Consider the following 113,697-nt stretch of genomic DNA (forward strand, 5'->3'; position numbering starts at 1 on the left):
GGGGTTTTGTTGTCGAAGTTTTGCCGCTGGGCAGGGAAGGGAGGAAAAAAGGGGCCCCCCCCCACCCCCAACCCCCCCCCCCCCCCGCGCCCTGGTGCGGGACCCGGCCTCAGCGGCTCGCGAGGAGTTCGAGCGTGTCGATGACGCGGTTCGAGAAGCCCCACTCGTTGTCGTACCAGGCGACGACCTTGATGTGGCGGCCCTCGACGCGGGTGAGCTCCGAGTCGAAGATCGAGGAGGCGGGGTTGCCGGTGATGTCGGAGGACACGAGGGCGTCCTCCGAGTACTCCAGCACGCCGGCGAGCGGGCCTTCGGCGGCGGCGCGGTAGGCGGCCAGGACGTCCTCGCGGGTCACGTCGCGGGCGACGGTGGTGTTCAGCTCGACGATGGATCCCACCGGGACCGGGACGCGGATCGAGTCGCCGGAGAGCTTGCCGTCGAGGTTGGGCAGGACCAGGCCGATGGCCTTGGCGGCGCCCGTGGTGGTCGGCACGATGTTCACGGCGGCGGCGCGGGCGCGCCGGGGGTCGCGGTGCGGACCGTCCTGGAGGTTCTGCTCCTGCGTGTAGGCGTGCACGGTGGTCATGAACCCGTGCTCGATGCCCGCGAGTTCGTCCAGTACGGCGGCCAGCGGCGCGAGCGCGTTGGTCGTGCAGGAGGCGTTGGAGACGATCGTGTGCAGGGCCGGGTCGTAGGAGTCGCTGTTCACGCCGAACGCGAGCGTGATGTCGGCCCCGTCCGCCGGTGCGCTGACGAGGACCCTCTTGGCCCCGGCGTCGATGTGCGCGCGGGCCGCCTTGGCCGTGGCGAAGCGGCCGGTCGCCTCCAGCACGATGTCCACACCGAGCTCGGCCCAGGGCAGCTGCGCCGGCTCGCGCTCGGCCAGCACCTTGATGCGGCGGCCGTCGACCACCAGGACGTCCCCGTCCACGCTCACCGGGCGGCCGAGGCGGCCGGAGGTGGTGTCGTAGGCGAGCAGCCGCGCGAGGGTGGCGGGCTCGGTGAGGTCGTTGACCGCGACGATCTCGAGCTTGCTGTCCCGTTCGAGCAGCGCGCGGAGCACGTTGCGTCCGATGCGGCCGAATCCGTTGATGGCGATGCGAGTCATGGTGTCTCCCTTGTCCCTGTCCCTGGGGTGCTCCACCAGGTTCGCCGGTCGGGAGCGCCCGCGACAGCGGCGCGATCGCCACGGTCCGCAAGGATCGCGCCACACGGCGGCCGGGGGGCCGCGGGGGTGGTCACCGTCGGGCCGGGTGGCTCATCCTGTGCGCATGGACGACCGGGGCGGTGCTGGCGTGTCGGTGTGGCGGCTGGGCGGGTGGGCTCGCGTGGCGGGCTGTGTGACCCCGGCTGCCGCGGGAGTCAAGGCCCTCGTCTACTGGGCGGGGTGGCTCGCCTCCCCGGCGGCGGGGACGGCGCGGACGGCCGGCTGGTGGACGGCACTGGCCGTCGGCTCCGCACTGTTCTTCTGGTGGGGGGTTTTCAGGGTCCGCCTCGAGGTCGGCCCGGACGGGATCGTGGCGGTCAATCCGTGGGGGACCCACCGCCTGGGGCTGGACGAGGTGGCCGCGGTGCGGCTGGGCTCCTGGGGCGCGGAGTTCCATCACGCGGACGGCTTCAGGACCACGGCCTACGCGCTGAGCCCGCGGGCCGCGGGAACCCCCCAGGACCGGCGCTTCGCGGAACTCCGGGCGGCTCTTGAGGCGCGTACGGATCCCTGACCGCGGCTGCACCGCGTGGGGACGTCGGGGCACGGGACGCACAGCCCCGGCCGGCCGTCGGTCACTCGCCCCGGGCGAAGGTGCGGCGGTAGTCGCTCGGTGTGGTCTGCAGGATGTGCTGGAAGTGGAGTCGGAGGTTGGCTCCGGTGCCCAGGCCCACGTCCGCGGCGATCTGCTCCACGCTCCGCTCCGAGAGTTCGAGGAGTTCGCGGGCCACGTCGATGCGGGCGCGCATGACCCACTGCATCGGGGTGTATCCGGTGTCCTCGGCGAACCGCCGCGAGAACGTGCGCGGGGACACCGCCGCGTGCCGGGCGAGCGCCTCCAGGGTGAGGGGTTCGCCGAGCCGGTGCAGGGCCCACTCGCGGGTGGCGGCGAACCGCGGTCCGAGCGGCTCGGGCACGCTGCGCGGGACGTACTGCGCCTGGCCGCCGCTGCGGTAGGGGGCGGCGACCAGCCGCCGGGCCGTGTGGTTCGACGCCGCCACGCCGAGGTCGCTGCGCAGGATGTGCAGGCACAGGTCGATGCCCGAGGCGGCTCCGGCGGAGGTCAGCACGGAGCCCTCGTCGACGAACAGGACGTTCTCGTCGACCCGGACCAGCGGCCACTTCGCCGCGAGGGCCCGGGCGTAGTGCCAGTGCGTGGTGGCGCGCCTGCCGTCGAGCAGGCCCGTGGCGGCGAGCGCGAAGGCTCCCGTGGAGATGGCCGCGAGCCGGGCGCCCCGTGCGTGGGCGGCGACGAGTGCGTCGACGACGGCCCGCGGGGGGTCCTCGCGGTCGGGGAACCGGTAGCCGGGGACGAAGACGGTGTCGGCCCAGCCGAGGGCTTCGAGGCCGTGGGCGACGGCGTACGACAGGCCGTCACCGCCGGTCACGAGTCCCGGCGCGGCGCCGCAGACCCGGACCTCGTAGGGCATGCTCGCGCGGGTCGTGAACACCTGCGCGGGGATGCCGACGTCGAGGGGTTTCGCCCCTTCGAGGACGAGGACGGCGACGTGGTGGGGGCGGGAGGCTGGCACCGCGACATGTTTCCGAAGGGGCGGGAGGCTTGTCAAGCGTCAAGGTTAGTAAACCTTCCGATTGAGATAACCATCTATCAGTTGGTCCAGACCTGTTGACGGCGGTCCTTCCGGAGGATTAGGTTCCCGGCCACGAAGCGGATACGTCGTCAACTCCCCACGCCCGCCCGGCCACAGGGCCCACCGTCCATGACCCCGCCGCCCGTCCCCACACGTCCCCGGCGGGCCGCACGCCCACGCTTCGCGCTCCACGCCGTCCCCCCACTCCCCCTGGAGGCACTCCCTTGCGTACCCCCGACCGAACCCGTACCCGGCTGGCCTGCGCCCTCGGCGCGACCCTGCTCGGCGCGGCCGCGGTACTGACCTCTCCCGGTGCGGCCTTCGGCGCCAACATCCTCTCGAACGGCGACTTCGAGGCCGGCAGCACGGCCGGCTGGTCCTGTTCCGGCGGGCTGGGCTCCGTGGTCGGCTCCCCCGTGCACGGCGGGAGCAAGGCCCTGGCCGGCGCGGCCAGTGCGAGCGACAACGCCAAGTGCGTCCAGACCGTCGCCGTCCAGCCCAACACCAGCTACACGCTCTCCGCCTGGGTCCGCGGCAGCTACGTCTACCTCGGCGTCACCGGCGGCGCCTCCACGTGGACCCCCTCGGCTTCCGCCTACACCAAACTGTCCGTCTCCTTCACCACCGGCGCCTCCCAGACCAGCGCGGAGGTCTACCTCAACGGCTGGTACGGACAGGGCACCTACTACGCCGACGACATCACCCTGGACGGCCCGGGCGGCACGGTGGACACCCAGGCGCCCACCGTGCCGGGCAGCCTCACCTCCACCGGCAAGACCTCCACCACGGCGTCCCTGAGCTGGACCGCGTCCACCGACAACGTCGGCGTGAACGGCTACGACGTCTACCAGGGCGGGACGAAGGTCGCCACCTCGGGCACCACCAGCGCGACCGTCACCGGCCTGACCCCCAGCACCGCCTACGCGTTCACCGTGCGCGCCCGCGACGCCGCGGGGAACACCTCGGCCGCCTCGAACACCGTCAACGTCACCACCGACACCGGGACCACCCCGCCGACCGGCTTCAAGCAGGCCGCGCCGTACCTCTACCTCGGCTGGGGCAACCCGCCCAGCGCGACCACGGTGATGAACGCGACCGGCACCAAGTGGTTCACCATGGCGTTCATCCTCTCCTCCGGCGGCTGCAACCCCTCCTGGGACGGGCAGCGCCCGCTGACCGGCGGCGTGGACCAGAGCACCATCGCCTCGATCCGTGCGGCGGGCGGCGACATCGTGCCCTCCATCGGCGGCTGGCAGGGCAACAAGCTCGGCCCCAACTGCTCCAGCGCCGAGGCCCTGGCCGGCGCCTACCAGCAGGTCATCAGCGCGTACGGCCTCAAGGCCATCGACGTGGACATAGAGAACACCGACGAGTTCGAGAACGCCGTGGTCCAGGACCGCATCCTCGGCGCCCTCAAGATCGTCAAGCAGAACAACCCCGGCCTGAAGACCATCCTGACCTTCGGCACCTCCACCAGCGGCCCGACCAGCTGGGGCAACCGCCTGATCGAGCAGTCCAAGGCACTGAACGCCGGCATCGACGTCTTCACGATCATGCCCTTCGACTTCGGCAACGCCTCGACGGACATGTACGCCAGCACCGTCAGCGCGACCGAGGGCCTCAAGGCCAAGCTGAAGTCCGTCTACGGCTGGGACGACGCGACCGCGTACTCCCACATCGGGATCTCCGGCATGAACGGCATCAGCGACACCGGGGAGACCACGACCGTCCAGAACTGGACCGACATCCGCAACTGGGCCAACTCCCACCACATCGCGCGGCTCGCCTTCTGGTCGGTGAACCGCGACCGCGGCTGCCCCGGCGGCGGCCTGCAGGAGACCTGCTCCGGCATCGCCCAGAGCGACTGGCAGTTCACCTCCATCACGGCCGGCTTCACCGGCTGATCCAGCACCTCGCAGCACCGGGGGCCGTCGCGGGGAACCGCGGCGGCCCCCGGTCGTTGCGCGGCGTCAGGAGCCGGTCGGGGCCTGTCCCTCGGTCTCGGCCCGGACCCTGGCCCGCACCACCTCCGGATACTTCTCGGTGAAGCGCAGGGCCGCGACGATCGTGAGGATCTGGATGATCCAGCCGGTCCACATGTTGTCCGGGTCGCGCAGTACGAGGTCGCCGTACGCCCCCACGATCGCGTTGATCAGGAAAGCCAGCCCCCAGACCCCGGTGATCATGTAGTTGGTCCGCTTGAAGACCGGCGAGTCCCAGAACTTCCGGTCGACCTGCTCCCGGGCGTACTGGAGGGTGAACGGCACCCGGGCCAGCATGGAGCCGAGGGCGATGACGAAGAGGGCGATGTTCGAGATCTCGCCCGCATACGTCTCCAGCCAGCGGCGCGTGCCGTCGCTCGCGAAGGCACCGATCACCGTCAGGATCGAGAAGAACACGACGTCGGAGAGTTCCAGGATCTTCAGGGAGGAGCCGGGACGGAGCATCCGGCTGCCGACGACGAGGCAGACGGAGATGGCCAGGGCCAGCCCCACCGCCCACTCGAAGCGTCCCGGCCCCACGACGAGGGCGAAGACGATCCAGGGGGACAGCCCCACGAACGGGCTCTCCAGGAACTGCGCCGCCTTGTGCGTGCCGTGGGCACCAGCCGTGTGCGCCATGGGTCGGCCCTTCCTGCAGCAGCCCTACGGGGTATCCGGTCTCCCCTTCCCAACGTACGCCGCGTCCCCCGTTCCGCACCCGGCGCGGGCGGCCGCAGCCACCGGCGCAGCTCCTGTCAAGTAACGAGAAGCCGGGTCTACGGCCTCGCGCCGCCTCCGGGCACGGTGGAAGGCAACAGTCCTGCACACGGCAGGAGCCACGGGCCACCGGGACCGAAGGCAGGCAGCCATGACCGACACCGCCACCATCGCCTGGACCAGCACGTCGGCGCGGCACTCGCCGTACTCGACGCGGCGCACCGTACGCCGCTGGCGGCCGCGGCCCCCGTTCCGGGGACGCCCGGGCACTGCGTTGGTGCTCCCTGCCGCGCCGGATGATGCTTGACAGTGGAGCCCCTGGCCAGCGAAGGCGAGATGAGCGGCGATGGAGCAAGTTCCCACCCCTCCCGGTGAGCGGCAGGCCCGGACCACGCACGCCTCGCCAGGGGCGGCGTACACGGCCACGGCCACCGTCAGCGAGCAGGGCATCGTGACCGGGTGGAGCGAGGAGGCCCGCCGGCTGCTCGGTTACGCGCCCTCGGAGGTCGTGGGGCGGCCCGCCGCGGAACTGCTCGCGGACCGGTCCGACCGGTCCGGCGGATCCGGCGGATCCGGCGGTACGGACCCTGCGCCCGGTGCGGACCCTGCGGCGCGGCCGGTCGCGCCCGGACAGGAGCGGTGGAGCGGCACCGTCCCGCTGCGCCACCGGGACGGCCGGCGGCTGGAGGCGGGACTGCTCGCGCACCGCAGGGCGGCCGCCGGCGGAGCCGCCGAGTGGTTCGTGATGTCCGCCGTGACGGCCGGGCCCGAGGCCTCCTGGGACGGGCCCCTGGGCGAGTGGGCCTTCGACCGGTCCCCCTGCGCCCTGGCGGTCTTCGACGAGGACCTGCGGCTGGTGCGGTCGAACGCGGGCATGCACCGCGCGCTCTCCCTCACCGAGGCCGAGATGCACGGGCTGCGCCTGTCGGAGATCGCCCCCGACGCGGTGAGCGAGGAGACCGAGCGGGGGATGCGCCGGGTGCTGGAGACGGGCGAGCCGCAGTCCGTGGAGGGCTTCGTCCGGCCGCCCGGCGCGGGCACGGCGCACGGCTGGGCCACCTCACTGGCCCCCGTACCGGGCCCGGACGGCCGGGTGCGGGCCGTGTACCTGGCCGCGCACGACAAGGCCGCGGCAGACACGGCCCCGCGGCAGGCGCTCCCGCCGACCCTCGCCGGTGCCCGCACCGGAAACGGCAGCGGCCCGGGCACCGGCACGGGTGCCGGCCCCGACAGCGCGAGCACCGGCACCGGCACCGGCACCGGCACCGGCCCGGACAGTGCCCACACCGTGCAGGACCTGGCCGACGCGGCCGTCCCCCGGCTCGCCGACCTGGCGATCGTCGACCTGCTGGAACCCTCCCTCCGCAGTGAGGGCCCGGCCCGGAGTCCCGGGACGGGTGCCCTCACGATGACCCGCAGCGCCGTACGGTCGGTCCTCGGCGCGAGCCGGGAGAGCCGGTTCGCGGTCGGGGAGACGACCGTCTACCCGGCGCTGTCGCCCCCCGCGGAGTGTCTGGCCGCGGGGCGGGGCGCCGTGTACGGGACCGCCGACCCGGCCGTCGCCCGATGGGTCGCACAGGATCCCGCGGCCGGCTGGATCGGCGAGTACGGGACCCATTCGATGATGCTGGTGCCGCTGCGCGACGGCGTCGCCACCCTGGGCCTGGCCGTCTTCAGCCGTCACCAGAACCGGGAACCCTTCGACCTGGAGGACCTGCGGCTGGCCGAGGAGCTCACGGCCAGGGCGGCCAGCGGCATCCACCGTGCCCGCCGGACCGCCCGGGAGCACACCAGCACCATGACGCTGCAGCGCAGCCTCCTCCCCCACACGCTGCCCGTGCAGTCGGCGCTGGAGATCGCCTCCCGCTATCTGCCGGCCGCGGGCGAGGCCGGTGTGGGCGGCGACTGGTTCGACGTGATCCCGCTGTCCGGAGCCCGCGTGGCCCTGGTCGTGGGCGATGTCGTCGGCCACGGCATGCGCGCCTCGGCCACGATGGGGCGGCTGCGCACCGCGGTCCGCACCCTGGCCGACGTCGACCTGCCGCCGGACGAACTGCTGACCCACCTCGACGACCTGATCATCCACCTGTCGGCGGACGAGTCGGGCGTGGTCGGGGAGGCGGCCGGGGGCATCGGCACCACCTGCCTGTACGTGGTGTACGACCCGGTGACCCGCCGGTGCACCGCCGCGCGGGCCGGTCATCCCCCGCCCGCCGTGGTCTCCCCCGAGGGCTCCGCGTACCTGCTCGACGTCCCGGCGGGGCCGCCGCTGGGCCTGGGGGGCCTGCCCTTCGAGACCGTCGAGGTCGAGCTTCCCGAGGGCAGCCTCCTCGCGCTGTACACCGACGGCCTCCTCAAGGCCCGCGACCAGGACATCGACGAGGCCCTGGACAGCATGCTCGCGGCCCTCGTCCGGCCCGCCTCCACCCTGGACACCGTCTGCGACCGGGTGCTCACGGCCCTGCTGACCCGGCGTCCCGATGACGACGTGGCCCTGCTCGTCGCCCGGACCCGGGCCCTGCACACCGACAAGGTCGCCGTCTGGGACCTGCCCTCCGACCCCTCCCTGGTCGGGCAGGCCCGCCGCAACGCCACCGACCAGCTCACGGTCTGGGGGCTCGACGAGGCCGCCTTCGTCACCGAGCTCGTGGTCAGCGAACTGGTCACCAACGCCATCCGCTACGGCGAGCCGCCCGTGCAGCTCCGGCTGATCCACGAGGGCACGACGCTGATCTGCGAGGTCTCGGACGCGAGCGGCACCGCCCCGCACATGCGGCGGGCCCGGATCTTCGACGAGGGCGGGCGGGGACTGCTGCTGGTCGCACAGCTCACCCAGCGCTGGGGCACCCGGCACACCCTCGTCGGCAAGACCATCTGGGCCGAGCAGTCCCTGGCCGGGTTCTGAGGACCTTCTCCCCTGCCCTGTGACACGCCCGTGACAGACGACGGACAGGCTCATGAAGTACCGCCGACATCCTCTTTAACACGGACATACATTCACATTCGTGGACATGTCCTCTGCTTTCAAAGGTGCGAGCAGCCGTGTTGACTGAGCCGAAGCGGAGGAAGTCCCATGAGCCTCACACTGGTCGCGCCGCACACCGAAACCGAAGCCCCCGCAGCCGCCCTGGCCCTCGCCCCGCGTGAGCAGGAGGCCCTGCGCCACATCGCCGCCGGGTGCACCTACGTGCAGACGGCCCGCTCGATGGGCCTCTCCAAGCACACGGTCGACGCCTACCTGCGCCGCATCCGGGCCAAGCTGAACATCAACACCACGGCGGAGATGACCCGCCTGGCCATCTCTCTGGGACTGTGAACACCGGCCGGGCCCACTCCGGAGGCTCCCTGGGCGGCGCCGCACTCCCCGGAGCCCCGGACTGCGGGGCGGCGGCCCGCCGGACCGGGGCGGGGGCGGTAGCGGTGGCGGCACGCAGCGCCGCCACGAATTCCAGGCAGGAGTCGTAGCGGTCCTCCGGGACCTTCGCCAGAGCCTTCGCCAGTACCGCGCCGGCGTCCGGCGCGATGTCGGGCCGCTTCTCCGCCAGGGGAGGCGGCTCGTCGTACTGGTGCGCCCACAGGAGCGCCGGGGCGTCGTCCCGGACGAAGGGCGGCCCGCCCGTGAGGGACTCGTAGACGACACAGCCGAGGCTGTAGACGTCGCACCTCCCGTCGACCGGGCGCCCGGAGATCTGTTCCGGCGCCATGTAGTCGACCGTGCCGACGAACTCGCCCGCCGTGGTGAACCCGGTGAGCGCCAGCGACTTCTTCGTCAGCCCGAAGTCCGTGAGGTAGACGTGCTCCGGGTGCTCGCTGTCGGTGCCCTCGGCGACGAGGATGTTGGCGGGTTTGACGTCCCGGTGCACGAGATCGTGGTCGTGGGCCGCGTCGAGCGCCGAGGCCACCTGCCCGGCGATGCGCAGCGCGGTCGGGACGGGCAGGGGGCCCTCCCGGTCCAGCAGGATCCGCAGGTCCGGCCCGGTGACGTAGCGCATGGCGATGTAGAGCACCCCGTCGGTCTCGCCGGCTTCGAAGACGGGCACGATGTGCGGGTGCTCGATCCTGGCGGCGACCCGGGATTCGTGGGCGAAGCGGCGCCGGAAGACCTCGTCGCGCACGCGCTCCGGGGCGATCAGCTTGAGCGCGACGGTACGGTCCAGGCGCAGGTCCTTGGCCTGGTAGACGACGGCCATGCCGCCCCGGCCGATGATCCGCTCGATCCGGTAGCCGGCGATCTGCCGCCCGATCAGGCCGGAGGCACGGCCCGTGTAAAGGCCCCGGTTCGCTGCCGTGCCCATCAGGCGCCTCCCGTGGCAAGTCTATCCAGTGGTCCACACGCCCGCCCGCCCGCCCGTGGGACGACGGGCGGGCTCCGGCGGATCAGATGCCGCGGCGGCTGCGCCCGGCGACCACGGAGATCCACAGCATCGCCGTGACGGCTCCGACGGCCAGGGTCAGGGTGCCGGCCCGGCCGCCGCCCATCGCCCAGCCGTTGCCGATCAGGAGGGCCGTACCGGCGACCCGGGAGGCCACCGCGTACCGGCGGTTCCCGGCGCGGCCGAAGTGGCGGCCCAGGACGTAGCAGGCGGCGATCAGCGAGGTGAAGGTGACCGACCCGGCGGCGAAGTGGGCGTAGCTGTGCCAGGTGAGCACGGCGGTCTCCGCGGAGGGGGCTCCCGCGGGGAAACCGTCGACCGGGTCCATGACGAAGGCTCCCGCGGCGATCATGCCGAAGCCGCCGATCCGGACCAGCCGCGGCGCCCAGGTGCCTCCCGGGGTGCCCCGCAGGGCCCGGCGCAGGCCGCTCGCCCCGAGGACGAGGAGGGTTCCGGCGAGCAGGAAGTTGGTGATCTGGAGCCAGCCGAGGCTGCCGTTGCTCAGGGCGCTGAGCGGGTGGCGGGTGATGTCGAAGCCCTGGCGGGTCGCGGCCTGGGTCAGGGAGACGACCGCCCACAGCGGGGAGGCCACGACCGCGCAGGCGAGGAGGGAGCGGGTGGCGGTGGAGGATCCGGCAGAGGAGGAGACGGTGGCGGTGGGGACGGTGGCGGTGGGGACGGTGGCGGTGGCGGTGGGGATCCGGGTGCTCATGGCGGGTACCTCTCGGGTTCGTCGTAGGCGGCTCTCGTTCGGTTCTCGCTGATACGTCGAAGCAGAAAAATGACAGGGAATGCGCGCGTTCCCTGTCACATCGGCCGTTCGACGTGTAGGCAGGGTGCGGGCAGCAGCTCGGCACCACGAGACGAGGAGTCCCCATGCGCTACCTGATGACGACGAAGCCTTCCGACACCGCCCCCGACGAGCGTCTGTACGCCGAGATGGGCAAGTTCATCGAGGAGCTGACCGCGGCCGGCGTGCTGCTGGCCACGGGCGGACTGGAGCCGGGCGGCATCCTGGTGACCTCCGCCGGCGAGGAGATCACCGTGACGGACGGGCCGTTCGCCGAGGCCAAGGAGGCCGTGGCCGGTTTCGCGCTGATCGAGGTCCGGTCCCGGGAAGAGGCGATCGAGCTGGCCCGCCGCTTCCGCAGGATCGTCGGCGACGGCGAGAGCGTGGTCCAGCAGGTCTTCGGCCCCTGATCCGTGCCGGACATCTCGCGGACGATCGACGCGGTCTGGAAGCTCGAATCGGCCAGGATCATCGCCACGCTGACGCGCATGGTGCACGACGTCGGCCTGGCCGAGGAACTGGCCCAGGACGCGCTCGTCGCCGCGCTCGAACAGTGGCCGGGCGCCGGGGTCCCCGACAACCCCGGCGCCTGGCTGACGACCACCGCCAAACGGCGGGCGGTCGACCACATCCGGCGCTCCCGGATGCTGACGGACAAGCAGGAGCAGCTCGCCCACGAGCTGGAGGAAGGGCAGGATCGGCAGGAGCGGCAGGAGCCCGAACAGGACGACGTCCTGCGGCTGATGTTCCTCTCCTGCCACCCCGTGCTGCCGACCGAGGCCCGTGCGGCGCTCACGCTCCGGCTGCTGGGCGGTCTGACGGCCGGGGAGATCGCACGGGCCTTCCTCGTTACGGCGGCCGTCGTCACCCGGCGCATCGCCGCGGCCAAGCGCACGCTGGCCGAGCACCGCGTGCCCTTCGACCTGCCGGAGGAGTCGGAACTGCCCGAGCGGCTGTCCTCGGTGCTGGAGGTCATCTACCTGATCTTCAATGAGGGTTACTCGGCCACCTCGGGCGACGACCTGATGCGCCCCGGACTCTGCCTTGAAGCGCTCCGGCTGGGCCGGCTGCTGGCCGAGCTGGTCCCCCGGGAGGCCGAGGTGCACGCCCTGGTCGCACTGATGGAGATCCAGGCCTCCCGTACGGCGGCGCGCACCGGGCCCTCGGGCGAGCCCGTGCAGCTCCACGAGCAGAACCGGGGGCGCTGGGACCAGCTGCTGGTCCGCCGCGGTTTCACCGCGATGCTGCGCGCGCGGGAGGCCGGCGGGGCGCCCGGCCCGTACGTGCTGCAAGCGGCGATCGCCGTGTGCCATGCCCAGGCACGCACCGCCGAGGAGACCGACTGGGCCCAGATCGCCACCCTGTACGGGGCGTTGGACCGGCTGCGGCCGACGGCGGTGGTCCGGCTCAACCGGGCGGTGGCGGTCGGGATGGCGTACGGGCCGCAGGCCGGCCTCGACCTGGCCGACTCCCTGGTCGCCGATCCCGTACTCCGCGACTACCACCTGCTCCCCAGCGTCCGGGGTGACCTGCTGCTGCGCCTGGGCCGCGGCCCGGAGGCGCGGCTGGAGTTCCTCCGGGCGGCGGCCCTCGCCAAGAACGCCGCCGAGCGCGCCTTCCTGCACCGGCGCGCACAGGAGGTGCCCGCCACCGGCGGCCCGGACGGCCCGGCACCGGATCCGACCCTCGGCGGGACCGCACGGGGGTTCCTGGGCCGGGCGGATCTGGACGCCGCGACGGTCCGCTCGTACGGCCAGACCCTGCGCCGGCTCCGCCTGGACCTCGGCGACGACCTGCCGCTGTCCCGGCTGACGGCCGAGGAGGTGGCACGGGTGTGCGCGGCCGCCTGGGGCGGTGCGGCGGCCAGGACCTGGAACCGGCACCGCTCGGCCGTACGCTCCTTCGGCGCCTGGGCGGGCCTGGACGGGCTCGCGGCCGGGCTGGAGCGGCGCGCCGAGACCCGCCCCCGGGCGTCCGCCCTGGGACCCGCGCAGCTCGACGCACTGTGGAGCGACCCCGAAGTGCCGCTCCGGGAGCGGACGTTGTGGCTGCTCCTGCACGAATCGGCGGCGGGGGTGAAGACCGTCCTGTCCCTGAACGTGGAGGATCTGGACCTGGAGGACCGCCGGGCCCGCGCGGGCCGCACCTGGGTGAGCTGGCGCTCCGGGACGGCCCGGCTGCTGCCCGCCCTGCTGGCCGGCCGCACCCGGGGCCCGCTGTTCCTCTCCGACCGGCGTCCCGGCCCGGCCCGGACCCCCGGCCCCGCCGACCTGTGCCCGGACACGGGCCGACGCCGCCTGTCCTACGAGCGGGCCGAGCACCTCTTCAAGAAGACCACCAGACCCCTGGACCCGAACCACGAGGGCTACACCCTGCACCGCCTGAAGCCCGGCAGCCCGTTTCCGTGATTGTTCTGACTCCGCCCGACGGAGGTGGAATCATCGACAGCACGTCCTGGGGGCAGGCGAGTCAGCGGACAAAGGGGAGACGATGACGGGTGTCGATTTGATTCTGGCCGCGTTGGCCGCCGGAGGGGCAGCCGGGCTGACCGATGCCGCCGGCAGTGCCGTGCGAGACGCGTACGCGGGGTTGCGCGGCTCGTTGGTGGGGCGGTTCGGGTCCGGTGGGCGGATGCAACAGGCCTTGGACGAGGCCGGAGGCGATCCCACGGAACTCGCCTCGCTGGTCGGCCCTGAACTCATCGCGGCGGGAGCCGACTCCGACGAAGAGGTCCTGACCGCCGCACGCCGGATCCTGGAGCTGCACGGGGAGGCCGAAGGGCAGTCCACCACCTACTCGGTTTCCGTGCAGACGAGTTACGGTGCGGCCGGCACCTTCACCGCGCCGGTGTCAATCACCTACCAGCAGCCGCCGGTCCCCCCGACCTCGCCGGGCGCGGCCTGACGGCAGTCGCGTCCGGCAGTCCGGAGGGCCCCGCCCCGACCACCGTGTTCGGGGCGGCCGGGGTCTTCCACGGGCCGGTGAGCATCGCGTTCGCGCCCACCGTCCGCTTCCCGCACCGGATCGGCACACCGGCGCCCCTCGCGGACTGCTGGCGCAGCCGCGAGGCGGGGCGGCGGGTGATGGACCACCTGGTCGGAAACGCGGGCGTAGGCGGTGCCGGGGACGCGAGTCCCGCAGGGCCTCCCCCGGTCGTGCTGACCGGGCTCGGCGGGGTGGGCAAGACGCAGATCGCCACGGGTGCCGTACGGCAGCTGTGGGACGGCGGGCTGCTCGACCTCGTCGTCTGGGTGCCCGCCACGTCCCGCGCCGCCGTCCTGCTCGCCTTCGCGGGAGCCACCGCCGAACTGACCGGGTCGGCCGGCCGCGACGCCGAGGAGGGAGCCGCGCGCTTCCTCAACTGGCTCGGCGAGGTACAGGACCTCCGGTGGCTGGTCGTGTTCGACGACCTCGGCTCCGCCACCGATCTCGACGGGCTGTGGCCTCCCCCGCACACGCTCGGCCGCACGCTCGTCACCACCCGCCGCACCGACGCGGCCCTCGTGCGCGGTCGTACCGTTCTGAGCCCCGGCGAGTTCACTCCCGCCGAGTCCCTGGCCTACCTCGGCGAGAAACTCGGCGACGACGAGGAACTGCTGGCCGAGGCAGTCGAGCTGGCCGACGACCTGGGACACCTGCCACTGGCACTCGCCCAGGCCGCCGCGTACCTCGTGGACCGGAACCTGACCTGCGCCGAGTACCGGGTGCGCTTCGCCGACCAGCGGTTACGGCTGCCGGACGTGCTGCCCGATCCCGATGAGGAGCCCCTGCCGGACGCCTACCGCATGACGCTCGCGACGACCTGGTCCCTGTCGGTGGAGGCCGCGGACCGCCTCAGACCCCGGGGGCTCGCCCGGCACCTGCTGGAATTCCTCTCCGTGTTCGACCCCCACGGTGTCCCCGAGGAGGTCACCCGCGGTGAGCGGGCCCGCGAGTACGCGGCCGCTGCCACGGGCACCGACGCCGGCGCGGAGACGCTGCCCGAAATAGGCGACGCCCTGCACAACTTGCGCCGGCTCAGCCTCGTGACCGTCGACGAAGGCCTCGTACGCGTCCACTCCCTGGTCCAGCGCGTGACGCGGGAGAGCGCGGAGCAGGAGTCGCTCGTACGGATCGTGCGGTTCGCCGGCCGCGCCCTGGTGGAGGCCTGGCCCGATGACCCGACCGGTCGGGCCGCGCTGGTCGACCGTCTGATCGACAACGGCAACATCCTGGTGACCCGGCACGGAGCGCTGATGGTCGCCGGCGGCGAGAACCCCCTCGTCGCCGCGCTCGTCAACACCCGCGGCATGAGCGTGCTCATCGACTTCCTCTGGATATCCGAGCTGTACGCCGTGCTCTTCGAGCACGCCGTCCGCATCCTCGGGCCGACGCACGACTACACCCTCGAACTACGCACCAGGCACATTGAGTTCAGGGCCGCGCACGGTGACATCGGCTGGGCCCTGCGCGCCTTGTCCGAGCACCACTGGGTCTGCGTCGAGGCCCTGGGGCCGGACAACCCGGTCGTTCTCGAGACTCGCTTCACGCTCGCGAACCTCTGGGGGCGGATCGGCGAGGGCGAGCGGGCTCTGAGCATGCTGGAAGCCCTCGTCCCCGCATTCGAGCAGGTCCTCGGGCCCAAGAGCTCCCGCACCTTCTCCGTCCGGGGCGAGATACTGCGGTGGCGGGCAGAGTTGGGGGGCGGGCCGGCCGAAGCCGTCCGCACGATCCCCCCTCTCATCGAGGAGGCGATCCGCGCACTCGGTGCGAACTCCCCCATCGTGCTGACCATGCGCGCCGATCTGGGGCAATGGCACATGGAAACGGGTGACCACGCGACCGCGATCACCTACTTGCGGACCACCGTGGACGAGCTCGTGCGCGTGGTCGGAGAGGCAGGCCCGCAGACCCTTCGCATGCGCGCCCAACTGGCGGAGGAGCTACGCGCGTCCGGTGACCCTGGGGCAGCCGCCGCGGAGTACGGGATCATCGTCGCGTTCTCGCAGCAGTCGGCGGACTGGGGCGAACTGCCCATGGGCCTCTACGTGCACCAGCACACGCTCCGCATGATCTGCCTCGTGGAGGCGGGCCTGCCGGTCGAGGCCGCCGAGTGCGCATGGGAGCTCATGGACTTCGGTCTGCGCAAGTGGCCACACGCGAATGGCTGGCTCGCGAACCTCGTCGACTATCTACACACCCTGGCCCGGGAGATGGGACGGGGCGGCAGTCCCGGGACGGCCGTCGAACACCTGGCACGGCTGGCCGGGATCGTGCCGCGGGCCCTCGGCGGCGACGATCCGCGGATTCCCGTGATCCGCCACGACCACGCCCGGTTCCTGGGTGAGGCGGGCGAGCCGGGACGGGCGGTCGAGGCCTTCAAGGAGCTTCTGCGGCAGCTGGTCCCGACACAGGGAGCCACCAGCGCCCGGGCCCTCCAAGCACGCGCCGCGCTCGCCCACTGGCAGGAGGCGGCGGGCGACTTCGCGTCCGCCACCGCGACCCTCGACGCAGTGCTCACGGACTGCGTGGACGCCGGCGCCGAGGACCTGATCACGCCGTTGCGCGCCGTGTTCGCGGCCGCGCTGCGGCTCTCCATGAGCGGCCGGCCCGAGGCCGCGTACCTCCATCTGCGAAAGCTCCCCACCCTGTTCGCCGATCAGGTGGGACCGGACGCCGAGGAGACGCTGCGTGTGCGGCAGTACGTCCTCTCGGTGCTCGGGTTGACCGGCGAACGCCGGGCCGCCCTCGCGGGGATGGAACGTCTGCTGCCCGATCTGGTGCGCGTGCTGGGGCCCGGCCACGTCGCCTCCGTGGACGGGGCCGCCATGATCGCGGCGCTGCGGAACCGGACCGGCGACGCCACCGGGGCGTACACGGTGTACCTCGAGGTCCTCCCCGATCTGGTGCGGGTGCACGGACCCGACCACACCACCACGCACGGAACGCTCGAGGCCCTGGAGCAGATCGCGGAGGCACTGCCCGCGCCCGGTTCCGCCTGGTCCGAACTGGTCGAAGTCCTGACCCCCGTCCTGGGCACGTCTCACCCGCGCACCCTGCGGGCCCGGGTGGGCAGGGTCTGGTCCCTGTCCGGGGACCGGCGGTTCGCCGAGGCGGCCCCGGAGGCGCGGGCCCTGTACGAGGACCAGGCCGCCGCGCTCGGCGAGAACGATCCGCACACCCTGGCCACCTTGGGCGAACTGGGCTACGTCCTGGACGCCCTCGGGGACCAGGCGGCGTCGCTCACCGCCTACCGGAAGGAACTGCGCGGGCGGCTGGCGGCGGCCCGGCCGGCCGAAGGCCCTGCGCAGGATTCCGGCGCCGCCCGAGCCGCCCTCGGCAACCTGCGCACCGTGACGGACCGCGAGTCGGCCCCCGCCGTGCGCGCGATGAACCTGAGCGCGCTCGCGGACGACTACGCACTGGTCCACGGGCCCGACCACAGCGACACCCTGTGGGTACGGCTCGAGGAGGCCACCGCGGTCGCCGCGAAGGGCGACCCGGCGGGCGCGGTGATGCTGCTCGACGATCTCCTGAAGGACTGCGGACGGATCCTGGGCCCCGACGCCCCCCTGACCATGGGCGTCCGGGGCGACCGGATCGTGCACCGGGCCACGGCGGGACACGCGCAGGAGGCCGTCGCCGAGATGGAGGACCTGCTGCGGGACCGCACCCGCGTGCTCGGTCCCGCGCATCCCCACGTGCTCCACAACCAGGAGGAACTCGCCCGGCTGCGGGGCATCGCGGGGCGCCCGGCCGAGGCGGTGGCCGACCTCGACGCGGTGCTGGCGCAGTACGAGTCGCTGCCGGGATCCTGGGAGGGCGACGCCGAGCGCGTCCGGAGCGCAATCGCGGTCTGGCGGACGCGGGTGCCGCCGGATCCCGGCCCCGGTCCGCCGACGGGGTGAGCGACCCGGCGGGGGTCAGCCGAAGCGGCCCTGGACGTAGTCCGAGGTGCGTTGGTCGGCGGGGGTGGAGAACATGGCTTCCGTGGGGCCGTGTTCCACGATCTGGCCGGGTGTGCCCTGTTCCGCGAGGAAGAAGGCGCACTGGTCGGAAACCCGGGCCGCCTGCTGCATGTTGTGGGTCACGATCACGATGGTGACCTCGTCGGCCAGCTCGCGGACGGTCTCCTCGATGCGGCGCGTGGAGGTGGGGTCCAGGGCCGAGCAGGGTTCGTCCATGAGCAGGATCCTCGGCCGGACCGCGAGGGAGCGGGCGATGCACAGGCGCTGCTGCTGGCCGCCGGAGAGCGCGCCGCCGGGCTGGCGGAGCCGGTCCTGGACCTCCTTCCAGAGCCCGGCCTTGGTCAGGCATTCCTCCACCAGCGCGTCCTTCTCGGCCACCGAGGCGCGGGTGCCCGTCAGCTTGAGGCCCGCCGTGACGTTGTCGTAGACCGACATCGCCGGGAAGGGGTTGGGCTTCTGGAAGACCATGCCGATCCGTCGGCGGGCGTCGGTGAGGCGGCGCCCGCGGGCGTAGACGTCCTCGCCGTCGAGGAGGACCTCGCCGGCCAGTTCGGCGCCGGGGATCAGCTCGTGCATCCGGTTCAGGATCCGCAGGAAGGTGGACTTCCCGCAGCCCGAGGGGCCGATCAGGGCCGTGACCCGGCCGCCGGGCATCGTCAGGGAGACCCGGTTGAGGACCTTGCGGCCGCCGAACCACGCCGAGATGTCGCGGGCGTCGAGGGTGGACGCTCCTGTTGCGGGGAGCGCGGGAAGGGGGAGCGTCTGGGTCGTCATCACGGCCTCGTTCACAGGAGGTTGGGCAGGAGGAGGGCGGCCTGGTCGGCGACCGCCAGGCCGAGGGCGGCCATGACCGGGAAGCCGACGAGCCAGGTGTGCGCGCGGCCCCAGCGGATCCGTGCCCAGGCCAGGGCCGCCGCGGCGAGCAGCAGTGCCTGCGCCCACAGGACCAGCGGGAACCAGGCCGAGGTCTGGCTCCCGAGGGGGGCCTCGTCCGCGGCCAGCCGTCCCGGGGTGCGGCCGCCGGACTGCTGGACGGGTGTGGTGAGTTCGGCGTCGACGTGGACCACGCCGTCCGGCATGTACGGGGTCCCGTCCGCGGTCATCAGGGTGAGCAGGGCCGCGTCACCGGTCGGCCGGGCCGGCTGCGGGTCGCCCGCACGCCGGACGCCCAGCACCTTGTACGTGTGCTCGCCCTGGCCGGTGACGACCAGGAAGGTCTCCCCGCGCTCCAGGTCCGCGATGTGGGCGAAGGGGCCGCCGTAGCCCGCCTGGCGGCCCATGAGGATGCTCGTCCCGGGCTGGCCGGGCAGGACCGTGTCGCGCCGGTGGCCGGGCCCGGAGGCCAGTACCGCGGAGGTGGTCGCCTCGCGGACCACCTCGCGCAAGCCGATCTGCGGGATCTCCAGCAGGGCGACGGGGGTGCCCGGGGTGGTGGGACCCAGCGGTGCGGTGGCGTTGGCGAGCCCCTCGCGCAGCTGCGCGTACCCCACCCGGCGGTCCCGTTCGTGGCGCAGGTGGCCGAGCGGGCCCACTTCCGCGACGAAGCCGAGGAGCAGGGCGCCCAGGATGGCCAGGGCCGCGCCGGTGGCCCAGAGGCCGGGTGGGCCCGTACGCCCCGCCGGGGCCTCGGGGGCTCCGGCGGGGTCGGGGCGCACGTCCACCGGCGGGGTGGAGGTGGCTGTCATCGTGTCTTCTCCGAATCGGGGTCAGTTGCCCGCGAAGGTGAGCAGGCCGCGGCGGCGGGCCCACCAGACGAGCGCGCCGCCGGTGACGACGAGGATCCCGGCGAGCAGGCCGGCCGTGGTGGCGTCGGCGCCGGTGTCGGCCAGTCCGCCGCCGGGAGTGCCGGAGCCGCCGGCGGCTCCGCCCGTGACGTTGGTGGAGACGCCGACGCTGCCGCCGCCGCTCGTGCTCGTTCCCGTGGAGGCCGACGCGGACGGCGAGGCCGTCTCGGACGGGGTCGGGGTGGGGGACGCGGATTCGGAGGGGGTCGGCGTCGGGGTGGGCGTCGCCGTGGGGGTCGGGGTGGGCGTCGGGCTCGCGGTCGGGGTCGGCGTGGGGGTGGGCGTCGGGTTGCCCGTCCCCGGGTCCGTGGTCTGGTACTCGGTGTTGGAGGTGAACCACAGGGAGGCCGCGAACGTCCCGTAGGTGTCCGTGCCGAAGGCCTTGCGGCACACGACCGTCAGGTCGTAGCGGCCTTCGAGGGTGGTGAAGCCCGCCTGGTTCGCGTAGTCCCGCATGGTCATCGTCAGCGGGACGTTGATGCCGCCCGACGGCGCCGGCGGGTACGTGGCGATGGGCGAGTTGCCGACGACGTTGAGGCCCTCGGCCGGGAAGCCCTTGCCGACGACCGTGACCAGGATGTTCGTCGCGGGCTCCGGGCAGGCGGCCGGGGTGGTCAGGTCGACGCTGCTGCCGTCGTTGCCGGTCGCGGGGTTGATCTTCGCCGAGCCGGCCGGGGCGGCGTGGGCCGTCGTCGGCACGGTCAGGGCGGCCAGGCCCACGAGGGCGGCGGCCGCGGTCGCGGCGCCTGCCGCGGATCGCCGGCGGGTGCGGGTGAACTGCACGATGGGCTCCTTCTTGGCGTTCTGGCGTTCGTTGCTGTCGGTGGGCTCGGTGGCGCGCCGGCGTGCCGAGGCGGCGACCGCGGCCGCGGCCCGGGCCAGGCGCCTGCGGCGCCACACCCACAGCCCGCCCCCGGTGATCACGAGGAGCAGCGCGAGCAGCGCCCACGGGACCGTCCACAGCGACACCGACCGGGTCAGGGAGGGAAGTCTGGGGTCCACGCCGTCGCGGGCGGCGACCGGCTGGACGGAGACGACGGCGGAGGAGCGCAGCACCTGCGCCACCCCGTCGGCCTTGGCGGTGATCGTCAGCGAGGTGCCGGGCAGGAGGTCGCCGAGGTCCTTCGCGCCGTCCGCGGTGACGGAGCTGCCGAACAGCCCGTTGATGCGTACGGCCTGCCGGGCGCCGAGCCGCACGTTGCCCGTGTTGCGCAGGGTGTAGGTGACGGTCGCCGAGCCCTCGGCGAAGGGGTTCGCGGATCCCTCGTACGAGGCGGCGACCTGCTGGACCTCCAGGCGCGGGGTGAGGGTCCCGGCGGCGCGGATGTAGACGCGGGCGCCGACCCGCTGGTCGAGTTTGACCTTGTTGCCCTGACTGTCCTCGGCGCCTGCGGCGAGCGAGGCGACGATGCCGCCGGTGTGGTCCCCGGGGGTGACCTCGCGGGGGACGGTGACGGTGAAGGGGACGACGACGTTGCCCTTGGGCGGGACGGTCACCTTGTCCTTCTCCAGCTTGATCCAGCTGCCCGCGTCCTTCGGGGCCCGGCCGGCCGGGAGCAGGTCGAAGCCGCCGTCGAGGGTGTTCACCGCGTCGCTCGCGTAGACGTCGAGGGTGAGCGGTTCCTCGCCGTAGTTCCAGACGGCGATCTGGTCGCGCGTCGTGGCTCCGCCGGTGACCCCGTAGGAGAAGTGGGGCCGTGCATCGGGCCCCTTCGGCCCGGCGGGCTGCACGCCGAAGGTGGACTTGCGGTCCTCCCCGGGAGCGGCCGGGGCGAAGGACGCGGCCTGCGCGGGCGCCGCGGTGAGCAGCCCGACCGGGACGAGCAGCCCGGCCAGCGTGAGCAGGGCGAGCAGCAGGGTGGGGAGCGGGACGGCCACGGCCGGCGGGCCGAAGGGGCCGCCGCGTCCGGACGGCCTGGTGGAGGGGGCGATGGGGTTCATGGCTCGGGCGTCCGATCCGGGGAAGGGGGGCGGCGGGTCCAGGCGTCAGGGGCGGGTCGGAGCGGGCCGCGGGGAAGTGCGGGCCGCTCCGACCCGGAGCTCATGCCTGGATCAGATGGCGGTGAGCGTGAGGGTCGCGGAGTAGGTGCCGGCGACCGTGGAGGTCGGGACGTTCAGCGCCAGGTCGGCGGTGACGTGGGCGGTGCCGAGTCCGGTGCCGTTGGCGAGCGTGCGGGCGGACTTGAGGCCCGCGGTGCCCGCGTCGCCGGTGGCCGCACCGTGCGCGGCGGCGACGGCGGAACCGGCCGTCACCGTCTGCGCGGGCGCCTTGTCGACGAGCTTCGGGGTCCAGCCCAGGTTCTGGCCGTTGATGGCGTGGGTGGCACCGTCGGAGAAGTCGGTGACCTGGCCGCTGACGGTCCAGCCCGGGTTGCCGGCGCGGGTGTCGGTGAGGGTGACCGGGTTGATGGAACCGGCCGTGGTCAGCAGGTCCCCGTCGGAGTTGAGCACCGGCGAGGGCAGGGTGACCTGCGGGTTGGCGACGCTGATGGCCAGCGCGCCCGAGTTGACGGTGGTGGTGATGGTCTCGGAGGCGGAGACACCGGCGAAGGCGCCCACCACGTACGGGATCGCGCCCGAGTCGGAGCCGGTGAAGGCGCCCGCGTCGGCGGGGACGAACACGGCGGTGAAGGAGTGGTTGCCGACCGGGAGGCTGCTGGTGTTCAGCACCGCGGTGCCGCCCGCCACCGGGACGGTGCCCAGGGTGACGGTGGAGCCGCCGGCGTTGTCGGTGAACTTCACCGATCCCGCCGCGCCCGCGGGGGTGACCGTACCGGTCAGGGTCACCGGGCTGTACTGCGGCGCGGTGCCGGCCGGGGAGACGGCCAGGGCGGTCGTGGTCGTCGCGGCCGGGACGGCCGTGACGACGTAGGAGACGGCGGAGGAGGCCGAGCCGTTGTACGAGGCGCTCGCCGGCGTGAAGACGGCCGTCAGGCTGTGCGTGCCGGCGGTCAGGTTGGACGTGGTGAGCGCCGCGGTGCCGTTGTTCACGGTGACCGGGGTGCCCAGGTCGGCCGCGCCGTCCTTGAACTGGACGGTGCCGCCGGCGCCGGCCGGGGTGACGCCCGCGGTGAGGGTGACCGGGGTGCCCGCCTGCGCGGGACCGGCCGGGGTGACCGCGAGCGAGGTGACGGTGTCGGTCTTCACCGCCGGGTCGGTGTTCTGGTAGGTGGTGTTCGAGGTGAACCAGATCGCGCCGGTGTAGTCGCCGAGGCTGGTGCCGTTGAAGGCGGTCCGGCAGATCACGGTGAAGTCGTACTTGCCCTGCAGGGTGGTGAAGCCCGCCTGGCTGGCGTAGTCCCGCATGGTGGAGGTCAGCGGGATGACCATGCCGCCGTTGGGGGCGGTCGGGTAGGTCGCGATGGGCGAGTTGCCGACCACGTTCAGGCCCTCGGCCGGGAAGCCGGAACCCGCCACCGTGACCAGCACGTTGGTGGCGTTGGCCGGGCAGGCGGCCGAGGTCGTGAAGGCGATGCCGGAGGTGTCCGCGCCGGTCGCCGGGTTGATCTCGATGGTGCCGATCGGGGCGGCGTACGCGGAGCTCGCCCCGGCCAGACCCGCCGCGAAGGCGGTGGTCACGGCGGCGACCCCCAGGGCCATGGTCCGCAAAACTCTGTTCTTCAGCACAGCGTCTCCAGAATGTGAAGCTCGGGCGGCGGTCAGGGCCGTGGTCAGGGGGTCTGCTTGGTGGTGTCGCCACAGTTCGGGCTGGTGGCGAAGCCGTAGGTGTTGATCACCGAGGTCTGCTTGCAGATCTCCGAGTTGGCGCCGACGAAGACGGTGCTCCACGGGGCCACGGCGACCTTGCTGGTCGGGATCACGTTGTAGACGTCGCGCTTCACGCCGAACCCGCTGTTGAGGACGGTGGGCGCCGTGCCGTCGACCGTGCCGAGGATGGCGCGGCCGCGCAGGTCGGCGATCGTCTGCGAGGACTGCGACTGGTACTGGGCGATGGAGAACGGCACGATCGACTTGTCGTCGAGGAGGCGGCCGTCGTGCTCCTGCACCGGGGTGGTGCCCTTCTTGTCCTTGATGCAGGGGTAGATGCCCGCGACCACATCGGCGTCCGTGATCCCCATCTGGGACTCCCAGAAGCTGCGGGTGCCCGAGCCGGCCTGCGGCAGGTAGACCGTCATGGCGTAGTTGGGGCCCGTGCCGACGTAGTTCGGGTCGCAGTGGTAGATCGCCTTCAGGTCGGTGAGCGACAGCTTGCGCGGGATCGCCGAACCGGGGGTGATGGCGTAGGTGACGCCGTCGACCGCGAAGGGGACGTAGGTCAGGCCCGGGGCCGCCGCCGCCAGGTTCAGCGAGGAGGAACGGGCGAAGTCCAGACAGCCGTTGTTCGCCTGGAGGGAGGTGAGCAGCGCGGAGCGGCCGGCGCCCGAGCCGTTGGGGCGGGCCATGGTGCAGTTCGCGTTGACCGCCGGGTCCTTGGTGGTGATGTTGGCGGAGCCGGTGGAGTCGTAGGAGCCGATGACCTTCTGGCCGCCCACGGTGATGGCCGCGGCCAGGCCGTTCATGACGTCCTGGGTGGTGTCGGAGCCGACGCCGGAGAGCTGGCGGTACGGCGGCGGGCCCGACGGGTCGGCGGCGGCGAGGCCGGCTCCGGCGAGGGTGGCCGCGAGAGCGAAGGCCGAGACGCCGAAGGCGATTTTCTTCTTGTTCACTTGGGATGACCCCTCAGCTAGGCTGCGCCCGGGGTGGTGCCCGGCGCGCGTGGGATGAAGTTCCGTTGGCGCGGATTGGTCAGACGGTCGTCGCCGGGCACCACCTCCTTTCGTCGTGCGGGGCCGGGACGCGGGCTTCGGTTCGGTCCGGCGGTCTTCGGTTCGGGGTCCGGCGGTCTTCGGATCCGGCGGCGGGTTTCGGTCGGGGTCCGGCGGGCTTCGCTTCCGGCACCCCGGCGGACCTCAGTCCTGGTCCGGCGGGCTCCAGTCCCTCGGGCCGGTCTTCTTGTGGGTCGCCCAGTCCGCCGGCAGGTCCGCGGACCCGCCGGACGCCACGGGCGCTCCCCCGGCCGCGCCGCGCAGCGACCGCAGCCAGAGCAGGGCACCGGGCAGGTAGCGCGGGAGCACCGGCCCCGCGAAGGCGGCGAGCGCCCCGACCACGAGGCAGATCAGCAGGACGTTGCGGATGGCTCCGACGACCCAGTCCGGGGTGGTTCCCGTGGCCTGCGCCGCCGGGGCGCCCGAGGTTCCGGTGGTGCCGGTGGCCCCCGCGGCCCCCGCCGGGGTGCTCGGTGAGGCCGCGGCGGGACCGGGCGCGGCCGCCCCGCCCGCTGCGGAGCCGCCGCCGGCCGCCGCGGCCCCGGAGGTTCCCGTACCGGCCGGGCCGGAGCCGCCGGTGGCCGCCGCGCCGCCCGTGCCGGACGGCGTACCTCCGGCGGTGCCCGGGGCCGTCGGGGCCGGGGGCTCCGGAGCGGGCGTCGGCTTCTTGCCCGCCTCGGTGCTCACCCGCTGCGCCGCCGCCCGGGTCTGGGCGCGCAGGGCTTCCGGCAGCGGGGCGTAGCCGTGCGGCAGGCTGCCCGCCGACACTCCGGGGGTCTGCCCCTGGGCGGCCGCGTAGGCCAGCATGGCGCCGTAGTCCTTGCCCTCCGCCTCCGTGAGGTCGGCGGGCACGGTGGCGGCGTAGGTGAGGACGGTGAGCGGGTAGGCCGTCGGGTCCGCGGCCGCCGGGTCGGCGGAGCTGACCCCGTCGGCGCCGGCCTTGCGGGCGTTCGCGGCGGCGATCAGCGCGGCCGGCTCGGGGGCGACGAACGCGCCGCTCGCGTTGAGGAGTTCGGCGCGCACCAGGCCGTACCGGTCGGCGGTCGCGGTGTCGGTGACGGCGAGCACGGCGCGGGAGCCCGCGAGCTGCGGCGGGTCCTTCTTGTACGTGGGCGGGGTGGCCGTGGCGTCCCAGGAGGTACGGGCCAGGGTGTCGCCGCGGCTCGCGGCGCGCGCGGCGGCGTGCATGTCGGTGGCGTAGGGGTGCTTGTCCTGGATGCAGAGCGGGGACTCGGGGTGCTCTTCGGGGAAGGGCTGGCAGTACGGGTCGCTCTTGGGGAAGGTGTCCAACGGCATTGAGAGGCCCCGGTAGTTCGGGTTCACGGCCATTCCGGCGTAGGCGGGGTCGCCGTGCGCGCCCGTGTTGTCGGGCGTGCCGTCGAGGAACTCCCGGGCGGCCGGGTCACGGGCCACCCACTCCCACAGCTGCCGGGTGGTGTCGGCGAGCGGCTGCGGGACCAGGGCGTCGCCGAGTTTGCCGCCGAAGTCCAGGCCCGCGTAGGTGGGGTTGTGCCGCATGAACTCCGGGTCGTGGCCCAGGTTCACCGGGTTCTTCGCGGTGCTTTCGGCGAAGCGCGAGTTGCCGTCCTGGTAGGACTCGGTCAGCAGCTTCGCGACCAGCCTCGGGGTCAGCCGCAGGCTGCCGAGCCGGGTTCCGTTGCGGGCCTTGACCTCGTCGGGGGCCTGGAATCCGGCCTGGCTCTCGATGAAGAAGCCGATGGTGATGCCGGAGAGGGCCACGGGTGCGTAGACGGGTTTGCGCACGGGGTCGGGCGGCGCCGGCCGTCCGAGGAAGACCAGCCCGGGGGTGCCGGAGAGCAGTTTGACGCGGGCGGTCTCGTCGGGGACCTGGGCGTAGCCGTAGATGGCCTTGCCGCCGGTCTGGCACAGGGCGGGCTGCCAGCGGGTGACCGCCTCGGCGGCCATCTCGCTGCCGAGGGTGCCGCGTTCCTCGGCGCCGATCGGGCAGTAGCTGCCCAGGGGTTCGAAACCGAGCGGGACGACGATGCGCTGCTTCCAGTTGGCCGGGCTGAGCGGGGAGGACTGGAGCTGCCCACCGGACTGCGCGGTGTGCGGGCTGCCGTCGACCTCCTTCTCGCCGCGCGGGACGATCACCAGCCAGCAGCCGCGTCCGGTGACGGCGCCCTGGGCACCGGGGACCGCGGAGCCGCAGCCGAGGCCGGGGGCCTCGACGGCGGTCTGGGTCTCGAACCAGACTTCGCCGGCGCCGCGGGCGTTGGTGCGGGCGTACGGGACCTCGTTGGTGCTGTTGACGTCGTAGAACTCGTTCCAGTTGCCCGGACTGACCGGGTCCCCGCCGACCGTGCGGAAGGGTGCGTACGAGATGCCGCTCGGGGTGGGTGGCGGCAGCGGCTCGTGTTCCGAGTCCTGGAGGTTGGCGCCGTAGTTGAGCTGGCGGGTGTTGGTGTAGGCCCCGGCCTGGCTGCCCGCGCCCGCGCCGAGGGCGGAGGAGCCGCCGAACTGGCACTGGTCGACGCCGGGTCCGGTGGGCGCGTCGCCCCAGCACTGCATGATCTGGAGGTAGTTGGCGCTGTAGGCGGTGTCGGAGACGGTGGGCTTGCCGCCGGTCCAGGAGATCTTGACGACCTGGCCGACGAGGTTGCGGGTCTGGCCGACCGTCACCTTGAGGTCGGCGAACTCACCGGCCCCGGACACGGTGACCTCGGAGCCCTCCCCGCCGGCCGCGTACGCGGCCTGCGGTCCCAGGCCGGCGGGCCCGGAGGTGGCCACCACAGGAAGCAGCGCCAGGCAGAGCGAGCCGAAGAGCAGCCGGATCCGGCGCGTGCGGAACGGGGTGCGGCCCTCGGCGGGGACCGGAGTCCGGACCGGAGTGCGGAACAGCGTGCGGAACGGAGCACGGAACGGAGCGCGCATCAGGACCCGCCCCCCGTGCGCCCGCGCCGCGCCAGGCGCCGGGTGAGCAGCGGCGGAGCGACCGTGACGGCCAGCAGGAGCAGCGCGCCGAGCACCATCAGGACGGTCTGCAGGGTTCCGCCGATGCCGGTCGAGGTGGTGACGGGGATCCCGAACAGGTCGGCCGCGCCTGCCGCGAGGGGCTGTCCCGTCACCGGGTCCACTCCCCCGCCGTCCGCGCCGCCCCCGCCGTCGGCTCCACCCGTACCGCCGGTGCCGGCTGCGGCGCCGCTCCCGCCGTCGGCTCCGCCCGTACCGCCTGAGGCGCCCGCGCCCCCGGAACCTCCGGTGGCTCCGCCGGAGCCCGCGCCGCCCGTGCCGCCGCCCGTGCCCGTACCGCCGCCGGAGGCGCCCCCGCCACCGGAGGCCGCGCCGCCTCCGGAACTGCCGTTCTGGGTCGGGGTCTTGTTGCCGCCGGTGCCGGTCTCGCACTGGGTGGGGCCCTGCTTGTCGCAGGCGGGGGGCTTCGGGGCGGTCTCGGCCAGGATGTTCCTGCCGTCGGGCGAGAAGGTGGGGTTGCGGCAGTTCTTGATGTCGATGTCGGCCACGACCACGCCGGGGATGCGGCGCACCTGCTCCAGGCCGGCCTGGACGAGGTTGATGGGGAGCGGCGAGTAGCCGAGCCGGTCGACGGAGCGCTGTCCCTCGCAGAGGAAGTAGTAGGCGAAGGCGCTGAGCGCCTTGCCCTTCTGCGGGTTGAAGTTCGACTCCTGCGCCGTCGGGATGATCATGTAGCTGTAGCTGGAGAGCGGGTAGGTCCGCTCGTCGGAGCCCGTGTAGACACCCTCCAGCTTCTGCGTGAGGTCGACGGGGTCGATCTGGGCGTTGCCGAGGGACACGGCGACGTTCTGCGCGGTGGGTTCGGTGTAGTAGCCCGACTTGTTGAGGACCTTGACGACCGGGAAGCCCGTCGTGGAGACCGCGTAGGAGTACTCCACGTACGTGATGGTGCCGATGTTGCCCTCTTGGGCCACGTAGCCGGAGACACCGTTGGAGCCGGACTGGCCGACGAACCCGCGGCCCGCGACGGTGGGGAAGTTGGAGGTCTGGCCGCAGGGGGTGGAGCGGCCGGCCTTGCCGCAGTAGGCGTCCCACAGCGCCCCGTGCTGCGTGCTCATCCACTTGGTCAGCTGGGCCGTCGTGCCCGAGCCGTCGGAACGCACGACGGGGACGATCTTGCGGGCGGGGAGGGAGGCGGCGAGGCCCGGGTTGTCGGCCTTGATCGCCGGGTCGTTCCAGGTGGTGATCACACCGGTGAAGATCTTGGCCACGTTCTCGCCGGAGAGGCGGAGGTTGGTGACCCGGCGGTTGCCGATCTTCAGGTTGTACATGAAGGCCGTGCCGCCCGCGACGATCGGCATGTACGCGAACTTCCGCGCGGGCGGCGGGTCGACGACCCCCGAGTCCTTGATCCCGTAAGGGATCTCGGAGACCGCGTAGTCGACGGTGCCGTTGCGGAACTGGTTGCGGCCGTCGGACGATCCCGTACCGCTGTAGTTGACCGTCATGCCGTACTGCTTGACGTTGGCCCGCCACTGGTCGAGGGCGTTCTGACTCCAGGTGGAACCGGCGCCGGAGACCGGCACGTAGCTCTCGGCGGAGGCCGGCACCGCGCCGGGCAGGACGGTGGCCAGCGCCGCCAGGAGCAGCGCGAGTCCGCGGACGAGGAGCCGTCCGCGCCGGGCGGGTGCGCGCTCGCCCGAGGGGGCGCGCACCGGGTGTGCCGGGGGTCGTCCGGGCATGGGTAACTCTCCTGATCGGTCACAGATCGTACGAATGGACGCGGCGCGGGCCGCGAAGAGCGGGGCGGGCTACGACCGGGGCGGAGGGAGCGCGTGCCACCCCTGCGGCTCCGGCCCCCCGGCCCCTTCTTCGGCCAGGGCGAGGTCCCGCTCGGCGGCCCGGGCCCGCATCCGCTCCAGGTCCCGGGCGGACGCCAGCACCCGGCGGTGCTGCGCGCCGCGGCCGAGCTGGCCCGGGGCCTTGCCGCCGATGACGCGGGCGAGCACGAAGAGCAGCAGCACCAGCCCCATCAGCAGGGCGGCGCAGCCGAACCCCCGGGCGATCATGGACTTCTCCGGGGACTGGACCAGGCTGAACACCGCCAGCGGGAGCGAGAGTTGCGGACCGTCGAAGGGGTTGGCGTTGAGCCCGTTCGCGATGCCGGAGGTGAGGAGCACCGGGGAGGTCTCCCCGATGCCGCGGGCGGTGCCCAGGATGACGGCGGTGGTCAGTCCGGAGCGGGAGGTGGGCAGGACCACCGTCCACACGGTGCGCCACTGGCCGGCGCCCAGGGCGTAGGAGGCCTCCTTCAGCGAGCCCGGCACCAGCCGGATCACCACGTCGGAGGCCCTGATGACGATCGGCAGCATCATCACGGACAGCGCGAGGGCGGCGGCGAAGCCGGACTTGTCGAAGTGGAGCAGCAGGATCCAGGTCGCGTAGACGAACAGCCCGGCCACGATGGAGGGCAGCGCGGTCATGGCTTCGACGATGGTGCGGACGAACCGCGCGTAGCGGCCCGGGACTTCGTTGAGGAACACCGCGCAGGCCAGCCCCAGCGGCACCGAGACGGCCAGGGCGATGCCGATCTGTTCCAGGGTGCCGACGATGGCGTGCAGCGCTCCGCCCTGGCTCAGCGGCTCCAGCGGGCCGGTCGCGGCCATGTCCTCGGTGAAGAAGTTGAGGTGGGCCAGGGCGCTCCAGCCGCGCATGAGCACGTAGCCGACGACGAACACCAGGGCCGTCATGAGCAGGGCGGCGATGCTGTGCACGAGGGCCTGCGCGAGGCGCGCCCGCACGGTGGCGGCGGATTCGTCGAGGGACACGAGGACGGCGTAGAGCGCCATGAAGGCCAGGTAGAGGACGACCGCGAAGCCGAGGGGCGCGTCGAAGGGCAGGAGCCGGCCGAACAGCAGGGCGGTCACGGCGAGCGCGGAGGCGGCCGCCCCCACCATGGCGAGGACGTCGCGCAGGTGCAGGGTGGCGGTGTTGCGCCGCTGCTCGGGCGGGACCCCGGCTCCGTCGAGCAGCACGGGCGGCCGGACGGTGACCCCGACGGGGGCTTCCGGAGCTCCCGGAGCTCCCGGAGCGTCGGCAGCACCCGGGCCGTGCGGCCGGTGCGTGAGGGCGGTCATGCGTCGGCCCCCGCTCCGGAGCGGCTGCGGGCCACGACCGAGGAGGCGATGAAGTTGACGACGAGGGTCATCAGGAAGAGGGTGAGGCCGGCCGCCATCAGGGCGGATATCCCGAGGGGGCTGGCCGAGCCGTAGCGCAGGGCGATCAGGGCGGACACGGAGATGGCGCCGTTCTGGAGGATGTGCGGCTGGATCACGAAGACCGGGGAGATGATCAGGTAGACGGCGATCGTCTCCCCCAGGGCGCGGCCGAGCCCGAGCATGGTGCCGCCGATGATCCCGCCCCTGCCGAAGGGCAGGACGACGGAGCGGATGACGCCCCACGGCGTGGCGCCGAGGGCGAAGGCGCCCTCGCGCTCGCCGGGAGGCGCCTGGGCGAAGGCCTCGCGCATCACCGAACAGGCGATCGGCGTCACCATCAGCGCGACGACCATGCCCGCGATGAAGGTGGAGGAGGTGTAGAAGGTGTTCGGGCTGAGCGGGTCGCGCGGGCCGTCGCCGTCGACCGCGAAGGGCGGGAACCAGCCCAGGTAGGTGGTGAGCCAGCGGGACAGGCCGACCACGTGCGGCTGGAAGAGGAACAGCCCCCACAGGCCGTAGACCACGCTGGGCACCGCGGCCATCAGGTCGACGAGGCTGATCAGGGTCTGCTTGATGCGGCGCGGTGCGTACTCGGTGATGTAGAGGGCGGTGCCCATCGCCAGCGGCAGCGCGAAGAGGATCGCGACGCCCCCGATGAGCAGGGTGCCGATCAGGACCGCCGCCACACCGAAGTTGTGGGAGTCGGGCTCCCAGGCGGAGGTGGTGAGGAAGGAGCGTCCGGCATCGTCGAGGGCCGTCAGGGCGCGGCCTCCGAGGAAGACACCGACCAGGGTCATGACGAGCAGGACGACGGCGCCTGCGGCGCGGGCCGAGCCCCGGAAGATCCGGTCGGCGGGATCACCGCTCCGGGCGAGCGCCCGCGGGGTGACGTGCTCGTCCCCGGGGGCGGCCGGGGGGATCACCGTGGTCGCGGTCACCGCGGGCCTCCCCCGCGCAGGGCCAGCCCCGGGGCCTCCCCGGCGCCGGGCAGCCGCAGACCGCGCAGCCGCCGGGTGTGGGTGACGCCGGAGGCCACCTGCGCCTCGGCGGCGGCGGACAGGAACAGCTGGAGGCTGTGGCGGCATTCGCGCTGGCGGCGGAAGGTGCGTACGGCCACGGCCACGCACTGCTCGTCGAGGGCGAGCTGCCAGGTCCAGGCCCCGACACCCGGCACCCCGGCCGCACCGGTGGACATCGCCACGATCGGGACGGCCTCGCCGATCCGCCCGCGGAGCCGTTCGACGGCCGTGCAGCAGGCACCGAGGGTGCGGAACACGGAAGGGCTGCGGCCGAGTTCGTGATTGTTGGAGCCGACCAGGCGCCAGCTCACCCCGTCGGGCCCGCCTCGATGGCTGCCGTGGCCGCCGTCCCCCCGCACTCCGTGCGGTCCCCTCCCCATCGGCGCAGGCGCCTGACGTCTTTCCGCATCCACCCAGGACACGAACAGAAAACGTGGCTGCGACACCGGGCCACCCCCCTTCCCCACAAGCCGTGCGTGGCCGGAAAACGGCCACCCACCCATGGCCGCGGGCATGACAATCCACGGGGCGTAGGGCTCTGGGGCACACGGATCGGTGAAGCAGAAACGGAGAACACGTGAACGCGCGGCGGAGGCGCATCCCGGGTGATGCGGCCGATTTCCCTTGGGGCGGCCGGGGTCACACGCCTCTCGGGCATCGGGCGACCTTCACAAGAAAACCCCGAAGGGACCCGGGACCCGGGGGGCGGAAGACGCCGCACCCCCCGGTCCGGGGCCCCGCACCGGGCGCCGGGCCTCCCGCGCGACTCCCCCTCAACGGCCCCGCTTCCCGACACCGGATGGCCGAAACAGGATCCCGCGACCGGTTCGCCCCGCGGTGCTCACCGGTGCATGCGAGCCCCTTTGAGCACCTTGTCCACGGAGTTGCGCGCCCCGTGGACGGCGATCCCGACGAGGTCGAGGTGCTCCCTGCCCACCGCCGCCACGGCCGCCCGGTTGGCCCGGTCGTGACCCGTGCCGAACAGGTCCGAGGTGAACACCGCCGTCCGCAGCCCCCGCCGCACCGCCCGCTCGTGCGCCGCCGTCACCGTTTCCTTGCCGCCCTCGAAGACCAGTACGGGCTGGCGGAACATCGGGAGGTAGGGGGTGCCGTCGGCGTCCTCGTACGGTGCGCCGACGACCTCGGGGACCGCCGTACCCAGCCCGCTGACGAGGAACGCCGTGACGTTCAGCCGCTGCCAGGTCTCCAGGTCGTCGCGCAGCAGCACCGCGATCTTGGTGTCGAACCGCACGGGCACGCCCTCCCCGGCCTCCGCGCCCACGCCCGCGTCCCTGCTGCTCTCGTTCTTCTTCTCGTCACTCATGCCCCGAGACTGCCGGGTGCCCCCGCAGGCGGTCTTGTACGTTCCTGGCGTGCAGCCCCAGCAGGAAGTCTCGGCCTGGCGTCCGCGGGTCGCGGGTGCCGTCGAGGTCTTCCACGCCCGTTTCACCGCGCACGCGCACCCCCTACACGTCCACGACGCCTGGACCTGACACCACGCCCATCCGGCCCACCTGGTGCGCGCCTTCAGCGGCGCCTTCGGCATCGCCCCGCACCAGTACCTCCTCTCGCGGCGGGTCGCCCTGGCCCGCCGGCTGCTCCTCGACGGCCGCCCGGCCGCCGATGTCGCGGTCGCGGCGGGCTTCTACCACCAGTCCCACTTCACCCGGCACTCCAAGCGCGCCGTCGGGACCACCCCCGGGCGCTACGCCCGTTCCTCCGCATCCCGCTGACGGCGGCCCGCCGGAGCAGTAGGGTGACGCTCCATCAGGTCAGGTGACCCGGACTCTTGACTCTGTACCCGGCAGTAGCGATTCTCGTCCCCATAGCTTGCGCGGGACATGACAAACAGGTGCCTGGGCGGCCACGCCTCCGGTGGACCGTGTCCTCGACCGCGCCCTCCGCCGACCGAGGACGTGAGTAGTGGCCATGACCCCAGAACCACAAAGACAACGACCGGAACCGCACTCCCGCCGACGGCGGGGGCCCTTCGTGATCCTGTCCCTGCTCCTCGGGCTGCTCGCCATGGTGCTCGCCCCCGTCCCGGGAGCCGCCGCCGACAACAACTGGTGGGAACCCACCGCGCGTCCCGCGCCCGACTCCCAGATCAACGTGACCGGTGAGCCCTTCAAGGGCACCGACGCCCAGGGCAACGTCCGCGGCTTCGTCGACGCACACGACCACATCATGTCCAACGAGGGCTTCGGCGGCCGCCTGATCTGCGGAAAGCCGTTCTCCGACGCCGGCATCGCCGACGCGCTCAAGGACTGCCCGGAGCACTACCCCGACGGCAGCCTCGCGATCTTCGACTTCATCACCAAGGGCGGCGACGGCAAGCACGACCCCGACGGCTGGCCCACCTTCAAGGACTGGCCCGCCCACGACTCCCTGACCCACCAGCAGAACTACTACGCCTGGATCGAGCGCGCCTGGCGGGGTGGCCAGCGCGTCCTCGTCAACGACCTCGTCACCAACGGGGTCATCTGCTCGGTCTACTTCTTCAAGGACCGCAGCTGCGACGAGATGACCGCCATCCGCCTGGAGGCGAAGAAGACGTACGACATGCAGGCCTACGTCGACAAGATGTACGGCGGCCCCGGCAAGGGCTGGTTCCGCATCGTCACCGACTCCGCCCAGGCCCGCGACGTGATCAAGCAGGGCAAGCTGGCCGTGGTCCTCGGCGTCGAGACCTCCGAGCCCTTCGGCTGCAAGCAGATCCTGGACGTCGCCCAGTGCAGCCAGGCGGACATCGACCGCGGGCTCGACGAGCTGTACGACCTCGGCGTGCGCAGCATGTTCCTGTGCCACAAGTTCGACAACGCCCTGTGCGGGGTCCGTTTCGACGAGGGCGCCCTGGGAACGGCCATCAACGTCGGCCAGTTCCTGTCGACCGGCACCTTCTGGAAGACCGAGCAGTGCACGGGTCCCCAGCACGACAACCCCATCGGCCTGGCCCCGGCGGCCGCCGCCGAGAAGGAACTCCCGGCGGGCGTGAGCGTGCCCTCGTACGCCTCGAACGCCCAGTGCAACACCCGCGGACTCACCGACCTCGGCGACTACGCGGTGCGCGGCATGATGAAACGCAAGATGATGCTCGAACTCGACCACATGAGCGTGAAGGCCGCCGGCCAGGCCTTCGACATCATGGAGAGCGAGAACTACCCGGGCGTGATCTCCTCGCACAGCTGGATGGACCTCGGCTGGATGGAGCGGCTCTACAAGCTCGGCGGTTTCGCCGCCGCGTACATGGGCGGCTCCGAGGGCTTCAGCGCCGAGGCCAAGCGGACCGACGCGCTGCGCGAGAAGTACGACGTCGGCTACGGATACGGCACCGACATGAACGGCGTCGGCGGCTGGCCCGGCCCGCGCGGAGCGAACACGCCGAACCCGGTCACGTACCCCTTCCGCAGCACCGACGGCGGCTCCGTCATCGACAAGCAGACCACCGGCCAGCGCACGTGGGACCTCAACACCGACGGCGCCTCGCACTACGGCCTGGTGCCCGACTGGATCGAGGACATCCGCATCGTCGGCGGGCAGGGCGTGGTGGACGACCTGTTCAAGGGCGCCGAGTCCTACCTGCGCACCTGGGGCAACTCCGAGCAGCACAAGGCCGGTGTGAACCTCGCCTCGGGCCGTCCCTCCTCCGCGAGCACCTCCGAGTGGTGGAACCCCTTCGTCAGCTTCGCGCCCGGCCTCGCCTTCGACAACAACCGGGGCAGCCGCTGGGCGAGCGAGTGGAGCGACGACCAGTGGCTCCAGGTCGACCTCGGCTCCGAGCACCTGGTCAAGCGCGTCACCCTGGACTGGGAGGCGGCGTACGGGCGTTCGTACCGCATCGAGGTCTCCGCGAACGGGACGGACTGGAAGACGGCCTGGTCCACAACCGCGGGTGACGGCGGGGTGGACACGGCGAGGTTCGCCGGGGTTCCGGCCCGTTACGTACGCGTCCACGGAGCGGGACGCGGGACGAAGTGGGGTTACTCCCTGTACGAAGTCGGCGTATACAGCAGCTGACGGCGTCGAGCGGGGTGGTCGCGGCTGGGCTGGTGCCCCCCGCGGCCGCCCCGCTCGGGGCGCACCGCAACGAAGGGGAACCCGTACATGGCACGGATGCCGTTGACCGACCGGCGCAGGCAGCTGACGGAGGCGGCGATCCGTGCGATGACCCGCGACGGGGTGTCCAGGACCACGACCCGGTCCATCGCCGCCGAGGCGGGCGTCTCCCTGAGCGTCTTCCACTACTGCTTCGACTCCAAGCAGGCGCTGCTGGAGTCGGTCATCGAGACCATCACGGCGCACTACGTCACCCTCGTGAAGGCCGCGATCCTGCCGAGGCCGACGCTGCGGGAGACCGTCCGGGCCGGCTTCCAGGCGTACTGGGACCATGTGCAGGCGAGCCCGGGGGCGCACCTGCTCACCTACGAGCTCACCCAGTACGCGCTGCGCCAGCCGGAGTTCGGGCACCTGGCGCGCAAGCAGTACGAGTCCTACTGCGAGGCGTACACCCTGCTCCTCGAGGAGCTGCGCCTGATCCATCCGTTCGAGCTCCGCGTGCCGGTGACCGTGCTGTCCAGCTATCTGGCGGCCATGACGGACGGGGTGACCCTCAACTTCCTGGTCCTCGGCGACGAGAAGGCCGCCGCCGAGATCCTGGACATGGTCACCGATCACGTGGCGGGTCTCGCCATCGAGGTACCGCGCCCCTGACCGGCCCTCAGGCGGCCACCCGGAAGCCGATGTTGGACGTGGAGCTGTCGGGGGTGTTGGAACTGCGGGCCGCGACCCGGTAGCGGTTGCAGTACGAGTCGTGGCAGAGGAAGGAACCGCCGCGCATCGTGCGGGACTCGTGGCCGGGTGCGAAGGGGTCCTCGCACCATTCCCACACGTTGCCCACGGCGTTGTAGAGCCCGTGGCCGTTGGGGCGGTACGACTTGACCGGGACGGTGCCGAGGCGGGGGCCGGTGTGGGTGGCGGGGAAGTCGCCCTGCCAGATGTTGAGCAGCGTGCGTCCGCCCGGGGCGAGTTCGTCGCCCCAGGGGTAGCGGCGCTGCTCCAGGCCGCCGCGGGCCGCGTACTCCCATTCGGCCTCGCTGGGCAGCCGGGTTCCGGACCAGGAGCAGTACGCCCGGGCGTCGTTCCACGAGACGTGGACGACGGGGTGGTTCTGCCGGGTCGTGACGGACGATCCGGGTCCCTCGGGGTGCTTCCAGCTCGCTCCGGACACCGCCCGCCACCAGGGGACCCCGGCCACGGGCGGTGCGGTGGCGGCGAGTTCCTGCCCGAGCAGCCCGGCGAAGACGAAGGAGAACCCGAACTCCTCCGCCTCCGTCACGTGTCCGGTGGCCTTGACGAACGTGGCGTACTGGGCGTTGGTCACGGTCGTCGGTGCGATCCTGAAGGGATCCACCACCACCTTCCGGACCGGGCCCTCGCCGTCGGCCGGGAACCCGTCCGCATCCTCCGTGCCCATCAGGAAGCGCCCCCCGGGCAGGTCGAGCAGACCGCGTACGGCCCGGGGCGCGGCGCGTACGGGGGCGGCGAGCAGGGTGACGGCGCCGTGCGGGGAGCCGTGCCCCGGGGTGCAGCAGGAGGGGATCGAGAGGGGCGCAGAGGACACGGCGGCCTAGCCGACCCGGTCGGCGGCGAGCTGGGCGGCCAGGGCGGGGATGCCCAGGGCGCGTTCCTGCGCCGGGGTGGCCTGGTACAGCTTGTTGACCAGCTGGTGCGGGTCGGCGGCGAGGTCGTAGTACTCCCGGAAGGTGACCTCTCCGGTGCCGGACACGGTGCCGTTGGCGTCGGTGTGCAGCTTGTAGTACTCCACGTACTGCTTGTCCTTGGCCACGTAGGAGGACCAGGTCCGGTGGTCGGGGGCGGTCCCCTGCTTCCACCATTCGACGAGCAGGTGGTCGCGGCTGTACGAGCTCAGCAGCGACCGGCCGTCCTGCGGGGTGTTCGGGGTGATCCCGGCGGCGTCGAGGATGGTGGGCGCGATGTCGATGTTGGCGACGATGCGGTCGTCCACCGTGCCGGCGCCGAGGCCTCCGGCGGGCCAGGAGAGGTAGAACGGCACCTCGTGGGCGGGGCTGTAGGGCACCGACTTCGCGGTCCACCCGTGGTCGGCCCAGCCGAAGCCGTTGTCGCCGATGTAGATCACGAGGGTGTTGTCGAGCTGCCCGGTGGCCGTCAGCTTGTCCTTGAAGGCCTGGACGGCGTCGTCGACCGAGAGGAGCACCCGCAGTTGCTCCGCGCGGATGCGCTTGCCGTCCTCCAGGGTGCCGGTGGCGTCCTGGATGTAGGGCGGCTTGTCGCTGCGGTCGGTCTCGGTGACGGAGGGGCGGCCGTTCCACGCGGGCACGGGGGTGCCCGCGTACTTGGCCTCGGGCGTACGGGGGCCGTGCGAGGCGTACGGGGTGACGTAGGCGAACCAGGGGCGGGTGTCGGTGGCCGCCTTGTCCAGGAAGCTCAGCGTCCGGTTCTTGATGATGTTCGTGGTGTAGCCGTTGATCGTCTGGACCGCCCCGTTGACGTTCCACTTCGCGTCGACGTATCCGGGCTGGAGCAGCGCGAAATCCTCGAAATGCGGGGGCGCGTCGGCGATGTTCCAGGAATTGAGGTATTTACCGAAGAGGCCCGTGCGATATCCGGCCTGCTTCAGATAGCGCTGGACGGTGGTGTTCTGGTCCAGGGCGGCGGAGGCGGCGTTGTTGCGGACCCCGTGGTTGTGGGCGTGGCGGCCTGAGAAGACCGAGGAGCGGGAGGGCGCGCACAGCGGGGTGGTGACGTGGCCGTGGCTGAACTTCACACCCTGGCCGGCGAGCCAGCCGATGGTCTTCTGGAGGGCCCAGTCGGTCTGCTTGGGCTGGTCGTCGGTGACGATCAGGAGGATGTTCGGGCGGGTCGCGGAAGCCGCTCCTGGGGCCGCCGCCGCCTGGCCGATCGCGGGCACGGTGGCGGCGGCCGCCGCCGCTGCCGTGCCGGCGAGGAATCCTCTCCGACTGACGTGCGCACGGGCTCTCTTGCTCATGGGTATTTCCTCCTGCTCTCCGAAGGGGGGTACCTCTGCATCGCGAAATGACGTGGCGGCCACTGCCATGCGCAGAGCGTAGAGCGGGGGGAATGCGCATTCCATGTACGGAGTGTGAAATGACGTCAGTCCATGGCCGGGTGGGCTTCCGGATGCTCGTCCCACCAGGCCCGGTGGAAGGCGTTGTTGTCCACATTGGCCAGATACGCGTAGGCGGCCGACCGGTAGAAGAGTTCCGCCTGGCGGGCCGAGACCGTCGAGCGGTTCCAGGCCAGCCGGATGCGCCCGGTGACGGGGGCTCCGATCAGCGGGCGCATCACCGTGCCCGCCACGGCGGGTGCGGTGGGCTGACTGAGGGAGACGGCCCGGCCCGCGGAGATCAGGTCGTACTGCATCATGCGGTCGGTGATCCGGTAGCGCAGCGCGGGGACGAAGCCGGCCTTCGCGCAGGCCTCGACCAGCGCCTCGGGCCCGCCGTCGTCGTCCTCGACCAGGGTCATCCACTGCTCGTCGGCGAGGTCCGCGAGATCGAGGGCCTCCAGCCGGGCCAGCGGGTGCCGGGCCGACATGCGGATGCAGAAGGGTTCCTTGGGGATCAGGGTGCGGGCCGTCACTCCCGCGGGCAGCGGCACCTCGTGGTCGTTCACCTCTCCGTACACGATGACGTCGTAGCGGCCCGCGCCGAGCATCCGCACCAGGGCGGTCACCGAGTCCTCCAGGTCGACGGTGATCTCCCGGCCCGCCAGGGCCAGGTCCTGCCGGGCGATCAGGCCGTCGATCAGCACCAGCAGGATGCAGCCCAGGCGCAGCGGGGCGTCGGTGGTCCGGGCCCGCGTCTCCGCGCCGAGGGCGTCCATCTCGCTGAGCACGCGGCGCGCCTTGGCCAGGACGAACTGGCCGAGCGGGGTCGGTTCCACCCCGAGGCGGCCGCGGACGAAGAGTTCGCCGCCGGTGACCCGCTCGATCCGGCGCAGCTGGGCGGAGAGCGCCGGCTGGGAGACCCCGAGGACCCGCGCCGCGCCCCCCAGGCTTCCGGTCTCCGCTATCTGGCAGACGGCTTGCAGATGTCTCAACTCCAGCTGCATCCCGGCAGCTTACGCAGCGTCATCCGCCGGCACCATAACGCCGGTCTTATGTCGGCAGAGATGTCCCGATGTCGTCATGGACACGCCCATACTCGGCCGCGAACAGCCAGACCGCCTTTCTCAGCTCTCCCCTCCCCGCACCACCCCCCACACGATCGGAGTGGACTCTTGCAGCCCACCAGATGGATGGCCGCCGTCGCGGCCATGGTGCTGACCACGGGCCTCGCCGGCACGCTGGCCACCACCGCCACCGCCGCGCAGAACGCGGATCCCCTGCCGCCCACCGCCGCCGAACGGGCCGTCGCCGCGGCCGACGCGGCCGTGCGCAGCGGGCTCGACAGCCTGGTCAACTCCCCGCAGCAGCAGTACGACCGGCGCCTGGTCACCCCCTGGGTGAAGGACCTCTTCTCCGTCGCCTACGAGCGCAGCTACCGCGGCCTGCCGGTCGTCGGCGGCGACGCGGTCGTCCTCGCCGACGGCCAGGGCCGGGTCCGCGCCCTCCAGTCGGCCTCGGCGACCGTGATCGACGTGTCCACCACCGCGTCGGTCTCGGCGCAGGCCGCCGAGACGGTCTCGCGCACCGAGCAGCTCAAGACCGACAAGGTGGAGAGCCGCCGGCTCGTCGTCAAGCTGAAGGACGACAAGGCGGCGCTGGCCTGGGAGACCGTCCTGGTCGGGCGGACCGCCAAGGCGCCGAGCAGGCTCCACGTGTTCGTGGACGCCCGCACCGGCAAGGTGCTCGACCGCTTCGACGAGGTGGTCGCGGGCAGCGGCAACAGCAAGTGGAACGGGCCGAACCCGCTGACCATCGACACCACGGCCTCGGGGAGCACGTACTCCCTGCGCGACCCGAACCGGACCGGGCTGAGCTGCGCCGACTACAGCTCCGGCACGGTCTTCTCGAAGTCCTCCGACTCCTGGGGCACGGGCAACCCGACCTCCAAGGAGACCGGCTGCACCGACCTGATGTTCGCGGCGCAGAAGCAGTGGGACATGCTGAGCCAGTGGCTCGGCCGCAACGGCGTCAGCGGCAACGGCCGCAGCTTCCCGGCCAAGGTCGGCCTGAACGACGTGAACGCGTACTGGGACGGCAGCTCGGTCAGCATCGGCCACAACAACGCCAACGAGTGGATCGCCAGCATCGACGTGGTGGCCCACGAATACGGGCACGCCATCGACTCCAACACCCCCGGCGGCACCAGCGGCCAGGAGTCCGGGCTCGGCGAGGCCACCGGTGACATCTTCGGCGCACTGACCGAGGCCTTCGCCAACGAGCCGTCCCCGTACGACACTCCGGACTACCTCGTCGGCGAGACGATCAACCTCGTGGGCAGCGGTCCGATCCGCAACATGTACAACCCGGCGGCCGTCAACAACGACCCGTCCTGCTACAGCTCCGCGATACCGGGCACCGAGGTCCACGCGGCGGCCGGCCCGCTGAACCACTGGTTCTACCTGCTCGCCGAGGGCACCAGCCCGGGCGGCGGCAAGCCGAACAGCAGCACCTGCAACCAGTCCACGCTGACCGGGGTGGGCATCCAGAACGCCGGCAAGATCTTCTACGGCGGCATGCTGCTCAAGACCTCCAGCATGTCCTACAAGAAGTACCGGACGGCGACGCTGAGTTCCGCCAAGTCGCTGGACACCACCTGCAACCTGTTCAACAAGACCAAGGCCGCCTGGGACGCCATCAGCGTGCCCGCGCAGAGCGCCGACCCGACGTGCACCCCGAGCGGCCAGGAGAGCGACTTCTCGCTGGCGCTGAACCCGTCCTCGGGCACCGTCCAGCAGGGCGCTTCGACCACCACCACGGTCGCCACCGCCATCTCCACGGGCACCGCCCAGCAGGTGACCCTCACCGCGTCGGGCCTCCCGGCCGGCGTCACCGCGTCCTTCAGCCCGGCCACCGTGCAGTCCGGCCAGTCCTCGACGCTGACACTGACCGCCTCCTCCAGCGCGGCTCCGGGTTCCTCGACCGTCGTGGTGAAGGGCCAGGGCACCAGCCTCTCGCACACCGTCGACTACGCGCTCACCGTCGGCGGCACCACGCCGAACCCCGGCGCGCCGAACATCGACGTGGCCGCCGTCCAGGCGCACCTCGCCCAGTTCGGCACGATCGCCTCGCAGAACGGCGGCAACCGCCGTGCGGGCAGCGCCGGTTACACCCAGTCGCTGGCGTACGTGAAGGGCAAGCTGCAGGCCGCCGGCTACACGGTGACCGAGCAGAACTGCACCTCCTGCACCTACCCGTCGAACAACCTGATCGCCGACTGGCCCGGCGGCCCCGCCGACCAGACCATCATGTTCGGCTCGCACCTCGACGGCGTCTCGGCGGGCCCGGGCATCAACGACAACGGCTCCGGCTCCGCGACCCTGCTGGAGAACGCCCTCGTCCTCGCCCAGAAGAACCCCACCATGACGAAGCACGTCCGCTTCGCCTGGTGGACCGACGAGGAGCAGGGCCTCAACGGCTCGAGGTTCTACGTCAACCAGCTCACCAGCACCCAGAGGTCGGCCATCAAGGCCTACTACAACTTCGACATGGTCGGCTCGACCAACGGCGGCTACTTCATCAACAACGTCAACTCCACGGCGGCCGCCCCGCTCAAGGCCTACTGGACCTCCCTGAACCTCGCTCCCGAGGAGAACACCGAGGGCCAGGGCCGCAGTGACGACTACTCCTTCCAGCAGGGCGGGATCCCCACCTCCGGCTACGCGGCCGGCGCCAGCGCCCGCAAGACCTCGGCGCAGGCCTCGAAGTGGGGCGGCACCGCGAACGCGGCGTACGACCCCTGCTACCACTCCTCCTGCGACACGACGAACAACATCAACGCCACGGTCCTGGACCGCAGCGCGGACGGCGTGGCCTACACGATCTGGAACCAGGCCGTCGGCGGCACCACGCCCGGACCGGACTTCTCGATCAGCGCCTCCCCGGCCACCGGCAGCGCCGCCCAGGGCGGCACCGCCACCTCCACGATCAACACCGCGACCACCAGTGGAGCCGCCCAGACCGTCGCCCTGTCGGTGACCGGCGCCCCCGCCGGAACCACCGCCTCGCTGAGCCCCACCTCGGTCCAGTCGGGCAGTTCCTCGACGCTCACCGTCCAGGTCGGCGCGAGCACCGCGCCCGGCACCTACACCCTGACCGTCACCGGCGCGGGCTCGGTCAGCCACACCACCACCTACACCCTGACCGTCACCGGAACCGGTCCCTCCTGCACCCCGCGCCAGCTCATCGCGAACGGCGGGTTCGAGAGCGGCACCGCCCCGTGGACGACCACCTCGAACGTCATCACCAACCAGGCCGGCCAGACCCCGCACGGCGGCACCTACAAGGCCTGGCTCAACGGCTACGGCACGACCCGCACGGACAACGCCTCGCAGTCCGTGACCATCCCGACCGGCTGCTCCTCGTACCAGCTCGGTTTCTACCTGCACATCGACACGGCCGAGACCGAGAACACGGTCTACGACACCTTCACGGTCTCGGTGGGCGGCCAGACGCTGGCGAGCCTGTCCAACGTGAACGCGGCGGCCGGCTACCAGCTCAAGACGTACGACGTCTCCCGGTTCGCTGGCCAGACGGTCACCCTGAAGTTCCAGGGCCTGGAGGACGCCTCCCTGCAGACCTCCTTCGTCGTGGACGACGTCACCCTCCAGGTGAGCTGACGCCCGCGGCACCCTGAGCACCACCGGGCGGCACCCGCCCCGGCCCCACGGCCGGAGCGGGTGCCGCCCGGCCGTGTGCGGTGTATGCAGGAGGCATGGCCCCCTCAGCGCCGCACCCACGCACCAGCCGGTTCCGGGAATCGCGCGCGGTGCTGCTGGCGGTCCCGTTCCTGCTGATCGCCGCCGTCACGGTGGTGGACGTGCTGGCTCCGCCCGAGGTCCACCTGGGCCCCTTCCTGGTGGCCGCACCCGCCCTGACCGCTTCCTTCGCCGGGCCGCGCACGACCGGATGCGTCGGTGCCGCGGCGGTCCTCGCGCAGGTGGCGGTGGCGATCGCACGGACCTCCCTGACGGACCTCAACCACACCTTCCAGATCATCGCCCTCGTCCTGATCTCGGCCTTCGTCACCTTCTTCGCACACTTGCGCGAAGTACACGAGCGGCAGCTGACCCAGCTGCGCTCCGTGGCGGTCGCGGCGCAGCAGGTGGTCCTACGACCGCTGCGCGACCGGATGGGCCCGCTGCGGATCGCCTCCGTGTACCTGTCGGCGGAGGCCGAGGCCCAGATCGGCGGCGACCTGTACGCGGCCGCCCGCACCGCCGACGGCACCCGGCTGATCATCGGCGACGTCCGCGGCAAGGGGCTGGAGGCGGTCGGAGAGGCCTCGGTCGTCCTCGGCGCCTTCCGGGCCGCCGCCCACCTGGAGGCCGACCTGCCGGGGCTGGTGGGCTATCTGGAGGCCGCCGTGGCCGCCGACCCGGACCGGGGCTCGGACGGCCCCTCGGGCCCCGGACGGCCGGACGAGGGGTTCACCACCGCGGCCGTCCTCGACGTCCCCGACGGGGAGCCCTCGCTGCGGGTGGTCAGCTGCGGACACCCGCCGCCGCTCCTGCTGCGCGCGGGCCGCGTCGTCCCCCTCCAGGTGGACCATCCGGCTCCGCCGCTGGGACTGTCCGAATTCGTGGACACCGGCTTCACCCCGCAGACCTTCTCCTTCGAGCCCGGGGACGTGGTCCTGCTGTACACGGACGGAGTCATCGAGGCCCGCGACGCGTCGGGGGCCTTCTACCCCCTGCCGGAGCGGGCCGCCGACTGGCCCGGAGACGGTCCCGAGGCCCTCCTGCGCCACCTGTGCGCTGACCTCCTCGCCCACACGCCGGACGGCCTCCTGGGCGACGACGCGGCGATGGTGGCCATCGAGCGCGTCGGCCGGCTGCCCTGAGCGGGGCCCGTCGGGTGGACGGGCCCCCTCGGGGGCTCAGCCGCCGTCGCGGACCGCGACGATGCCGTTGAAGACGCCGACGTAGGCCGTCCCGTCGGGGCCCAGCGTGATCGGGGCCCAGTTGTTGTCGTACAGCGGGCCGGTGCCCGTCAGCCGGCGCCAGCGGCGCTCACCGGTGCGGAAGTCGACGGCCGTGAGGTACCAGGCGTCGATCCCCCAGATGTTCGGCTCCTTCTCGTAGAAGTAGAGCAGCCCGTTCGCGGTGGAGAGCTTGGGGACCACGGAGGGCGCGCGGATCGCGCTCTGCCAGACCGTGTCGCAGCCGCTGCCGTCGGCGCGGACGTCGATGCGGCTGACGCCGCCGACGACCGACTTGCCGAGGACCAGCGACGTGACGTTCTCGTAGCCGTAGTTGTTCTCGACGACGATGCTGTTGCCCCAGGTGATCAGGGAGTTGTCGGTGGTCGAGGCACCGGATCCGAAGACCGGGACCTTGCAGACCAGCCGCTGCCCCTCGGGCACGTTCAGGCCCCGCTTGAAGACCAGCACGTTCATCCGGTCGTCGGCGTTGTCGGTGATGGCGACGTAGCCGTTGCCGAAGAGGTCCGGGGTGGTGCCCGAGCCCTGGTTGACCGAGCCGGGCTTGGTTCCCGTACCGCGGTCGTAGGTCTGGCGCCACTGCACGACGGGGGTGCCGTCGGCGGCGGCGGTGAAGCTGTAGAGCGCGTGGTCGGTGACGATGGAGACGCCGTCCTCGCCGACCGAGAAGGAGTTCTGGATCTCCTCGCCCGGCAGCCGGATCGAGCGGATCACCGAGGTCTCCGGGTCCACGGTGCCGACGCGGCCCTGGCGGGTGACCCACCAGATGCGGCCGTCCCAGTCGGGCATCACCGAGGTGACCGGGTCACAGGTGCCGGTGGGCCACAGGTTGGTCCAGTCGACGCAGTCGTGCGGGACCTGGCCGGTGAGGTCCCAGTCGTCGTCGACCTCGAACGCCCAGGACCCGTCCGGCTTCTGTACGTGCGAGAGCCTCAGGACGTGCTGGCGGGAGTCGGCCAGCACCGCCCGGTCCTGGTTGTCCAGGTAGAAGTAGGCGCCGCCCGAGGTGTCCTTGAAGATCTTCGAGAAGTCGAGCGAGGTGATCGCCTGGACCGTCGAGGAACGCTGCGGAAGCTGGTACTCCGCGAGCGTGGCGAGCGTACGGGGCTCCAGCAGTTTGACCTTGAACCCGCCGAAGGTGCCGCACACCGTGACCAGCCGGCCGCCCGAGTCGAAGGTGGCGGTGGCGCATTCGCCGCCGAGGGCGGCGATCTTCTCGCTGGTCACCTTCGGGTTCTTGCCGAGCGGTCCCGACCAGGGCGAGGTGGCGCTGCCCGACGCGTCGGAGTGCATGCCGCTGCGGCCGTTGGGCGCGAGGAAGGGGTGCTGCGGCGGGGCTTCGCCCGGCAGCGGCGCGGCGGTGGCCGGGGCGCCCTCGTAGTGGCTGACCAGGCGGTGGCCCGGGGCCAGGGGTATCTCCCCCGCGGCGGCCGGCGCCACCCCGTACAGCACCGCGCATGCGGCGAGCGCGGGTATCACGGCGCAGTTCAGCGCTCTTCGGAACATCCGGTCTTCCTCCTTGTTCCTCAGCCCTGTTGACATTGCGTATGACGTCGCGCCGCGGCCAGACGCTAGATCGCACGGGGGGAAGAGTCCATGGAAGGACCGGATGATTCACGAACGCGCAACAGTCGATCACCGCACGGCATGGTCGGGTCAGGTCAGGGCTTGAGGCCGCCGACCACGTTCGCCGTGGCCGAGACCCCGTTGTGGATGGTCTGCGCGAGGCTGCTGCTCGCGAGGTAGAAGCCGAGCAGGACGCAGACGAGCGCGTGCGACAGCTTGAGGCCGCCACCGCGCAGGAAGATCCACGCGAGGACGAGGAGCAGGACGAGGACGGAGAGGGAGATCACCATCGGAACACCTCCTTGAGCGCCGCCATCGTGGCGCAGCAGGAGGGCCCTTCGGGCGAAACTCGTGTCCGCCAAAAGGGTGTTGACGGTCCGTGACCGGAGCTCAGTCCTTGACGATCTCGTCCCAGTGCACCGTTCGACCGCACCAGCGCCCGAGCAGCACGGCGTCGTGCCCCACCGCCAGCAGCCCCGCGCCGGACTCCGCCCGGTACTCCTCCACTACGCCGACCAGCGCGGCGGTGGTCGACGCGTCGAGCATGGCGGTCATCTCGTCGCACACCAGCCAGCGCGGTCGCAGCACCAAGGCCCGTGCCACGCAGGCCCGTTGCAGCTGGCCGTCGCTGACCTCGTGGGGGCGCCGGCCGAGCAGGTCCGCGCCCAGGCCGACCCGGTCCGCCAGCGCGGGGACGGTGGCGTCGATCTCGCCGCGCCGTCCGGTCGCCCGGAGCGGTTCGGCGACGAGGTCGCGCAGCGTGAGCCGGGGGTCCGCCGCCAGTCGGGGCTGCTGGAACACCATGCCGACCGAGGTGCGCAGGGCGCGCGGCGCGCGGTGCCGGAAGCCGGCCACGGCGCGGCCGTCGAAGGCCACGGTCCCCCGGTCGGGGCGGTGCAGCAGTGCGGCGACCCGCGCCAGGGTGGACTTGCCGCAGCCGCTGGGGCCGAGCAGTCCGAGGGAGGCGCCGGGGGCGAGGCTCAGGTGGGCTCCGCGTACGACGGGGGTGCGGCGGTCGTAGCCGGCGGTGATGCCGGTGAGCTCAAGCATGGTGGCAGGCCACCCCTTCGGTGAGCGGGGGCAGTTCGGCCCGGCAGCGGGAGTCGGCGCGCGGACAGCGGGCGGCGAAGGCGCAGCCGGGCGGCAGCGCACCGAGTTCGGGCGGGGCACCCGGGACGGGGGTGAAGGCCCGCTCGGGGAGGGCGTCGAGGAGTCCGCGCGCGTAGGGGTGGCGGGGGCCCGGAGCGCCGAAGAAGGTTCCGGCGGGGGCCGTTTCCACGATGCGGCCCGCGTACATGACGGCCACGGTGTCGGCGATGCGGTGGGCGGCCGCGAGGTCGTGCGTGATCATCAGCAGCGCCCGGCCGGCCTCCCGGGTGTGGGCGCGCAGCTCGTCGACGGTGCGGTCGACGAGGTCCCGGTCGAGGCCGGTGGTCGGCTCGTCGGCGAGCAGCAGGGGTGCGTCGCCGATCAGCGCGAGTGCGGTGGCGGCGCGCTGGGCGAGCCCGCCCGAGAGTTCGTGGGGATGGCGGTCCAGGTGGGTGGCGGGGAAGGACGCCCGCCCGGCCGCCGCTTCGGCGGCTTCGCGCAGCTGCGCCCTGGACTTCCGTCGGGCGGCGCCGGTCAGTTCGCGGACCGTTTCCTCCAGGTGGGAGCGGATGGTGCGGACCGGGGTGAGGTGCGCGGCGGGGCTCTGCGGGACCAGGCCGACGCGGCGGCCCCGGACGGTACGGGCCAGGGTGCGCTCGTCGAGGGCGAGCAGGTCGGTGCCGTCGGCGAGCCGGGCCGCGCCGGCGGTCTCGGCGTTGCCGGGGAGCAGGCCGAGCAGGGCGGAGGCGAGGACGGACTTGCCGCAGCCGCTCTCGCCGACGAGGGCGAGGCATTCGCCGGGGGCCAGGGCGAGCGTGGCATCGGTGACGGCCGCGACGTACCGGCCGCCGCGCATGCGGAAGCGTACGGAGAGCCGGTCCAGGGCCAGGACGGGCGCGGCGGCCGGCGTCGGCTCCGGTTCCGGAGGGGTGGGGGTCTTCACGGGCTGGGCTCCTTCACAGGCTGAGCTCCGAGCGGCGCCGGGGGTTGAGGCGTTCGCGCCAGGCGCCCGCGAGGCCGGCGATGGCCAGGGTCGGGACGATCAGGAGGAGTCCGGGGAAGAGCGTGGGCCACCAGTCGCCGGCGAGCAGGGAGCCGCGTGCCGTCTGGACCAGGTTGCCCAGGCTCGCCTGGTGCGCCGGCAGGCCGAGGCCCAGGAAGGACAGGGCCGACTCGTGCCACATGGCGTGCGGGACCATCAGCACGGCGGCGAGCCCGGCCTGCGGCAGGACTCCGGGTACGAGGTGGCGTACGGCCACCCGCGTGCGGGAGGCTCCGCCCGAGACGGCCGCGTCCAGGTAGGGCCGCGAGCGCAGCGAGAGCACCTCGGCGCGGACGATGCGGGCCGTGGACAGCCAGTGGGTCAGCGCCACGGAGACGACCACCGGCCACACCCCCGGCCGGAACATCGCCACGATGAAGATGCCGAGCAGCAGGTGCGGGATCGAGGACAGGGCGTCCACCACGCGCATGAGGCACCGGTCGGGCCAGCCGCCGAGGGCTCCGGCGAGTGCGCCGACCGCCGTGCCGAGGACGGTGGCGACCAGCGCCGCCACCAGCCCGACCAGCAGCGAGACGCGCAGCCCGTAGATGCAGCGCAGCAGCAGGTCGCGTCCCACGTCGTCGGTGCCGAAGGGGTGGGCCCAGGAGGGCGGCAGCAGCTTTGCCGACAAGTCGACTGCCTGCTGGTCGAGTTGGACCAGCGGCGGCACGAGCAGCACCGCCAGCGCGATGAGGACGACGATCACCGCGGAGGTCCGCACCCGCAGGTTCCGGGTGGAGCTCCGGTCGCGGCCGTGGGACCGCCAGAGCTGCGCCCCGGTCGCCTCGGTCGCGCCCTTCTCGCCCGTCGCGCCCTTCGTGCCCGTCGTGTGAGTGGTGTCAGCCATCGAAGCCCACCCTCGGGTCCGCCAGTCCGTAGAGCAGGTCGGACAGCAGGTTTCCGGCGAGCACGGCCGCCGTGGCCAGCACCGTCAGCGCGGCCAGCAGCGGGAAGTCCACCGAGGTCGCGGCCTGCACGGTGGCCGCGGCGATGCCCGGCCAGCTGAAGACGGTCTCCACCAGGAGGGCGCCGGTGATCAGCTCGGGCACCCGGGATCCGATCAGGGTCAGCATCGGGAGCATGCCCGAGCGCAGCCCGTGGCCGAGCAGCACCCGCCGCTCCCCCAGGCCCCGCGCGCGGGCGCCGCGTACGGGATCCTCCTCCAGCGCGTCGGCCACGCCCTGCCGGACGTACAGGAAGAACCAGGGCAGTTGGGAGATGCCGAGGACCAGCGCGGGCAGCACCAGGTGGCGGGCCACCTGTCCGGCGGTGACCACGTCGCTCCCCGCGTCGGTGAGGCCGCCGGACGGCAGCACGCCCAGGCGCACCGAGAAGAACCAGACGGCGAGCAGGCCCAGCCAGAAGGCCGGGGCCGCTTCGAGGGTGTACGCCAGCCCGGAGACGGCCCGGTCCAGGCGCCCGCCCTGCCGCCGTGCGGCCAGGACGCCGAGTCCGGTGCCCAGCAGGACGGCGAAGGCGAAGGCGCACACCGCGAGCAGGGCCGACCAGCCGAGCCGCTCGGCGATGACGTCGGAGACGGGCTGGCGCATCACGGCGGAGGTGCCGAGGTCGCCGGTCAGCGCCGAGGTGAGCCACTCCCACCAGCGCGCGAGCAGGGGCTGGTCCACCCCGAGGTTGACCCGCAGCTGGTCGAGTTCGGCCTGGGAGGCGGTGAGCCCGGCGGTGCCGGCGTAGGCCTTGACGGGGTCGAAGGGCGACAGCGCGGCTACAGCGAAGACCCCGAAGGTCACGAGGAGCAGCACCGGCCCGGCGAACAGGGTGCGCCGCCCCGCCATCCGCGCCATCGGCCCCCACGGGAGTCGGTGGAGACGGTGGGGACGGCTCACTTCTGCTTCGGCTTCCAGGTCTCGAGGTTCCACCAGGGGCCGGTTCCGAGGCCGTGGTCGTGCGGCTCGACCTGGGTGGTGGGTCCGTCCCACTTGTCGGCCACGACGTAGAGGTGGTCGATGTGGGTGAGGTAGACGTAGCCCGGGTTCTTGACGAGCTCGCGCTGGACCGTGTCGTACGCGGCCTTGCGCACGGCCGGGTCCGCGCTGCGGCGGCCGTCGAGCAGCGCCGCGTCGACGGCGGGGTTGTCGTACCGGGCCATGTTGTTGAAGCCGTCGCCCGCGAGCGCGGAGTTCAGCGTCAGGTACTGGTCGAAGTCCGGGTCGGCCGGGGAGCCGCCGCCCGCGAGGACGGCGTCGGTCTTCATCCGGGGCTCGATGACCTCCCAGCTGCCGGACTCGGTGGTGACCTGGATGCCGGCCTTCTTGGCGTCGGAGGCGAAGGCGAGGGCGTGGTCCTGGCGGAGCTTGTCGCCGGAGGGGTACCAGAGCGGGAAGGCGGCGCGGACCCCGTCCTTGGCGCGGATGCCGTCGGAGCCGGGGATCCAGCCGGCGTCGTCGAGGATCTTCTTGGCGCTGGCGAGGTCGTACGGGCGCTCGGTGCCGGCGGTGAACCACGGGCTGCCGGTCGGGACCGGGCCGTAGGCGGCCTTGCCCGCGCCTTCCAGGAGCTTGCCGACCATCGTGTCCCGGTCCACGGCGATGTCCAGGGCCTGGCGCACGGCCGTGTCACCGGTGACGGGGTTCTGCGTCGGCAGGGTGACCTGGCGGTAGTCGTAGGTCTTGGCCGCGTAGGTCTTGAGCGCCTTGCCGGACGCGAATCCCTTGGCCAGGTTCGGCGGCAGGACGGCCCCGTCCAGCTCGCCGGAGCGCAGCCGGGTGGCGCGCACGTCGTCGTCCTTGATGACCGCCATGGTGAACTTCTTCACCGCGGGCTCGCCGCCCCAGTAGGCGGGGTTGGCCTTGAAGCTCAGCTTCTCGCCCTTGGACCAGGCGGTGAGCACGTACGGTCCGGTGCCGACGGGCTTGGTGGTGAACTCGCCGCTGTTGACGTCCTGTCCGCCCGCGAGGTGCTCGGGGGCGATGGGCAGGACGGTCCGCTCGGCAAAGGGGGCGTAGGGGTACTTCAGGGTGAAGACGACGGCGTCGTCGCCCCGCGCCGTGACGTCCGCGATCGCGTCGAGCTCGGACTTGGACGCGTTGTTCGTCTTCGCGTCGAGGATCGTCCTGTAGGTGAAGACGACGTCCTTGGAGCCGAAGGGCTGCCCGTCGCTGAACCGCACGCCCGGGCGGAGCGCGTAGGTGTACGTGAGCCCGTCCGCGGAGACCTCCGGGAGCGCGCGGGCCAGCGCGGGCTTCAGCTTCATGTCCGCGTCGCGGGCCAGCAGTCCGTCGAAGATCTTCGAGTTGCCGTCCTTGCCGTAGCCCAGCAGCGGGCTGAGGCTCTCGGGCTCGGTGGCTATGCCGACCACGGCGGAGTCGGCCGCCCCGGCGCCCGCCGCGGCACCTCCCCCGGGGTTCGAGCAGGCCGCCGCGCCCGTGACGATCACCGCGGCCGCGGTCGCCCCGGCCATTCCCCGTACGGTCCGGGCCTTCATCTGGTGCACTTCCTTCGTTATTGCAAAGAGCTCGCAATAATGCCAGACGGGGGCGGGGGAACACGAACCGGGCACCGTCGGCGGGAAGGGGCCGCGCAGGGGTCTTGCCCGGCCGCCGCGGAGCATGCCATATATGTCTAGACCTTTCCGGGGGACCGGGAGAACCCGCAGCGCCGGAAAGCCCTGAGTCCCGGAAGACCCGAAGCACCGGAAGACCCCGAAGCACCGGAAGAAGAGGGCGCCCGCCGTGCACGACCCCGCACCCAGCACCGCGCCGCACCCCCCGCACCCCTTCCGGCGGCCGTCCGTACGCGGAACGGCTCCCGCCCTCGGCCTGACCGTCGCCCTCGCCCTCGCGGCTGCGCTGTCGGGATGCGGAGCCTCCGACACCACACCCCCGTCCGCCCCCGCCGGACTCACGGCGCAGGCCGGCAGCGCCACCACCGTGCACGTCATGTGGCAGTCGCCCGCTCCCGCCGAGGGGGTGACCTCCTTCCTCGTCTACCAGGCGGACCGCCTGGTCCGGGAACTGCCCGCCGACAAGACGATGACGGACATCACCGGCCTGGCCCCGCAGACGGCCTACGCGTTCACGGTCCGCGCCCGGGACGCCGCGGGGAACACCTCCCCGGCGGGTACGGCGGCTTCGGCCACGACTCCCGCCGCCAAGGCCGAGGACCGGCTGCCCCCGACCGCCCCGCCCCGTACGGAGGGCCAGGCCCTCGGGCCCACCTCCGCCCGGCTGACCTGGGCCGCGGCCACCGACGACACGGGCGTCACCGGGTACGACGTCTACCAGGGCGACGCCCGCATCCACACGGTCGACCCCGGCGTCACCACGACGGTCCTGGAGGACCTCCGGCCCGACAGCGTGTACACCTTCACGGTCAAGGCCCGCGACGGTGCCGACAACTCCTCCCCCGCGGGCCCCGCCGCCGACGTGACCACCCCGCCCGGGCCGGGGCAGCGGACCGGCACCGCACCGGCCGATTTCACCGCGGCCGCCTCACCGGGCACGGTGACCCTCGCCTGGACCGCACCGGCGACCGGCCGGGAGACCAGCGAGTACGAGCTCTACGTCAACGGCCGCCCCACCACCGTCATCCAGTTCGGCGCCGGCGCCGTCCCGGCCGGGCGGGCGGAGCACCGCCTCACGGTCGCCGAACCGCCCGGAACCGTATGGACGGTGAAGCTCCGGGCGCGGCTCCCCGACGGCAGCTGGGGGGCCTTCTCCGCCGAGCGGCGGATCGTCCTGGCTTCGTGAATCCCGGGCGAAGGAGCAGGTCCCGACAACCAGTTCATACCGATCTGGCCCGAACGACACTACGAGGAAAGAAGATCGCGCAGAATACTTCCGTGTTCGGTGAGTACTCGGTCAACAACAATCAGGCAGATTCCGCGGGCGGCGATCCTGCACCAGACTCTGGCGCCGTGACGGGAAACCTGCCGCCGGAAACGGCGAGCTTCGTGGGCCGTGAGCGTGAACTCGGCCTCCTGTCCGACCTGCTGCGCGAGAAGCGCCTCGTGACGCTCACGGGCGTCGGCGGCGTCGGCAAGTCCCGGCTGGCCCTGCGGGCCGCCGCCGACCCCCGCCAGCGCCGGCCCGACGGGGTGTGGTGGGTGGAGCTCTCCCCGCTGCGCGACGCCGAGCTGCTCACCGCCACCGTCGCGCACACCATCGGCCTCGCCCACCAGTCCCCGCGCCCCCTGGACGAGGAACTGTGCGCGTGGATGGCCGACAAGGAACTGCTGATCGTCCTCGACACCTGCGAGCACCTGGTGGCCGCCTGCCGGCACCTGGTGGGCGAACTCCTGCAGTCCGCACCGGGCCTGACGGTGCTGATCACCACCCGCGAGCCGCTCCACACCCCCGGGGAGCACCTCGTCGAGGTCAGCCCGCTGCCCAGCGACGGACCCGAGAGCGACGCCCTCGCCCTGTTCCGGGCCCGCGCCCTCGCCGCCACCCCGCACGCCGCGGCCGCCTTCGCCGACCCGGACCGGGCGGCCCTGGCCGCCGACATCTGCCGCCGCCTGGACGGGATCCCGCTCGCCCTCGAACTGGCCGGCGCCCGGATGCGGCTCTGGACCCTGGAGCAGATGACCAAGCGCCTCGAAGGCCGCTTCGACCTGCTCTCCGGAACCACCACCGCCCGGCTCCCCCGGCACCAGACGATGCGCACCGCCATCGGCTGGAGCCACGAACTGTGCGAACCGGTCGAGCGGTTGCTGTGGGCCCGGCTCTCCGTCTTCACCGGGGACTTCGACGTCGCCGCGGCGCGCGCCGTGTGCTCGGGCGGCCCCCTGCCCGCCGCGCGGGTGGAGCGGGTGCTGGCCGGCCTGGTGGCGAAGTCGGTGGTCCGGTGCAGCAGGGAACGGGGCGCGGGCGCCCGCTACCGGCTGCTGGACACGATCCGCGAGTACGGGCAGGACTGGCTGGCGGAACTCGGCGAGGAACGGGTCGTCGCCGACCGGCACGCCCACTGGTACGCCGCCCTCTCCAAGGCCGCCGATCCGGGATGGATGGGTCCCGGCCAGCTGGACTGGTACCGCAGGATGACCGCCGAGCACGCGCAGCTGCGCACCGCCCTGGAGCACCTGCTCCGCTCGGATCCGACGGCGGCCCTGGAGACGGTCGGCGCCCTCTGGTTCTTCTGGTTCTCCTGCGGCCACGTCAGTGAGGGCCGGTCCTTCCTGGAACGGGCCCTGAGCAGGGGCCCGCGCTCGGGGGCCGCCTACGTCCAGGCCCTGTGGGCGCTGGGGATCACCACCATGCTCCAGGGCGACCTGGCCACGGCCGAGGAGCTCGGCACCGTGTGCACCGCCGCCGCGGCCGCGCTGGCCGACCCGGAGCCGGAGCTGCGCGCCGCGTACCTGCTCGCGGTGTCGGTGCTGATGCCGGGCGATCCCGTACGGGCCCTGGCGCTCGCCGGGCCCCGGGCCCGCGGGGGCCACGGCGGGAGACCCACCGGCGTGGGCTGGCTGCTGTGCCGGCTGGCCACCGGCTACGCACTGTGCGACCTCGGCCGCTTCGAGGAGGCCGAGCGGGAGGCGCGGGGCCTGCGCGAGGCCTGTGCGGAGCTGGGCGAGCGCTGGCTGCGGGCGTACGCGGACTACATCCTGGCCGTGGCGGCGTTCGGGCTCGGCCACCACGGAGAGGCGGCCCGGCACGCGCGGGCGATGCTGTCGGGCAAACGGCTGCTGGGCGACCGCTTCGGGATCGCGCTCGGTCTCGACCTGCTGGCGGCGGCGGTGGCGGCCATGGGAGACGGCGAGCTGGCGGCCCGGCTGCTGGGCACGGGGCACGCCTGGTGGCGCACGGTGGGGCGGCCCCAGATGGGCTCCCCGTCGCTCGCGGCCTTCCGCGACGAGGGCGAACGGCAGGCCAGGGCGGCGATCGGCGACGAGGCGTACGAGAGCGCCTTCCTGGGCGGGGCGGCGGCGTCCACCGGCTGAGGCCCACCCCGCGGGGGGCGGTCCGGGCCGGTGGCGCCGTGACGTAACTCCTGGGCTCCCGTCAGTACGGGAGGGGTCTGCCCGACGGTGTGCGCAGATCCAGGTCTCGGGGTGCGGGCTTGGGAACGGGCTTACGGATCAGCTGCTGGCGCATGCTGCCTCCTCGCTCAGACCAGGGCCGGGCGGCGGGGTTCCACCGTGCGGCCGTCGGGGAGCAGTTCACCTGTGTCGTCGAATACCACGGCGCCGTTGCAGAGCAGGTTCCAGCCCTGTTCGGGGTGGAAGGCCACGGTGCGTGCGGCGTCATGGTCGACGCTGTCGGCGGACGGGCAGGGGGGCTGGTGGGAGCACATGGCGCACCTCCTCGCAGTGTGGGGCGGGAAGGCCGGTGGTCACCCGGTCGAATCCGCGATCCACGGTGGCGGTGAGTATTACTGATCGCCACCCCCGGGCGGAACCCATATTCGCCGCCCAGTTCAGGGTGTGTATGCCCGCTTACGATGCGCTCATGCCCGCTATCCGGATCATTCGCCACACACTTCTCGGCCCGGAGGAGGCGTGGAAGAGGCTGACGGACTGGGAACGCCACGGCGCCGCCGTCCCGCTCACCCGGGCGATCATCGAAACGCCTCCTCCGACGCACACCGGGACCCGTTTCACCATGCGTACGGGCGTGGGAAGGGTCACGTTCGACGACCCCATGGAAGTCACCCTCTGGCGGCCCCCTCGGGACGGCTCGGCGGGGCTGGTCCGGCTCGTCAAGCACGGCCGCGTGGTCCTCGGCCGGGCGGAGATCGAGCTCCGCCCCTGGCCCCAAGGAGGCTGCGAGGCCGAATGGCGCGAGGAACTGCGCGTACGCGGCCTGGGCCGCCCCTTCGACCCCCTGGTGGCGGCGGCCGCCCGGGTCTTCTTCACGCGCGCCCTGGACGCCCTCCTGCGCCCCTGAACGCCCCGCCGGCCCCCACCCGGACGGAAAGGGGCCCGGAACCGCCTCACGGCGTTTCCGGGCCCCTTCTCGCCCGAGCCCCGCGCTAGCGGATCGGCATGCCCGAGAGGGTGCGGGCGATCACCAGCCGCTGGATCTCGCTCGTTCCCTCGAAGATCGTGTAGATCGCGCTGTCGCGGTGCATGCGCTCCACCGGGTACTCGCGGGTGAAGCCGTTGCCACCGAGGATCTGGACCGCCTGGGCGGTGACCTTCTTGGCGGTCTCGCTCGCGAACAGCTTGGACATCGAGCCCTCGGCCGAGGTGAAGGGCTTGCCCGCGACCGCCATCCAGGAGGCCCGCCACACCAGCAGCCGGGCCGCGTCGATGGAGGTCCGCATGTCCGCGAGCTGGAAGGCGACGCCCTGGTTGTCGATGATGGGCCGGCCGAACTGCGTACGGGTCTTCGCGTAGTCCAGCGCCACCTCGTACGCGGCGCGCGCCGTCCCGACCGCCATGGCGCCGACGGCGGGTCGGGAGGCCTCGAAGGTGGCCATGGCCGCGTTCTTCACGCGCTCCCCGCCACCGGCCTTGGCCCGCTCGTGGGCCCGCGCGAGCCGCTCGTCCAGCTTCTCCTTGCCTCCGAGCAGGCAGGAACCGGGGATCCGTACGTCCTCCAGCACCACCTCCGCGGTGTGCGAGGCGCGGATGCCGTGCTTCTTGAACTTCTGCCCCTGGGTCAGTCCCGGGGTGTTCGGCGGCACGATGAAGGAGGCGTGTCCCTTGGTGCCCAGCTCCGGGTCGACGACGGCCACGACGATGTGGACGTTGGCGATGCCGCCGTTGGTCGCCCAGGTCTTGGTGCCGTTCAGCACCCACTCGTCCTTGGCCTGGTCGTACACGGCGCGGGTGCGCATCGCGCCGACGTCGGATCCGGCGTCGGGCTCGGAGGAGCAGAAGGCGGCGACCTTCACGTCGTCGGGGGTGCCGTACATCTGCGGGATCCAGGTGCCGATCTGCTCCTCGGTGCCGTTGGCGACGACGCCGATGGCGGCGAGCCCGGTGCCGACGATCGACAGCGCGATGCCCGCGTCGCCCCAGAACAGCTCCTCCATGGCCATCGGGATGCCGAGGCCGGTGGGGTCGAAGAACTGCTGGGCGTAGAAGTCGAGGGAGTAGATGCCGACCTTGGCGGCCTCCTGGATGACGGGCCACGGAGTCTCTTCGCGCTCGTCCCATTCCGCGGCCGCGGGGCGGATCACGTCGGCGGCGAACCCGTGGATCCAGTCCCGGACCTGCTTCTGGTCGTCGTTCAGCTCCATGGTGAACTCCGCCATGTCCCCTCCAGCTTTCGTCTCGCCTGCCACACAAGAGGTTACCTGCGGTAACCCTTACTTCGACTCCAGTCTGTTACCGGCTGGTAAGCACTGTCAAGCAGCGTCGATGACGGACCGCCGATGAGATCACCGGGGTGTGCGGGGTGTTACGTTGCGTGGGCCTCAGGACAACGCAAGGGCGGGGAGAGACACGGCATGGAGACCACACGGCAGTCCGGCGAGCCGGGAGCGGGCGAGCGCCGGCGGCGGGAGCTGCTGGAGGCCGCCGACCGGGTCGTCCTCAGGGACGGCCCCAAGGCGTCCATGAACGCCATCGCGGCGGAAGCCGGGATCACCAAACCGATCCTCTACCGCCACTTCGGCGACAAGGCCGGCCTCTACCAGGCCCTGGCCGTCCGGCACACCGACGCCCTGCTCGACTCGCTGCGCGCGGCCCTCGACGCCCCCGCCGAACGGCGCAGCCGGGTGGAGGCCACCCTCGACACCTATCTCGCCGCGATCGAGGCACGCCCCCAGGTCTACCGCTTCCTCATGCACCCGGCCGAGGATTCCCAGACCCCGGAGCGCGGCTTCGACGTCGGCCTGCACTCGGCCCCGCTGCTGCGCCGCCTGGGCGAGGAACTGGCCCAGGTGATCGGCGAGCGCGTGGACCTCGGCCCCGGCGGCGAACGCCTGGCCCGGGTCTGGGGCCACGGCATCGTCGGCATGATGCACGCGGCGGGCGACTGGTGGCTCGGCGAACGCCCCTGCGCCCGCACGGAACTGGTCAGCGCCCTCACCGACCTCCTGTGGGGCCGTCTCGCCACCGCAGGCAACCGCCCGGACGGCCCGGGCTTCTGACGATCCCGCCCCGCCGGGCAGCGCTCACTCCCCCAGCGCGTGGATCCCGGCGGTACCCCAGTCGGTCTTCCGGATCTGCCTGCGCAGCTTGCGCGCACGCAGCCCCGTAACCCGCTCGGCATAGACGACACCGTCCAGGTGATCGCACTCGTGCTGCAGGCACCGCGCGAAGAACCCGCTCCCGGAGATCCGTACCGGCGCCCCGTCCGAGGTGACGCCCTCGACGACGGCCTCGTCGAAACGGACCGTGGACGCCTCCAGCCCGGGCAGGGACAGGCACCCCTCGGGGCCGGCGAACTCGTCCCCCTCGGCGGACACCAGCCGCGGGTTGACGATGTGCCCGACGTGGCGGACGTCCTCGTCGTCGGGGCAGTCGTATACGAACACCCGCTGCCCGACGCCGATCTGGTTCGCGGCGAGGCCGACGCCCTGGGCGGCGTACATCGTGGCGAACATGTCCTCGATGAGCCGGTCGAGGGCCGGACCGAACTCGGTGACCTCCGCGCAAGCGGAATGGAGCACCGGGTCGCCCAGCAGGCTCATGGTGCGGACGATTCCGGAGGTACCGGGGAGGGGGCGGGGGCGCTGTCGCATGGCCGTAAGGGTACGACGGGCGACTATATGAGGAGATCTTCGGCAGACCGGGGGCGCCGCGGTCGGGGCGCGGGCAGGTCATGGATAGGCTGGGGGCGACCGACGCAAGGAGGACAAGGGACGATGGCAGGCAACACAGAGCCGCTTTCGCCGCGGGCCAAGCTGGCCGTGACGGCGGGCAAGGCCGCGGCGGCGGTGTCGCGGGCCGCGGGACGCGGAAGCGGATCGGTGATCGGGGGCAAGGTCGCACTCAAACTCGACCCCGATCTGCTCGGGGCGCTCGCGCAGCATCTCGACGTCGTCCTCGTCTCGGCGACGAACGGCAAGACCACGACGACCCGGCTGATCGCCGAGGCCCTGCGGGCCAGCGGCCCGGTCGTCTCCAACGCGCTGGGCGCGAACATGCCCGCGGGCATCACCTCCGCCCTGGCGGGCGGCTCGGACGCCAAGTACGGCGTCATCGAGGTGGACGAGAAGTACCTGGCCGGAGTGGCCCGGGACGTCACCCCCAAGGTGATCGCCCTGCTGAACCTCTCCCGCGACCAGCTGGACCGCGCCGCCGAGACCCGCATGCTCGCGGAGAAGTGGCGCGAGGGCCTCTCGGGTTCCAAGGCGGTCGTCGTCGCGAACGCGGACGACCCGCTGATCGTGTGGGCCGCCTCCTCCTCGCAGAACGTGGTGTGGGTCGCGGCCGGCCAGGAGTGGAAGGACGACGCCTGGTCGTGCCCCTCCTGCGGTGGCGTCATGCAGCGCCCGGGCGACGACTGGTTCTGCGGCGAGTGCGGTTTCCGGCGCCCCACCCCCAGCTGGGTGCTCTCCGGCGACCACGTGCTCGACCCGCACGGCAGCGCCTGGCCGATCAGCCTCCAGCTCCCGGGCCGCGCCAACAAGGCCAACGCGGCCACCTCGGCCGCCGTGGCAGCCGTCTTCGGCGTTCCGCCGCAGGTGGCGCTGGAGCGGATGTACCAGGTGCAGGCCGTCGCCGGACGCTACGACGTGGTGAGCTTCCAGGGGCGCGAACTGCGGCTGCTGCTCGCGAAGAACCCGGCCGGATGGCTGGAGACGTTCTCCCTCATCGACCCGCCGCCGACCCCGGTGATCCTGTCGGTCAACGCGCGCGGTGCGGACGGTACCGACACCTCGTGGCTGTGGGACGTGGACTACCCGCGCCTGGCCGGCCACCCCATCTTCGTGATCGGCGACCGCAAGCTGGACCTCGCGGTCCGCCTGGAAGTCGCCGGCCTGGACTTCCGGGTGTGCGAGACCCTCGACGAGGCCGTGCAGCTGGCGCCGCCCGGACAGATCGAGCTGATCGCCAACTACACCGCCTTCCAGGACGTGCGCCGCCGCGTCGGCAACTAGTACCCCTAAGGACAAGAGCATGAGCGACAACAGCCTGCGTCTGGTGTGGGTCTACCCCGACCTGCTCAGCACGTACGGAGACCAGGGCAACGCCCTGGTCGTCGAGCGACGGGCCCGCCGGCGCGGCCTGGACGTGCAGCGCGTGGACGTGCGCAGCGACCAGCCGATCCCGACCTCGGGCGACATCTACCTGATCGGCGGCGGCGAGGACCGCCCGCAGCGGCTGGCCGCGGAGCGGCTGCTGCGCGACGGCGGTCTGGAGCGCGCCGTCTCGAACGGGGCGATCGTCTTCTCCGTCTGCGCCGGGTACCAGATCCTGGGGAAGGAGTTCGTCAACGACGTCGGCCAGCGCCAGGAGGGCCTCGGCCTGCTGGACGTGGTGACCGTGCGCGGCGAGGGCGAGCGGTGCGTCGGCGACGTGCTGGGCGACATCGACCCGCGGCTCGGACTGCCGCAGCTGACCGGCTTCGAGAACCACCAGGGCGTCACGCACCTCGGCCCGACGGCCAAGCCCTTCGCGCGGGTCACCATGGGCCGGGGCAACGGCACCGGTGACGGCACCGAAGGCGCGTACAACGACACGGTGTTCGGCACGTACATGCACGGTCCCGTGCTGGCGCGCAACCCGCTGATCGCGGACCTGCTGCTGAAGCTGGCCCTCGACGTGAACGCGCTGCCGCCCATCGACGACCGCTGGTACGAGGCGCTGCGCGCCGAGCGGATCGCGGCTGCCACGCAGCCCGCGTAGCGGTCCTTCGCGACACCTGGCGTTCGGCCCGGATCCCCCTGGGGGGATCCGGGCCGACGTGCGTTCGTACCACTAATCTGACCAGCATGTGGAGGATGGTTCAGTCCACCCTCGATCCGCTTGTAGGGTGCTGGTAGTTCCAACCGGACGACGTGGTCCGGTCGTCGGCCCACGTTGCAAAGGTCCTCCTGCCATGCGCATTGGTGTGCTCACTTCCGGAGGCGACTGCCCCGGGCTCAATGCCGTCATCCGCTCCGTCGTGCACCGCGCCGTCGTCGACCACGGGGACGAGGTCATCGGTTTCCACGACGGCTGGCGCGGCCTCCTGGAGTGCGACTACCGCAAGCTCGACCTGGACGCCGTCAGCGGCATCCTGGCCCGCGGCGGAACGATTCTGGGCTCCTCCCGGGTCCAGCCCGCCCATCTGCGCGACGGCGTGGAGCGGGCCCGCGGCCACGTCGCCGATCTCGGTCTGGACGCCATCATCCCGATCGGCGGCGAGGGCACCCTGAAGGCCGCGAACCTGCTCTCGCAGGGCGGTCTGCCCATCGTCGGCGTCCCGAAGACGATCGACAACGACATCGCCTCCACCGACGTCACCTTCGGCTTCGACACCGCCGTCGGAGTCGCCACCGAGGCGCTGGACCGCCTGAAGACCACCGCGGAGTCCCACCAGCGCGTGATGGTCGTGGAGGTCATGGGCCGCCACACCGGCTGGATCGCCCTGCACTCGGGCATGGCGGCCGGTGCGCACGCCATCGTCGTGCCGGAGCGCCCGTTCGACATCGACCAGCTGACGGCGATCGTCGGCGAACGCTTCGAGCAGGGCAAGCGCTTCGCGATCGTCGTGGTGGCCGAGGGCGCCAAGCCCGCCGAGGGCAGCTCGATGGCGCTGGAGAGCGGCGGCACCGACATGTACGGCCACGAGCGGTTCGCCGGCATCGGCAACCGTCTCGCCGTCGAGCTGGAGGAACGTCTCGGCAAGGAGGCCCGGCCGGTCATCCTGGGCCACGTCCAGCGCGGCGGCACGCCCACCGCGTACGACCGCGTCCTGGCGACCCGCTTCGGCTGGCACGCGGTGGAGGCGGCCCACCGGGGCGAGTTCGGGATGCTCACGGCGCTGCGCGGCACGGAGATCGAGATGGTGCCGCTCGCGGACGCGGTGCAGACGCTGAAGACGGTTCCGGCCGAGCGGTACGACGAGGCGCAGAACGTTCTGTGATCTTTCCCCCCTTCTGCGTGTCACTCCCTTAATGGGCGCCCCCGGACGATTTCCCGCCCGGGGGCGGCATTACTGTGGTGGGGCACCGCAGTCAAGGGAGTGAAGAGATTGAGTTACCTCGCGCACGGCACCATGGACATGCACGACATGCACATGGACCTGCCGCCCTTCACTCTCGGGCGCGGCCTCGCGTTCTCCTTCGACGCCTTCTTCCTGATCGGCTCGCTCCTGGGCCTCGGCCTGTACGCGTGGGGCGTGCTGCGGCTGCGGGCACGCGGGGACGCCTGGCCGGTCGGCCGGACGGTCGCCTTCGTCATCGGCGTGCTGAGCGTGGCCCTGGTGATGTGCACCAAGCTGAACGACTACGGCATGGTCATGTTCAGCGTGCACATGGTCCAGCACATGGTGATCAGCATGCTCAGCCCGATCCTGCTGCTGTTGGGCGCGCCCGTGACGCTGGCGCTGCGTGCGCTGCCGCCGGCGGCCCGCGGCCACAAGGGGCCGCGCGAGCTGCTGCTGATGCTCCTGCACAGCCGGTACATGAAGGTGATCACCCATCCGGTGTTCACCATCCCGATGTTCATCGCCAGCCTCTACGGCCTGTACTTCACCCCGCTCTTCGACTTCCTGATGGGGTCGAAGGCCGGTCACATCGCGATGATGGTGCACTTCCTCGCCGTCGGCCTCGTCTTCTTCTGGCCGATCATGGGCGTGGACCCGGGCCCGCACCGCCCCGGCTACGTGATGCGGATGCTGGAGCTGTTCGCCGGAATGCCCTTCCACGCCTTCTTCGGCATCGCGCTGATGATGGCCAGCGAGCCGATGATCAAGACGTACGCGAACCCGCCGGCCTCCCTGGGCATCGACCCCCTGCTCGACCAGCAGTGGGGCGGCGGCATCGCCTGGGCCTTCAGCGAGATCCCCTCGGTGCTGGTGCTGATCGCGCTGGTCTACCAGTGGTACCACTCGGAACAGCGGGCCGCGAAGCGCTCCGACCGGGCCGAGGAGCGCAACGGGGACCAGGAGCTGGAGGCGTACAACTCGTATCTCGCCTCGCTCCAAGCGCGTGGCCAGTAGCGCGGGACCGCCTTCAGGCGCCACCATGGGGCATGACCGGATCCGTGAAGGCGATGGCAGTGATGACCTTCGCTTCTCTGGTGGCGATCGCCACGTATTCCGTGGCCCTCGGAAGCAACGGCTGGCTGTGGTTCGGCTGGGTCGTGCTGGGGCTGCTCACCGCGGGCATGGCGGCCTCGGGCGGTACCTGAGGGGTGCGGTACCTGAGTAGTACGGAGCAGGTACCTGAGTAGCCGCGCCCTCCACCCCCTGACGCACCGTCCGTAGGATGTCCATGACCACGGGACGTCGACGGGAGCCGCCTGGTGTTCTACCACTTGCTCAAGCACGTGATCCTCGGGCCGCTGCTGCGGCTCCTGTTCCGGCCCCGCATCGAAGGACTGGAGAACATTCCGGAGGACGGGGCCGCGATCATCGCGGGCAACCACCTCTCCTTCTCCGACCACTTCCTGATGCCCGCCGTCCTCCATCGGCGCATCACCTTCCTCGCCAAGGCCGAGTACTTCACCGGGCCCGGTGTGAAGGGACGGCTCACGGCCGCCTTCTTCCGCAGCGCCGGCCAGATCCCGGTCGACCGCTCCGGCAAGGACGCCGGCCAGGCGGCGCTCCGCGAGGGGCTCGGGGTGCTGTCCAAGGGCGAGCTGCTCGGCATCTACCCGGAGGGCACCCGCTCCCACGACGGGCGGCTGTACAAGGGCAAGGTCGGTGTCGCCGCGATGGCGCTGGGCGCCGGGGTGCCGGTCGTGCCGTGCGCGATGGTCGGGACCTTCGAGATCCAGCCGCCCGGGCAGAAGATCCCCAAGATCCGCCGGGTCACGATCCGCTTCGGGCGGCCGCTGGACTTCTCCCGGTACGAGGGGATGGAGGGCGAGCGGGCCGTGCTGCGGGCCGTCACCGACGAGATCATGTACGAGGTCCTCGCCCTGTCCGGCCAGGAGTACGTGGACCGGTACGCCGCCGAGGTCAAGGCGGAGGAGGAGCAGGCACGGAAGAAGGCCCGGCGCAGGACGCGCTGAGCCTTCTCCCGTACGCGGCGGAACCGTTCCCGCCCGGTCCGGCTAGCGGATGGCCGGGAGCTCGTCGATCGCCTGCTCGTCGGCGGCCGGGGCCGGGGCGAGGAGCTTGGCGGCGACGGGGGCCGGGGCCACCGGGGTGGCGTGCGGGCCGCACGTCACGTTCTGGGCATCGACCTTGCCGGTGAGCAGGTAGGTGTCGACCCGGGTGTTGATGCAGGGGTTCACCAGGTTGGTGACACCGTGCGAGCCGGCGTCCTTCTCGGTGATCAGACGCGAGCCGGCGAGCCGCTTGTGCAGGGAGACCCCGCCCTTGTACGGCGTGGCGGCGTCGCGCTCGGACTGGACGACCAGCACCGGCGGCAGACCGCGGTGGGGGCCGACGCCGACCTCGATCGCGTTGTACTGCTTGGACTTCCAGGTCGCGCAGGGCAGGTTCATCCACGCGTTGGCCCAGGTCATGAAGGGGTACTGGGCGTGCAGCTTGGTGTTGTCCCGGTCCCACTTGGACCAGCTGGTGGGCCACTTGGCGTCGGCGCACTCCACGGCGGTGTAGACCGCGTTGCCGTTCTCCGCCGAGGCGTTGCCCGCTGTGTCGCTCATGTCGGGGGCGATGGCGTCGATCAGCGCCTGCTCGTCGCCCGCCTCGTACGCGGCCCAGGTCTGGGCGACGGGCACCCAGGAGGAGTCGTAGTACGGGGCGCTCTGGAAGAAGCCGATGAGCTCGGCCGGGCCGACGATCCCGCCGAGCGGGTTGGCCTTGGCCTTGGCGCGCAGGGCCAGCCACTTGGCCTCGACCGCGGCGCGGGTGGTGCCGAGGTGGAAGGAGGCGTCGTTCTTGGCGACCCAGTCCTGCCAGTCGTTCCAGCGCATCTGGAAGGCGACGTCCTGGCCGAGGTTGGCCTCGTACCAGATGTTGTCGCGGGACGGGTCCACGACGCTGTCGACGATCATGCGGCGCACGTGCGTCGGGAACAGGGTCGCGTAGACCCCGCCGATGTAGGTGCCGTAGGAGACGCCGATGAAGTTCAGCTTCTTCTCGCCGAGGGCGGCGCGGATGACGTCCAGGTCACGCGCGATGTTCGGCGTGGTCATGAACGGCAGCATCTCGCCGCTGCGCTCCTTGCACCCGTCCGCGTACTCCTCGGCGAGCTTGCGCTGGGCGTTCTTGTCGGCCTTGCTGTCCGGCACCGGGTCGGCCTTGGGCGCCTTGACGTACTCCTGCGGGTCGATGCAGGAGATCGGCGCGGAGTGGCCGACGCCGCGCGGGTCGAAGCCCACGAAGTCGTACGCCTTCGCGGTGTTGACCCACAGCGGGCTGTTGGTGGTGGTCCGGCGCGGGAAGCGCATGCCGGAGGCGCCCGGGCCGCCCGGGTTGTAGAGGAGCGCGCCCTGGCGCTCTTCCTTGGTGCCGGTGCTGACGGCGCGGTCGACCGCGATGTCGATCGTCTTGCCGAAGGGCTTGCTGTAGTCGAGCGGGACCTTCACATAGCCGCACTGGATGGGCGCCGCGAAGCCCCAGTCGGGCGGACAGTCCTTCCAGTCGATCCCGGCGCGCGCCGCGCGGGCGGCGGCGATCTGGGTGCCGAAGGCCTCGGCGAGCCCGCTGTCGCGGCCGGACGGGCCGGACGGGAAGGCCTGCGCGGCCGACGCGGACGGGGCGAGCAGCAGGCTCGCCGCCAGCGTGCCGGTGATCAGGGTGGCGGCGCTCCCCAGCGCCGCGTTGCGTATCACGTGGTTGTTCCCCCTGCGTCATCTGCCGCCGTGGGCGGCCTGGTTCGTGCCGGTGTGGACGTGCATCGGCATGTGCAGGGGATACTTCCGCCTGACCGGGAGCGGGCGACAGAGCGCGGAGCGGTTCTTTGCCAACCCGATATCCGGAAATGGGTGTACCGCTGAGCGGTGTCGGGTTCGTCCCGGGTTCGCAGGCCGTGGGCGGCGGGAGGGCCGTGGCCTCCCTACGGGTTCACCAACCGTGGTCGGCGCAGGCGGAGTCGAGCAGTTCGCGGAGCCGCAGGGCGTCCGGGGCCAGGGCCGTCACCAGGACGGCAGGTCCCGCCAGCGGGGTGAGCGCCGCGAACTCCCCCAGCATCCCCGCCTGCGGCGGGGCCTTGGCGAACTCCGGGTCCACCACCAGCAGCTGGCCCAGCGCCCGGTGGCCCGCGAGTCCCGCCGGACCGTCCCAGCCGCCGGGCGCGCCGGGCCCGGCGACCAGTTCCTGGTCCAGCAGCGGCTTCCCGTCCCGGGTCACCGTCAGCCGGGACCGGAGCAGGCCCGGAGCCTCCCCCGTGCGGCCGAGCACCTGCTCCTCGCGCAGCAGGAGCCGGGCGGTGGGGGCCAGTTCCGCGCGGGTGCGGACCCGCAGGTCGCTGCCGCGCACCGAGACGAGGGGCTCCGGGAGCCAGCGCACCGCCGCCCCGTCCCCGAGCCGGAGCCGTACGTCGTACCGCGCGGGTTCCCCGTGCCGGCCGGGCAGCGCCAGGGTGGCCGCCGCGGAGCGGAGCACCAGCCGGGCGCCCGGTCCGGCGGTGGCCTCGACCCTGAGGTGGTCGCCGCCCAGGGGGGCGCTCATGGCGCCGACCAGCATGACACCGGCCTCGCCGGGCCCGCCCCGGGTGCGGCGCAGGGCGAGCGGCCCCTCCCCGGCCAGCAGCGGCAGGGCGGTGGAGCCCCGCCCGTCGGCGGCGGCGCCGATCCGGGCGGTGGCGCGCAGGCCGGCGGGGGGCCGGGGGTGGGTGGGGGCCTCCGGGATCGCCTCCGGGATCGCGGTGGGGCTCACCGGGCGGTCCAGGCGGCGATCCGCTCCCGGACCCAGGCGGCCACGGGGCCCACTCCCTCCTCGCCCCGCAAGGACTGGAAGGCGACGGGCAGTTCGCCGCGCTGCTCGGCGGCGTCGCGGGCCATCCGGTCCAGGTCCGAGCCGACGTGGGGGGCAAGGTCGGTCTTGTTGACGACGAGCAGGTCGGCGGTGGTGACGCCGGGCCCGCCCTTGCGCGGGATGTCGTCGCCGCCGGCCACGTCGATGACGAAGATCTGGGCGTCGACGAGGCCCCGGGAGAAGGTGGCGGTGAGGTTGTCGCCGCCGGACTCGACGAGGATCAGGTCGAGCCGTCCGTTCCCGTGGAAGGCCTCCTCCAGTTCCTCCACGGCCTCCAGGTTGGCGGAGATGTCGTCGCGGATGGCGGTGTGCGGGCAGGCGCCGGTCTCGACGGCGCTGATCCGCTCGGGCGGCAGGACGGCTTCGCGGAGCAGGAACTCCGCGTCCTCGCGGGTGTAGATGTCGTTGGTGACCACGGCCATGGACAGTTCCGCGCGCAGGGCCCGGCAGAGGGCGGCGACGGTGGCGGTCTTGCCGGAGCCGACGGGCCCGCCGAGGCCGATGCGCAGGGCCCGGCGGGTCCCGTCGGCCCGCAGCGGCTCGGCGCTGTGGGTGTGGCGGTGCGGGAAGGCCGCGCCGCCGAGGGAGTGGTCGAGGTGCATGGGGATCTCCTTGGAACGGGGCAGGGGGTGCGGGATGGGCTGGGGGGTGTCGTCGAACTCGCGTCGTCGCCCGTAGCCGGGAGTCCGACGACACCGCCTGGGCGGGATCAAGAGGCGAACAGCCGTACCGGCCAGTCGGCATGGGCCTGAGCCGCGATGTCCAGCAGCGGCGAGGAGGCCGCGGGCAGGGTGTGGGTTCCGTCGGTGCTGGCCCGCAGTGCGGCCCGCTCCGCCTGCCGGGACACGGCGTCCAGTTCGGGGGCGAGCCCGGCCAGGACCCGGCTCGCCTCGAAGGGGTCCAGTCCGAGCAGCCGTACGGTTGCGGTGGCCGGCCCGCTCACGCTCTCGTACGCCGCCACGTGCGCGGCGTCGAGCGGCCCGAGCCCCGCCGACCGGGCGGTGACGCCGAGCACCACGGGCTGGTGCGCCCCGCGCGGGAAGGCGGCAGCGAGCGCATCCAGTTCCGCGCCGGGCCAGGTGGCGCGGGCGGCCCGCATCAGCTGGCGTCCGAGCCGCCTCCCGGCGGCGCGCAGCGCGGGTGACGGGGTCCGTGCGTCGGCGGCTTCGTCGAGGGCGGCCGGGTCGGTCCCCAGGGCGGCCGCCGCGGCGAGGGCGGCCGCCACGAGCCCGGCGGTGTGCAGCCGGCCCCGGCAGAACTCCGCCAGGGTGGCGGCGTCGTGGATCCGGCCCGCCTTGCAGGCGGCTTCCGCCCCGCCGGAGTGGGCGTGCCCTCCGGCGGGGAAGCGGCCGTCCGCGAGGACGAGCAGGGTGGCGAGGCTCATCGGTAGGCCCTTGCTCTCAGAAGAGGAAATAGCGTTGGGCCATGGGGAGTTCCGCCGCCGGGGCCGGTTCCACCACCTCGCCGTCGATGGTGACGGTGAAGGTGTCGGCGTCGACTTCCACCCTCGGCATGGCGTCGTTGTTCCGCATGTCCGCCTTGGTGACCTTGCGGGTGCTCTCGATGGCGACGAACTCCTTGCCGAGTCCGAGCCGTTCGGGCAGTCCGTCGTCGAGGGCCGCCTGGGCGGTGAAGTTCACCGAGTTGAGCCCGGGGGCCCGCCCGTAGGCGCCGAACATCGGGCGCGGCAGGACCGGCTGCGGGGTCGGGATGGAGGCGTTGGCATCGCCCATCTGCGCGTAGGCGATCTGGCCGCCCTTGATGACCAGTTCGGGCTTGACCCCGAAGAACGCGGGATTCCACAGCACCAGGTCGGCGAGTTTGCCGGTCTCGACGGAGCCGATCTCGCGGGCCAGGCCCTGGGCGACGGCGGGGTTGATCGTGTACTTGGCGACGTAGCGACGGGCCCGGTGGTTGTCGGCGGGTCCGTCGCCGGGGAGGAAGCCGCGCCGCTTCTTCATCACGTGGGCGGTCTGCCAGGTGCGCAGGACCACCTCGCCGACGCGGCCCATGGCCTGGGCGTCGGAGGAGATGATCGAGATGGCTCCGAGGTCGTGCAGGACGTCCTCGGCGGCGATGGTGGAGGGCCGGATCCGGGACTCGGCGAAGGCCAGGTCCTCGGGGACGGCGGGATTGAGGTGGTGGCAGACCATCAGCATGTCGAGGTGTTCCTCGACGGTGTTGACGGTGTGCGGCCGGGTCGGATTGGTGGAGCTGGGCAGGATGTTCGGCTCGGAGACCACGGTGATGATGTCGGGGGCGTGGCCGCCTCCCGCGCCTTCGGTGTGGTACGAGTGGATGGTCCGTCCGCCGATGGCGGCGAGGGTGTCCGCGACGAACCCCGCCTCGTTGAGGGTGTCGGTGTGGATGGCGGCCTGGGCGCCGGTCTCCTCGCAGACGGTGAGGCAGGCGTCGATGACGGCGGGGGTGGATCCCCAGTCCTCGTGGAGCTTGAAGCCGACGGCTCCGCCGCGCAGCTGGGAGTACATGCCCTCGCGGGACATGGTGTTGCCCTTGCCGAGGAGGCCGATGTTGACGGGGTGGGACTCCAGTGCGGCGAACATCCGGGCCAGGTGCCAGGGTCCGGGGGTGACGGTGGTGGCCTTGGTGCCCTCCGCGGGGCCGGTGCCGCCGCCGACGAGGGTGGTGATGCCGGAGACGAGGGCTTCCTCGATCACGGTCGGGGAGATGAAGTGCACGTGGGCGTCGACGGCGCCGGCGGTGAGGATCTTCCCGTTGCCGGAGATGATCTCGGTCTCGGGGCCGATCACCAGCGCACGGTCGACGCCGTCCATGGTGTCGGGGTTGCCGGCCTTGCCTATGCCGCAGATCCGGCCGTCGCGGATGCCCACGTCGGCCTTGACGATGCCCCAGTGGTCGAGGATCACCACTCCGGTGATGACGGTGTCGGCGGCCCCTTCGGCGCGGGTGGTGCGCGCCTGGCCCATGGATTCGCGGATGACCTTGCCGCCGCCGAAGACGGCCTCGTCGCCGGCCCGGCCGGGGCCGCCGCCGAGGTCCTGCTCGATCTCGACGAAGAGGTCGGTGTCGGCGAGGCGGATGCGGTCGCCCGTGGTGGGCCCGAAGAGGTCGGAGTAGACCTGGCGCGATATCTCAGCCATCGAGCGGCCCTCCGGTCTCCCCGCGCAGTCCGGGCACGGTGCGCAGCCCGGCCAGCGGTACGAGGTCCACGGCGACCGGGATGCCCGGCTCGAAGCGGACGGCGGTGCCGGCGGCGATGTCGAGGCGCAGTCCGCGGGCGGCCGTGCGGTCGAAGTCGAGGCCGGGGTTGGCCTCGGCGAAGTGGTAGTGCGAGCCGACCTGGACGGGTCGGTCGGCGGCGTTGAGCACGGTGAGTCGGGTGACGGGCCGGCCTTCGTTGAGGCGCACCGGGCCGTCCCCGTAGGCGATTTCGCCGGGGATCATGCGGGTACTCGCTCTCAGACGATGGGGTCGTGGACGGTGACGAGCTTGGTGCCGTCCGGGAAGGTCGCCTCGACCTGGACGTCGTGGATCATCTCGGGTATCCCCTCCATGACCTCCTCGCGGGAGAGCACGGTCCGTCCGGAGGCCATCAGCTCGGCCACCGTCCGCCCGTCGCGGGCCCCTTCGAGGATGTGCGCGGTGATCAGGGCCACCACCTCGGGATGGTTGAGGAGCACACCCCGCGCCCTGCGTTTCTCGGCCACGTCCGCGGCCACGTGGATGAGCAGTCTCTCCTGCTCGTGGGGGGTCAGCTGCACAGCAATCACCAAGCTTCCGGGACATGACCAACATCGCGCCGGGCCGACCTTATGGGCCTTCAACACTTTGTTGACCTGCGCATATCCGAGCCAAGCGTCTCTTGCCCAACGCGGGGAAAGGCTTTCCCTCCCGCCCACCGCCGCTTTGCCGACCCATGGGTGATCATTGGGAGAAGAAACGTGCCGCCACGCTAGGCGTCGCACTTTTCCGCCGAGTTAACCCACGTTTCGGGCAGGTACCCGGTTCAACTCCGTTCACCGAAGGACCCGTCCGCCGTATACGGAAGCAGTTCTCAATGAGCAGCACGTTCGTCAACCCCGTCCGCCACATCACCTTCGACGCGCAGGAGCCCTACCGGCTGGCGCAGTTCTGGTCCGCCGTGACCGGTTTCCCCATCCACCCCGACGACGAGCCGGACGACGACGAGATCCTGCTGGACCCGGGCCAGCCGGGCGTGCCCGGAGTGCTCTTCGTCCGTGTTCCCGAGGGGAAGTCCGCGAAGAACCGGGTCCACTTGGACATCCAGCCCGTGACCGGGACCCGCGACGAGAACGTCGAGCGGCTCATCGGGCTCGGCGCCAAGGTGCAGGCCGACCACCGCCGGGAGGGCGGCATGGGCTGGGTCACCCTGACCGACCCCGAGGGCAACGAACTGTGCATCGAGCGCAGCGTGTCGGAGCGCACCGAATCCTGAGGGTTCGGGCCCGACCGGCTCAGCAGCCGGTACGCGTCCCCGCCGGAGCCCCGGCGGCCGAGGCCGTCCAGGGCAGGGCGATCCACACGGTCTTGCCGCCGTCCTCGGTCGGGCTGACCGAGAGCCGGCCGCCCGCCTCCGCGGCGAGCCAGCGGATGATGACCATCCCCCGGCCGTTGTCCTGCTGGACGGCGGCGGGGAGCCGCTTGGGCCAGCGCGGGTGGCTGTCGGTGACCCCGATGCGGAGCCACTCCTCGCGCTCCAGGCGGATGTCCACGGTGAAGGTCGGCGACTGGCCGAAGGTGTGCTGTACGGAGTTGGTGGCCAGTTCCGAGACGATGAGCCGGATGCTGTCGGCCGTTTCGGTGTCCTCGGACAGTCCCCACTCGCCCAGCACCTCCGCGACGTAGCGGCGGGCGGCCGCGACCGAGGCGGGATCGCTCGGCAGAGTGACGGATGCTTCCTGGTGATCTGCCATGGCGACGGTCCCTTTCCCACCGGGGCGAAGCCGCCCCGGATCTGTGCTGGACGCCAGAGTGCCACCCATCGTCCCGCCGTTTCCGCCGATCCCTCAAGATATGCATATATCTGTCGCTCAATGCGGTGAACTCTGCTACGGAAGAGCGTATTTGGACGGCAGACTGGTGCGACCTGTGCCGGTGGAAGGAGGCGGATGTGCAGCACGGTCCCGCGGTGCGCCGGCGCAAGCTCGGCGAGGAGCTGCGTGCCCTTCGCGACCGGTCCGGACTCACCAGCGGTGAGGCGGCCCGGCTCGCGGGATGGCACCAGTCGAAGATCAGCCGCATCGAGACGGGGCGCAGCGGCGTCAAGGTGGAGGACATCAGGCTGCTGCTCGACGTCTACGGGGAGGACGTCGTGAGCGCGCAGCAGCGCGCCCTGCTGGAAGCCCTCTCGGCCTCGGCGGCGGGACCGGCCCCGGACGAGGACACCGGGCGCGGGCGCCAGTGGTGGCACGACTACCGGGGGCTGCTGCCGCAGGAGTACCGGGACTTCATCAGCCTGGAGGCGGGCGCCCGGTCGGCCCGCACCGTCGAACTGTCCGTGGTGCCCGGACTGCTGCAGACCCCGCAGTACGCGCGGGCCGTGACCCGGGCCGCGCTGGGCGGGCTGCCGGAGCCGAAGGTGGAGGCGCTGGTCGACGTACGGCTGGCACGTCAGTCCGTGCTGCGGGCGGATCCGCCGCTGGAGCTGAGCGCCGTCCTGGACGAGGCGGTGCTGCGGCGCGCGATCGGCGGGGCGGGGGTGATGGAGGAACAGCTGAGGCACCTGGTGGAGGTGGCGCGTTTGCCCCAAGTCCGGCTTCAGGTATTGCCGTTCAGCGTGGGGGGACATCTCGGCCTGACCGGACCGTTCGTCATCTTCTCATTTCCGAACATCGCCGATCTGGATGTGGTGGTACTCGACCATTTGACGAGTAGCCTCTATCTGGAGCGGAAGGAAGACCTTGAGGCGTACAGCGCCGCGTTCCGCACCATCCAGGCGCACGCCCTCCCGCCCCGCGATTCGTCGGATCTCATCAGCGCCCTCGCTGACGACGCGTAAGGAGGCACCTCCGTGTCCGCAACCCCCTTATACACAGGCGGACTTCTGAACAGCGCGCGGTGGCGGCGAAGCAGCCGCAGCACCGGAATGAACAACTGTGTGGAAACGGCCGTCCTCGGCGGCGGCCTGCTCGCCGTCCGTGACTCCAAGCGGGCGGACGGCCCGGCCGTGCTCTTCACCGGGCCGGCCTGGCACGGCTTCCTCGTCTCCGTCCGTGCGGATCTCGGGACGTAGGAACGCAGACACGCAGGAACGCAGGAACGAAGGACCAGAGGAACGCAGGAGCGCTCCCCACGGCTCCGTTCAGCGGTCCGTGGCTCCGGCCGGAGCGGTCCCCAGGATCGTCTCCACCGCACGGCTGATCTCGTCCCCCGTGAGATCCGCCCGCGCGGTCAGCCGCAGCCGGGAGATGCCGTCCGGCACGGACGGCGGCCGGAAGCACCCCACGGACAGACCTGCCTCGCGGCAGTCGGCGGCCCAGCGCAGTGCCGCCGAAGCCGACGGGGCCCGTACCGACACCACGGCCGCGTCCGGCCGGGCCGCGGTCAGGCCGGACGCGGTGAGCCGCCCGTACAGTTCGGCGGCCACCGCACGGGCCCGGTCCGCGCGCTCCGGTTCCCGCTGGAGCAGGCGCAGGGCCGCCAGTGCGGCGCCCGTCGCGGCCGGGGCCAGTCCGGTGTCGAAGATGAAGGTCCGCGCCGTGTTGACCAGGTGCCGGATCACCTTGGCCGGGCCGAGCACCGCACCGCCCTGGCTGCCCAGGGACTTCGAGAGGGTCAGCGTCGCGACCACCCCGGGAGCCCCCGCGAGCCCGGCGGCGTGCAGCGCCCCGCGGCCTCCCTCGCCCAGGACCCCGAGGCCGTGCGCGTCGTCCACGAGCAGGGCCGCGCCCTCCGCCCGGCAGGCCTCGGCGTGGGCCGCCAGCGGGGCCGCGTCCCCGTCGACCGAGAACACCGAGTCGGTGACCAGCAGCGCCCGGCCCCGGTGGGCGGCGAGCGTCTTGCGGGCGGCCTCCGGGTCGCTGTGCGGGACGACGGCGGTGTCGGCGCGCGACAGCCGGCAGCCGTCCACGATCGAGGCGTGGTTGCCCGCGTCCGAGGCCACCAGGGTGCCCCGGTCGCTGAGCGCGGTGACGGCCGCCAGATTGGCCGCGTACCCGGAGGAGAGGACCAGCGCCGCCTCGAACCCGCAGAAGGCGGCGAGCTCCCGCTCCAGCTCGGCGTGGAGTTCGGTGGTGCCGGTGACGAGCCGCGATCCGGTGGCCCCCGCCCCCCAGCGCTCGGCGGCCTCGCGTGCGCCCCGTACGGTCTCCGGGTGCCGGGACAGCCCGAGGTAGTCGTTGCTCGCGAGATCGAGGAGCGGGGAGTGCGCCGGCCGCGGGCGCAGGGTCCGGACGAGTCCGGCCTGCTCCCTGGCCCGCTCCGCGTCGTCGATCCAGGAGAAGACGTCCAGGGGGGCGGGGCTGTGCTGGTGCGGCATCGACGGTCCTCGGGTTTTTGTCGGCAGTCCACAGACCTGCCCGACCCTAACCGCCCGTGACCCCTGCGTCAGGTGTGGCGATACACACACTCTCTTCCGGCCATGTTGTTCGATCTCTCCTTGGCCGGGAGTGCCCGGGTGGGACAGGATCGGCATCATGGACCTGCTGAACACCCTCGTGGACAAGGGGCTGCGGCGCGAGCTGCCGACCCGCGAAGAGGCACTCGCCGTGCTGGCGACCTCTGACGACGAACTGCTCGACGTGGTGGCCGCGGCCGGCAAGGTGCGCCGACAGTGGTTCGGCCGCCGGGTCAAGCTGAACTACCTGGTCAACCTGAAGTCGGGGCTCTGCCCCGAGGACTGCTCGTACTGTTCCCAGCGGCTCGGTTCCAAGGCCGAGATCCTCAAGTACACGTGGCTGAAGCCCGACGAGGCCTCCCAGGCCGCGGCCGCCGGCGTCGCCGGCGGGGCCAAGCGGGTGTGCCTGGTGGCGAGCGGGCGCGGTCCGACGGACCGCGACGTGGACCGAGTCGGCAAGACGATCGCGGCCATCAAGGAGCAGAACGAGGGCGTCGAGGTGTGCGCCTGCCTCGGTCTGCTCTCGGACGGCCAGGCCGAGCGCCTGAAGGACGCGGGTGCCGATGCCTACAACCACAACCTCAACACCTCCGAGGCCACGTACGGCCAGATCACCAAGACCCACACCTACGCGGACCGGGTCGACACGGTGCAGAAGGCGCACGCCGCCGGCCTGTCGGCCTGCTCGGGCCTGATCGCGGGCATGGGCGAGAGCGACGAGGACCTCGTCGACGTCGTCTACGCGCTGCGCGAGCTCGACAGCGACTCGGTGCCGGTCAACTTCCTCATCCCCTTCGAGGGAACCCCGCTGGCCCAGGAGTGGAACCTCACTCCGCAGCGCGCCCTGCGCATCCTCGCGATGGTCCGCTTCGTCTGCCCCGACGTCGAGGTCCGGATCGCGGGCGGCCGCGAAGTGCACCTGCGCACCCTGCAGCCGCTGGCCCTGCACGTGGCGAACTCGATCTTCCTGGGCGACTACCTGACCAGTGAGGGCCAGGCCGGACAGGCCGACCTCGACATGATCGCGGACGCCGGTTTCGAGGTGGAGGGCGCCGGTACGACGACCCTGCCCGCGCACCGCTCCGAGGTCGCGGCGGCCACCGGCGGCTGCGGCTCGCAGGGCTCCGGTGCCCCGGTCTGCGGCTCCTCCGCCACGGCGGACGCGGCCGGCTGCGGTTCGGCGTGCGGCGGCTGCTCGGGGCACGCCGGGCACGAGGCCCCCGTACCGGCCCAGGCGGAGGCGGGCGACGTCCGCTCCGACCTGGTGGCGGTACGCCGACGCGGCGCGGGAACGGATCTCGCTCCCAATGCCTGATCCGCACCACTCGCCCGACGCGCTGCCGGCCGCCGAACTGCTCGCGCTGGACCGGCAGCACGTCTGGCACCCGTACGGCCCGATGCCCGGGCGGCAGGAGCCGCTCGTCGTCGCCTCCGCCTCGGGGGTCCGCCTGCGGCTGGCCGAGCCGTCGCAGGGGCACGACGAGCTGGTCGACGGCATGTCCTCCTGGTGGTCGGCGATCCACGGGTACAACCACCCGGCGCTCAACGAGGCGGTCACCGGGCAGCTCGGCCGGATGTCGCACGTGATGTTCGGCGGGCTCACGCACGAGCCGGCCGTCCGGCTGGCCGCGAAGCTCGTCGAGCTCACCCCGGCCGGCCTGGAGCACGTCTTCCTCGCCGACTCGGGCTCGGTCTCGGTCGAGGTCGCGGTGAAGATGTGCCTGCAGTACTGGCGTTCGGTGGGGCGCCCCGAGAAGAGCCGCCTGCTCACCTGGCGGGGCGGCTACCACGGGGACACCTGGCAGCCGATGGCCGTCTGCGATCCCGAGGGCGGCATGCACGAGCTGTGGTCGGGCATCCTCCCGCGCCAGCTCTTCGCGGACGCCCCGCCGAGCGGGTTCTCCGCTCCCGTCGACGAGTCCTACGTCGCCCACCTGCGCTCCCTGTTCTCCGCGCACGCTGACGAACTGGCGGCCGTGATCGTGGAGCCGGTGGTCCAGGGCGCGGGCGGCATGCGCTTCCACAACCCGGGCTACCTGCGGGTGCTGCGGGAGCTGTGCGACGAGTTCGGCGTCCTGCTGATCCTGGACGAGATCGCCACGGGCTTCGGCCGCACGGGCGCGCTGTTCGCGGCCGACCACGCCGGGATCACCCCGGACGTGATGTGCCTGGGCAAGGCGCTGACCGGCGGCTACCTCACCCTCGCCGCCACGCTGTGCACGGAACGGGTCGCGGACGGCATCTCGCAGGGCGAGGTCCCGGTCCTGGCCCACGGGCCGACCTTCATGGGCAACCCCCTGGCCACCTCGGTGGCCCTGGCCTCCATCGACCTGCTGCTGGGTCAGGACTGGCAGGGCGAGGTCAAGCGCATCGAGGCGGGCCTGCTGGAGGGCCTCGCCCCGGCAGCGGACCTGCCGGGCGTCCGGGAGGTACGTGTCCTCGGCGCGATCGGCGTCATCCAGCTCGACCGCCCGGTCGACATGGCCCGTGCCACGGCGGCGGCGGTCCGGGAGGGCGTCTGGCTGCGGCCGTTCCGGGACCTGATCTACACGATGCCGCCGTTCGTCACGGCCGACGCCGACGTGGCCCGCATCTGCCGGGCCGTGGTCGCGGCCGCGAAGGAAGCCTGACATGACGGTACTGGAGGCCTGACATGACGGTGCTGATGGTCTCGGGGACGGGAACCGAGATCGGCAAGACGGTCGTCACCTCGGCCGTCGCGGCGGCCGCGCTCGCGGCGGGCCTCTCGGTGGCCGTGCTGAAGCCGGCCCAGACGGGCGTCGGCCCGGACGAGCCCGGGGACGCGGCGGAGGTGGGCCGGCTGGCCGGCTCCGCGGTCACCTCGGCGGAACTGGCCCGCTATCCGGAGCCGCTGGCCCCGGACACGGCGGCCCGGCGCTCGGGACTCCCGACGGTCTCCCCGGAGCGGATCGCCGAGGCGGCCCGCGAGCTCGCCCTCTCCCACGATCTGGTCCTGGTCGAGGGCGCGGGCGGCCTCCTGGTCCGCTTCGACGAGTCCGGCCACACCCTGGCGGACGCCGCCCGGCTGCTCGGCGCCCCGGTGCTGATCGTGGCTCCGGCGGGGCTCGGCACGCTCAACTCCACCGCCCTCACGGCAGAAGCCCTCCGGGCCCGCGGCCTGACCTCCCCGGGCGTGGTCATCGGCAGCTGGCCGGCCGAACCCGACCTGGCGTCCCGCTGCAACCTGGCCGACCTGCCCTCGGTCTCCGCCCTCCCCCTCCTGGGCATGGTCCCGGCGGGCGCGGGCACCCTCCCGCCGGCGGTCTTCCGCACCTCGGCGCCCGGCTGGCTCGCCGCCGCCCTCCACGGAACCTGGTCGGCGCCCACCGGCTGACCCCGTCCGGGGGGCCGGACGGGGGAACGGGCGGCGCCGCCCGTTCCCCCGGCGGTGTCGTGGTGGGCCGTCGCGGCCGGGCACCTGAGGATCGGGGAGTGGGCTTCCTCGTACCGGTCCTCTTCGCGCTGTTCGCGGCGCTCAGCAACGCCCTCGCGACCGTGCTCCAGCGGCGGGCGGCGCTCATCGTGCCGCAGAGCGACGGATTCCGCTTCGGTCTGGTGCTCGACCTGCTGCGGCAGCCGCTCTGGCTCGGCGGGATCCTGGCGGTCGTCGCGGCCGGCGCCGGGCAGGCCGTGGCCCTGGCCACGGGCCCGCTGGCCCTCGTACAGCCCCTGTTCGTACTGGAGCTGCCGCTCGCGCTCCTGATCGCCTCGCTGGTGACGCGCTCCCGGATGCCGGGGCGGTTGTGGCTCGCCGTGGGAGGAGTGGTGGCCGGGCTCGGCATCGTCCTGGCGGCCGCCTCACCGAAGGGGAACCGTACGGACGTTCCGGCCGACAGGTGGGTCCTGGCCCTGGCCGCGTGTGCGGTCGCGGTGGCCGTGCTCACCCTGACCGGCCTGCGGCGCCGGCCCGGCCGGACACGCGCCGGATGCCTCGGCGCGGCCACCGCCGTCTGCTACGCGCTGACCGCCGCCCTGATGAAGTCGGCGATGCACGTACTCGACGACGACGGCCTCGGCGCCTTCCTGCGCACCTGGGAGACCTACGCCTTCGCCGCCGCCGGCATCTGCGCCCTGCTGCTCCTCGAACACGCCATGCAGGGCGGCCCGCTGATCGCCTCCCAGCCCGCGCTGACGCTCGGCGACGCGGGCGTGAGCGTCGCCCTGGGAGTGCTGCTGTACGAGGAACACCTCCGGGCCCACTGGTGGCTGCTGCCGCAGCTCCTGGGCCTGACCCTGATCTGCGCGGGCATCCTCACCCTGTCCAGGAACGACGCCCCCGCCGACGCCGGCGCGCCATGACCCGCCCACCACCACGGCCTCCCCGAAGGGCCACTCGCCTGTCGCACGGGCCGCCTCCGAGAGTTGGGCGCCGTGCGTCAGTGGCCTCCGCGGGGCTCCAGGCAGCCGCCCTCGACGTACACCCCGTGGGCCTTCACGGTCGGCGGCGGGCCGAGACGGCCCGTCACGCACGGGCCGCTCTCGGGGACCGACAGGACGAAGGAGACGTTCACCGCCCCGGATCCGTACACGCCCCCGGCGTCGAATCCGTACCCCAGCCCGGTCAGGACCGCGCGGAGCTCGTCCACCGTGTGCGGGGCGCTCTTCCCGCCGGAGCCGCCGGCCAACGCCGCCTTGATCCGTGCGGCGTGCGCGTCGCCCCGGCAACGGGCCCCCGGGGTGAGCTCCGCCTGCTGTGTGTAGGCGTGGTTCTCCGCGTACTTGCCCGCCTCGGGATCCGCGGGCAGCGGTCCCGCCGTGGCCCCGGGACTCGCGGCGCCGGGGCCCACGTCCGCGCACCGCGCCGCGATCTCGGGGAACAGCGCGTCGTGGCGCGCGACCGCCGCGGCCGCCAGGGCCGCGTAGTCCACGGAGGGCGGCGCCGAGGGGATCCCGGACGGCGTCGAGGGCTCGGCCCCCGCGGTCCTCGTACCGCAGCCGGTCAGCGCGACCGCTCCGACCGCTCCGACCGCCAGGAGGAGCGCGGCGGCACGGGTACCCGTACGGGGACCGGGGATCACGGCGTCTCCACCAGCGGCTTGACCCAGCGCCGCCAGCGCTCCTCGCGGTGGTAGCCGGCCGCCGCCCAGGCCTGCTGCGCACGCTCGTTCGCCTCCAGGACCATCGCGTCACCGCGGCGGCCCCCCAGGGCGACGAAACGCCGCTCGGCCGCGTCGAGGAGCGCAGTGGCGATCCCCTGGCGACGGTGGGAGGGCAGGACGGCGAGTCGGTACAGGGACGCCCGCCAGCCGTCCCAGCCCGCGATCACGGAGCCGACCAGGACCCCGTCGCGTTCCGCGAGGATCAGCGCCTCGGGATCGCGGGTGACGAGCTGGGTCACGCCGTTCGCGTCGTCAGTGATCGACGTGCCCTCGGCGGCTTCCTTCCAGAAGGCGAGGACGGTCTCGGCGTCGGCCGCCACGGCGGGGCGTATGTGCAGATCAGTCATGCTGCGGAGCCAAACACGACGGGCCGGTGCCCCGCCACCGACTTCCGCCCAGCGAGACGCACCGGGAGGCACGGGACCGCACGGGGAGCGCCCCTCCCGGGTCCGTCCCACCGCAGGCCGACGCGGGCAGGATGCGAAGGTCGTTCGCATCCGGCACCATCGGAACACCGCAGAGCGAAGCGCGGCGCTCCCGTCCGGCCGACACGCTCCGCCGAACGGATGATCCGCCCGCTTTGCCTTTCCTTTACTATGGGAGCAGCAGTTCTCCTCCGCCCCTCCAACGAAAGGTGTGAGCGTCCGCCCATGGGCGAGCCTCCCAGTCCCCACCCTTCCCGTCCGCGACAGCGCGCGACACTCCTCCTCCTGACTGATCATGGGACGGAGGTGAAGGACCGATGACCGAAGTGCTCCTGCTCGTCGTGGCGCTGCTGCTCTGCCTTGCCTGCGGAGTCTTCGTCGCGGCCGAGTTCTCGCTGACGACCATCGAGCGCAGCGAACTGGAACGGGCCGTCGAGCGCGGCGAGCGCGGCGCCGACAGCGCCCTGGCCGCCGTCCGCAGCCTGACGTTCCAGCTCTCCGGCGCCCAGCTCGGCATCACCGTGACCGGCCTGGTTATCGGCATGATCTCCAAGCCCTCGATCGCGGCCCTCCTCCAGGGCCCGTTCGAATCCATGGGGCTGTCCGCCGGCGTGGCCTCCTCGACCGCCCTGATCCTCGGCACCGTGCTGTCGACCGTCGTCCTGATGGTCGTGGGCGAGCTCGTCCCCAAGAACTGGGCGATCTCCTCCCCGCTGACCGTCGCCAAGCGGGTCGCCACCTTCCAGCGGGTCTTCAGCCGCGCCTTCGGGCCCCTCATCAGCCATCTGAACACCACGGCGAACCACATGGTCCGCCGGTTCGGCATGGAGCCCGCCGAGGAGCTCGCCTCGGCGCGCACCCCGCAGGAGCTGGCGGCCCTGGCCCGGCACTCCGCCAGGGCCGGCGCCCTGGAGAAGGACACCGCCGAGCTGTTCACGCGGACCCTGAACCTCGCCGACCTGACCGCGGAGAACGTCATGACCCCGCGGGTCCAGGTCACCGCCCTCGACCTGCAGACCACCGCCGAGGACGTGGCGAACGCCACGCTCGCCACCGGCCTGTCCCGCTTCCCCGTCTACCGGGGCAGCCTCGACAGCGTCGTCGGCACCGTCCACATCAAGGACGTACTGGCCCTGCCTGCGGAGGACCGGCACCGCACCCCGGTGTCGCAGCTGCTGCGCGAGCCCCTGCTCGTACCGGAGTCGCTGACCGTGGACCGGCTGCTGGACCGGCTGTCCGGGAAGCAGACGATGGCCGTGGTCATCGACGAGTACGGCGGCACGGCCGGTGTGGCCACGCTGGAGGACATCGTCGAGGAGGTCGTCGGCGAGGTACGCGACGAGCACGACCCGCACGAGGCCCCCGACCTGGCCCCGGCCGGGGAGGACGACTCCGGGCGCTCCCTGTTCTCCGCGGACGGCTCCGCGCGCACCGACCAGCTCCAGCGGATCGGACTGCGCGTGCCGGACGGCCCGTACGAGACGCTGGCCGGTCTGATAGCGACCGAGCTGGGCCGGATCCCGCTGGTGGGCGACAGCCTGGAGCTCGACGGCTGGCGGCTGGACGTGGTGGACGCGAGTGGGCGGCGGGCCGCGCGGGTGCTGTTGCACGTGCCGGTCGAAGCTGCTCCCGGTGATGGTGTGGAGGAGGCCCGATGACCGCCGTCCAGTTGCTGATCGGCCTGGCGACCCTGGTCGTCAACGCCTTCTTCGTCGGCGCGGAGTTCGCCATGATCTCGGTCCGGCGCAGCCAGATCGAGACGTACGCCGAGCAGGGCGACCGCAGGGCGCGTGCCGTGCTGTGGGGCCTGGAGCACGTGTCGGCGCTCATGGCGGCGGCCCAGCTGGGCATCACGCTGTGCACCCTGGTGCTGGGTGTGGTGGCCGAGCCGGCCATCGCCCACCTGCTGACCCCGGCGTTCGACTTCCTCGGGGTGCCGTCCGGGCTGACCCACGCGATCTCCTTCGTGGTGGCGCTGGCCCTGGCCACGTACCTGCACATGCTCTTCGGCGAGATGCTGCCGAAGAACGTCGCCCTGGCCGAGCCGGTGCGGACCGCCCTGGTGCTGGGTCCGCCGCTGGTGGCCCTCACGCGGGGGCTGAGGCCGGTGATCTTCGCGATCAACGCCTTCGCCAACACCCTGCTGCGCCTGCTGCGGGTGGAGGTCAAGGACGAGGTCGCGGCGACGTTCTCGGACGACGAGCTGGCCCGGATCGTCAAGGACTCCAGTGACGCGGGGCTCATCGACGACCGTGCGAGCGAGCGGCTGCACGACGCCCTGGAACTGGGGCGGCGGCCGGTGACCGATGTGGTGCTGCCGGCGGACCGGGTGGTTCCGGCCCGCGAGGGCATCACGCCGGCCGGACTGGAGCGGCTGTCGGCCGAGTCGGGGTACTCCCGGTTCCCGATGATCGACGCGCAGGGCCGGATCCTCGGGTACCTGCACGTCAAGGACGCGCTGGACGCGACGGAGCGGGACGAGCCCTTCCCGGTCAGCGCACTGCGGCCCATCGCGCAGGTCCGGGCGGAGACGCCGCTGGACGACGCGCTGACCGCGATGCGGCGCAGCCGTACGCACCTGGCCGCGGTGCTCGCTCCGGACGGGGTCATGACGGGCCTGGTCACCATGGAGGACCTGCTGCGGGAGCTGTTCGGCCGGCCGGCTTCGACCTAGCGGCAGGAGCACCACGTATGCACCCCGGTACCCCCGGCCCGCCTGCGGGCCGGGGGTACCGCGCGGTAGCATCGCTCCCGCCATGGAGATGAATGTGCGGTACACCAGTTTTGTCGCGGTCGGCGACTCCTTCACCGAAGGCATGTCGGACCTGCTCCCCGACGGCTCCTACCGGGGCTGGGCCGATCTGCTCGCCGACCGCCTCGCCGCCCGCGAGCCGGGCTTCCGCTACGCGAACCTCGCGGTCCGCGGCAAGCTGATCGGGCAGATCGCCGGCGAGCAGGCGCCCGCCGCCGCCGAGATGGGCGCCGATGTGGTGACCCTGGTCGGCGGGCTGAACGACACCCTGCGTCCCAAGGTGGACATGGGGCGGGTGCGCGGGCACCTGGAGGAGGCCGTCGGCCTGCTGGCGCCCTCCTGCGGGACGCTGGTCCTGATGCGCTCGCCGGGCCGCAACGGCCCCGTGATGGAACGTTTCCGCCCGCGCATGGAGGAGCTCTTCGTCATCATCGAGGAGCTCGCCGCGCGCCACGGCGCCCTCGTGGTCGACCTGTACGGATCCGCCGCGCTCGGCGATCCGCGGATGTGGGACGTGGACCGGCTGCACCTGACGGCCGAAGGCCACCGCAGGGTCGCGGAGGCGGTCTGGCAGACCCTGGGCCTGCCGCCCGAGGCGGACTGGAACGCCGACCTCCCGCCCGCCGTGCCCCCCGGCTGGACCGCGCGCCGCTCGCAGGACCTCAGTTTCGCCCGGCAGCACCTGCTCCCCTGGGTGGGCCGGCGCCTGACGGGCCGCTCCAGCGGGGACGGCCGCCCCGCCAAGCGCCCGGACCTCCTGCCGTACGAGGCTCCGGCGGGCGACCGGCTCGTCTAGGCCGTCCCTTCCGGATCTTGCCGGGCCCACGGAGCGGCCCGTGGCCGCCTTGCACCCGCCCCGGCCCGCGCCCGCCCGCTCTCGTAGCAAGCCACAATCCGGGCCGGGTCCCCTACCTGCGTAAACGCACAGCCGAGGCCCAAGTAGAATCCCTTTACGTGACTGCCAAGCCCCGCATCCCCAATGTCCTGGCCGGCCGCTACGCCTCCGCGGAGCTCGCCGTCCTGTGGTCCCCCGAGTACAAGGTGACGCTGGAGCGGCGGCTGTGGCTCGCCGTGCTCCGCGCCCAGAAGGATCTCGGCATCGAGGTCCCCGACGAGGCCCTCGCCGACTACGAGCGCGTCCTGGAGACCGTCGACCTCGCCTCCATCGCCGAGCGCGAGAAGATCAGCCGGCACGACGTGAAGGCCCGCATCGAGGAGTTCAACGACCTCGCCGGCCACGAGCACGTCCACAAGGGCATGACCTCCCGCGACCTCACCGAGAACGTCGAGCAGCTCCAGATCCGGCTCTCGCTGGAACTGGTCCGGGACCGCACGGTCGCCGTCCTCGCCCGCCTCGGCAAGCTGGCCGGCGAGCACGCCGAGCTGGTCATGGCCGGCCGCTCCCACAACGTCGCCGCTCAGGCGACCACCCTGGGCAAGCGCTTCGCCACCGCGGCCGACGAGCTGCTGGTCGCGTACGGCCGCCTGGACGACCTGCTGACCCGCTACCCGCTGCGCGGCATCAAGGGCCCGGTCGGCACCTCGCAGGACATGCTCGACCTGCTGGGCGGCGACGCCGCGAAGCTGGCCGACCTGGAGCAGCGGATCGCGGCCCACCTCGGCTTCGGCCAGGCCTTCACCTCGGTCGGCCAGGTCTACCCGCGCTCGCTCGACTACGACGTGGTCACCGCCCTGGTCCAGCTGGCCGCGGCCCCTTCCTCCATCGCCAAGACGATCCGCCTGATGGCCGGCCACGAGCTGGTGACCGAGGGCTTCAAGCCCGGCCAGGTCGGCTCCTCCGCGATGCCGCACAAGATGAACACCCGCTCCTGCGAGCGCGTGAACGGCCTGATGGTCATCCTGCGCGGCTACGCGTCGATGACCGGCGAGCTGGCCGGCGACCAGTGGAACGAGGGCGACGTCTCCTGCTCCGTGGTCCGCCGGGTTGCGCTGCCCGACGCGTTCTTCGCCCTCGACGGCCTGATGGAGACCTTCCTGACGGTGCTCGACGAGTTCGGCGCCTTCCCGGCCGTCGTGGCCCGCGAGCTGGACCGCTACCTCCCCTTCCTCGCCACCACGAAGGTCCTGATGGGCGCCGTGCGGGCCGGGGTGGGCCGCGAGTCCGCCCACGAGGTCATCAAGGAGCACGCGGTGGCCTCCGCGCTCGCCATGCGCGAGCAGGGTGCCGAGCGCAACGAGCTGCTGGAGAAGCTGGCCGCCGACGAGCGCATGCCGCTCGACCGGGCCCAGCTGGACGCCCTGATGGCCGACAAGCTCTCCTTCACCGGCGCGGCGGGCGACCAGGTCGCCGCGGTGGTCTCGCGCATCGAGGAGATCGCCAAGGAGCACCCCGAGGCCGCCGGCTACACCCCCGGGTCGATCCTCTGACCCCCGAAGAGCTGAACGCCGCCCGTGACCGCGTCCTCCCGGACGTGGTCGCGGGCGGTCTTCGTGTCCTCTTCTGCGGCATCAACCCGGGCCTCCTCTCCGCCGCGACGGGCCACCACTTCGCCCGCCCCGGCAACCGCTTCTGGCCGGTCCTGCACATGTCGGGGTTCACTCCGCGGCTCCTCTCCCCCGCCGAGCAGGAAGAACTGCCGACCTACCGCCTCGGCATCACGAACGTCGTGGCCCGCGCCACGGCCCGCGCCGACGAGCTGAGCACCGAGGAGTTCCGCGAGGGAGGCCGCATCCTGACGGCCAAGGTGGAGCTCCTGCGCCCCCAATGGCTGGCCCTGGTCGGAGTCACCGCCTACCGCACCGCCTTCGGCGACCGGAAGGCCCAGATCGGCCCCCAGGAGCGGACCATCGGCGCCACCCGGATCTGGGCCCTGCCCAACCCCAGCGGCCTCAACGCCCGCTGGACCGCCGCCGCCATGGCCCAGGAGTACGCCCGCCTCCGCGCAGCCGCCGAGTCCGCCGAGTCCGCCGATCCCATCGATCCCGCCGACGTCGATCCCTAGCCCGCCTCGGCCGCCCCGGGACAGGGATCTATCATCCGGGGATGATCAACAAGCCGATCGAACTCGTGATCTTCGACTGCGACGGGGTCCTCGTCGACAGCGAACGCATAGCCGCCCGGGTCCAGGTAGCTCTGGGCGCGGAGCTCGGCTGGCCGCTCACCGAAGCCGAGGTCATCGACCGGTTCATCGGACGCTCCTCCGCCTCCATCCGCGAGCAGATCACCGGCCGGCTCGGCCCCGATGTGGCCGCCCACTGGTGGGACCGTTTCGAGCAACTCCACCGGGAGGCCGTGGACTCGGGGCTGTCGCCCGTGGATGGTCTGCCCCAGGCGCTCGACGCGATCACCCTGCCGACGTGCGTCGCCTCCAGCGGCTCGCACGAGAAGATGCGGCACACCCTCGGCCGTACCGGCCTCTACGCACGCTTCGAAGGCCGCATCCACAGCGCCACCGAGGTCTCCCGCGGCAAGCCCGCCCCGGACCTCTTCCTGTACGCCGCCCGGCGGATGGGCGTCGATCCCGCCGCCTGCGCGGTCGTCGAGGACAGCCGCCCCGGCGTCCAGGCGGCCCGCGCCGCCGGGATGCGGGCCTTCGGCTACGCCGGCGGGCTGACCCCCGCCGAGCAGCTCGAAGGCCCCGGGACCGTCGTCTTCGACGACATGCGCGCTCTCCCCGCCCTCCTCGCCGGCCACTGACCCCGCCGGACGGCGGGGTCCCGCGGCCGACAGGGTCAGGCGTCCCGCCGCCGGAGCGCCAGCCAGCCGCCGCCCACCGCGGCCAGCGCCCACAGGGCCAGGACCCCGAGCCCGGCCCAGGGGGCGAGACCCACCGAGGTGTCCAGCCGCATCATCATCTGGCCCGCACGGTCCGGAAGGTACCGGGCGATGCCCCCGGCGTGCGCCGCGAGGACGAACGAGACGATCAGTGTGAAGGGTATGAGCAGGCTCAGGACGGCCGTCGTGCTGCGCAGAACCGCCGTCAGTCCCGCTGACAACAGGGCCATCAGCGCGAGGTAGACACCGCAGCCGAAGATGGCGCGGTAGGTGCCCGGACCGCCCAGTTCCACGGTGTAGGGGCCCATGAACGCCTGTCCACCGACGAAGGTGGCCAGTCCGGTCAGCTGACCCACCAGGAAGGCGAGCACGCCGATCACGGCCATCTTCGAGAGGTAGAGCCGCGCCCGGTTGGGTACCGCCGTGAGCGACGTGCGCAGGGCGCCGTTGTGGAACTCGGACGACAATGCGGTCGCGCCGAAGGCGAAGGCGGCTATCTGGCCGAAGTTGAGGCCGTAGAAGCCCGCGAGGAGCGGATCGTCCCCCATGCTGCCCGCCTCCGCGTCGCCGATCAGCCAGGCCGTCAGCGTCTGGATCCCCGCGGTGGCGGCGAAGACGGCTATCAGCGCCCCGAAGGTGCCGCGCAGGGACCGTATCTTGATCCATTCCGAGTGCAGGACGGGGACGGTGGGCAGAGCGGTGCTCATGGGGAGGCCTCCTTGGAAGGTGTGGGTCAGCGGGTTGCGGCGAACTGGGCGCTGTCCGCGGTGAGATCGAGGTAGGCCTGCTCCAGGGAGGCCCGCTCGTCGATCAGTTCCAGCATCGGGATGCCTTCGCGGGCGGCGATGACACCGAGCTGCTCGGCCTGTATGCCGTCCACGGTCCACCGCCCGCCCTCGGCGGTGACCAGCTCGAAGTCGTCCCGGGCCAGGGTGGCCCGGAGCCGGACGGGGTCCGTGGTGCGCAGCCGCACCCTCGGGGTGCTGCGGGAGTCGATGAACTCCTCTATGGAGGTGTCGGCCAGCAGCCTGCCCTGCCCGAGCACGATCAGATGGTCGACGAGGGCCGCCGTCTCGGTCATCAGGTGGCTGGAGACGAGGACCGTGCGCCCCTCGGCGGCCAGGCCGCGCATCAGCTCCCGGATCCAGATGATGCCCTCGGGGTCGAGGCCGTTGGTGGGCTCGTCCAGGAGGAGCACTTCCGGGTCTCCGAGCAGTGCGGCCGCTATGCCGAGGCGCTGACGCATGCCCAGGGAGAAGGTCTTGATCCGCCTCTTGGCCGCGGAGGCGATCCCCGACTGCTCCAGGACCGCTTCCACCCGGCTCATCGGGATGCGGTTGGCCGCGGCGAGGAAGCGCAGGTGGTCCCGGGCGGTGCGGCCGCCGTGCGCCGCCTGCGCGTCCAGCAGGGCCCCGACCCGGTGGAGGGGGTCGGGGAGTTCGGTGAACCGCCGGCCGCCGATGGTGGCCGTGCCGGAGGTGATCCGGTCCAGGCCCAGCAGCAGCCTCATCGTGGTCGACTTCCCGGCCCCGTTGGGTCCGAGGAAGCCGGTGACGCGGCCGGGCATGACATCGAAGGTGAGGTGGTCCACGGCCCGGGTCCGGCCGAATTCCTTGGTCAGTTCTCGGATCTCGATGCTGTTCATGCCTCAAGGTTCGCTGCCGGCCCCACCCCCCTTCCTCCCCCATGCGAGGGTTCCTTCTCCCCCACGTGGGGGAGGAGCCGCACCGCCCCGAACTGCGACGATGAGGGGATGCACCGATTGTTCCGCGCCGTACTGCGCCCCGTGACCTACTCGCGCTGGGTGCATCTGTGCGTGCCCATCCTGATGTTGGCCGTCTGGATGTTCATCGAGCCCGCGGCTCCGTGGGTACCGCTCGTCCTCGTGATACCGCTGGGACTGCTGCCCTGGATGCGGGTGGCCGAAGGACTCCAGGCGCAGTTCCTGCTCACTCCCTCCGAGCGCGACGCCAACGGCGCGCGGGAGGACGAGGAGAACAGCTTCAGCACCGTCGGGTCCCAGACGTGGAGCGACCGTTGGCGGACCTTGTTGTGGCTGGAGATACGGCTCGTCGTCTCGCTCGCCACGATGATCGCGACGGTGTGGCTGCCGATGCTCACGGTCCAGCTGGTCACGGCCGGACTCGGCAGCAGGGTCGCCTCCGAGAACCTGATACCCGCCGGGTTCCCGGTCTGGGCCGCGTGGGCGCTGGCTCCGCTGCCGCCGGTCCTCCTGGTCGTCGTCGTGGTCCTGTTCGGCGACATGATCACGGCCATCGCCCGCCGCCTGCTGGGGCCTTCGGCCGCGGAGAAGCTCACCGCCCTGGAGGTGCGCACCGAGCAGCTGTTGGAGCGCACCCGCATCGCGCGGGAGCTGCACGACTCCATCGGCCATGCCCTGACCGTGGCCGTCGTCCAGGCGGGTGCCGCGCGGGCGGCGGGCGATCCGGAGTTCACCGACCGCGCGCTGAGTGCGATCGAGGAGACGGGCCGGGCCGCGTTGGAGGACCTGGACCGGGTGCTGCGCGTCCTGCGCGAGTCCGGCCAGCGGCCGTCCCAGCGGCCGACCCTGGTGGAGGCCGACCGGCTGTTCGAGTCGGCGCGCGCCTCCGGCGCCACCGTCGACGCACAACTGATCGGCCCGCTGGACCAGTTGCCCGAACCGGTGAGCCAGGAGGGGTACCGGATCCTGCAGGAGGCGCTGACCAATGTGCTGCGGCACTGCGGCCCCGTAGCGGTACGGGTGCGGATCGGCATGGTCGCCGACCGGCTGGACCTGGAGGTGACCAATCCGCTGCCGGACCGGCCCTCCGTCATGACCGGCGGCGGCACCGGACTGCGCGGAATGCGGGAGCGGGCCGCACTGCTCGGCGGGAACACCGAGACCGGTCCGTACGAGGGGGGTTGGAGGGTGCGCGCGCGGCTGCCGCTGGAGCGAATACGCTGACCGGATGCCGGTTACCGTACTGCTCGTCGACGACGAACCCCTGGTGCGCGCGGGTCTGCGCGCCGTCCTGGACGCCCAGCCCGACATCGAGGTGATCGGCGAGGCCGCCGACGGCGCCGCGGTGGTCCCGCTCGTGCGGCAACTGCGCCCCGACGTCGTGGCGATGGACGTACGGATGCCGCTGCTCGACGGGATCGAGGCGACCCGGGCGGTCCTGCGGAGCGTGGACGCTCCGCCGAAGATCCTCGTGGTCACCACCTTCGAGAACGACGAGTACGTCTACCAGGCGCTGCGGGCCGGCGCGGACGGGTTCCTGCTCAAGCGGGCCCGTCCGTCGGAGATCGTGCACGCGGTCCGGCTGGTGGCGGAGGGCGAGACGCTGCTCTTCCCCTCGGCCGTCCGCTCACTGGCCGCCGAGTACGGCAACCGGCAGGCGCGGACGGTCCTGGAGCGGGCGGCGCTGACCGAGCGCGAGGAGGCCGTGCTCCGGCTGATGGCCAAGGGGCTGACCAACATCGAGATCGCCCGCGAACTGATCGTGGGGACCGAGACGGTGAAGTCCCACGTCAGTGCGATCCTGGCGAAGCTGGGGGCGCGGGACCGGACCCAGGCCGTGATCACCGCGTACGAGTCCGGGTTCGTAGCTCCCGCATGACCGGTCCCCCGGGTCGTGTCTTTCGGATCTTGCCGGGCCCACGGCGCCCGGCAAGATCCGAAAGACACAACCCGGGGGAAGGTCTGGTTCCGGCCTATGGGGGGCCGCTTCTCGCCGCTGCGGTCGGTGCGCAGTACGATCCGGCTGACACGCTCGCTAGCTGGGAGGACACACGTTGGGGCAGCTGACCGGCGGGGACCCTTCTCTGCTGCGGCGGATCAACTCCGCCGTGGTGCTGCGGGCCCTGCGCGCGGCCGAATCGCCGACGCTCACTGACCTCACCCGGGTCACCGGGCTCTCGCGGCCCACCGTCGAGGGCGTCGTCGAGGGGCTCATCGGGACGGGCCTGGTCGTCGAGGCGGGCGCGGAGGAGGGTGCGCGGCGCCAGGGGCGCCCGGCCAGACGGTTCCGCTTCCGGGCGGAGGCGGGGCACCTGCTCGGCGTGGAGATCGGCGCGCACCGGATCGCGGTGCTGCTGTCCGGACTGGACGGCCGGGTGATCGGCGCCGGCACCAAGGAGGTCACCGAGACGGCCTCCGCCGACGAGCGGCTCGACCGGGTCCGCGGTGCGGTGGCCGATCTGCTGCGTCGTGCCGGGGTACCCCGGGACTCCCTGCGGGCGGTCGGCGTCGGCAGCCCCGGGATCGTGGAGGCCGACGGCACCGTCCGTCTCGGCACGGCCCTGCCCGGCTGGACCGGGCTGCCGCTCGGGGAACGGCTGCGCCGCTCGTTCCGCTGCCCGGTGCAGGTGGAGAACGACGCCAACGCCGCGGCGGTCGCCGAGCACTGGAAGGGCGCCGCGACCGACACCGACGACATGGTCTTCGTCATGGCCGGGCTCAGCCCGGGAGCGGGTTCCCTGATCGGGGGCCGGCTGCACCGCGGCTTCGGCGGGGCGGCCGGGGAGATCGGCGCACTGCACCTGCTGGGCCGTGAGGTCACGCCCGAGAAGCTGCTCTCGACGACCGGCGAACCCCTGCACCCCCTGGACGAACGGGCGGTGGCGGAGGTCTTCGCGATGGCCAGGCGCGGGGACGTGGGCGCGGTGGCCGCGGTGGAGCGGTTCATCCAGCGGCTGGTCCACGACGTGGCCGCGCTGGTCCTGGCGATGGATCCGGAGCTCGTCGTGGTCGGCGGCTGGGCGGCCGGGCTGGACGGGGTACTGGATCCCCTCCGCCGGGAGCTGGAGCGCTACTGCCTGCGCCCGCCGCGCGTGGCGCTGTCCCTGCTGGGCGAGGCGGCGGTGGCCACGGGAGCGCTGCGGCTGGCGCTGGACCACGTGGAGGAAGAACTGTTCGCGGTGGAGAAGACGGTCACCGCCCGGCGCCGCTGATCCCTCCGGGGGTGGTACGGGCTCACAGGCGGGGGCCCCGCTGCTGCCGCCGGTTGCTCCGGGGGCGCGGAGTGGGGTTCAAGGATCCGCGCGCGTGCGACCACCGCCCGGGTCCCCGCGCGGCCGGGCCCCGGATTCCGCACCGGTGAGCCCCCGGAGAGGAACGCCGTACGGGCCGGGGAGGCCGAAGGGCCCGCCACCCCCGTGGTGGCCCCGATATCAGCCGACGCCCGCGAAGAGGCCCACGAAAGCCGACAGCCCGGACGCGGCCCGGGAACAGCCGATAACCCGAACGCGGCCCGGGAACAGCCGGTGATCGGGACGCGGCACGTGACAAGCCGACGCCCAGGACAAGGCCCGGTCCCAGCCGATCATCAGGAACCGGCCCGGGATCAGCCGACGCCCGCGAAGAGGCCCACGAAAGCTGGCAGCCCGGACGCGGCCCGGTATCAGCCGACGGCCCGAACCCGCCCCGGGATCAGCCGGTGATCGGGACGCGGCACGTGACAAGCCGACGCCCAGGATGAGGCCCGGTCCCAGCAGATCGTCAGGACCCACCCCGGGATCAGCCAGTGATCAGGACCCGGCCCGCGACGAGCCGGCGCCCAGGATGAGGCCCGGTCCCAGCAGATCGTCAGGACCCACCCCGGGATCAGCCAGTGATCGGGACCCTACCCGCGACGAGCCGGCGCCCAGGATGAGGCCCGGTCTCAGCCGGTGGTCAGGAAGCGACCCGCGTGTCGTGGGTGATCTGCACGTCGCCCGAGTCGCCGAAGGTCAGTCGGCAGGTGTCCGCACGGTAGGTGGCCACCGAGACGGCCGCCGTGCCCGCCTCCGTGAAGTAGCGGGTGGTGACCAGCAGGACCGGGGCGCCGGGCAGGCGGTCCAGTTCCTTCGCGTCCTCAGGACGGGCGGAGCCGAGCTCCACCGAGCGGTCCTGCCCGTCGAGGACCAGCTTCTGCAGCTCGCGCATGACGGCGCGGGCACGCGCCGGACCGGCCGGGGCGTCGATCGCGGAGAGGCCGGGCACCGAGGAGGCCGGCACGTACAGCAGCTCGGCGGCGAGGACCTGGCCTTGCTCGACGCGGCTGCGGCGCACCGCGAGCACCATCTCGCCGGGGGTGGTCCCGAGGAGCTTCAGGAGGGCGGGGGACACCACGGCTTCTTCCGCCGCGTCCACGGGCTCCCACCCGTCGACGCTCTCGCCGGGCCAGCTGTGCTGCGCACCGCCGACATCGACGCCGACGCGCGGCGGGGCGACGGTGGTGCCGACGCCCCGGCGGCGCTGGAGGCGGCCTTCGAGCTCGAGCTGCTCCAGGGCCTGGCGCAGGGTCGCCCGGGCGACACCGAAGCGGGCGGCGAGCTCGCGCTCGTTCGGCAGGATCTCGCCCACGGCGAAGTCCTGGTCGAGCGCCTCACTGAGGACGGTCTTGAGGTGCAAGTACTTCGGCTCCGGCACCGATTCGAGCTGCATGGTCCCCACCCTGACTCCTCCTGCAATCGCCGCACTCGCCGTGTTCCAGCGTGAGTTCCGCGCCTTTGTTTATTAAAGGTTCCTGCACTATGCCTGCGACGATAAGACTGCGCACCCCCTTGGTCAAGACCAATGCTCACCGCTTTACCGGGCAGATCGGGCATATGCATCAAGCTGTTCACGGGATGTTCGCGAGGGCCGCGGAGAGCGCCCGGAAAGTCGAAGCCCTGCCCCCAGGGACTACCGGTCGGTAACCGGTCGGGAGACACTACTGACAAGCCGTCTCACACGGCCGCCGATGCCGCCCGACCCCCGACGAGGAGCAGCATGACCGCCACGGTCTCCTTCACGATCGATTCGCCGCTAGGCCCCCGCACCACCACCGCCGCCTACGAGCGCAAGGGCGCGGGCGAGCCTCTCCTGCTGCTCCACGGCATCGGCCACCACCTCCAGGCGTGGCACCCGGTGACCGACGTCCTGGCCGCCGAGTACGACGTGATCGCCGTCGACCTGCCCGGCTTCGGCGCCTCGGAGCCGCTGCCGCACGGGGTTCCGTACGATCTGGGCACCATCGCCCCGGCGCTCGGCGCGCTCTGCACGGCGCTCGGCATCGAGCGGCCGCACGTTGCGGGCAACTCCCTCGGCGGGCTGCTCGCCCTGGAGATGGGGCGCGTCGGCCTGGCGCGCTCGGTCACTGCCCTCTCCCCCGCCGGGTTCTGGTCGGAGGGGGAACGCCGCTACGCCTTCACCGCACTGCGCGCGATGCGCGCGGGCGCCGGCGCCCTGCCCCGCTCCGCCGTGGAGCGGCTCGCCCGCAGTTCCGCCGGACGCGCCGCGCTCACCGGCAGCATCTACGCGCGACCGGGTCGGCGTTCGCCCGACTCCGTGGTCGCCGAGACCGTCGCCCTGCGGGAGGCCACCGGTTTCGAGCAGACCCTGGCCGCGGGCGGCTCCGTACGGTTCACCGCGGACGTGCCCGGTCTGCCCGTCACCATCGCCTGGGGCAGTCGCGACCGGCTGCTCCTGCGCCGACAGGGCATCCGCGCCAAGCACACCATCCCCGGCGCGCGCCTCGTCAGGCTCGACGGCTGCGGCCACGTGCCCATGAACGACGACCCGGCCCTGGTCGCCCGCGTCATCCTGGACACAACCGCCCGCGCCCGATGAGGTGTTGACGGGGCGTCGGCCGTGCGCACCAGTGTTCACGCATGGTTCGCGCGCCCGACGTGGGCGGTCCGGTGTGCGGCTGGTGTACGGCGGCACACTGGTCCGGCCCGTCCCCGCCGGCCTCTGGAGACGCACCGATGGCACCTCTGCCGCACACCCGACGCTCCCTGCTCGGCGGTTCCCTCGCCGTTCCGGTGGGCCTCGCCCTGTCCAGCGCCCTCACGGGCGCCCTCGCCACGCCCGCCCACGCGGCGGTGCCCGCCTTCGTCCGCTCCGACCGCCCGAACGCCTTCTGGGGGGTCCAGTCCGGCGAGATCACCGCCCACTCGGCCACCGTCTGGACGCGTTCCGACCGGCCCGCGCGGATGTACGTCGAGACCTCCCCGAGCGAGTCGTTCCGGTACGCCGTCCGCCGCCACCGCGGCCCGCTGCTCGGCCCGGACACCGATTTCACCGGCACCACCACCCTGCGCGAGCTCCCGCCCGGGCAGCAGATCCACTACCGGGTGCTCCTCGCCGACCCCGACGATCCGCGCCGCAGCGGCGAGCCGGTCCACGGAACCTTCCGGACCGCCCCCGCCTCCCGCCGACGCGACGTGCGCTTCCTGTGGTCCGGGGACCTCGCCGGCCAGGGCTGGGGAATCAACCCGGAGCTCGGCGGTTACCGCGTCTTCGACGAGATGCGGCTGCGGGACCCCGATTTCTTCCTGTTCAGCGGGGACACGATCTACGCCGACGGGCCGATCCAGGCCTCCGTGCCGCTGCGCGACGGAACCCTGTGGCACAACGTGACCACCGAGGAGAAGGCGAAGGTGGCCGAGACCCTCTCCGAGTTCCGGGGCAACTTCCGCTACAACCTGCTCGACCGCAACCTGCGCGATTTCAACGCCCAGGTGCCGGTCCTCGCCCAGTGGGACGACCACGAGGTGCGCAACAACTGGTACCCCGGCCAGATCCTCGACGATCCCCGCTACACCGTGAAGGACGTCGACACCCTCGCCGGCCGGGCCCGGCGGGCCTTCGGCGAGTACTTCCCGGTCACCGACCTGCGCGGAGGCCGCGCCGAAGGGCGGATGTACCAGGTGGTGCGCCACGGGCCGCTGCTCGACGTGTTCGTCCTCGACATGCGCACCCACCGCGACCCGAACTCCCCCGGCCGCCAGACCGACGACCCCGTCGGCATCCTCGGACCCGAGCAGCTGGCGTGGATCAAGCGCGAGCTGTCGCGCTCCCGCGCCACCTGGAAGGTGATCGCCGCCGACATGCCGCTGGGCATCGTGGTGGCCGACGGGGCCACGAACTTCGAGGCCGTCGCCCAGGGCGACCCCGGCGCACCGCTCGGGCGCGAACTGCAGATCGCCGAGCTGCTGCGCCACATCAAGCACCAGCACATCACCGGCACCCTCTGGCTCACCGCCGACGTCCACTACACGGCCGCGAACCACTACGCGCCCGAGCGTGCCGCCTTCGGCGACTTCGCCCCCTTCTGGGAGTTCGTCTCGGGCCCCATCGGTGCGGGCGGTTTCCCCGCCGGGCGGCTGGACGCCACCTTCGGCCCGGAGACGGCGTTCGTCCAGTCCGCGCCCTTCGCCAACATGTCCCCGTCCGAGAACCCCCCGTACTACGGGGAGGTCGAGATCGACGGGGAGTGCGGCGAGCTCACCGTCCGGCTGCGCCGTCAGGGCGGCGGCGTACTGTTCACGCGGACCCTGCAGCCCGGACGGGTGGGACAGTAGGGGCCGGTCGGTTCGGTCCGGCCCGGCCCGGTCCCACACCTGAAATCGGCCGGAAAACAGGGCGAAATCGGCCAGATGGATCCTTAACCAGTCGGTCACAGATCGTTCGTGATCACGCAACACCCCTGCGTCACAGTGGTCTGCATGACTGAGCGTATTCCTGCCTCTGCCCACCGTCCCCACCGCCACCACTGGCGCCGCGACGTCGTCGAACTCGCCGCACTCTTCTGCGCCGTCGCGGTCGCCGACGCCATCGCCAATCTCGTCGTGCACGGCCCCCGGGGCCCGGTGCTGCTCGTCGCCTCGGCCGTCGCACTCCTGGTCACGGCGGCGTTCCACACCTGGTGGGCACGCCGCCACAGCCATGCGCCGCCTCCCACGGACACCGCGCTCCCGGACCCGGCCGCCGCGGATGCCCGTACTGGTACGGGCACCGGGGCGGTCACGGAGGCGGCCCGCCCGGCCGGTACGGACGCCCCGTCGGCCTCCGCCCTGTGGCGGATGCGGACGACCGTGCGCGACGAGCCCGGCAGCCTCGCCGCGCTCTGCACCGCCCTCGCCCGCAGCGGGGTCGACATCCTGACCCTGCAGACGCACCCCCTCCCCGAGGGCGGCACGGTGGACGAGTTCCTGCTGCGCGCCCCGCAGCAGCTTCCCTCCGCCGAGCTCACCCGGGCCATCGCCGGCGCCGGCGGCCACAGCACCTGGATCGAGCGCGCCGACGCCCACGACCTGGTCGACACCCCGACCCGCGTCCTGGGACTGGCCACCCGCACCGCACTGGACGCCGCCGAACTGCCGCTCGCCCTGCGCCAGCTGCTCGGCCGGTGCACCATCCACTCGATCCCGGCGACCACCCTCTCCGGGCGCCCCAACGCGGGCGCCGACGCGCCCGTCGAAGGCGTCCTGGAGGCCACGGTCATGCGGCTGCGCGACCCGTCCGGCGGCGCCATCACCATCGAGCGGCCCTACCTGCCCTTCACCCCGACCGAGTTCGCCCGCGCCCGTGCGCTCGTGGAGCTGGACGCCCGGCTCGGGCCGCGGGTCCCGCGCAGCCGGGACGTACTGACCCTCCCCGAGGGCAACGAGATCACCGTCCGCCGCGCCGACGGCTCCGACCTGCCCGCAGCCCGCGCCATGCACGACCGCTGCTCGGAGCGCACCCTCGGCCTGCGCTACCACGGCCCCGTCGCCGACGCCGACCGCTACCTCGGCCACCTGCTGAGCCCGCGCTTCGGCCGCACCCTCGCGGCGACCACCGCCTCCGGCAAGCTCGTGGCCCTCGGCCACCTGCTCTGGGACGGCGACGAGACCGAGGTGGCGCTGCTCATCGAGGACGACTGGCAGCGCCGCGGCATCGGCTCCGAGCTGCTGGGCCGGCTGATCGGGATGGCCGTCGAGGCCGGATGCGACAGCGTGTACGCCGTCACCCAGGCCCAGAACACCGGCATGGTCGCCGCCATGCGCGGTCTCGGGCTCCCCCTCGACTACCAGATCGAGGAGGGCACCTTGGTGATCACGGCCCGGCTGGACGCGACCCCGGTCAGCTCCCGGCTGCCGTACGAGGTCCCGTACGAGCTCCCGGGCGAATCCCGCGGCCTGCCGCGCGGTCGGCAGTGACCCTGAGCCACACGATCCGGCCAGGCCCCGCGCGGGCCGCAGGCGCTGCTCCGCGCTCAGGTGAACCCGTACGGCCATGAGCTCGCGGGGCGCCGCCAGCCCCTGCGCCGGTCTGCTGACGATCTTCACGTCGGCAGGCCGGCGCTTCGCGTCAGCAGGCCGTCGACCTTCCTGTCAGCAGGCTGGCGATCTTTGGTGATGACGCGGACCCGTCCCGCATACGAAGATGTCCACATGTCAGACATCATCACCAGTGACAGCGCCGCACGACTGCCCCGGCAGGTCGCCGATGCCTACGTCGACGACCTCATCGCCATCGACCCGATCACGGGCACCTACCTCGGTGTCGCCGCGAGCTCCGGCAAGCTCCCGGACCTCTCCCCCGCGGGCCGCGCGGCGGCCGCCGAACTCTCCCGCGCCACGCTCGCGAAGCTCGACGCCGCCGAGCTCCTGCCCGGCGCCGACAGCGACGTCGAGCGCCGCTGCGCCCGGCTGCTGCGCGAGCGGCTCACCGCGGAACTCGCCGTCCACGAAGCCGACGAGGACCTGCGCGCGGTCAGCAACATCCACTCCCCCGCGCACTCGGTCCGCGAGGTCTTCTCCCTGACCCCGGCCGAGACCGACGAGGACTGGGCCGCGATCGCCGAGCGGCTGCGCGCCGTACCCGTCGCGTACGCGGGCTACCGCGAGTGCCTCGCGCTCGGCCTGGACCGCGGCCTGTTCGGCAGCCCGCGCCCCACCGCCACCTTCATCGAGCAGCTCACCAACTGGGCGGGCGAGGGCGCCGAGGCCGGGCCCGGCTTCTTCGCCGAGTTCGCCGCCGCCGGTCCGCAGGCGCTGCGCGCCGAACTCGACGCGGCGGCCGGCGCCGCGACCGCAGCCGTCGTGGAACTGCGCGACTGGATGCGGGACGTGTACGCCCCCGCCGTCGAGGGCAAGCCCGACCCGGTGGGCCGCGAGCGCTACGCCCGCTGGTCGCGCTACTTCAACGGCACCGACCTGGACCTCGACGAGGCCTACGCCTACGGCTGGTCGGAGTACCACCGGCTGCTGGCGGAGATGAAGACGGAAGCCGCCAAGATCCTTCCGGGCGCCGGTCCGTGGGAGGCGCTGAAGCACCTGGACGAGCACGGCACGCACATCGAGGGCGTGGACGAGGTCCAGGCCTGGCTGCAGGGCCTGATGGACGAGGCCATCGAGAACCTCGACGGCACGCACTTCGAACTCGCCGAGCGGGTCAAGCGGGTGGAGTCGCGGATCGCGCCTCCGGGCGGCGCCGCGGCCCCGTACTACACGAACCCGTCCGAGGACTTCTCCCGTCCCGGCCGCACCTGGCTGCCCACGATGGGCCAGACCCGCTTCCCGGTCTACGACCTGGTCTCCACCTGGTACCACGAGGGCGTTCCGGGCCACCACCTCCAGCTGGCGCAGTGGACCCACGTGGCGGACCAGCTCTCCCGCTACCAGGCCAGCGTCGGTCTCGTCAGCGCCAACGCCGAGGGCTGGGCGCTGTACGCGGAGCGGCTCATGGACGAGCTGGGCTACCTCAAGGACGCCGAGCAGCGCCTCGGTTACCTGGACTGCCAGATGATGCGCGCCGCGCGGGTCATCGTGGACATCGGCATGCACCTGGGTCTGGAGATCCCGGCGGATTCGCCGTTCCACCCGGGCGAGCGCTGGACGGTGGACCTGGCGCAGGAGTTCTTCGGCCTGCACAGCGGCCGGCCGGGCGACTTCGTCGAGAGCGAGCTCACCCGCTACCTGTCGATGCCGGGCCAGGCGATCGGCTACAAGCTGGGCGAGCGCGCCTGGCTGCTGGGCCGTGACAACGCGCGCGCCGCGCACGGTGACTCCTTCGACCTGAAGGCCTGGCACATGGCGGCGCTGTCCCAGGGTTCGCTGGGTCTGGACGACCTGGTGGACGAGCTGTCGAAGCTCTGACCGGCGGGACCCGCACCGCGCACGGACGGGCCGACTCCCTCGGGGGGCCGGCCCGTCCGCCGTCCGGAGCCGCTTCAGCAGCCGCAGTCGTCGGAGTCCGTGGGGGCGGTCAGCGGGTCGGCCTCGGGACGCTGCTCACGGCCCTGCCAGGTCTCGACCTCGAAGCCCTCGCGGATCCAGTACTCGATGCCGCCGAGCATCTCCTTGACCTGGAAGCCGAGCCGGGCCAGGGCGAGCGCGGAGCGGGTGCCGCCGTTGCAGGCCGGGCCCCAGCAGTAGGTCACCACGGGAACGGCCTTGTCGAGGAGGCGTTCCGCCTGCTCGGCGACGAGGGCGTTCGGCAGGTGGACCGCCCCGGGCACGTGGGCCTGGTCCCAGGACGGGGTGGAGCGGGAGTCCACGAGCTGGAAGCCGAGCTCGGCGCCCTCCTCCCGGTGCGCCTTGAAGGCGGCGGCGACGTCCGAGACGTCGGCGTGGAAGGCCAGGCTGGCCGCGAAGTAGGCGGCGGCGGCCTCGGGTGCGGCCGGCGGCACGCGGAGCACGGGGTTGGTTGCGGCGGACTGGGTGTTCAAAGTCGTCATGGCGGCAAATCTACAATCTGTTGATCATTGCCGAAAACGCATTTTCGCAGGTCACACCCTATGCCCGGGTCTGTCCGTCGCCCGCCGTGCGGTGCCGCACCACCGAGCCCCCGCGCTGCTTGACGATCTCCAGCTGGGCCTGCACCCGGGTCCGCAGGTCGGCGACGTGGCTCACGATGCCGACGCTGCGGTCGCGTTCGCGCAGCGAGTCCAGCACGTCGAGCACCTCGTCCAGTGCCTGGTCGTCGAGGCTGCCGAAGCCCTCGTCGATGAAGAGGGTGTCGAGCCGCATGCCGCCCGCTTCGTCGGTGACCACGTCGGCCAGACCGAGCGCGAGGGCCAGCGAGGCGAAGAAGGTCTCGCCGCCGGAGAGCGTGGCGGTGTCCCGCTCGCTGCCGGTCCAGGCGTCGACCACGTGCAGCCCGAGCCCGGAACGCCCGCGGCCGCTCGCCTTGGCGTCGGAGTGCAGGAGGGTGTAGCGGCCGCCGGACATGCGCAGCAGCCGTACCGTGGCCGCGGCGGCGACCTGCTCCAGCCGGGCGGCGAGCACGTAGGCCTCCAGCCGCATCTTGCGCTCGTTGTCCGCGGAGGTGCCCGCGGTGAGTCCGGCGAGCCGGGCCACCCGTTCGTAGGCCTCGCGCAGCGGTCCCAGGGAGCGCAGCTCCCGCTCCACTTGGAGGGAGAGTCCGTCGAGGTCCTTGCACCGGACCCGGGCCGCGTCCACGGCGGACCCGGCCGTACGAAGCTTCGCCGCGGCCAGCGCCGCGTACTGCTCGGCGGCCTCCGGCGCGGCCGGGGGCAGGGCCGCCGCCGCGGCGGTGTCGGCCTCGCCGAGGCGGTCGGCCAGCATGGCCTCCTCCGCCTGCCAGGTGTCGGTGCGGCGTTGGAGCGCGCTGCGTTCGTACTCGGGGAGCACGGCGTCGGCCGCCTCCTCGGTGGTGTCGAAGCCGGCTTTGAAGGCGGCGTCGGCGAGCTGGTCGTCGGCTTCCTTCAGCCGGGCGGCGGTGGTTTCGGCCCGGCGCAGCGAGGCGGCCGCGGCCGTGACCATGCGGACCCGGTCCTCCAGGACTCCGGCGCGGGCCGCGACGCTGGGCGCGTCCGCCCGCACGAGGGCCAGCTCCGCCTCCAGCGAGGCCTGTTCCCGGTCGAGGGCCTCGCGGCGCGAAGCCCGCGCCGCGGCCCGGGCCTCGGCTTCGCTCCGCTCGGTGCTGCGCACCGCGTGCTCCCGCTCGGCGCGGGCCAGCCGCTCGCGGGCGGTGTGCAGTCCGGCGGCGGCAGCGTGCGCCTCGGCGTGACGGGAACTCAGGCCGGAGGTCAGTTCCATGAGTTCGGCGGTGGTGGCCTCACCGGCGGCGGCCGCGGCCTCGGCGCGGGCCTCCCGGACGGCGGCCAGCCTGCGCTCGACGCCGGCCCTGCGCTCCTCGGCCCCCTCGAAGCGGGCGTGCGCCGCCTCCTCCGCGGCCCGGTCGACGTGACCGGGGGCGGGGCGGGCCGGAGCCGGGTGCTCCGCGGCCCCGCACACGGTGCAGGGCTCCCCCTCCACCAGGGCGGCGGCGAGTTCGGCGGCGATCCCGCGCAGCCGGGTCTCCTTGAGCTCCAGCCAGCGCTCCCGGGCGGCGGCCGACTCCTCGCGCGCGGTGAGCAGTTCGCCCGAGGCGCGCTCCGCCTCGCCGTCGAGGGCGTCGCGGCGCCGGGCGGCATCCATGCGCAGCCGGGCCGGCTCCAGTTTGCCGGCGAGCTGCTCGGCCAGGGTGGCGGCCTGCTGGGCGGCGTCCGCGCGCCCGGCCAGCCCGGTCCGGGTGGCGTCCCAGCGGCCGAGCCATTCGGCGGTCTCCTGCTGCTGTTCCTCGGCGGCCCGGGACTCCCGTTCCAGGTCGGCCCGTTCGCGGCCGATCTCGGCGCTGCGCTGCTCGGAGCGGCGGGCGGCTCCGAGGGCTCCCAGGTCCTCGCGCAGCCGCTGCTCGACCGCGGCCAGCTGCTCGGTGCCGGCTTCGGCGAGCTGCGGCGGCAGCTCCGCCCGGGCCACCGACTCCGCGTGCGCGGCGGCCATGTGGGCTCCGGCGGCGGCTCCGCGCAGCTCCAGGGCTGGGGCGACCAGGGCTCCGCGCCGGGCCCGGTCGAGCAGGGTGCGCACCCGCTCCCGCTCCGGACCGGCCTCGGCGAGCAGGGCCGCCCGCCGGGTGGTCTCCGCGTACCGGTGCTGCAGCCGGTCGAGTTCCCGCGCCTCCTCCGCAGCCCGCCGGGCGGCGTGGTAGCGCCCCTCGACGGCGGCGAGTGCGTACTCGGCGACGGTGAGCCGCTCGCGGGCGGAGCACCGTGCGACGGCGGCCCAGGCACGGATCGCCCCGGCCAGCCCGGGGTCGCCCGGCTGGTGCCGGGGCAGCGGCCAGGCGCGCAGGTCGGGGGCGTCCCCGGCGGCCTGGGCGAGCCGCTGGGCGGTGTGCAGCACCTGCTCGTCACCGGCGCGGACCCTGGCCTCGGCGGCGCGGCGGCGCTCACCCAGCAGGGTTTCGACGGCGGCGAAGCGCCGGGTGTCGAAGAGCCGCCCCAGCAGCCGCCCCCGCGCCACTTCGTCGGCCCGCAGGAAGCGTGCGAACTCCCCCTGCGGCAACAGCACGACCTGGCAGAACTGCTCGCGGCTCATGCCGAGCAGCTGCTCGATCTCCTCGCCGATCTCCTGATGGGACCGGCTCAGCGCGGCCCACTTCTCCCCGTCGTGCTCACGCAGCCAGCTCTGCGCCTTGTCCTTGGTCGTCCCGGTGCCGCGCTTCTTGGGCCGGTCCTGTTCGGGCCGCCGGGTGATCTCCAGGCGCCGTCCGCCCGCGGTGAGTTCGAGGGTGATCTCGGTCGGGGTGTCCGGCGCCGCGTGGTCGCTGCGCAGCGTCGTGCCCGGGGCCTGCCGGGAGCCGGGGACGGACCCGTAGAGGGCGTAGCAGACGGCGTCCAGGACGGAGGTCTTGCCCGCGCCGGTGGGACCGTGCAGCAGGAAGATCCCGGCGCCGGAGAGGGCGTCGAAGTCGATCTCCTGGGGTTCGGCGAAGGGCCCGAAGGCGGTGATGCGCAGCCGGTGCAGCCTCATCGGTGGGTCTCCTGCCGGCTGTCCTCGGCCCGTACCTCGTCGAAGGCGCCCTGGAGGACGGCCCGTTCGGCGTCGTCGGAGTAGCCCCCGCCCCCGCGCACGTGGGCGACGAAGTCCTCGGCGATCTCCCGGTCGCTGCGGCCCTTGAGCCGCTGGGCGTAGGATCCGCCGGCGTCCTCGCCACGGCCCTCGGGGTCGAAGGCGAGGCTCAGCACGTGGGGGAAGCGCACGGCGAGCCGGGCCATGGGCTCCTCGGGCCGGACGGCGTCGGTGAGCGTCGCCTCCACCCAGCAGTCCTCGTACCGGGCGTACTCCTCCTCGGAGAGGAGCTCCTCCAGCGATCCCCGCACCCGGGCCAGACCGCGCGGCACGGGGGTGTCGACGCGCTCGGCGCCGACGATCTCCCCGCCCTCGCCGAGCTCCACGATCCACATGCTCTTGCGCTGATCGGCTTCGGAGAAGGAGTAGGCGAGGGGGGAGCCGGAGTAGCGCACCCTTTCGTTGATCCGCTGGCAGCCGTGGAGATGGCCGAGGGCGGCGTAGTCGACCCCGTCGAAGACGGAAGCCGGCACGGCCTCGACCCCGCCGACGGTGATGTCGCGCTCGCTGTCACAGGCCAGTCCGCCGGCGACGAAGGCGTGGGCCAGCACGACGGACCGCGTGCCGGGTGCCCGGCCGGCGAGGTCCGCCCGGATCCGGTCCATGGCCGCACCGAGCACGGCCTCGTGGCTCACCTTCCCGGCACCGAACTCGTCCCGCACCAGCGCGGGCTCCAGATACGGCAGCCCGTAGAACGCCACGTCACCGTGTACGTCGGCCAGCACCACGGGGTCGGCGCACCCGGCGGGATCGGTCCGCAGGTGGATCCCGGCCTGCCCGATCAGCCCGGCCCCGACCCCGAGACGCCGTGCGGAGTCGTGGTTCCCGGAGATCATCACGGTGGGCACACCAAGATCGGCAAGCCGGTGCAGGGCCTGGTCGTACAGCTCCACGGCGGGCAGCGGCGGCACGGCGCGGTCGTACACGTCACCGGCGACGAGCACGGCGTCGACTTCGTGCTCCCGGACGGTCTCGACGAGGTGATCGATGAAGACGGCCTGGGCCCCGAGCAGGTTCACCCGGTGAAAACTCCGCCCCAGATGCCAGTCGGAGGTGTGCAGGAACTTCACGGACTCACCCTGACCTGCACGTCCACCCCACTGCCCCTCAACAACCGGCACGACCCGGCCCGGGGCCGGCCGTGGCCCCCTGCCACGCTAACGCATGCCGCCACCCGACCCGTCACGCTCGCCGTCTCCGTACGGTTCGCGGCCCCCTCAGGGGGCGTACGTCTCGCCGCCCGGTGTGAGGGTGGCGCTCCCGGCGGTGCTGTCGGCCAGCCAGGCCTCGAAGGCGGGCAGGTCCGCCTCGGGCAGGGCCACCTCGATCTCCACGGCTGCCCCGTAGCGGACGTCGAGCACGGTCCTGCCCGTGGAGCGCAGGTCGTTCTCGGTCTTGCCGGCCCGCTGGTGGTCGACGGTGACGGTGACGAGCCGGTAGCGGTGGCGGGTGACGGTGCCGAGCGCGTCGAGCGCTTCCCCGACGACCCCGCCGTAGGCGCGGATGAGCCCGCCGGCGCCCAGCTTCACGCCGCCGTAGTAGCGGGTGACGACGGCGACGGCGTAGCGGATGTCGCGGCGCGTGAGCATCTGCAGCATCGGCACGCCGGCGGTGCCGCCGGGTTCGCCGTCGTCGCTCGCCTTCTGCACGGAGGCGTCGGCGCCGATGACGTAGGCGTAGCAGTTGTGCGAGGCGGTGGGGTGCTCCTTGCGGATCCGGGCGACGAACTCCTGAGCCTCCTGCTCGGTCGCCGCGGGCGCGAGCGCGCACAGGAACCGGGAGCGGTTGATCTCGGACTCGTGCACGCCCTCACGGGCCACCGTCACGTACTGGTCTGCCTTCACCCGTCCACCCTACGGGGAATCCGACATGCGTCTTTTCCGTTGATCGGGGTGGCGGCGATCAGCTGCCGGACGCAGCAGCAGCGACATCATCAGCAGCAGGAGGCGGCACGCGTGTACGGCGATCCGGGAACCATCCGCAAGATCCTCACCGAGCTCGGCGACACCTGGGCCGTGGTCGGCCTGTCCAACAATCAGGACCGGGCCGCGTACCGGGTGGCCGAGGTCCTCCAGCGGTACGGCAAGCGCGTGGTCCCCGTGCACCCCAAGGCCGAGACGGTCCACGGCGAGCAGGGCTACGCGTCGCTGGAGGCGATCCCGTTCAAGGTGGACGTGGTGGACGTCTTCGTGAACAGCTCCCTTGCGGGTGCGGTCGCCGACGAGGCCGTCGCGAAGGGGGCGGAGGCGGTCTGGTTCCAGCTGAACGTGGTCGACGAGGCCGCCGCCGCCCGCACCCGCGCGGCCGGCCTGGACATGGTCATGGACCGCTGCCCGGCGATCGAGATCCCCGCGCTCTGAGGCGCCGGCACCCCGACCGCGACGCCGGCCGAGGGGGGGCCGCCGGCCCACTGACCCCGGGCCGGCCTCGCGGGCGGTAAACCGAGGCCCCTCACCCCTTGGCGGTCACCGGCGGGATGGAGACCGCCATGGTCATCTCCATCGGACCGGGCCCCTCGTTGCGGTAGGCGTGCGCCGCGTCCGCCTCGAAGGAGACGGCCCCGCCGGCCGGCACGGCGTACGTCTCGTCGGCGACCAGCAGGGTCAGCTCCCCCACGGTGACGTGCAGCATCTCGAAGGTGCCCGCGGGATGCGGGTCCGAGGCGGTCCCCTCGCCGGGCTCCAGCCGGTAGGTCCACATCTCCACCGGCCCGCGCCGGTCGTCGCCGAGCAGCATGCTCGCCCCGCTGCCGCCCTCGGTGGACCACATCCGCACCCCCTGGCCCGGCAGGACCACGTTCACCCGTGGACCGCGGTCGTGGTCGAGGAGGGTGGTGATGCTGACCCCGAGCGCGTCGGCCAGTTTGACCGTGGTGCCGACGCTGGGATTCGTACGGGCCTGCTCGATCTGGATGATCATGCCGCGGCTCACCCCCGCACGGGCGGCCAGCGCTTCCAGGGTGAACCCGCGTTCCCCGCGCCAGCGCTTGAGGTTGCGGCCGAGCGCCTGGGTGAGCTGTTCGAGATCCGACACCGTTCCATCCACTCCGTACAATATTTTGGATGACAGGGTTCACTGCGTTGAACTATGGTGCGTTGTACTCCACCGTTCAACGCACTGTACTGCGAGGCCCCCCATGACCGCCCTGTTCGCCTTGGCCACCGCCGTCCTGTGGGGCCTCGCCGACTTCGGCGGAGGACTGCTCACCCGCCGGATACCGGCCCTCACGGTGGTCGTCGCCTCCCAGGTCCTCGCCGTCCTCGTGCTGGGCGCGGTGGTCCTGGGCACCGGGGCCTGGCGGGAGGCCGGACCGCAGCTCTGGTTCGCCGTGGGGGCGGGGCTGGTCGGACCGGTCGCGATGCTCAGCTTCTACAAGGCGCTCGCACTGGGCCCGATGGGCGTGGTCTCCCCGCTCGGATCGCTCGGCGTGGTGGTGCCGATGGCCGCGGGGCTGCTCCTGGGCGAGCGGCCCGGCGCCGCCCAGCTCGCCGGGATCGCGGTGGCCGTCGTCGGCATCGTCCTCGCGGGCGGACCCGAGCTCCGCGGCGCTCCCGTACAGCGGCAGGCCGTCGTCCTCACCCTCGTCGCGGCCTTCGGCTTCGGTGCGGTGATGGCCCTGATCGCCCACGCCTCCTCCACCGTGCCGGGTCTGTTCCTCGCGCTGTTCGTCCAGCGCGTCACCAACGTCACCGTCGGCGGCACGGCCCTGTGGGTGCGGGCCCGGCGCGGCACCCCGGCCCTCCCGGCGGATGCGGGCGGCCTGCGGATCCTCTGGACGCTGCTGCCGGCGCTCGCCTTCGTCGGCCTCGCCGACGTCGCGGCGAACGGCACCTACTCCATCGCCGCCCAGCACGGCCCGGTCACCACCGCCGCCGTGCTCTCCTCCCTCTACCCGGTGATCACCGCCCTGGCCGCCTTCGCCGTACTCAAGGAACGCCTGCGCACCGTCCAGGCGGCGGGCGCGGGCCTGGCCCTGGCGGGCACGGTCCTGCTCGCGGCGGGCTGAGCCGCCTGGGACGCCCTCACTCCGGGTCCGTCACGTCCGCCAGAGCGCGCAGCTGTTCCGGCGTCACCCCGTCGGGGATCGGGACCGGCGCCGGGGTGCGCAGCGGCGGCTGCCAGCCCGTCTCGGGATCCCAGCGGCGGACGATGCGCGCCGGCGCCCCCGCCACCACGGCGTGGTCCGGCACCTCGCCCCGTACGACGGCGCCCGCCGCCACAACGACGTTGCGGCCCAGCCGCGCCCCGGGCAGGATCACCGCGCCGGTCCCCAGCCAGCAGCCCGGGCCTATCTCCACCGGAGCGCTGCGCGGCCACTGCTTGCCGACGGGCTCGTGCGGGTCGTCGTAACTGTGGTTGGTGGAGGTGATGTACACCCCGGGACCGCAGAAGGTGTCGTTGCCGATCGTGATCCGGGTGTCGGCGATGACGTGGCTGTCGCGGCCGATGACCACGCCGTTGCCGAGGACCAGGACCGGTTCGGCGCCGAGGTCGAGGTCCGGCATCATCCCGGCGGTGAGCGTGACCTGTTCCCCGATGATGCAGTGGTCGCCGAGCCGGATCCAGGGCGCGCCGAAGACCGTGCCCTGCGGGAAGGCGAGCCGGGTGCCGTGCCCGATGGCGCCGAAGCGCAGCCCTCCGGGGGTCTGGGCGGTGACCGCGCCGGCCCGCTGCATCCAGCGCCAGCCCGCGTGGACCGCGCGCCCGGCGAGCCGGCGGCGCAGCCCCGTCAGAGAGGAGAGCGCCGCCTGAGAAGAGAACGTGTTCTGGTTCTTCGCCACCGGGTCACCGTAGCGCGCCGGGAGCCCGGGCCGCGCCGTGATCTTCACCCCATCTCCGGGGCGCGGGCGGCGTGGCCTACGGTTCCGGTAGCGCGACGCGACGTACCGGAAGAGGAAGAGAACACATGACGCAGCAGGCGGCCCAGGCACTCGTGGCGGGTGTCGGCGGGAAGAACCCCGAGATCGACCCGACCGCGTTCACCGCTCCCACCTCCGTCGTGGTCGGGGACGTACGCCTCGGCGCGGGCGCGAGCATCTGGTACTCGGCCGTGCTCCGCGCGGACTGCGGGCCGATCACGCTCGGCGCCGACAGCAACGTGCAGGACAACTGCACCGTGCACGTGGACCCCGGTTTCCCGGTCTCCATCGGCGAGCGCGTCTCCATCGGGCACAACGCCGTCGTGCACGGCTGCACGGTCGAGGACGACTGCCTGATCGGGATGGGCGCGACGGTCCTCAACGGTGCGGTCATCGGCGCCGGCTCGCTGGTGGCCGCCCAGGCGCTGGTCCCGCAGGGCATGGTCGTCCCGCCCGGCTCGCTGGTCGCCGGCGTCCCGGCGAAGGTGCGGCGCGAGCTGACCGCGGAGGAGCGCGAGGGCATCAAGGTCAACGCCCTCATGTACACCGAACTGGCCAAGCAGCACAGCGCCTCGGTGACCCCGGGCGCGTAACGGGCACCGCCGGTGCTCGTGTTCCCCGCCCGAGGGCGGGGAACAACCCTCTCAGTCGGTGAGCGGACTCAGTCGGTGAGCACGCTCGGAGCGGCCGAAGCCTGCCCCGGCACCGCGGCCGTGTCCGCACCGGCCTCGGCACGCGCCGCCGCGGCCGCCTTCTTCATCCGGCCGCGCACCACCAGGGTCATGGTGAGCCCGCAGATGACGGCCAGCGCGAGGCCCGCCCACGAGAAGCCCTTCAGCCACGGCTCGGCGACCTTCCCGACCGTGTAGATGACGGCCGTCGTGCCGCCCGCCCACAGGATCCCGCCGAGGACGTTCGCGATGAGGAACCGCCAGTACGGCATGTGCAGCACGCCCGCCAGCGGCCCCGCGAAGATCCGCAGCAGCGCCACGAACCGCCCGAAGAAGACGGCCCACATGCCCCACTTCTCGAAGGAGCGCTCCGCCATGGCCACCTGGTCCGGCCCGAAGTGCTTGGGGAAGCGCCGGCCCAGCCGCTCCAGCATCGGCTTCCCGCCCTTGCGCCCGATCGCGTAGCCGATCGAGTCGCCGACGATCGCCCCGATGGTCGCGCAGATGCCCAGCACCACGGGGTCGATGTGCCCCTGCTGCGAGGCCAGCAGCGCCGAGCTGACCAGAACGATCTCCCCCGGAAGCGGGATGCCGAGGCTCTCCAGTCCGATGACGAGCCCCACCAGGAGGTAGATGCTGACCGCCGGAATCGTCTCCAGCCATTGCTCGACCACCGGTACGTCCTCCCAAGCTGTTCCGCCCGGCGCGCCCCCTGTGGCAGGCCGAACGGGCAGCCTATCCGGTCGTCATCCGGTCGCCACCACAGCCTTTGCCCGCAGCGGCAGTTCGCGGGAGGAACGCCCCGCGAACACGTCGCGGCGTCCCGTCCCCACCACCCAGGCGTCCCGCCCGGGATCCCAGGAGGACAGGGTGCGCGCGTCGAGGTCCATGACGATCCGCCGTTCCTCGCCGGGTTCGAGGGTGAGGCGCCGGTACCCGGCCAGGGCCCGGACCGGCTGGTCCAGCTTCAGGTCCGGGGACGGGCCCACGTAGACCTGGGCCACCTCCGTGCCCGTGCGGCGTCCGGTGTTGCGGACGGTGAACTCCACGCGCAGCCCGCCGTGCTTCCCGTGCGCACCGCCCCGCCGGACCGTCAGCTTCTCGTACGCCCAGGTCGTGTACGAGAGCCCGTGCCCGAAGGGGAACAGCGGAGCCACCCGCTGCTGGTCGTACCAGCGGTGGCCCACGTGCACCCCCTCGGTGTACTCCTGCCGCCCGCCCACGCCCGGGTAGCGCACCTGGTCCGCGCCGACCGGGGTCGCCCGCTCGTCGGCCGGGAAGGTCTGGGTGAGGCGGCCGCCCGGTTCCGCGTCGCCGAAGAGCACGTCGGCGGTGGCGGCCGCGCCCTCCTGCCCCGGGTAGTACATCTGGAGGACCGCTCCGGTGCGCGGGAGCCACGGCATGGTCGTACCGGAGGAGGTGTTGAGCACCACCGTGGTGTGCGGGTTGGCGGCGGCGACCGCCTCGATCAGCGCCGGCTGGCCGCCGGGGAGCCCCAGGGAGGTGCGGTCGCTGCCCTCGGTGGCGTCCTCGTAGGCGAACAGCACCACGCTGCGGGCCGCCTTGGCCGCTTTGACGGCCTCGGCGAGGTCGGCGGCCCGGGTCGCCCTCGTGGTGTGCCGCAGCCGCAGCCGCTGCCCCGCGGGCCCGCCCTCGGCGAAGACGGCGAGGCGGTGGTCGCCCGCCTTGAGCGCGAGGGTGCGGCGGCGCACGGTGCGGCCGTCGGGCGCGGCGCCGAGGAGTCCGCCGGCGAACTGCTCGGCCACGCCCTGCCGTACGGGGAACAGCTCCTCCCCGTCGAGCCGGACGGCCGGCCGTTTCCCGGTGTAGTGGACGAGCAGGGTCCACTCGTCGTCGGCGGCCAGCCGGAAGGTTCCCTCGTAGCCCCAGGTGCGCCCGGGTGCCACCGCACGGTCGTCGAGGCCGGCGTCGGGCGTCAGCAGTTTCGCCGGCAGCGGGCGCCCGTAGAGGTCCTCGCCGAGGGCGTAGCTCACCGTGGAGCCGCTCCCGGCACGCCGCCGGATCTCGTCGAGGGGGGCGGCGGCCTTGTCCGGCACCACGTGGGCGCTGCCGCCGCCACTGACGAAGGGGGTCCGCCCGGTGGGTCCGATCACGGCGATGGAGCGGGCGGCGGGGCCCGTCAGCGGCAGCGTGGCCCGCTCGTTGCGCAGCAGGACGGCTCCGGCGGTGGCGATCTGCCGTGCGGTGCGGGCTCCTGCGGCGGCGTCCCGGGCGGGCCGGGCGGCGGGGTGCCCGGCGAGCAGTCCGAAACGGTCCATGGTGGTCAGGATCCGGCGCACGGCGCGGTCGACGGTGTCCTCGTGGACGGAGCCGCCGCGCACCGCCTCGCGCAGCGGGGCGCCGTAGTGGGTCCCCGCGGGCATCTCCATGTCGAGGCCGGCGCCGATCGAGGCGACGGTGCTGTGGGTGGCGTCCCAGTCCGACATCACCCAGCCGTCGAACCCCCAGCGGCCGCGGAGCAGTTCGTCGAGGAGCGGCTTGTTCTCGCAGGCGTAGACCCCGTTGACCTTGTTGTAGGCGCCCATCACGGCGCCGGCCCCGGCGGCCACGGCGGCTTCGAAGCCCCGTAGCTCCGTCTCGTGGAGGGTCTGTTCGGCGGCGATCACGTCGACGGTGTCGCGGCCCTTCTCCTGGTTGTTGAGCGCGAAGTGCTTGACGGTGGCGATGAGCCCCTCGTCCTGGATGCCCCGGACGACCTCGGCGACCAGGTCGGCCGTCAGCTTCGGGTCCTCCGAGAACGTCTCGAAGTTCCGGCCGGCGTACGGGGTGCGGATGAGGTTGGCCATCGGCGAGAGGAGCACGTCGATGCCGAGCGCGCGGCCCTCGCGGCCGATGACCCGCCCGTACGCGCGGGCGAGCGCCGGGTCGAAGGCGGAGGCGAGCAGGACCGGCGCGGGCAGCGCAGTGGCGGGCTTGGCGACGCGTACCCCGGCCGGGCCGTCGGCGAGGCGGAGCGCCGGGATGCCCAGGCGGGCGATGCCCGGCACGTAACCGGCCTGGCCGAGCGGTTCCGGGTCCGGGCCGCCGTGCAGCAGGACGGTCTTCTCCTCCAGGGTGAGCCGGTCCAGCAGCGCGTCGATCCGGGCGGCACTGCCGGCGGCCGGAGCCGCGGCGGGGGACGCCCCGGAGCCGGAGGCCTTACGGGGCTGCGCGCCGGGCGGCGGCGCCGGTACGCAGCCGGCCGCGCCGAGGGCGGCGCCCATCGCCCCGAGGAGGCGCATCGCACGGCGTCTGGACACGGCCTCGCTCATGGGCGCTCCCTGCGGCGTGGGCATCGGCGTCAGGTGGCGGGAGCGGCCCGCGCCGGACCGCTCCCGCCGCCCACTGTGCGCCGCCCGCCGCGCGGGCCCGCTTCAGGCGCGCCACCGCGCCGCCGATGTTCAGCCCTGCGGCGGCTGCCGATCGAGGTCGGCCTCGCGCCGGGGCTCGTCCTGGAGCTGCACCCGCGCCTCGGTGCGGTGGCCGCGCTCGATGTAGTCCCGTACGACGGCCTCGACCGCGTCCTGGGGCGAACCGATCCCGGCGAGGACCATCACCTCCACCACGAGCTCGGCGTCGAGACTGATGCTGACCTTGGCTCTCCCCGGCACGGGACCCCCTCCATCCATCCGTCCGTCCGTCCGTCGTCGGAGGAGGGACTCTAGCGGGCGCATGCCGCGGGGCGCAGGGTCTCCGGGCCGTCGCCGTCCCGCCGGGAGGAGCCGGGGGAGCCGGGAGGAAATGCGGAAGGAGCGTGCCGCAGGCCTGTCGTACGACCACCCGCGGCACGCTCCGTCCCGGGTCCGGAACTACGCGTTGGGGCGCAGCGTCCAGACGACGGTCATCTCGCCCGTCACGGCCTCGTCCTCGCGCTGGATGGCGATGGTGACGGGGAACTCCGGGCGGCCGCCCGCGTCGAGTTCGGCGACGACGTCGGCGGCCGGGCGGCCGAGGGTGGCGGTGGCCGTCACGACGCCCTTGGCGAGCTTCTTGTAGCCGATCTCGGCGCTCACCGCGAGGGGCACGGCGCGGGAGAGCTGGTCACCGAAGGCGGCCAGGACGATCGCGCCGCTCGCGGACTCGGCGAGGGTGAACATGGCGCCGGCGTGCGGGCCCCCGAGGTGGTTGTGGAAGTCCGGCTGGTCCGGGAGCCGGACGACGGCGCGCTCGGGGGTGGTCTCCAGGAACTGGAGGTTCAGGGTCTTGGCCATCGGCACGGTCGCGGCGAGCAGTTCGCCCACGTTCATCTGTTCAGCGCTCATGGCACGCGATGTTACCCGCGAGTAGTCACCCTTGGCCAGACCCGGCCGGGGGTGGCCGTGGCTCCCCGCGCGCACTCCCACTATCGTTACCGGCCATGTGGCCAGGACAGCAGCAGCCGCCCGGGGGAGAACCGAACCCCCAGGACGCGCATCAGAACCCGTACCAGCAGCAGCCGGGAACGCCGAACCCGTACCAGCAGCAGCCGCCGACGGCGGCGTACGGGGAGCAGCAGCAGCCCGGCTACGGGTACCCGCAGCAGCCCCCCGCTCCCCAGGGGTGGGGCCAGCAGCCCCCGACCGTTCCCGTACCCCAGTGGGGCGGCACTCCCCCGCCCCCGCCCCCGCGCGGCGGGAGCCCGTTCTCGACCAAGACCGTGGCCATCGTGGCGGCCACGGCCGTCGTCGTGGCCGCCGTGGCCACCGGGGCGTTCGTCCTGACCCGGGACGACGACGCCTCCAACCAGGCGGACGACAAGCCGAGCGCCTCCCCCTCCGCCCCGGCCTCCTCGGGCGCGTCCGCCCCGGCGAGCCCGAGCGCCAACCCGCGCGGCGGCGCCGAGGCCAAGCCGGTGATCCCCGGCTGGAAGGTCGTCCTCAACCCGAAGTACGGCACCGCCTTCGACGTCCCGCCGGACTGGGAGGTCAAGTCCTCGGGCC

At 72.7% G+C, this 113,697-nt stretch carries 99 protein-coding genes and 1 pseudogene (1 of these 100 cut by a window edge); 47 read left to right on the forward strand and 53 right to left on the reverse strand.

The window, feature by feature from the left end; all coding sequences use genetic code 11:
• Positions 1–109 precede the first annotated feature (109 nt).
• Positions 110–1,108: a type I glyceraldehyde-3-phosphate dehydrogenase gene (gene gap, locus ACZ60J_RS34755; protein ID WP_469688168.1), complete on the reverse strand. Its 999-nt coding sequence runs from the start codon at positions 1,106–1,108 to the stop codon at positions 110–112.
• A gap of 163 nt (positions 1,109–1,271) precedes the next feature.
• On the opposite strand from gap, the gene ACZ60J_RS34760 reads away from it, so the two are divergent.
• Positions 1,272–1,721 (forward strand): PH domain-containing protein, encoded by a 450-nt coding sequence (locus ACZ60J_RS34760; protein WP_469688169.1) that lies wholly within the window; start codon positions 1,272–1,274, stop codon positions 1,719–1,721.
• A 61-nt stretch (positions 1,722–1,782) separates the two neighbouring features.
• Here ACZ60J_RS34760 and ACZ60J_RS34765 read toward each other — a convergent pair whose 3' ends face one another.
• Entirely contained in the window at positions 1,783–2,739 is a 957-nt protein-coding gene (locus tag ACZ60J_RS34765) for a GlxA family transcriptional regulator (RefSeq protein WP_469688170.1), read from the reverse strand.
• Between the two features lie 284 nt (positions 2,740–3,023).
• Between ACZ60J_RS34765 and ACZ60J_RS34770 the strand changes: the two genes are divergently transcribed.
• Positions 3,024–4,703: a carbohydrate binding domain-containing protein gene (locus tag ACZ60J_RS34770; RefSeq protein ID WP_469688171.1), complete on the forward strand. Its 1,680-nt coding sequence runs from the start codon at positions 3,024–3,026 to the stop codon at positions 4,701–4,703.
• Positions 4,704–4,769: 66 nt separating this feature from the next.
• Here ACZ60J_RS34770 and ACZ60J_RS34775 read toward each other — a convergent pair whose 3' ends face one another.
• Positions 4,770–5,420 (reverse strand): hypothetical protein, encoded by a 651-nt coding sequence (locus ACZ60J_RS34775; protein WP_469688172.1) that lies wholly within the window; start codon positions 5,418–5,420, stop codon positions 4,770–4,772.
• A gap of 424 nt (positions 5,421–5,844) precedes the next feature.
• Here ACZ60J_RS34775 and ACZ60J_RS34780 point away from each other — a divergent pair, with 424 nt between their 5' ends.
• The gene (locus ACZ60J_RS34780) at positions 5,845–8,403 is read left to right on the forward strand and encodes a SpoIIE family protein phosphatase (RefSeq protein ID WP_469688173.1); all 2,559 of its coding nucleotides are present in this window, start codon (positions 5,845–5,847) and stop codon (positions 8,401–8,403) included.
• Positions 8,404–8,571: 168 nt separating this feature from the next.
• The gene (locus ACZ60J_RS34785; RefSeq protein WP_469688174.1) at positions 8,572–8,814 is read left to right on the forward strand and encodes a response regulator transcription factor; all 243 of its coding nucleotides are present in this window, start codon (positions 8,572–8,574) and stop codon (positions 8,812–8,814) included.
• Here the strand turns inward: ACZ60J_RS34785 and ACZ60J_RS34790 are convergent.
• Both ACZ60J_RS34790 and ACZ60J_RS34795 read right to left on the reverse strand, forming a co-directional pair.
• Positions 8,765–9,793, reverse strand: coding sequence for a serine/threonine-protein kinase (locus tag ACZ60J_RS34790; RefSeq protein WP_469688175.1), 1,029 nt, complete (start codon positions 9,791–9,793; stop codon positions 8,765–8,767). The genes ACZ60J_RS34785 and ACZ60J_RS34790 overlap by 50 nt on opposite strands.
• An 82-nt stretch (positions 9,794–9,875) precedes the next feature.
• Entirely contained in the window at positions 9,876–10,583 is a 708-nt protein-coding gene (locus tag ACZ60J_RS34795; RefSeq protein ID WP_469688176.1) for a DUF998 domain-containing protein, read from the reverse strand.
• A gap of 164 nt (positions 10,584–10,747) precedes the next feature.
• On the opposite strand from ACZ60J_RS34795, the gene ACZ60J_RS34800 reads away from it, so the two are divergent.
• The 4 genes from ACZ60J_RS34800 to ACZ60J_RS34815 all read left to right on the forward strand — a co-directional run bounded on the left by ACZ60J_RS34800 (position 10,748) and on the right by ACZ60J_RS34815 (position 17,548).
• Entirely contained in the window at positions 10,748–11,071 is a 324-nt protein-coding gene (locus ACZ60J_RS34800) for a YciI family protein (RefSeq protein WP_469688177.1), read from the forward strand.
• Between the two features lie 3 nt (positions 11,072–11,074).
• Entirely contained in the window at positions 11,075–13,069 is a 1,995-nt protein-coding gene (locus ACZ60J_RS34805) for a sigma-70 family RNA polymerase sigma factor (protein WP_469688178.1), read from the forward strand.
• A 223-nt stretch (positions 13,070–13,292) separates the two neighbouring features.
• The gene (locus ACZ60J_RS34810) at positions 13,293–13,565 is read left to right on the forward strand and encodes a hypothetical protein (RefSeq protein ID WP_469688179.1); all 273 of its coding nucleotides are present in this window, start codon (positions 13,293–13,295) and stop codon (positions 13,563–13,565) included.
• A 77-nt stretch (positions 13,566–13,642) separates the two neighbouring features.
• Positions 13,643–17,548 (forward strand): DUF7779 domain-containing protein, encoded by a 3,906-nt coding sequence (locus ACZ60J_RS34815; RefSeq protein WP_469688180.1) that lies wholly within the window; start codon positions 13,643–13,645, stop codon positions 17,546–17,548.
• A gap of 15 nt (positions 17,549–17,563) precedes the next feature.
• Here ACZ60J_RS34815 and ACZ60J_RS34820 read toward each other — a convergent pair whose 3' ends face one another.
• The 11 genes from ACZ60J_RS34820 to ACZ60J_RS34870 form a co-directional block, all read right to left on the reverse strand.
• Complete coding sequence (locus ACZ60J_RS34820; RefSeq protein ID WP_469688181.1) at positions 17,564–18,382, reverse strand: phosphate ABC transporter ATP-binding protein; 819 nt, start codon at positions 18,380–18,382, stop codon at positions 17,564–17,566.
• Positions 18,383–18,393: 11 nt separating this feature from the next.
• Positions 18,394–19,293, reverse strand: coding sequence for a sortase (locus tag ACZ60J_RS34825; RefSeq protein ID WP_469688182.1), 900 nt, complete (start codon positions 19,291–19,293; stop codon positions 18,394–18,396).
• A gap of 21 nt (positions 19,294–19,314) precedes the next feature.
• On the reverse strand, positions 19,315–21,333 hold the full coding sequence (locus ACZ60J_RS34830) for an LPXTG cell wall anchor domain-containing protein (RefSeq protein ID WP_469688183.1): 2,019 nt from the start codon (positions 21,331–21,333) through the stop codon (positions 19,315–19,317).
• Positions 21,334–21,444: 111 nt separating this feature from the next.
• A complete protein-coding gene (locus ACZ60J_RS34835) occupies positions 21,445–23,019 on the reverse strand; it encodes an Ig-like domain-containing protein (protein ID WP_469688184.1) in 1,575 nt (524 codons plus the stop codon).
• Between the two features lie 44 nt (positions 23,020–23,063).
• Positions 23,064–24,059, reverse strand: a complete 996-nt coding sequence (locus ACZ60J_RS34840) for a hypothetical protein (RefSeq protein ID WP_469688185.1) — start codon at positions 24,057–24,059, stop codon at positions 23,064–23,066.
• Between the two features lie 243 nt (positions 24,060–24,302).
• On the reverse strand, positions 24,303–27,053 hold the full coding sequence (locus tag ACZ60J_RS34845) for a hypothetical protein (protein ID WP_469688186.1): 2,751 nt from the start codon (positions 27,051–27,053) through the stop codon (positions 24,303–24,305).
• Positions 27,053–28,834 carry a phosphate ABC transporter substrate-binding protein PstS gene (locus tag ACZ60J_RS34850; protein ID WP_469688187.1) on the reverse strand — a complete coding sequence of 594 codons (1,782 nt, stop codon included), beginning with the start codon at positions 28,832–28,834 and terminating at the stop codon, positions 27,053–27,055. Before ACZ60J_RS34850 ends, ACZ60J_RS34845 begins: the two co-directional genes overlap by 1 nt.
• Before the next feature lie 69 nt (positions 28,835–28,903).
• On the reverse strand, positions 28,904–30,229 hold the full coding sequence (gene pstA, locus ACZ60J_RS34855; protein ID WP_469688188.1) for a phosphate ABC transporter permease PstA: 1,326 nt from the start codon (positions 30,227–30,229) through the stop codon (positions 28,904–28,906).
• On the reverse strand, positions 30,226–31,248 hold the full coding sequence (gene pstC / locus ACZ60J_RS34860) for a phosphate ABC transporter permease subunit PstC (protein WP_469688189.1): 1,023 nt from the start codon (positions 31,246–31,248) through the stop codon (positions 30,226–30,228). The genes pstA and pstC overlap by 4 nt, the downstream gene beginning before the upstream one ends.
• The gene (locus ACZ60J_RS34865; protein WP_469688190.1) at positions 31,245–31,640 is read right to left on the reverse strand and encodes a hypothetical protein; all 396 of its coding nucleotides are present in this window, start codon (positions 31,638–31,640) and stop codon (positions 31,245–31,247) included. The genes pstC and ACZ60J_RS34865 overlap by 4 nt, the downstream gene beginning before the upstream one ends.
• A gap of 530 nt (positions 31,641–32,170) precedes the next feature.
• Positions 32,171–32,653 carry a DUF2000 family protein gene (locus ACZ60J_RS34870; protein ID WP_469688191.1) on the reverse strand — a complete coding sequence of 161 codons (483 nt, stop codon included), beginning with the start codon at positions 32,651–32,653 and terminating at the stop codon, positions 32,171–32,173.
• Positions 32,654–32,825: 172 nt separating this feature from the next.
• On the opposite strand from ACZ60J_RS34870, the pseudogene ACZ60J_RS34875 reads away from it, so the two are divergent.
• From ACZ60J_RS34875 to ACZ60J_RS34885, 3 genes and pseudogenes are all read left to right on the forward strand, one after another.
• Positions 32,826–33,062 (forward strand): annotated as a pseudogene (locus ACZ60J_RS34875) (helix-turn-helix transcriptional regulator); the annotation flags it as partial.
• A 292-nt stretch (positions 33,063–33,354) separates the two neighbouring features.
• Complete coding sequence (locus tag ACZ60J_RS34880) at positions 33,355–35,346, forward strand: galactose-binding domain-containing protein (protein WP_469688318.1); 1,992 nt, start codon at positions 33,355–33,357, stop codon at positions 35,344–35,346.
• Between the two features lie 87 nt (positions 35,347–35,433).
• A complete protein-coding gene (locus ACZ60J_RS34885; RefSeq protein ID WP_469688192.1) occupies positions 35,434–36,039 on the forward strand; it encodes a TetR/AcrR family transcriptional regulator in 606 nt (201 codons plus the stop codon).
• 7 nt (positions 36,040–36,046) lie between these two features.
• On the opposite strand, the gene ACZ60J_RS34890 is transcribed toward ACZ60J_RS34885, so the two are convergent.
• The 3 genes from ACZ60J_RS34890 to ACZ60J_RS34900 form a co-directional block, all read right to left on the reverse strand.
• Positions 36,047–36,949, reverse strand: coding sequence for a formylglycine-generating enzyme family protein (locus ACZ60J_RS34890; protein ID WP_469688193.1), 903 nt, complete (start codon positions 36,947–36,949; stop codon positions 36,047–36,049).
• Positions 36,950–36,955: 6 nt separating this feature from the next.
• Entirely contained in the window at positions 36,956–38,356 is a 1,401-nt protein-coding gene (locus tag ACZ60J_RS34895) for a sulfatase family protein (RefSeq protein WP_469688194.1), read from the reverse strand.
• Positions 38,357–38,481: 125 nt separating this feature from the next.
• The gene (locus ACZ60J_RS34900) at positions 38,482–39,441 is read right to left on the reverse strand and encodes a LysR family transcriptional regulator (RefSeq protein WP_469688195.1); all 960 of its coding nucleotides are present in this window, start codon (positions 39,439–39,441) and stop codon (positions 38,482–38,484) included.
• Positions 39,442–39,627: 186 nt separating this feature from the next.
• Between ACZ60J_RS34900 and ACZ60J_RS34905 the strand changes: the two genes are divergently transcribed.
• Positions 39,628–43,113, forward strand: a complete 3,486-nt coding sequence (locus ACZ60J_RS34905; RefSeq protein WP_469688319.1) for a M28 family peptidase — start codon at positions 39,628–39,630, stop codon at positions 43,111–43,113.
• A 95-nt stretch (positions 43,114–43,208) separates the two neighbouring features.
• A complete protein-coding gene (locus ACZ60J_RS34910; protein ID WP_469688196.1) occupies positions 43,209–44,336 on the forward strand; it encodes a PP2C family protein-serine/threonine phosphatase in 1,128 nt (375 codons plus the stop codon).
• Positions 44,337–44,372: 36 nt separating this feature from the next.
• Here the strand turns inward: ACZ60J_RS34910 and ACZ60J_RS34915 are convergent, their stop codons facing one another.
• The 7 genes from ACZ60J_RS34915 to ACZ60J_RS34945 all read right to left on the reverse strand — a co-directional run bounded on the left by ACZ60J_RS34915 (position 44,373) and on the right by ACZ60J_RS34945 (position 51,577).
• The gene (locus ACZ60J_RS34915) at positions 44,373–45,941 is read right to left on the reverse strand and encodes a hypothetical protein (RefSeq protein WP_469688197.1); all 1,569 of its coding nucleotides are present in this window, start codon (positions 45,939–45,941) and stop codon (positions 44,373–44,375) included.
• 155 nt (positions 45,942–46,096) lie between these two features.
• Positions 46,097–46,291: a hypothetical protein gene (locus tag ACZ60J_RS34920; protein WP_250740152.1), complete on the reverse strand. Its 195-nt coding sequence runs from the start codon at positions 46,289–46,291 to the stop codon at positions 46,097–46,099.
• 100 nt (positions 46,292–46,391) lie between these two features.
• The gene (locus ACZ60J_RS34925; RefSeq protein ID WP_469688198.1) at positions 46,392–47,051 is read right to left on the reverse strand and encodes an ABC transporter ATP-binding protein; all 660 of its coding nucleotides are present in this window, start codon (positions 47,049–47,051) and stop codon (positions 46,392–46,394) included.
• On the reverse strand, positions 47,044–47,946 hold the full coding sequence (locus ACZ60J_RS34930) for an ABC transporter ATP-binding protein (protein ID WP_469688320.1): 903 nt from the start codon (positions 47,944–47,946) through the stop codon (positions 47,044–47,046). Before ACZ60J_RS34930 ends, ACZ60J_RS34925 begins: the two co-directional genes overlap by 8 nt.
• A gap of 100 nt (positions 47,947–48,046) precedes the next feature.
• Complete coding sequence (locus tag ACZ60J_RS34935) at positions 48,047–48,979, reverse strand: ABC transporter permease (RefSeq protein WP_469688199.1); 933 nt, start codon at positions 48,977–48,979, stop codon at positions 48,047–48,049.
• Positions 48,972–49,937 carry an ABC transporter permease gene (locus ACZ60J_RS34940; protein WP_469688200.1) on the reverse strand — a complete coding sequence of 322 codons (966 nt, stop codon included), beginning with the start codon at positions 49,935–49,937 and terminating at the stop codon, positions 48,972–48,974. The genes ACZ60J_RS34935 and ACZ60J_RS34940 overlap by 8 nt, the downstream gene beginning before the upstream one ends.
• Before the next feature lie 38 nt (positions 49,938–49,975).
• Positions 49,976–51,577, reverse strand: a complete 1,602-nt coding sequence (locus tag ACZ60J_RS34945; protein WP_469688201.1) for an ABC transporter substrate-binding protein — start codon at positions 51,575–51,577, stop codon at positions 49,976–49,978.
• A gap of 247 nt (positions 51,578–51,824) precedes the next feature.
• Between ACZ60J_RS34945 and ACZ60J_RS34950 the strand changes: the two genes are divergently transcribed.
• Together ACZ60J_RS34950 and ACZ60J_RS34955 are read left to right on the forward strand one after the other, a co-directional pair.
• Positions 51,825–52,841 (forward strand): fibronectin type III domain-containing protein, encoded by a 1,017-nt coding sequence (locus ACZ60J_RS34950; protein ID WP_469688202.1) that lies wholly within the window; start codon positions 51,825–51,827, stop codon positions 52,839–52,841.
• Positions 52,842–53,008: 167 nt separating this feature from the next.
• Positions 53,009–55,030, forward strand: a complete 2,022-nt coding sequence (locus ACZ60J_RS34955) for an ATP-binding protein (RefSeq protein ID WP_469688203.1) — start codon at positions 53,009–53,011, stop codon at positions 55,028–55,030.
• Positions 55,031–55,197: 167 nt separating this feature from the next.
• On the opposite strand, the gene ACZ60J_RS34960 is transcribed toward ACZ60J_RS34955, so the two are convergent.
• Positions 55,198–55,383: a DUF5999 family protein gene (locus tag ACZ60J_RS34960; protein WP_250740159.1), complete on the reverse strand. Its 186-nt coding sequence runs from the start codon at positions 55,381–55,383 to the stop codon at positions 55,198–55,200.
• 155 nt (positions 55,384–55,538) lie between these two features.
• Between ACZ60J_RS34960 and ACZ60J_RS34965 the strand changes: the two genes are divergently transcribed.
• Positions 55,539–55,976: an SRPBCC family protein gene (locus ACZ60J_RS34965; protein WP_469688204.1), complete on the forward strand. Its 438-nt coding sequence runs from the start codon at positions 55,539–55,541 to the stop codon at positions 55,974–55,976.
• A gap of 85 nt (positions 55,977–56,061) precedes the next feature.
• Here ACZ60J_RS34965 and ACZ60J_RS34970 read toward each other — a convergent pair whose 3' ends face one another.
• A complete protein-coding gene (locus tag ACZ60J_RS34970; protein ID WP_469688205.1) occupies positions 56,062–57,291 on the reverse strand; it encodes an acyl-CoA dehydrogenase family protein in 1,230 nt (409 codons plus the stop codon).
• A gap of 195 nt (positions 57,292–57,486) precedes the next feature.
• Here ACZ60J_RS34970 and ACZ60J_RS34975 point away from each other — a divergent pair, with 195 nt between their 5' ends.
• A complete protein-coding gene (locus tag ACZ60J_RS34975; RefSeq protein ID WP_469688206.1) occupies positions 57,487–58,131 on the forward strand; it encodes a TetR/AcrR family transcriptional regulator in 645 nt (214 codons plus the stop codon).
• 24 nt (positions 58,132–58,155) lie between these two features.
• On the opposite strand, the gene def is transcribed toward ACZ60J_RS34975, so the two are convergent.
• Entirely contained in the window at positions 58,156–58,725 is a 570-nt protein-coding gene (def, locus tag ACZ60J_RS34980) for a peptide deformylase (protein WP_469688207.1), read from the reverse strand.
• Between the two features lie 123 nt (positions 58,726–58,848).
• Between def and ACZ60J_RS34985 the strand changes: the two genes are divergently transcribed.
• From ACZ60J_RS34985 to ACZ60J_RS35010, 6 genes are all read left to right on the forward strand, one after another.
• Positions 58,849–60,087, forward strand: a complete 1,239-nt coding sequence (locus ACZ60J_RS34985; RefSeq protein ID WP_382979814.1) for a MurT ligase domain-containing protein — start codon at positions 58,849–58,851, stop codon at positions 60,085–60,087.
• A gap of 19 nt (positions 60,088–60,106) precedes the next feature.
• Entirely contained in the window at positions 60,107–60,835 is a 729-nt protein-coding gene (locus ACZ60J_RS34990) for a type 1 glutamine amidotransferase (RefSeq protein ID WP_469688208.1), read from the forward strand.
• 193 nt (positions 60,836–61,028) lie between these two features.
• A complete protein-coding gene (locus ACZ60J_RS34995; RefSeq protein ID WP_469688209.1) occupies positions 61,029–62,057 on the forward strand; it encodes a 6-phosphofructokinase in 1,029 nt (342 codons plus the stop codon).
• Positions 62,058–62,189: 132 nt separating this feature from the next.
• Complete coding sequence (locus ACZ60J_RS35000; protein WP_469688321.1) at positions 62,190–63,134, forward strand: cytochrome c oxidase assembly protein; 945 nt, start codon at positions 62,190–62,192, stop codon at positions 63,132–63,134.
• A 32-nt stretch (positions 63,135–63,166) separates the two neighbouring features.
• Positions 63,167–63,325 carry a hypothetical protein gene (locus ACZ60J_RS35005; protein WP_250740168.1) on the forward strand — a complete coding sequence of 53 codons (159 nt, stop codon included), beginning with the start codon at positions 63,167–63,169 and terminating at the stop codon, positions 63,323–63,325.
• A gap of 114 nt (positions 63,326–63,439) precedes the next feature.
• The gene (locus tag ACZ60J_RS35010; protein ID WP_469688210.1) at positions 63,440–64,150 is read left to right on the forward strand and encodes a lysophospholipid acyltransferase family protein; all 711 of its coding nucleotides are present in this window, start codon (positions 63,440–63,442) and stop codon (positions 64,148–64,150) included.
• A 42-nt stretch (positions 64,151–64,192) separates the two neighbouring features.
• Here ACZ60J_RS35010 and ACZ60J_RS35015 read toward each other — a convergent pair whose 3' ends face one another.
• The 7 genes from ACZ60J_RS35015 to ACZ60J_RS35045 all read right to left on the reverse strand — a co-directional run bounded on the left by ACZ60J_RS35015 (position 64,193) and on the right by ACZ60J_RS35045 (position 70,768).
• Positions 64,193–65,881: an alpha/beta hydrolase gene (locus ACZ60J_RS35015; protein ID WP_469688211.1), complete on the reverse strand. Its 1,689-nt coding sequence runs from the start codon at positions 65,879–65,881 to the stop codon at positions 64,193–64,195.
• Positions 65,882–66,113: 232 nt separating this feature from the next.
• Positions 66,114–66,926, reverse strand: a complete 813-nt coding sequence (locus tag ACZ60J_RS35020; protein ID WP_469688212.1) for an urease accessory protein UreD — start codon at positions 66,924–66,926, stop codon at positions 66,114–66,116.
• Positions 66,923–67,627, reverse strand: a complete 705-nt coding sequence (ureG, locus tag ACZ60J_RS35025) for an urease accessory protein UreG (protein WP_469688213.1) — start codon at positions 67,625–67,627, stop codon at positions 66,923–66,925. Before ureG ends, ACZ60J_RS35020 begins: the two co-directional genes overlap by 4 nt.
• Positions 67,628–67,734: 107 nt before the next feature.
• The gene (locus ACZ60J_RS35030) at positions 67,735–68,409 is read right to left on the reverse strand and encodes an urease accessory protein UreF (RefSeq protein ID WP_469688214.1); all 675 of its coding nucleotides are present in this window, start codon (positions 68,407–68,409) and stop codon (positions 67,735–67,737) included.
• 16 nt (positions 68,410–68,425) lie between these two features.
• Positions 68,426–70,147 carry an urease subunit alpha gene (locus ACZ60J_RS35035; protein ID WP_469688215.1) on the reverse strand — a complete coding sequence of 574 codons (1,722 nt, stop codon included), beginning with the start codon at positions 70,145–70,147 and terminating at the stop codon, positions 68,426–68,428.
• Complete coding sequence (locus tag ACZ60J_RS35040; protein WP_469688216.1) at positions 70,140–70,451, reverse strand: urease subunit beta; 312 nt, start codon at positions 70,449–70,451, stop codon at positions 70,140–70,142. Before ACZ60J_RS35040 ends, ACZ60J_RS35035 begins: the two co-directional genes overlap by 8 nt.
• A gap of 14 nt (positions 70,452–70,465) precedes the next feature.
• On the reverse strand, positions 70,466–70,768 hold the full coding sequence (locus ACZ60J_RS35045) for an urease subunit gamma (protein ID WP_469688217.1): 303 nt from the start codon (positions 70,766–70,768) through the stop codon (positions 70,466–70,468).
• Between the two features lie 296 nt (positions 70,769–71,064).
• On the opposite strand from ACZ60J_RS35045, the gene ACZ60J_RS35050 reads away from it, so the two are divergent.
• Positions 71,065–71,463: a VOC family protein gene (locus ACZ60J_RS35050; RefSeq protein ID WP_469688218.1), complete on the forward strand. Its 399-nt coding sequence runs from the start codon at positions 71,065–71,067 to the stop codon at positions 71,461–71,463.
• A 19-nt stretch (positions 71,464–71,482) separates the two neighbouring features.
• Here ACZ60J_RS35050 and ACZ60J_RS35055 read toward each other — a convergent pair whose 3' ends face one another.
• Positions 71,483–71,941, reverse strand: a complete 459-nt coding sequence (locus ACZ60J_RS35055) for an ATP-binding protein (protein WP_469688219.1) — start codon at positions 71,939–71,941, stop codon at positions 71,483–71,485.
• 197 nt (positions 71,942–72,138) lie between these two features.
• On the opposite strand from ACZ60J_RS35055, the gene ACZ60J_RS35060 reads away from it, so the two are divergent.
• Positions 72,139–73,026: a helix-turn-helix domain-containing protein gene (locus ACZ60J_RS35060; RefSeq protein WP_469688220.1), complete on the forward strand. Its 888-nt coding sequence runs from the start codon at positions 72,139–72,141 to the stop codon at positions 73,024–73,026.
• A gap of 12 nt (positions 73,027–73,038) precedes the next feature.
• The gene (locus tag ACZ60J_RS35065; RefSeq protein ID WP_469688221.1) at positions 73,039–73,260 is read left to right on the forward strand and encodes a DUF397 domain-containing protein; all 222 of its coding nucleotides are present in this window, start codon (positions 73,039–73,041) and stop codon (positions 73,258–73,260) included.
• A 69-nt stretch (positions 73,261–73,329) separates the two neighbouring features.
• Here ACZ60J_RS35065 and ACZ60J_RS35070 read toward each other — a convergent pair whose 3' ends face one another.
• Positions 73,330–74,505 carry an 8-amino-7-oxononanoate synthase gene (locus ACZ60J_RS35070; protein WP_469688222.1) on the reverse strand — a complete coding sequence of 392 codons (1,176 nt, stop codon included), beginning with the start codon at positions 74,503–74,505 and terminating at the stop codon, positions 73,330–73,332.
• A 157-nt stretch (positions 74,506–74,662) separates the two neighbouring features.
• On the opposite strand from ACZ60J_RS35070, the gene bioB reads away from it, so the two are divergent.
• The 4 genes from bioB to ACZ60J_RS35090 all read left to right on the forward strand — a co-directional run bounded on the left by bioB (position 74,663) and on the right by ACZ60J_RS35090 (position 78,903).
• Entirely contained in the window at positions 74,663–75,898 is a 1,236-nt protein-coding gene (gene bioB / locus ACZ60J_RS35075; protein ID WP_469688223.1) for a biotin synthase BioB, read from the forward strand.
• Positions 75,891–77,213, forward strand: coding sequence for an adenosylmethionine--8-amino-7-oxononanoate transaminase (locus tag ACZ60J_RS35080; RefSeq protein WP_469688224.1), 1,323 nt, complete (start codon positions 75,891–75,893; stop codon positions 77,211–77,213). The genes bioB and ACZ60J_RS35080 overlap by 8 nt, the downstream gene beginning before the upstream one ends.
• 23 nt (positions 77,214–77,236) lie before the next feature.
• Positions 77,237–77,938: a dethiobiotin synthase gene (bioD, locus tag ACZ60J_RS35085; protein WP_469688225.1), complete on the forward strand. Its 702-nt coding sequence runs from the start codon at positions 77,237–77,239 to the stop codon at positions 77,936–77,938.
• Between the two features lie 98 nt (positions 77,939–78,036).
• Complete coding sequence (locus ACZ60J_RS35090; RefSeq protein WP_469688226.1) at positions 78,037–78,903, forward strand: DMT family transporter; 867 nt, start codon at positions 78,037–78,039, stop codon at positions 78,901–78,903.
• Positions 78,904–78,980: 77 nt separating this feature from the next.
• Here the strand turns inward: ACZ60J_RS35090 and ACZ60J_RS35095 are convergent, their stop codons facing one another.
• Together ACZ60J_RS35095 and ACZ60J_RS35100 are read right to left on the reverse strand one after the other, a co-directional pair.
• The gene (locus ACZ60J_RS35095; protein WP_469688227.1) at positions 78,981–79,622 is read right to left on the reverse strand and encodes a hypothetical protein; all 642 of its coding nucleotides are present in this window, start codon (positions 79,620–79,622) and stop codon (positions 78,981–78,983) included.
• Complete coding sequence (locus ACZ60J_RS35100; protein WP_469688228.1) at positions 79,619–80,050, reverse strand: GNAT family N-acetyltransferase; 432 nt, start codon at positions 80,048–80,050, stop codon at positions 79,619–79,621. The genes ACZ60J_RS35095 and ACZ60J_RS35100 overlap by 4 nt, the downstream gene beginning before the upstream one ends.
• Positions 80,051–80,445: 395 nt before the next feature.
• Between ACZ60J_RS35100 and ACZ60J_RS35105 the strand changes: the two genes are divergently transcribed.
• The 6 genes from ACZ60J_RS35105 (at position 80,446) to ACZ60J_RS35130 (ending at position 86,538) form a co-directional block, all read left to right on the forward strand.
• The gene (locus tag ACZ60J_RS35105; RefSeq protein WP_469688229.1) at positions 80,446–81,786 is read left to right on the forward strand and encodes a hemolysin family protein; all 1,341 of its coding nucleotides are present in this window, start codon (positions 80,446–80,448) and stop codon (positions 81,784–81,786) included.
• Complete coding sequence (locus ACZ60J_RS35110; RefSeq protein ID WP_469688230.1) at positions 81,783–82,802, forward strand: hemolysin family protein; 1,020 nt, start codon at positions 81,783–81,785, stop codon at positions 82,800–82,802. The genes ACZ60J_RS35105 and ACZ60J_RS35110 overlap by 4 nt, the downstream gene beginning before the upstream one ends.
• A gap of 82 nt (positions 82,803–82,884) precedes the next feature.
• Complete coding sequence (locus tag ACZ60J_RS35115; RefSeq protein ID WP_469688231.1) at positions 82,885–83,676, forward strand: SGNH/GDSL hydrolase family protein; 792 nt, start codon at positions 82,885–82,887, stop codon at positions 83,674–83,676.
• A 158-nt stretch (positions 83,677–83,834) separates the two neighbouring features.
• Positions 83,835–85,268 (forward strand): adenylosuccinate lyase, encoded by a 1,434-nt coding sequence (gene purB / locus ACZ60J_RS35120; RefSeq protein WP_469688232.1) that lies wholly within the window; start codon positions 83,835–83,837, stop codon positions 85,266–85,268.
• Positions 85,265–85,843 (forward strand): G/U mismatch-specific DNA glycosylase, encoded by a 579-nt coding sequence (mug, locus tag ACZ60J_RS35125; protein WP_469688322.1) that lies wholly within the window; start codon positions 85,265–85,267, stop codon positions 85,841–85,843. Before purB ends, mug begins: the two co-directional genes overlap by 4 nt.
• Before the next feature lie 41 nt (positions 85,844–85,884).
• Positions 85,885–86,538, forward strand: a complete 654-nt coding sequence (locus tag ACZ60J_RS35130; RefSeq protein ID WP_469688233.1) for an HAD family hydrolase — start codon at positions 85,885–85,887, stop codon at positions 86,536–86,538.
• A 35-nt stretch (positions 86,539–86,573) separates the two neighbouring features.
• Here the strand turns inward: ACZ60J_RS35130 and ACZ60J_RS35135 are convergent, their stop codons facing one another.
• Positions 86,574–87,323, reverse strand: coding sequence for an ABC transporter permease (locus ACZ60J_RS35135; protein ID WP_469688234.1), 750 nt, complete (start codon positions 87,321–87,323; stop codon positions 86,574–86,576).
• A gap of 26 nt (positions 87,324–87,349) precedes the next feature.
• On the reverse strand, positions 87,350–88,261 hold the full coding sequence (locus tag ACZ60J_RS35140) for an ABC transporter ATP-binding protein (protein WP_469688235.1): 912 nt from the start codon (positions 88,259–88,261) through the stop codon (positions 87,350–87,352).
• 108 nt (positions 88,262–88,369) lie between these two features.
• Between ACZ60J_RS35140 and ACZ60J_RS35145 the strand changes: the two genes are divergently transcribed.
• The 3 genes from ACZ60J_RS35145 to ACZ60J_RS35155 all read left to right on the forward strand — a co-directional run bounded on the left by ACZ60J_RS35145 (position 88,370) and on the right by ACZ60J_RS35155 (position 91,551).
• Positions 88,370–89,563 carry a sensor histidine kinase gene (locus ACZ60J_RS35145; RefSeq protein ID WP_469688236.1) on the forward strand — a complete coding sequence of 398 codons (1,194 nt, stop codon included), beginning with the start codon at positions 88,370–88,372 and terminating at the stop codon, positions 89,561–89,563.
• A gap of 4 nt (positions 89,564–89,567) precedes the next feature.
• The gene (locus ACZ60J_RS35150) at positions 89,568–90,218 is read left to right on the forward strand and encodes a response regulator (RefSeq protein ID WP_469688237.1); all 651 of its coding nucleotides are present in this window, start codon (positions 89,568–89,570) and stop codon (positions 90,216–90,218) included.
• A 175-nt stretch (positions 90,219–90,393) separates the two neighbouring features.
• Positions 90,394–91,551, forward strand: a complete 1,158-nt coding sequence (locus tag ACZ60J_RS35155; RefSeq protein WP_469688238.1) for an ROK family transcriptional regulator — start codon at positions 90,394–90,396, stop codon at positions 91,549–91,551.
• Between the two features lie 721 nt (positions 91,552–92,272).
• On the opposite strand, the gene ACZ60J_RS35160 is transcribed toward ACZ60J_RS35155, so the two are convergent.
• Positions 92,273–93,034: a GntR family transcriptional regulator gene (locus tag ACZ60J_RS35160; RefSeq protein WP_469688239.1), complete on the reverse strand. Its 762-nt coding sequence runs from the start codon at positions 93,032–93,034 to the stop codon at positions 92,273–92,275.
• Positions 93,035–93,352: 318 nt separating this feature from the next.
• On the opposite strand from ACZ60J_RS35160, the gene ACZ60J_RS35165 reads away from it, so the two are divergent.
• The 4 genes from ACZ60J_RS35165 to ACZ60J_RS35180 all read left to right on the forward strand — a co-directional run bounded on the left by ACZ60J_RS35165 (position 93,353) and on the right by ACZ60J_RS35180 (position 99,489).
• Positions 93,353–94,192 carry an alpha/beta fold hydrolase gene (locus ACZ60J_RS35165; RefSeq protein ID WP_469688240.1) on the forward strand — a complete coding sequence of 280 codons (840 nt, stop codon included), beginning with the start codon at positions 93,353–93,355 and terminating at the stop codon, positions 94,190–94,192.
• A 137-nt stretch (positions 94,193–94,329) separates the two neighbouring features.
• A complete protein-coding gene (locus ACZ60J_RS35170; RefSeq protein WP_469688241.1) occupies positions 94,330–95,928 on the forward strand; it encodes an alkaline phosphatase D family protein in 1,599 nt (532 codons plus the stop codon).
• Positions 95,929–96,072: 144 nt separating this feature from the next.
• Positions 96,073–97,548, forward strand: coding sequence for a GNAT family N-acetyltransferase (locus tag ACZ60J_RS35175; protein ID WP_469688242.1), 1,476 nt, complete (start codon positions 96,073–96,075; stop codon positions 97,546–97,548).
• 234 nt (positions 97,549–97,782) lie between these two features.
• The gene (locus ACZ60J_RS35180) at positions 97,783–99,489 is read left to right on the forward strand and encodes a DUF885 domain-containing protein (protein ID WP_469688243.1); all 1,707 of its coding nucleotides are present in this window, start codon (positions 97,783–97,785) and stop codon (positions 99,487–99,489) included.
• Between the two features lie 74 nt (positions 99,490–99,563).
• Here ACZ60J_RS35180 and ACZ60J_RS35185 read toward each other — a convergent pair whose 3' ends face one another.
• The 4 genes from ACZ60J_RS35185 to ACZ60J_RS35200 form a co-directional block, all read right to left on the reverse strand.
• Positions 99,564–100,070, reverse strand: a complete 507-nt coding sequence (locus ACZ60J_RS35185; RefSeq protein ID WP_469688244.1) for a rhodanese-like domain-containing protein — start codon at positions 100,068–100,070, stop codon at positions 99,564–99,566.
• A 58-nt stretch (positions 100,071–100,128) separates the two neighbouring features.
• Positions 100,129–103,149 carry an AAA family ATPase gene (locus tag ACZ60J_RS35190; protein ID WP_469688245.1) on the reverse strand — a complete coding sequence of 1,007 codons (3,021 nt, stop codon included), beginning with the start codon at positions 103,147–103,149 and terminating at the stop codon, positions 100,129–100,131.
• A complete protein-coding gene (locus tag ACZ60J_RS35195; RefSeq protein ID WP_469688246.1) occupies positions 103,146–104,318 on the reverse strand; it encodes an exonuclease SbcCD subunit D in 1,173 nt (390 codons plus the stop codon). The genes ACZ60J_RS35190 and ACZ60J_RS35195 overlap by 4 nt, the downstream gene beginning before the upstream one ends.
• A gap of 147 nt (positions 104,319–104,465) precedes the next feature.
• Positions 104,466–105,092, reverse strand: a complete 627-nt coding sequence (locus tag ACZ60J_RS35200) for a YigZ family protein (protein ID WP_469688247.1) — start codon at positions 105,090–105,092, stop codon at positions 104,466–104,468.
• Between the two features lie 111 nt (positions 105,093–105,203).
• On the opposite strand from ACZ60J_RS35200, the gene ACZ60J_RS35205 reads away from it, so the two are divergent.
• The gene (locus ACZ60J_RS35205; RefSeq protein ID WP_469688248.1) at positions 105,204–105,608 is read left to right on the forward strand and encodes a CoA-binding protein; all 405 of its coding nucleotides are present in this window, start codon (positions 105,204–105,206) and stop codon (positions 105,606–105,608) included.
• A gap of 91 nt (positions 105,609–105,699) precedes the next feature.
• Here the strand turns inward: ACZ60J_RS35205 and ACZ60J_RS35210 are convergent, their stop codons facing one another.
• Positions 105,700–106,281: a helix-turn-helix domain-containing protein gene (locus ACZ60J_RS35210; protein WP_469688249.1), complete on the reverse strand. Its 582-nt coding sequence runs from the start codon at positions 106,279–106,281 to the stop codon at positions 105,700–105,702.
• A gap of 103 nt (positions 106,282–106,384) precedes the next feature.
• On the opposite strand from ACZ60J_RS35210, the gene ACZ60J_RS35215 reads away from it, so the two are divergent.
• Entirely contained in the window at positions 106,385–107,254 is an 870-nt protein-coding gene (locus ACZ60J_RS35215) for an EamA family transporter (protein WP_469688250.1), read from the forward strand.
• A gap of 16 nt (positions 107,255–107,270) precedes the next feature.
• On the opposite strand, the gene ACZ60J_RS35220 is transcribed toward ACZ60J_RS35215, so the two are convergent.
• Positions 107,271–108,029: an acyltransferase gene (locus ACZ60J_RS35220; protein ID WP_469688251.1), complete on the reverse strand. Its 759-nt coding sequence runs from the start codon at positions 108,027–108,029 to the stop codon at positions 107,271–107,273.
• Positions 108,030–108,154: 125 nt separating this feature from the next.
• Here ACZ60J_RS35220 and ACZ60J_RS35225 point away from each other — a divergent pair, with 125 nt between their 5' ends.
• Positions 108,155–108,700 (forward strand): gamma carbonic anhydrase family protein, encoded by a 546-nt coding sequence (locus tag ACZ60J_RS35225; RefSeq protein ID WP_469688252.1) that lies wholly within the window; start codon positions 108,155–108,157, stop codon positions 108,698–108,700.
• Positions 108,701–108,768: 68 nt separating this feature from the next.
• Here the strand turns inward: ACZ60J_RS35225 and ACZ60J_RS35230 are convergent, their stop codons facing one another.
• The 4 genes from ACZ60J_RS35230 to ACZ60J_RS35245 form a co-directional block, all read right to left on the reverse strand.
• Positions 108,769–109,452, reverse strand: coding sequence for a DedA family protein (locus ACZ60J_RS35230; protein ID WP_469688253.1), 684 nt, complete (start codon positions 109,450–109,452; stop codon positions 108,769–108,771).
• Between the two features lie 72 nt (positions 109,453–109,524).
• Positions 109,525–112,050, reverse strand: a complete 2,526-nt coding sequence (locus ACZ60J_RS35235; RefSeq protein WP_469688254.1) for a beta-glucosidase — start codon at positions 112,048–112,050, stop codon at positions 109,525–109,527.
• Between the two features lie 129 nt (positions 112,051–112,179).
• Positions 112,180–112,407 carry a DUF2191 domain-containing protein gene (locus tag ACZ60J_RS35240; RefSeq protein WP_469688255.1) on the reverse strand — a complete coding sequence of 76 codons (228 nt, stop codon included), beginning with the start codon at positions 112,405–112,407 and terminating at the stop codon, positions 112,180–112,182.
• Positions 112,408–112,587: 180 nt separating this feature from the next.
• Positions 112,588–113,040 carry a DUF4442 domain-containing protein gene (locus tag ACZ60J_RS35245; protein WP_250740213.1) on the reverse strand — a complete coding sequence of 151 codons (453 nt, stop codon included), beginning with the start codon at positions 113,038–113,040 and terminating at the stop codon, positions 112,588–112,590.
• A 95-nt stretch (positions 113,041–113,135) separates the two neighbouring features.
• On the opposite strand from ACZ60J_RS35245, the gene ACZ60J_RS35250 reads away from it, so the two are divergent.
• A protein-coding gene (locus tag ACZ60J_RS35250; RefSeq protein ID WP_469688256.1) for a DUF8017 domain-containing protein crosses the window boundary here: on the forward strand, positions 113,136–113,697 show its 5' portion. It continues 500 nt past the right edge of the window; only the first 562 of its 1,062 coding nucleotides appear in the window; the start codon lies at positions 113,136–113,138; the stop codon falls past the right edge of the window.

The organism is Streptomyces sp. NPDC104226, assembly GCF_055584085.1.

Excerpts from the sequence above, each read along its gene's own strand:
- gap (WP_469688168.1), bottom strand. The coding sequence starts at position 1,108 with ATGACTCGCATCGCCATCAACGGATTCGGCCGCATCGGACGCAACGTG.
- ACZ60J_RS34760 (WP_469688169.1), top strand. The coding sequence starts at position 1,272 with ATGGACGACCGGGGCGGTGCTGGCGTGTCGGTGTGGCGGCTGGGCGGG.
- ACZ60J_RS34775 (WP_469688172.1), bottom strand. The coding sequence starts at position 5,420 with ATGGCGCACACGGCTGGTGCCCACGGCACGCACAAGGCGGCGCAGTTC.
- ACZ60J_RS34780 (WP_469688173.1), top strand. The coding sequence starts at position 5,845 with ATGGAGCAAGTTCCCACCCCTCCCGGTGAGCGGCAGGCCCGGACCACG.
- ACZ60J_RS34785 (WP_469688174.1), top strand. The coding sequence starts at position 8,572 with ATGAGCCTCACACTGGTCGCGCCGCACACCGAAACCGAAGCCCCCGCA.
- ACZ60J_RS34790 (WP_469688175.1), bottom strand. The coding sequence starts at position 9,793 with ATGGGCACGGCAGCGAACCGGGGCCTTTACACGGGCCGTGCCTCCGGC.
- ACZ60J_RS34795 (WP_469688176.1), bottom strand. The coding sequence starts at position 10,583 with ATGAGCACCCGGATCCCCACCGCCACCGCCACCGTCCCCACCGCCACC.
- ACZ60J_RS34800 (WP_469688177.1), top strand. The coding sequence starts at position 10,748 with ATGCGCTACCTGATGACGACGAAGCCTTCCGACACCGCCCCCGACGAG.
- ACZ60J_RS34810 (WP_469688179.1), top strand. The coding sequence starts at position 13,293 with ATGCAACAGGCCTTGGACGAGGCCGGAGGCGATCCCACGGAACTCGCC.
- ACZ60J_RS34820 (WP_469688181.1), bottom strand. The coding sequence starts at position 18,382 with ATGACGACCCAGACGCTCCCCCTTCCCGCGCTCCCCGCAACAGGAGCG.
- ACZ60J_RS34825 (WP_469688182.1), bottom strand. The coding sequence starts at position 19,293 with ATGACAGCCACCTCCACCCCGCCGGTGGACGTGCGCCCCGACCCCGCC.
- ACZ60J_RS34830 (WP_469688183.1), bottom strand. The coding sequence starts at position 21,333 with ATGAACCCCATCGCCCCCTCCACCAGGCCGTCCGGACGCGGCGGCCCC.
- ACZ60J_RS34845 (WP_469688186.1), bottom strand. The coding sequence starts at position 27,053 with ATGCGCGCTCCGTTCCGTGCTCCGTTCCGCACGCTGTTCCGCACTCCG.
- ACZ60J_RS34850 (WP_469688187.1), bottom strand. The coding sequence starts at position 28,834 with ATGCCCGGACGACCCCCGGCACACCCGGTGCGCGCCCCCTCGGGCGAG.
- pstA (WP_469688188.1), bottom strand. The coding sequence starts at position 30,229 with ATGACCGCCCTCACGCACCGGCCGCACGGCCCGGGTGCTGCCGACGCT.
- ACZ60J_RS34870 (WP_469688191.1), bottom strand. The coding sequence starts at position 32,653 with ATGAGTGACGAGAAGAAGAACGAGAGCAGCAGGGACGCGGGCGTGGGC.
- ACZ60J_RS34880 (WP_469688318.1), top strand. The coding sequence starts at position 33,355 with ATGGTGCTCGCCCCCGTCCCGGGAGCCGCCGCCGACAACAACTGGTGG.
- ACZ60J_RS34885 (WP_469688192.1), top strand. The coding sequence starts at position 35,434 with ATGGCACGGATGCCGTTGACCGACCGGCGCAGGCAGCTGACGGAGGCG.
- ACZ60J_RS34895 (WP_469688194.1), bottom strand. The coding sequence starts at position 38,356 with ATGAGCAAGAGAGCCCGTGCGCACGTCAGTCGGAGAGGATTCCTCGCC.
- ACZ60J_RS34900 (WP_469688195.1), bottom strand. The coding sequence starts at position 39,441 with ATGCAGCTGGAGTTGAGACATCTGCAAGCCGTCTGCCAGATAGCGGAG.
- ACZ60J_RS34905 (WP_469688319.1), top strand. The coding sequence starts at position 39,628 with ATGGCCGCCGTCGCGGCCATGGTGCTGACCACGGGCCTCGCCGGCACG.
- ACZ60J_RS34910 (WP_469688196.1), top strand. The coding sequence starts at position 43,209 with ATGGCCCCCTCAGCGCCGCACCCACGCACCAGCCGGTTCCGGGAATCG.
- ACZ60J_RS34915 (WP_469688197.1), bottom strand. The coding sequence starts at position 45,941 with ATGTTCCGAAGAGCGCTGAACTGCGCCGTGATACCCGCGCTCGCCGCA.
- ACZ60J_RS34920 (WP_250740152.1), bottom strand. The coding sequence starts at position 46,291 with ATGGTGATCTCCCTCTCCGTCCTCGTCCTGCTCCTCGTCCTCGCGTGG.
- ACZ60J_RS34925 (WP_469688198.1), bottom strand. The coding sequence starts at position 47,051 with ATGCTTGAGCTCACCGGCATCACCGCCGGCTACGACCGCCGCACCCCC.
- ACZ60J_RS34930 (WP_469688320.1), bottom strand. The coding sequence starts at position 47,946 with ATGCGCGGCGGCCGGTACGTCGCGGCCGTCACCGATGCCACGCTCGCC.
- ACZ60J_RS34935 (WP_469688199.1), bottom strand. The coding sequence starts at position 48,979 with ATGGCTGACACCACTCACACGACGGGCACGAAGGGCGCGACGGGCGAG.
- ACZ60J_RS34940 (WP_469688200.1), bottom strand. The coding sequence starts at position 49,937 with ATGGCGCGGATGGCGGGGCGGCGCACCCTGTTCGCCGGGCCGGTGCTG.
- ACZ60J_RS34945 (WP_469688201.1), bottom strand. The coding sequence starts at position 51,577 with ATGAAGGCCCGGACCGTACGGGGAATGGCCGGGGCGACCGCGGCCGCG.
- ACZ60J_RS34960 (WP_250740159.1), bottom strand. The coding sequence starts at position 55,383 with ATGTGCTCCCACCAGCCCCCCTGCCCGTCCGCCGACAGCGTCGACCAT.
- ACZ60J_RS34965 (WP_469688204.1), top strand. The coding sequence starts at position 55,539 with ATGCCCGCTATCCGGATCATTCGCCACACACTTCTCGGCCCGGAGGAG.
- ACZ60J_RS34970 (WP_469688205.1), bottom strand. The coding sequence starts at position 57,291 with ATGGCGGAGTTCACCATGGAGCTGAACGACGACCAGAAGCAGGTCCGG.
- ACZ60J_RS34975 (WP_469688206.1), top strand. The coding sequence starts at position 57,487 with ATGGAGACCACACGGCAGTCCGGCGAGCCGGGAGCGGGCGAGCGCCGG.
- def (WP_469688207.1), bottom strand. The coding sequence starts at position 58,725 with ATGCGACAGCGCCCCCGCCCCCTCCCCGGTACCTCCGGAATCGTCCGC.
- ACZ60J_RS34985 (WP_382979814.1), top strand. The coding sequence starts at position 58,849 with ATGGCAGGCAACACAGAGCCGCTTTCGCCGCGGGCCAAGCTGGCCGTG.
- ACZ60J_RS34990 (WP_469688208.1), top strand. The coding sequence starts at position 60,107 with ATGAGCGACAACAGCCTGCGTCTGGTGTGGGTCTACCCCGACCTGCTC.
- ACZ60J_RS34995 (WP_469688209.1), top strand. The coding sequence starts at position 61,029 with ATGCGCATTGGTGTGCTCACTTCCGGAGGCGACTGCCCCGGGCTCAAT.
- ACZ60J_RS35000 (WP_469688321.1), top strand. The coding sequence starts at position 62,190 with ATGGACATGCACGACATGCACATGGACCTGCCGCCCTTCACTCTCGGG.
- ACZ60J_RS35005 (WP_250740168.1), top strand. The coding sequence starts at position 63,167 with ATGACCGGATCCGTGAAGGCGATGGCAGTGATGACCTTCGCTTCTCTG.
- ureG (WP_469688213.1), bottom strand. The coding sequence starts at position 67,627 with ATGCACCTCGACCACTCCCTCGGCGGCGCGGCCTTCCCGCACCGCCAC.
- ACZ60J_RS35030 (WP_469688214.1), bottom strand. The coding sequence starts at position 68,409 with ATGAGCCTCGCCACCCTGCTCGTCCTCGCGGACGGCCGCTTCCCCGCC.
- ACZ60J_RS35035 (WP_469688215.1), bottom strand. The coding sequence starts at position 70,147 with ATGGCTGAGATATCGCGCCAGGTCTACTCCGACCTCTTCGGGCCCACC.
- ACZ60J_RS35040 (WP_469688216.1), bottom strand. The coding sequence starts at position 70,451 with ATGATCCCCGGCGAAATCGCCTACGGGGACGGCCCGGTGCGCCTCAAC.
- ACZ60J_RS35050 (WP_469688218.1), top strand. The coding sequence starts at position 71,065 with ATGAGCAGCACGTTCGTCAACCCCGTCCGCCACATCACCTTCGACGCG.
- ACZ60J_RS35055 (WP_469688219.1), bottom strand. The coding sequence starts at position 71,941 with ATGGCAGATCACCAGGAAGCATCCGTCACTCTGCCGAGCGATCCCGCC.
- ACZ60J_RS35070 (WP_469688222.1), bottom strand. The coding sequence starts at position 74,505 with ATGCCGCACCAGCACAGCCCCGCCCCCCTGGACGTCTTCTCCTGGATC.
- bioB (WP_469688223.1), top strand. The coding sequence starts at position 74,663 with ATGGACCTGCTGAACACCCTCGTGGACAAGGGGCTGCGGCGCGAGCTG.
- ACZ60J_RS35080 (WP_469688224.1), top strand. The coding sequence starts at position 75,891 with ATGCCTGATCCGCACCACTCGCCCGACGCGCTGCCGGCCGCCGAACTG.
- bioD (WP_469688225.1), top strand. The coding sequence starts at position 77,237 with ATGACGGTGCTGATGGTCTCGGGGACGGGAACCGAGATCGGCAAGACG.
- ACZ60J_RS35100 (WP_469688228.1), bottom strand. The coding sequence starts at position 80,050 with ATGACTGATCTGCACATACGCCCCGCCGTGGCGGCCGACGCCGAGACC.
- ACZ60J_RS35105 (WP_469688229.1), top strand. The coding sequence starts at position 80,446 with ATGACCGAAGTGCTCCTGCTCGTCGTGGCGCTGCTGCTCTGCCTTGCC.
- ACZ60J_RS35110 (WP_469688230.1), top strand. The coding sequence starts at position 81,783 with ATGACCGCCGTCCAGTTGCTGATCGGCCTGGCGACCCTGGTCGTCAAC.
- ACZ60J_RS35115 (WP_469688231.1), top strand. The coding sequence starts at position 82,885 with ATGGAGATGAATGTGCGGTACACCAGTTTTGTCGCGGTCGGCGACTCC.
- ACZ60J_RS35130 (WP_469688233.1), top strand. The coding sequence starts at position 85,885 with ATGATCAACAAGCCGATCGAACTCGTGATCTTCGACTGCGACGGGGTC.
- ACZ60J_RS35135 (WP_469688234.1), bottom strand. The coding sequence starts at position 87,323 with ATGAGCACCGCTCTGCCCACCGTCCCCGTCCTGCACTCGGAATGGATC.
- ACZ60J_RS35140 (WP_469688235.1), bottom strand. The coding sequence starts at position 88,261 with ATGAACAGCATCGAGATCCGAGAACTGACCAAGGAATTCGGCCGGACC.
- ACZ60J_RS35145 (WP_469688236.1), top strand. The coding sequence starts at position 88,370 with ATGCACCGATTGTTCCGCGCCGTACTGCGCCCCGTGACCTACTCGCGC.
- ACZ60J_RS35150 (WP_469688237.1), top strand. The coding sequence starts at position 89,568 with ATGCCGGTTACCGTACTGCTCGTCGACGACGAACCCCTGGTGCGCGCG.
- ACZ60J_RS35165 (WP_469688240.1), top strand. The coding sequence starts at position 93,353 with ATGACCGCCACGGTCTCCTTCACGATCGATTCGCCGCTAGGCCCCCGC.
- ACZ60J_RS35170 (WP_469688241.1), top strand. The coding sequence starts at position 94,330 with ATGGCACCTCTGCCGCACACCCGACGCTCCCTGCTCGGCGGTTCCCTC.
- ACZ60J_RS35175 (WP_469688242.1), top strand. The coding sequence starts at position 96,073 with ATGACTGAGCGTATTCCTGCCTCTGCCCACCGTCCCCACCGCCACCAC.
- ACZ60J_RS35180 (WP_469688243.1), top strand. The coding sequence starts at position 97,783 with ATGTCAGACATCATCACCAGTGACAGCGCCGCACGACTGCCCCGGCAG.
- ACZ60J_RS35185 (WP_469688244.1), bottom strand. The coding sequence starts at position 100,070 with ATGACGACTTTGAACACCCAGTCCGCCGCAACCAACCCCGTGCTCCGC.
- ACZ60J_RS35190 (WP_469688245.1), bottom strand. The coding sequence starts at position 103,149 with ATGAGGCTGCACCGGCTGCGCATCACCGCCTTCGGGCCCTTCGCCGAA.
- ACZ60J_RS35215 (WP_469688250.1), top strand. The coding sequence starts at position 106,385 with ATGACCGCCCTGTTCGCCTTGGCCACCGCCGTCCTGTGGGGCCTCGCC.
- ACZ60J_RS35225 (WP_469688252.1), top strand. The coding sequence starts at position 108,155 with ATGACGCAGCAGGCGGCCCAGGCACTCGTGGCGGGTGTCGGCGGGAAG.
- ACZ60J_RS35235 (WP_469688254.1), bottom strand. The coding sequence starts at position 112,050 with ATGAGCGAGGCCGTGTCCAGACGCCGTGCGATGCGCCTCCTCGGGGCG.
- ACZ60J_RS35240 (WP_469688255.1), bottom strand. The coding sequence starts at position 112,407 with ATGGATGGAGGGGGTCCCGTGCCGGGGAGAGCCAAGGTCAGCATCAGT.
- ACZ60J_RS35245 (WP_250740213.1), bottom strand. The coding sequence starts at position 113,040 with ATGAGCGCTGAACAGATGAACGTGGGCGAACTGCTCGCCGCGACCGTG.